Origin of the sequence: Streptomyces misionensis, from assembly GCF_900104815.1 — a bacterium.
GTDB lineage: Bacteria > Actinomycetota > Actinomycetes > Streptomycetales > Streptomycetaceae > Streptomyces > Streptomyces misionensis.
The window spans coordinates 7938331-8053673 of sequence record NZ_FNTD01000004.1 but is presented as its reverse complement, the minus strand read 5'-3'; the positions used below and the strand labels follow the sequence as shown (position 1 = coordinate 8053673).

General features: G+C 71.6%; 94 protein-coding genes and 8 pseudogenes (2 of these 102 only partly in view). 54 read left to right on the top strand and 48 right to left on the bottom strand.

Annotation, left to right across the window (positions count from 1 at the left end; genetic code table 11):
• Positions 1-681: the end of an ABC transporter permease gene (locus BLW85_RS37330; protein ID WP_074995861.1), read on the top strand. The gene continues 1878 nt to the left of window position 1, outside the view; the window shows 681 of its 2559 coding nt (coding positions 1879-2559); the start codon falls outside the window, past its left edge; it ends in the stop codon at positions 679-681.
• Between the two features lie 121 nt (positions 682-802).
• Here BLW85_RS37330 and BLW85_RS37325 read toward each other — a convergent pair whose 3' ends face one another.
• Positions 803-1801, bottom strand: coding sequence for an NADP-dependent oxidoreductase (locus BLW85_RS37325; protein WP_074995860.1), 999 nt, complete (start codon positions 1799-1801; stop codon positions 803-805).
• Positions 1802-1923: 122 nt separating this feature from the next.
• Here BLW85_RS37325 and BLW85_RS37320 point away from each other — a divergent pair, with 122 nt between their 5' ends.
• The gene (locus tag BLW85_RS37320; RefSeq protein ID WP_074995859.1) at positions 1924-2799 is read left to right on the top strand and encodes a LysR family transcriptional regulator; all 876 of its coding nucleotides are present in this window, start codon (positions 1924-1926) and stop codon (positions 2797-2799) included.
• 117 nt (positions 2800-2916) lie between these two features.
• Here BLW85_RS37320 and BLW85_RS37315 read toward each other — a convergent pair whose 3' ends face one another.
• Positions 2917-3948, bottom strand: a complete 1032-nt coding sequence (locus BLW85_RS37315; RefSeq protein ID WP_074995858.1) for a medium chain dehydrogenase/reductase family protein — start codon at positions 3946-3948, stop codon at positions 2917-2919.
• Between the two features lie 174 nt (positions 3949-4122).
• Between BLW85_RS37315 and BLW85_RS37310 the strand changes: the two genes are divergently transcribed.
• From BLW85_RS37310 to BLW85_RS37280, 5 genes are all read left to right on the top strand, one after another.
• Positions 4123-4794 (top strand): TetR/AcrR family transcriptional regulator, encoded by a 672-nt coding sequence (locus BLW85_RS37310; protein WP_070025752.1) that lies wholly within the window; start codon positions 4123-4125, stop codon positions 4792-4794.
• An 83-nt stretch (positions 4795-4877) separates the two neighbouring features.
• On the top strand, positions 4878-5888 hold the full coding sequence (locus BLW85_RS37305; RefSeq protein WP_074995857.1) for an aldo/keto reductase: 1011 nt from the start codon (positions 4878-4880) through the stop codon (positions 5886-5888).
• A 408-nt stretch (positions 5889-6296) separates the two neighbouring features.
• Complete coding sequence (locus BLW85_RS40460; protein WP_244174998.1) at positions 6297-7193, top strand: hypothetical protein; 897 nt, start codon at positions 6297-6299, stop codon at positions 7191-7193.
• A 725-nt stretch (positions 7194-7918) separates the two neighbouring features.
• Positions 7919-9337 carry an APC family permease gene (locus tag BLW85_RS37285; RefSeq protein ID WP_425275380.1) on the top strand — a complete coding sequence of 473 codons (1419 nt, stop codon included), beginning with the start codon at positions 7919-7921 and terminating at the stop codon, positions 9335-9337.
• 50 nt (positions 9338-9387) lie between these two features.
• Positions 9388-11025 carry an amidohydrolase gene (locus BLW85_RS37280; RefSeq protein WP_074995853.1) on the top strand — a complete coding sequence of 546 codons (1638 nt, stop codon included), beginning with the start codon at positions 9388-9390 and terminating at the stop codon, positions 11023-11025.
• 39 nt (positions 11026-11064) lie between these two features.
• On the opposite strand, the gene BLW85_RS37275 is transcribed toward BLW85_RS37280, so the two are convergent.
• Positions 11065-11769 (bottom strand): TetR/AcrR family transcriptional regulator, encoded by a 705-nt coding sequence (locus tag BLW85_RS37275; RefSeq protein WP_074995852.1) that lies wholly within the window; start codon positions 11767-11769, stop codon positions 11065-11067.
• Between the two features lie 87 nt (positions 11770-11856).
• Here BLW85_RS37275 and BLW85_RS40995 point away from each other — a divergent pair.
• The 5 genes and pseudogenes from BLW85_RS40995 to BLW85_RS37255 all read left to right on the top strand — a co-directional run.
• Positions 11857-12093: pseudogene (locus BLW85_RS40995) on the top strand (enoyl-CoA hydratase-related protein); the annotation flags it as partial.
• A 91-nt stretch (positions 12094-12184) separates the two neighbouring features.
• On the top strand, positions 12185-12406 hold the full coding sequence (locus BLW85_RS40455) for a Clp protease/crotonase-like domain-containing protein (protein WP_244174997.1): 222 nt from the start codon (positions 12185-12187) through the stop codon (positions 12404-12406).
• 188 nt (positions 12407-12594) lie between these two features.
• Entirely contained in the window at positions 12595-13404 is an 810-nt protein-coding gene (locus BLW85_RS40450; protein WP_070025758.1) for an alpha/beta fold hydrolase, read from the top strand.
• Positions 13404-14663 (top strand): PP2C family protein-serine/threonine phosphatase, encoded by a 1260-nt coding sequence (locus tag BLW85_RS37260; RefSeq protein ID WP_074995851.1) that lies wholly within the window; start codon positions 13404-13406, stop codon positions 14661-14663. The genes BLW85_RS40450 and BLW85_RS37260 overlap by 1 nt, the downstream gene beginning before the upstream one ends.
• Before the next feature lie 265 nt (positions 14664-14928).
• Positions 14929-17073, top strand: coding sequence for a protein kinase domain-containing protein (locus BLW85_RS37255; RefSeq protein WP_079172564.1), 2145 nt, complete (start codon positions 14929-14931; stop codon positions 17071-17073).
• Between the two features lie 620 nt (positions 17074-17693).
• Here the strand turns inward: BLW85_RS37255 and BLW85_RS37250 are convergent.
• Positions 17694-18386: an SDR family NAD(P)-dependent oxidoreductase gene (locus BLW85_RS37250; RefSeq protein ID WP_074995849.1), complete on the bottom strand. Its 693-nt coding sequence runs from the start codon at positions 18384-18386 to the stop codon at positions 17694-17696.
• 128 nt (positions 18387-18514) lie between these two features.
• Positions 18515-19345: a helix-turn-helix transcriptional regulator gene (locus tag BLW85_RS37245; protein WP_079172563.1), complete on the bottom strand. Its 831-nt coding sequence runs from the start codon at positions 19343-19345 to the stop codon at positions 18515-18517.
• A gap of 293 nt (positions 19346-19638) precedes the next feature.
• On the opposite strand from BLW85_RS37245, the gene BLW85_RS37240 reads away from it, so the two are divergent.
• From BLW85_RS37240 to BLW85_RS37230, 3 genes are all read left to right on the top strand, one after another.
• Positions 19639-19998 (top strand): hypothetical protein, encoded by a 360-nt coding sequence (locus BLW85_RS37240; RefSeq protein WP_244174996.1) that lies wholly within the window; start codon positions 19639-19641, stop codon positions 19996-19998.
• Between the two features lie 159 nt (positions 19999-20157).
• Entirely contained in the window at positions 20158-20631 is a 474-nt protein-coding gene (locus BLW85_RS37235) for a MarR family winged helix-turn-helix transcriptional regulator (protein ID WP_074995847.1), read from the top strand.
• A 170-nt stretch (positions 20632-20801) separates the two neighbouring features.
• Positions 20802-22397: an MFS transporter gene (locus BLW85_RS37230; protein WP_074995846.1), complete on the top strand. Its 1596-nt coding sequence runs from the start codon at positions 20802-20804 to the stop codon at positions 22395-22397.
• 160 nt (positions 22398-22557) lie between these two features.
• Here BLW85_RS37230 and BLW85_RS37225 read toward each other — a convergent pair whose 3' ends face one another.
• From BLW85_RS37225 to BLW85_RS37215, 3 genes are all read right to left on the bottom strand, one after another.
• Positions 22558-23754 carry a 4-hydroxybenzoate 3-monooxygenase gene (locus tag BLW85_RS37225; protein WP_074996368.1) on the bottom strand — a complete coding sequence of 399 codons (1197 nt, stop codon included), beginning with the start codon at positions 23752-23754 and terminating at the stop codon, positions 22558-22560.
• A gap of 64 nt (positions 23755-23818) precedes the next feature.
• Positions 23819-24580 (bottom strand): IclR family transcriptional regulator, encoded by a 762-nt coding sequence (locus tag BLW85_RS37220; RefSeq protein ID WP_074995845.1) that lies wholly within the window; start codon positions 24578-24580, stop codon positions 23819-23821.
• A gap of 73 nt (positions 24581-24653) precedes the next feature.
• Positions 24654-25118: a MarR family winged helix-turn-helix transcriptional regulator gene (locus BLW85_RS37215; protein WP_074995844.1), complete on the bottom strand. Its 465-nt coding sequence runs from the start codon at positions 25116-25118 to the stop codon at positions 24654-24656.
• A gap of 239 nt (positions 25119-25357) precedes the next feature.
• On the opposite strand from BLW85_RS37215, the gene BLW85_RS37210 reads away from it, so the two are divergent.
• Genes BLW85_RS37210 through pcaDC form a run of 7 tightly spaced genes read left to right on the top strand, consistent with a single transcriptional unit; the run spans position 25358 to position 31891 of the window.
• Positions 25358-26140, top strand: a complete 783-nt coding sequence (locus tag BLW85_RS37210) for a CoA transferase subunit A (RefSeq protein ID WP_070025768.1) — start codon at positions 25358-25360, stop codon at positions 26138-26140.
• Positions 26140-26808: a 3-oxoacid CoA-transferase subunit B gene (locus BLW85_RS37205; protein WP_070025769.1), complete on the top strand. Its 669-nt coding sequence runs from the start codon at positions 26140-26142 to the stop codon at positions 26806-26808. Before BLW85_RS37210 ends, BLW85_RS37205 begins: the two co-directional genes overlap by 1 nt.
• Positions 26805-28013 (top strand): thiolase family protein, encoded by a 1209-nt coding sequence (locus BLW85_RS37200; protein WP_074995843.1) that lies wholly within the window; start codon positions 26805-26807, stop codon positions 28011-28013. Before BLW85_RS37205 ends, BLW85_RS37200 begins: the two co-directional genes overlap by 4 nt.
• A gap of 41 nt (positions 28014-28054) precedes the next feature.
• Positions 28055-28828, top strand: a complete 774-nt coding sequence (gene pcaH, locus BLW85_RS37195) for a protocatechuate 3,4-dioxygenase subunit beta (protein WP_070025771.1) — start codon at positions 28055-28057, stop codon at positions 28826-28828.
• Between the two features lie 5 nt (positions 28829-28833).
• Positions 28834-29439, top strand: a complete 606-nt coding sequence (gene pcaG, locus BLW85_RS37190) for a protocatechuate 3,4-dioxygenase subunit alpha (protein ID WP_074995842.1) — start codon at positions 28834-28836, stop codon at positions 29437-29439.
• Positions 29436-30767 carry a 3-carboxy-cis,cis-muconate cycloisomerase gene (gene pcaB, locus BLW85_RS37185; protein WP_074995841.1) on the top strand — a complete coding sequence of 444 codons (1332 nt, stop codon included), beginning with the start codon at positions 29436-29438 and terminating at the stop codon, positions 30765-30767. Before pcaG ends, pcaB begins: the two co-directional genes overlap by 4 nt.
• The gene (pcaDC, locus tag BLW85_RS37180; protein WP_074995840.1) at positions 30764-31891 is read left to right on the top strand and encodes a bifunctional 3-oxoadipate enol-lactonase/4-carboxymuconolactone decarboxylase PcaDC; all 1128 of its coding nucleotides are present in this window, start codon (positions 30764-30766) and stop codon (positions 31889-31891) included. The genes pcaB and pcaDC overlap by 4 nt, the downstream gene beginning before the upstream one ends.
• Positions 31892-31911: 20 nt before the next feature.
• Here the strand turns inward: pcaDC and BLW85_RS40445 are convergent.
• Positions 31912-32639 (bottom strand): annotated as a pseudogene (locus BLW85_RS40445) (LysR substrate-binding domain-containing protein); the annotation flags it as partial.
• Here BLW85_RS40445 and BLW85_RS37170 point away from each other — a divergent pair.
• The 3 genes and pseudogenes from BLW85_RS37170 to BLW85_RS37165 all read left to right on the top strand — a co-directional run.
• Positions 32616-33185: pseudogene (locus BLW85_RS37170) on the top strand (fumarylacetoacetate hydrolase family protein); the annotation flags it as partial. The pseudogenes BLW85_RS40445 and BLW85_RS37170 overlap by 24 nt on opposite strands.
• Before the next feature lie 12 nt (positions 33186-33197).
• A pseudogene (locus tag BLW85_RS38655) lies at positions 33198-33341 on the top strand (2-polyprenyl-6-methoxyphenol hydroxylase); the annotation flags it as partial.
• 140 nt (positions 33342-33481) lie between these two features.
• A complete protein-coding gene (locus BLW85_RS37165) occupies positions 33482-34192 on the top strand; it encodes a fumarylacetoacetate hydrolase family protein (protein ID WP_074995838.1) in 711 nt (236 codons plus the stop codon).
• Here the strand turns inward: BLW85_RS37165 and BLW85_RS37160 are convergent.
• Positions 34189-35313 carry a caspase, EACC1-associated type gene (locus BLW85_RS37160; RefSeq protein WP_074995837.1) on the bottom strand — a complete coding sequence of 375 codons (1125 nt, stop codon included), beginning with the start codon at positions 35311-35313 and terminating at the stop codon, positions 34189-34191. The genes BLW85_RS37165 and BLW85_RS37160 overlap by 4 nt on opposite strands.
• A gap of 31 nt (positions 35314-35344) precedes the next feature.
• Positions 35345-35704: an effector-associated constant component EACC1 gene (locus BLW85_RS37155; protein WP_070025777.1), complete on the bottom strand. Its 360-nt coding sequence runs from the start codon at positions 35702-35704 to the stop codon at positions 35345-35347.
• 470 nt (positions 35705-36174) lie between these two features.
• Here BLW85_RS37155 and BLW85_RS37150 point away from each other — a divergent pair, with 470 nt between their 5' ends.
• Positions 36175-37398, top strand: a complete 1224-nt coding sequence (locus tag BLW85_RS37150) for a DMT family transporter (RefSeq protein WP_244174995.1) — start codon at positions 36175-36177, stop codon at positions 37396-37398.
• Here the strand turns inward: BLW85_RS37150 and BLW85_RS37145 are convergent.
• Positions 37382-39196, bottom strand: a complete 1815-nt coding sequence (locus tag BLW85_RS37145) for an asparagine synthase-related protein (protein WP_074995836.1) — start codon at positions 39194-39196, stop codon at positions 37382-37384. The two genes, BLW85_RS37150 and BLW85_RS37145, sit on opposite strands and share 17 nt — an antisense overlap.
• Position 39197: 1 nt before the next feature.
• On the bottom strand, positions 39198-39821 hold the full coding sequence (locus tag BLW85_RS38650; RefSeq protein WP_244174994.1) for a lasso peptide biosynthesis B2 protein: 624 nt from the start codon (positions 39819-39821) through the stop codon (positions 39198-39200).
• Positions 39822-40540: 719 nt separating this feature from the next.
• Between BLW85_RS38650 and BLW85_RS37135 the strand changes: the two genes are divergently transcribed.
• The 3 genes from BLW85_RS37135 (at position 40541) to BLW85_RS37125 (ending at position 44862) form a co-directional block, all read left to right on the top strand.
• Positions 40541-42577: an ATP-binding cassette domain-containing protein gene (locus BLW85_RS37135; protein WP_074995835.1), complete on the top strand. Its 2037-nt coding sequence runs from the start codon at positions 40541-40543 to the stop codon at positions 42575-42577.
• Between the two features lie 249 nt (positions 42578-42826).
• Complete coding sequence (locus BLW85_RS37130) at positions 42827-44245, top strand: phosphotransferase (protein WP_074995834.1); 1419 nt, start codon at positions 42827-42829, stop codon at positions 44243-44245.
• Positions 44242-44862 carry a class I SAM-dependent methyltransferase gene (locus BLW85_RS37125; RefSeq protein WP_074995833.1) on the top strand — a complete coding sequence of 207 codons (621 nt, stop codon included), beginning with the start codon at positions 44242-44244 and terminating at the stop codon, positions 44860-44862. The genes BLW85_RS37130 and BLW85_RS37125 overlap by 4 nt, the downstream gene beginning before the upstream one ends.
• 167 nt (positions 44863-45029) lie before the next feature.
• Here BLW85_RS37125 and BLW85_RS37120 read toward each other — a convergent pair whose 3' ends face one another.
• Positions 45030-45809, bottom strand: coding sequence for an NAD(P)H-dependent oxidoreductase (locus BLW85_RS37120; RefSeq protein WP_070025783.1), 780 nt, complete (start codon positions 45807-45809; stop codon positions 45030-45032).
• Between the two features lie 138 nt (positions 45810-45947).
• Between BLW85_RS37120 and BLW85_RS37115 the strand changes: the two genes are divergently transcribed.
• Positions 45948-46817, top strand: a complete 870-nt coding sequence (locus BLW85_RS37115) for a helix-turn-helix transcriptional regulator (RefSeq protein WP_074995832.1) — start codon at positions 45948-45950, stop codon at positions 46815-46817.
• A gap of 94 nt (positions 46818-46911) precedes the next feature.
• On the opposite strand, the gene BLW85_RS37110 is transcribed toward BLW85_RS37115, so the two are convergent.
• Both BLW85_RS37110 and BLW85_RS37105 read right to left on the bottom strand, forming a co-directional pair.
• Positions 46912-47625, bottom strand: a complete 714-nt coding sequence (locus BLW85_RS37110; RefSeq protein WP_074995831.1) for an SDR family NAD(P)-dependent oxidoreductase — start codon at positions 47623-47625, stop codon at positions 46912-46914.
• 74 nt (positions 47626-47699) lie between these two features.
• Positions 47700-48320: pseudogene (locus BLW85_RS37105) on the bottom strand (amidohydrolase family protein); the annotation flags it as partial.
• Between the two features lie 56 nt (positions 48321-48376).
• On the opposite strand from BLW85_RS37105, the gene BLW85_RS37100 reads away from it, so the two are divergent.
• On the top strand, positions 48377-48838 hold the full coding sequence (locus tag BLW85_RS37100) for a DUF3592 domain-containing protein (protein ID WP_074995830.1): 462 nt from the start codon (positions 48377-48379) through the stop codon (positions 48836-48838).
• 191 nt (positions 48839-49029) lie between these two features.
• Here BLW85_RS37100 and BLW85_RS37095 read toward each other — a convergent pair whose 3' ends face one another.
• Positions 49030-49428, bottom strand: a complete 399-nt coding sequence (locus BLW85_RS37095) for a winged helix-turn-helix transcriptional regulator (RefSeq protein WP_070025788.1) — start codon at positions 49426-49428, stop codon at positions 49030-49032.
• A gap of 144 nt (positions 49429-49572) precedes the next feature.
• On the opposite strand from BLW85_RS37095, the gene BLW85_RS37090 reads away from it, so the two are divergent.
• The gene (locus BLW85_RS37090) at positions 49573-50445 is read left to right on the top strand and encodes an SDR family oxidoreductase (protein WP_079172562.1); all 873 of its coding nucleotides are present in this window, start codon (positions 49573-49575) and stop codon (positions 50443-50445) included.
• Positions 50446-50467: 22 nt separating this feature from the next.
• Here BLW85_RS37090 and BLW85_RS40440 read toward each other — a convergent pair.
• Positions 50468-50887 (bottom strand): annotated as a pseudogene (locus BLW85_RS40440) (alpha/beta fold hydrolase); the annotation flags it as partial.
• Between the two features lie 416 nt (positions 50888-51303).
• Here BLW85_RS40440 and BLW85_RS37080 point away from each other — a divergent pair.
• The gene (locus BLW85_RS37080) at positions 51304-52515 is read left to right on the top strand and encodes a glycoside hydrolase family 6 protein (RefSeq protein ID WP_074995828.1); all 1212 of its coding nucleotides are present in this window, start codon (positions 51304-51306) and stop codon (positions 52513-52515) included.
• A gap of 108 nt (positions 52516-52623) precedes the next feature.
• Here the strand turns inward: BLW85_RS37080 and BLW85_RS37075 are convergent.
• Positions 52624-53385: pseudogene (locus BLW85_RS37075) on the bottom strand (metallophosphoesterase family protein).
• Between the two features lie 176 nt (positions 53386-53561).
• Here BLW85_RS37075 and BLW85_RS40435 point away from each other — a divergent pair.
• Positions 53562-53825, top strand: a pseudogene (locus BLW85_RS40435) (aminoglycoside phosphotransferase family protein); the annotation flags it as partial.
• 213 nt (positions 53826-54038) lie between these two features.
• Entirely contained in the window at positions 54039-54839 is an 801-nt protein-coding gene (locus BLW85_RS37065; RefSeq protein ID WP_074996364.1) for a phosphotransferase, read from the top strand.
• Positions 54840-55138: 299 nt separating this feature from the next.
• Here BLW85_RS37065 and BLW85_RS37060 read toward each other — a convergent pair whose 3' ends face one another.
• Positions 55139-56317, bottom strand: coding sequence for an acyl-CoA dehydrogenase family protein (locus tag BLW85_RS37060; RefSeq protein ID WP_074995827.1), 1179 nt, complete (start codon positions 56315-56317; stop codon positions 55139-55141).
• A gap of 233 nt (positions 56318-56550) precedes the next feature.
• Positions 56551-57492: a ketoacyl-ACP synthase III family protein gene (locus BLW85_RS37055; RefSeq protein WP_244174993.1), complete on the bottom strand. Its 942-nt coding sequence runs from the start codon at positions 57490-57492 to the stop codon at positions 56551-56553.
• A gap of 982 nt (positions 57493-58474) precedes the next feature.
• On the opposite strand from BLW85_RS37055, the gene BLW85_RS37050 reads away from it, so the two are divergent.
• Positions 58475-61333: a PKD domain-containing protein gene (locus tag BLW85_RS37050; RefSeq protein ID WP_167381467.1), complete on the top strand. Its 2859-nt coding sequence runs from the start codon at positions 58475-58477 to the stop codon at positions 61331-61333.
• Positions 61334-61469: 136 nt separating this feature from the next.
• On the opposite strand, the gene BLW85_RS37045 is transcribed toward BLW85_RS37050, so the two are convergent.
• Positions 61470-62159, bottom strand: coding sequence for a DUF4166 domain-containing protein (locus tag BLW85_RS37045; RefSeq protein WP_074995825.1), 690 nt, complete (start codon positions 62157-62159; stop codon positions 61470-61472).
• Positions 62156-62908, bottom strand: coding sequence for a hypothetical protein (locus tag BLW85_RS37040; RefSeq protein ID WP_074995824.1), 753 nt, complete (start codon positions 62906-62908; stop codon positions 62156-62158). Before BLW85_RS37040 ends, BLW85_RS37045 begins: the two co-directional genes overlap by 4 nt.
• A 355-nt stretch (positions 62909-63263) precedes the next feature.
• Between BLW85_RS37040 and BLW85_RS37035 the strand changes: the two genes are divergently transcribed.
• Positions 63264-66425: an amidohydrolase family protein gene (locus BLW85_RS37035; protein WP_074995823.1), complete on the top strand. Its 3162-nt coding sequence runs from the start codon at positions 63264-63266 to the stop codon at positions 66423-66425.
• Positions 66426-66650: 225 nt separating this feature from the next.
• Here BLW85_RS37035 and BLW85_RS37030 read toward each other — a convergent pair whose 3' ends face one another.
• The 6 genes from BLW85_RS37030 to BLW85_RS37010 all read right to left on the bottom strand — a co-directional run bounded on the left by BLW85_RS37030 (position 66651) and on the right by BLW85_RS37010 (position 70376).
• Positions 66651-67283, bottom strand: a complete 633-nt coding sequence (locus tag BLW85_RS37030) for a TetR/AcrR family transcriptional regulator (RefSeq protein ID WP_074995822.1) — start codon at positions 67281-67283, stop codon at positions 66651-66653.
• 164 nt (positions 67284-67447) lie between these two features.
• Positions 67448-68350, bottom strand: a complete 903-nt coding sequence (locus tag BLW85_RS37025; protein ID WP_074995821.1) for an SDR family oxidoreductase — start codon at positions 68348-68350, stop codon at positions 67448-67450.
• Positions 68351-68403: 53 nt separating this feature from the next.
• A complete protein-coding gene (locus BLW85_RS37020) occupies positions 68404-69147 on the bottom strand; it encodes an SDR family oxidoreductase (RefSeq protein WP_070025798.1) in 744 nt (247 codons plus the stop codon).
• A gap of 72 nt (positions 69148-69219) precedes the next feature.
• Positions 69220-69663, bottom strand: a complete 444-nt coding sequence (locus BLW85_RS37015; protein WP_074995820.1) for a PP2C family protein-serine/threonine phosphatase — start codon at positions 69661-69663, stop codon at positions 69220-69222.
• Positions 69633-69917 carry a hypothetical protein gene (locus BLW85_RS40430; RefSeq protein WP_074995819.1) on the bottom strand — a complete coding sequence of 95 codons (285 nt, stop codon included), beginning with the start codon at positions 69915-69917 and terminating at the stop codon, positions 69633-69635. Before BLW85_RS40430 ends, BLW85_RS37015 begins: the two co-directional genes overlap by 31 nt.
• Positions 69918-70067: 150 nt before the next feature.
• Complete coding sequence (locus BLW85_RS37010; protein WP_074995818.1) at positions 70068-70376, bottom strand: hypothetical protein; 309 nt, start codon at positions 70374-70376, stop codon at positions 70068-70070.
• 725 nt (positions 70377-71101) lie between these two features.
• Between BLW85_RS37010 and BLW85_RS37005 the strand changes: the two genes are divergently transcribed.
• From BLW85_RS37005 to BLW85_RS36990, 5 genes are all read left to right on the top strand, one after another.
• A complete protein-coding gene (locus BLW85_RS37005; protein ID WP_074995817.1) occupies positions 71102-72220 on the top strand; it encodes an FAD-dependent oxidoreductase in 1119 nt (372 codons plus the stop codon).
• A 279-nt stretch (positions 72221-72499) separates the two neighbouring features.
• Positions 72500-72664: a hypothetical protein gene (locus BLW85_RS39670; protein WP_167381466.1), complete on the top strand. Its 165-nt coding sequence runs from the start codon at positions 72500-72502 to the stop codon at positions 72662-72664.
• Between the two features lie 2 nt (positions 72665-72666).
• Complete coding sequence (locus BLW85_RS37000) at positions 72667-72942, top strand: DUF4190 domain-containing protein (RefSeq protein WP_074995816.1); 276 nt, start codon at positions 72667-72669, stop codon at positions 72940-72942.
• 284 nt (positions 72943-73226) lie between these two features.
• Complete coding sequence (locus BLW85_RS36995) at positions 73227-74066, top strand: SDR family oxidoreductase (protein ID WP_107409249.1); 840 nt, start codon at positions 73227-73229, stop codon at positions 74064-74066.
• Positions 74063-75142, top strand: a complete 1080-nt coding sequence (locus tag BLW85_RS36990) for a type I phosphomannose isomerase catalytic subunit (protein ID WP_208624939.1) — start codon at positions 74063-74065, stop codon at positions 75140-75142. The genes BLW85_RS36995 and BLW85_RS36990 overlap by 4 nt, the downstream gene beginning before the upstream one ends.
• 190 nt (positions 75143-75332) lie before the next feature.
• Here the strand turns inward: BLW85_RS36990 and BLW85_RS36985 are convergent, their stop codons facing one another.
• The 3 genes from BLW85_RS36985 to BLW85_RS36975 form a co-directional block, all read right to left on the bottom strand.
• The gene (locus BLW85_RS36985) at positions 75333-75794 is read right to left on the bottom strand and encodes a hypothetical protein (protein ID WP_074996360.1); all 462 of its coding nucleotides are present in this window, start codon (positions 75792-75794) and stop codon (positions 75333-75335) included.
• A 129-nt stretch (positions 75795-75923) separates the two neighbouring features.
• Positions 75924-77678: a thiamine pyrophosphate-dependent enzyme gene (locus BLW85_RS36980; RefSeq protein ID WP_074995815.1), complete on the bottom strand. Its 1755-nt coding sequence runs from the start codon at positions 77676-77678 to the stop codon at positions 75924-75926.
• Between the two features lie 14 nt (positions 77679-77692).
• Positions 77693-79276: an FMN-binding glutamate synthase family protein gene (locus tag BLW85_RS36975; RefSeq protein ID WP_074995814.1), complete on the bottom strand. Its 1584-nt coding sequence runs from the start codon at positions 79274-79276 to the stop codon at positions 77693-77695.
• 334 nt (positions 79277-79610) lie between these two features.
• Here BLW85_RS36975 and BLW85_RS36970 point away from each other — a divergent pair, with 334 nt between their 5' ends.
• The gene (locus BLW85_RS36970; protein WP_074995813.1) at positions 79611-80222 is read left to right on the top strand and encodes a PRC-barrel domain-containing protein; all 612 of its coding nucleotides are present in this window, start codon (positions 79611-79613) and stop codon (positions 80220-80222) included.
• Positions 80219-80644, top strand: a complete 426-nt coding sequence (locus BLW85_RS36965; protein WP_074995812.1) for a PRC-barrel domain containing protein — start codon at positions 80219-80221, stop codon at positions 80642-80644. Before BLW85_RS36970 ends, BLW85_RS36965 begins: the two co-directional genes overlap by 4 nt.
• A gap of 100 nt (positions 80645-80744) precedes the next feature.
• On the opposite strand, the gene BLW85_RS36960 is transcribed toward BLW85_RS36965, so the two are convergent.
• Both BLW85_RS36960 and BLW85_RS36955 read right to left on the bottom strand, forming a co-directional pair.
• The gene (locus tag BLW85_RS36960) at positions 80745-82094 is read right to left on the bottom strand and encodes a histidine-type phosphatase (RefSeq protein ID WP_107409247.1); all 1350 of its coding nucleotides are present in this window, start codon (positions 82092-82094) and stop codon (positions 80745-80747) included.
• A 65-nt stretch (positions 82095-82159) separates the two neighbouring features.
• Entirely contained in the window at positions 82160-83173 is a 1014-nt protein-coding gene (locus BLW85_RS36955; protein ID WP_070025808.1) for a YihY/virulence factor BrkB family protein, read from the bottom strand.
• Positions 83174-83308: 135 nt separating this feature from the next.
• Here BLW85_RS36955 and BLW85_RS36950 point away from each other — a divergent pair, with 135 nt between their 5' ends.
• Positions 83309-83656: a VOC family protein gene (locus BLW85_RS36950; protein WP_074995810.1), complete on the top strand. Its 348-nt coding sequence runs from the start codon at positions 83309-83311 to the stop codon at positions 83654-83656.
• A 247-nt stretch (positions 83657-83903) separates the two neighbouring features.
• Here BLW85_RS36950 and BLW85_RS36945 read toward each other — a convergent pair whose 3' ends face one another.
• The 3 genes from BLW85_RS36945 to BLW85_RS36935 all read right to left on the bottom strand — a co-directional run bounded on the left by BLW85_RS36945 (position 83904) and on the right by BLW85_RS36935 (position 87164).
• Entirely contained in the window at positions 83904-85640 is a 1737-nt protein-coding gene (locus BLW85_RS36945) for an immunity 49 family protein (RefSeq protein ID WP_074995809.1), read from the bottom strand.
• Positions 85641-85759: 119 nt separating this feature from the next.
• Positions 85760-86446, bottom strand: coding sequence for a hypothetical protein (locus BLW85_RS38975; protein WP_143060496.1), 687 nt, complete (start codon positions 86444-86446; stop codon positions 85760-85762).
• Positions 86447-86585: 139 nt separating this feature from the next.
• Entirely contained in the window at positions 86586-87164 is a 579-nt protein-coding gene (locus tag BLW85_RS36935) for a flavodoxin family protein (RefSeq protein WP_074995807.1), read from the bottom strand.
• A 355-nt stretch (positions 87165-87519) separates the two neighbouring features.
• Here BLW85_RS36935 and BLW85_RS36930 point away from each other — a divergent pair, with 355 nt between their 5' ends.
• The 5 genes from BLW85_RS36930 (at position 87520) to BLW85_RS36910 (ending at position 94798) form a co-directional block, all read left to right on the top strand.
• Positions 87520-89508 (top strand): SpoIIE family protein phosphatase, encoded by a 1989-nt coding sequence (locus BLW85_RS36930; protein ID WP_074995806.1) that lies wholly within the window; start codon positions 87520-87522, stop codon positions 89506-89508.
• A gap of 241 nt (positions 89509-89749) precedes the next feature.
• On the top strand, positions 89750-89932 hold the full coding sequence (locus tag BLW85_RS36925; RefSeq protein ID WP_070025813.1) for an SflA family class IV lanthipeptide: 183 nt from the start codon (positions 89750-89752) through the stop codon (positions 89930-89932).
• Between the two features lie 2 nt (positions 89933-89934).
• Complete coding sequence (lanL, locus tag BLW85_RS36920) at positions 89935-92472, top strand: class IV lanthionine synthetase LanL (protein ID WP_074995805.1); 2538 nt, start codon at positions 89935-89937, stop codon at positions 92470-92472.
• A gap of 81 nt (positions 92473-92553) precedes the next feature.
• Complete coding sequence (locus tag BLW85_RS36915) at positions 92554-93219, top strand: MSMEG_1061 family FMN-dependent PPOX-type flavoprotein (protein ID WP_070025815.1); 666 nt, start codon at positions 92554-92556, stop codon at positions 93217-93219.
• A gap of 100 nt (positions 93220-93319) precedes the next feature.
• Complete coding sequence (locus tag BLW85_RS36910; protein WP_074995804.1) at positions 93320-94798, top strand: alpha/beta hydrolase; 1479 nt, start codon at positions 93320-93322, stop codon at positions 94796-94798.
• A gap of 86 nt (positions 94799-94884) precedes the next feature.
• On the opposite strand, the gene BLW85_RS36905 is transcribed toward BLW85_RS36910, so the two are convergent.
• The gene (locus tag BLW85_RS36905; protein WP_074995803.1) at positions 94885-95763 is read right to left on the bottom strand and encodes an LLM class flavin-dependent oxidoreductase; all 879 of its coding nucleotides are present in this window, start codon (positions 95761-95763) and stop codon (positions 94885-94887) included.
• Between the two features lie 41 nt (positions 95764-95804).
• A complete protein-coding gene (locus tag BLW85_RS36900) occupies positions 95805-96746 on the bottom strand; it encodes an alpha/beta hydrolase family protein (RefSeq protein WP_074995802.1) in 942 nt (313 codons plus the stop codon).
• Positions 96747-96869: 123 nt separating this feature from the next.
• Between BLW85_RS36900 and BLW85_RS36895 the strand changes: the two genes are divergently transcribed.
• Entirely contained in the window at positions 96870-97493 is a 624-nt protein-coding gene (locus BLW85_RS36895; RefSeq protein WP_074995801.1) for a TetR/AcrR family transcriptional regulator, read from the top strand.
• A 400-nt stretch (positions 97494-97893) separates the two neighbouring features.
• On the opposite strand, the gene BLW85_RS36885 is transcribed toward BLW85_RS36895, so the two are convergent.
• Positions 97894-99327 carry a GntP family permease gene (locus BLW85_RS36885; protein ID WP_070025820.1) on the bottom strand — a complete coding sequence of 478 codons (1434 nt, stop codon included), beginning with the start codon at positions 99325-99327 and terminating at the stop codon, positions 97894-97896.
• Between the two features lie 391 nt (positions 99328-99718).
• Between BLW85_RS36885 and BLW85_RS36880 the strand changes: the two genes are divergently transcribed.
• Positions 99719-101797, top strand: coding sequence for a sensor histidine kinase (locus BLW85_RS36880; protein WP_244174992.1), 2079 nt, complete (start codon positions 99719-99721; stop codon positions 101795-101797).
• Positions 101794-102498 carry a response regulator transcription factor gene (locus tag BLW85_RS36875; RefSeq protein WP_074995798.1) on the top strand — a complete coding sequence of 235 codons (705 nt, stop codon included), beginning with the start codon at positions 101794-101796 and terminating at the stop codon, positions 102496-102498. Before BLW85_RS36880 ends, BLW85_RS36875 begins: the two co-directional genes overlap by 4 nt.
• Before the next feature lie 229 nt (positions 102499-102727).
• Here BLW85_RS36875 and BLW85_RS36870 read toward each other — a convergent pair whose 3' ends face one another.
• Positions 102728-103504 carry an SDR family NAD(P)-dependent oxidoreductase gene (locus BLW85_RS36870; protein WP_074995797.1) on the bottom strand — a complete coding sequence of 259 codons (777 nt, stop codon included), beginning with the start codon at positions 103502-103504 and terminating at the stop codon, positions 102728-102730.
• 104 nt (positions 103505-103608) lie between these two features.
• On the opposite strand from BLW85_RS36870, the gene BLW85_RS36865 reads away from it, so the two are divergent.
• Complete coding sequence (locus BLW85_RS36865) at positions 103609-104457, top strand: LysR family transcriptional regulator (RefSeq protein ID WP_074995796.1); 849 nt, start codon at positions 103609-103611, stop codon at positions 104455-104457.
• A 156-nt stretch (positions 104458-104613) separates the two neighbouring features.
• On the opposite strand, the gene BLW85_RS36860 is transcribed toward BLW85_RS36865, so the two are convergent.
• The 7 genes from BLW85_RS36860 to BLW85_RS36830 form a co-directional block, all read right to left on the bottom strand.
• Entirely contained in the window at positions 104614-107253 is a 2640-nt protein-coding gene (locus BLW85_RS36860) for a glycoside hydrolase family 2 (protein ID WP_074995795.1), read from the bottom strand.
• Positions 107254-107341: 88 nt separating this feature from the next.
• Positions 107342-109798, bottom strand: coding sequence for a beta-L-arabinofuranosidase domain-containing protein (locus BLW85_RS36855; RefSeq protein ID WP_074995794.1), 2457 nt, complete (start codon positions 109796-109798; stop codon positions 107342-107344).
• Positions 109799-109977: 179 nt separating this feature from the next.
• A complete protein-coding gene (locus tag BLW85_RS36850; protein ID WP_074995793.1) occupies positions 109978-111069 on the bottom strand; it encodes an aldose epimerase family protein in 1092 nt (363 codons plus the stop codon).
• A 54-nt stretch (positions 111070-111123) separates the two neighbouring features.
• Positions 111124-112149 (bottom strand): LacI family DNA-binding transcriptional regulator, encoded by a 1026-nt coding sequence (locus BLW85_RS36845; RefSeq protein ID WP_070025827.1) that lies wholly within the window; start codon positions 112147-112149, stop codon positions 111124-111126.
• 84 nt (positions 112150-112233) lie between these two features.
• Positions 112234-113235: an ABC transporter permease gene (locus tag BLW85_RS36840; RefSeq protein ID WP_070025828.1), complete on the bottom strand. Its 1002-nt coding sequence runs from the start codon at positions 113233-113235 to the stop codon at positions 112234-112236.
• Positions 113232-114197, bottom strand: coding sequence for an ABC transporter permease (locus BLW85_RS36835; protein WP_070025829.1), 966 nt, complete (start codon positions 114195-114197; stop codon positions 113232-113234). The genes BLW85_RS36840 and BLW85_RS36835 overlap by 4 nt, the downstream gene beginning before the upstream one ends.
• Positions 114194-115343 carry the 3' portion of a sugar ABC transporter ATP-binding protein gene (locus tag BLW85_RS36830; RefSeq protein ID WP_074995792.1) on the bottom strand. Its footprint extends 506 nt past the window's final position, so 1150 of the gene's 1656 nt are visible here — the last part of the coding sequence; its start codon lies beyond the right edge, outside the window — the gene reads right to left on this strand; its stop codon occupies positions 114194-114196. The genes BLW85_RS36835 and BLW85_RS36830 overlap by 4 nt, the downstream gene beginning before the upstream one ends.

Here is a 115343-nt window from a genome sequence, read left to right as displayed (position 1 = left end):
CGCCTGAACGTCCAGCTGGGCCACGCGGGCAAGCCCGCCTCGTACGAGGTCGTGGGCGTCTACAAGGACAACCCCGTCGCCCGTGACGCGCTCGGCAGCCGCGGCGAGGTCGCGGCGAACAGCTTCCTGCCCGGCTCCGTCCAGCGCGTGCTCCTGCGCACCGACGGCCCGGCGACGGCGGCGCTGGAGAACCGGCTGCGCACCGCGGCCGGCAACAACCCGCTCCTCAAGGTCCAGGACCGGCAGCAGCTCGTCCGCGAGGCGGCCGGCACCATGGGCGACCTGCTGGACGTGATGTACGGCATGCTCGGCATCGGCGTCGTCATCAGCGCGCTCGGCATCGTGAACACGCTGGCCATGTCCGTCGCCGAACGCACCCGCGAGATCGGTGCGCTGCGCGCACTCGGCATGGACCGCGCCGGCGTCCGCCGCATGATCCGCCTGGAGGCCCTGACCGTCGCCGGTTACGGAACTCTCCTCGGCCTGGCGGGCGGCCTGTTCGGCGCCTGGGCCGTCGGCTCCCTCGCCAACGGCGCCATCGACCAGTACACCCTGATCCTGCCCTGGGGCACCCTCCTCCTGGTGGCGCTGCTCTCTCTCGCCACCGGCACCCTCGCCGCTGCCGTCCCCGCCCGCCGGGCAGCCGCGCTGAGCCCCTTGGAGGCAGCCGCGAACACCTGACGCCCAGCACGCACCCACCGAGCCGCCGGCGATGGCGGGCACCGGTCCCTTGCACTGTCTGGAGGTCAGCCCGCTCCGTCACGGTCTTCCCGGGTGCTTCTCCGTGACGCTGGTCCGGCGATCAGGAGGCCACCGTCAGTACGATCTTGCCTTGGATGTGTCCCTGCGCGGCTCGCGTGTGCGCGCGTTCCGCCTCGGCCAGCGGGTAGGTGCTGTCCACCCCGGTCCGCAGCCTGCCCTCGTTGAACAGGCTGCCGATCTCGGCGAGTTGGGGGCCGTTGGAACGCACCTGGATGTTCGAGACGTTGATGCCCAGACGCGCCGTCTCTTCCGGGTCGTACTGGGCGAAGAACACCGGAAGCACGGTGCCTCCGCGCTTGAGAACGGTCAGGAAGCGGGAGCCGGCTGGGCCGCCGACGGTGTCGACCACCAGGTCGACACCGCTGACCACGTCCTCGGCCCGCGTCGTGGTGTAGTCGATGAACTCGTCGGCGCCGAGTTCGCGCAGGAACTGCTCGTGCCGGCTTGAGGCCACCGCGATGACGTGGGCCTCCTTCCATTTCGCCAGTTGCACCGCGAAGTGGCCCACTCCACCGGCGGCCCCGTTGACCAGCACGGTCATCCCCGGCTTGATGGGCACCGGCTGGTGCACCCGGCCGGTGAAAGGAGACGGCACGTCGTGGCCGAGATCGATCAGGTACTGCCACGCGGTCAGCACGGCCATCGGCGCCCCGGCCGCCTGCACGTGGTCGATACCGGCCGGCTTGTGCGCCAGGTCGGAAGCCGGCGCGGCCACGTACTGGGCGTACGTCCGGCCGTCGAATCCGGGGAAGCGCAGCATGCCGAAGACCTCGTCACCGACAGCGAACCCTTGCACGTCGGGAGCGACCGCCTCGACCACGCCCGACATGTCCGATCCGGGGACAAGGGGGAACTCCAGCGCCGGCCTCATCTCGGCCGGCATGACCTTCATCCCCTCACGCAGGTACCAGTCCGGCGGGTTGACGCCCGCCGCGTGCACCCGGACGAGTACGTCGCCCGGGCCGATCTCGGGAACCGGCACCTCGTCGTACCGCAGAACTTCCGGACCGCCCGCTTCGTGGATCTGGATCGCCTTCATCGCGCCTGCCGCTCTCTCGGGGAAACGTTGCTCCTTCAGTCAAGGCCCAGGACGTCATGCCCGTCCAAGACCGGTTCGGCAACCGGATCATTCCGAAACGGCATGACGCGTATCCTGCACGGGTGAACGACCTCGGACAGGATCTGGAACTGCGGCTCGTGCGCTACTTCACCGTGGTGGCGGCACACCGGCACTTCGGCCGGGCCGCCGCCGACCTGCACGTGGCCCAGCCGGCGCTGAGCCGTCAGATCCAACGGCTCGAGAAATATCTCGGCACACGGCTGCTGGACCGCACCCCTCAGGGCACCCGGCTCACTCCGGCCGGCCAGACGTTCCTCCCGCGGGCCGAAGCCCTGCTGCGGGCCGCCCGCCAGGCCGAGCTGGCCGTCCGTGAACAAGCCCAGAGCGATCGAATCGCCATCGGCTACGTCGAAGACCTGGTGATCACTTCCGCCGTGCGGGAACTGCGCCGCCGTTACCCCGACGCCGAGATCACCACCCGGCATCTGAGCTGCCGCGACGTCGGGGCACTGTCCGACAAGCGCGTCGACGCGCTGATCGCGCGGGCCCCGCTGCCGCTCGCCGACGACGACGTGTCCACCACCCCGCTGTACGAGGAGCCCCGGGTGCTCGTGGTCCCGCGCGGCCATCCCCTGGCCGGCCGCGCGTCGGTGACCGCGGAGGAACTGGCCGGCGAAGTGGTGATGCCGTGCGCGTTCGAGACCGCGGACTGGACTTCCTACCGGGTCCTCGGGGCCGACGTGCCTACGGTCGAGAGCTACGAGGACAAGCTCGAACTCGTCGCGAGCGGCGGGGCGATCGCCGTGCTGCCGGTCGGCGATCGGCGCAGCTCGCTGCGGCCCGACCTCCTCACCGTCCCGGTCGAGGGCGCGCCTCCCAGCCGGGTCGTCATGGTCAGCCGCAAGGGGGACCCGAATCCGATGATCAGGAATCTCCGTCTGGCTGCCAAGGCCGTGCTGACCGCCCCGGCCTCCTGACCAGGGCCGGGTCTCTTGAGGGTGTTCGCGCCGTGACCGGGAGGGGGTGCGAGGGCAGCTCGGCGGGGGCCCGAGAGCGGCCGTCGGGGATGCGTGGGCGGGCTGGTGTGTCATGCGTCAGGCGTGCAGCACGACCTTTCCGGCGACGGTGCCGGACTCGGCGAGTCGCATCGCCTCCGCGACCTCGCTGAGGGGCAGTTCGGCCGCGATCCGGGCGGTGATCTCGCCCCGCTGGAGGGCTTCGAACACCTGGGTGAGGTCGGTGCGCAGCCGGGCGCGGAACCGGTTCTTGGACAGGGCACGGCCGGCCCAGACGTTGAAGAAGTAGGCGCGGCGGCGGTTGGGCAGCGTGTTCCACAGCCAGACGCGGCCGAGCAGCTTGAGCACCGGCCACTGCTTGGAGCCCTCGTCGTCGCGAGTGGAGGCGCTGCCGTAGGAGACGAGCGTGCCGCCGGGCGCGAGCAGGCGCCAGGAGTCGACGATGCCACGGCCGCCGACGTGGTCGAAGACGGCGTCCACGCCGTGCGGTGCGAGCTGGCGGACGCGGGCGGGGACGTCGTCGGTACGGTAGTCGACCGGCGTCACTCCCTGTGCGCGCAGGGCGGCGTGGTGGCGTGCCGACGCGGTGCCGATCACCTTCGCGCCGGCGGCGTGGGCGAGTTGGACCAGGACCGAGCCGACCCCTCCGTTCGCGCCGTGCACCAGGACGGTCTGTCCGGCACGGACGCGGGCCTTGCGGTGCAGCATCTGCCAGGCCGTGATGCCGTTGATCACCAGGGTCTCCGCCTCCGCCGCGCCGATCCCGTCCGGGACCCGCACCAGGTCGGCGGCGTCGACGACCACGTGACTGGCCCAGCCACCGACCTTCAGCAGGGCGGCCACCCGGGTGCCTGCCAGACCCGCATCGACACCCTCGCCGGTCTCCGCCACGATGCCGACCACGTCGTAGCCGGGGACGAACGGGAAGGGCGGCTGGTCGTAGTAGCGGCCGCGGCGCATCTGCTGTTCCGCGAAGGAGACACCGGTCGCCTCCATCCGGATTACGACCTGGCCCGGCCCGGGAGCCGGAACGGCGCCCTGGCGCACCTGGAGCCCTTCCGGCTCGACCTTGCCCGGCAGCACGACCTCGACCATCGCAGCGGCGTTCATGACGTCCTCCCTCGACTCGACCAGTCAGTTAATGGCTGGCTCTTTCGTTAGAGGTTATAACTCGACCGAAGAGTGACAGTCAAGCGTGTTCGTAATAGGGTCTAACTAGAGCGTGGGGGAGTCGCTCCGCCGACATCTGGGAACCGCCGGACACGACAGGGAAGGGACGAGCACATGGGCATCGCGGGCAAGGAGACCCCGCGCGAGCGCTACCGGGCCCAGCTGAGGGCCGAGATCAAGGAGCGCGCCTGGGAGCAGATCGCCGCGGCCGGAGCGCCGGGACTGTCCCTCAACGCCATCGCCAAGCAGCTGGGCATGAGCGGTCCCGCGCTCTACCGGTACTTCTCGAGCCGGGACGACCTCATCACCGAACTGATCCGCGACGCCTACCGCAGCCTCGCCGACACCATCCGCGCCGCGGCCGCCTCAGACGCCGACCTCGCCGGACTCGGGCGCGCGCTGCGCTCCTGGGCACTGGACGACCCCCAGCGCTACTTCCTCATCTACGGCACACCGGTCCCCGGCTACCACGCACCCGACGACGTCACCCAGATCGCCTCGGAGATCATGGACGCTCTCCTGGACGCCGCCCGACCGGTCGCAAGCCCCGCCACGCCCGCCGTACAGGACACCGCGTTCGAGTCCCACCTCGCCGAACACCGGCAGTGGGCAGGCGACCACCCCGCTCCCCCGCCGGCCCTGCGCCTCGCCCTGCACTTCTGGACCCGCCTGCACGGCGCCCTCTCCCTGGAGCTGGCAGGCCACTTCACCGGCATGGGATTCGACCCGGCCGAACTGTACGAGAACGAACTGCGCGACCTGACGCGACAGCAGGTTGGAACCTGACAGGGCACAGGTACCCCCCGCCTACGAATTCCGGATCGAGACGTATTGCGTTGGAACGCACTCCAACTCCTAGGTTCGCAGGCATGCGATACATCAAGCTCGGAACGACCGGACTGCAAGTCTCCGCCATCGCCCTCGGCTGCATGAGCTTCGGCGAGCCGGACCGGGGTGGCGAACCCTGGTCGCTGGGCGCGGACGCCAGCCGGGACATCATCAAGAAGGCCCTTGAGAGCGGCATCAACTTCCTCGACACGGCCAATGGGTACAGCGCCGGAAGCAGCGAGGAGATCGTCGGCCGGGCGGTCAAGGACTTCACCCGGCGCGAGGAGGTCGTTCTCTCCACCAAGGTCTGGATGCGGATGCGCCCCGGCCCGAACGGCGCCGGGCTGTCCCGCAAGGCGATCTTCACCGAGCTCGACGCCTCCCTGAAGCGGCTGGGGACCGACTACATCGACCTGTACCAGATCCACCGCTGGGACTACGACACCCCGATCGAGGAAACCCTCGAGGCGCTGCACGACGCGGTCAGGTCCGGGAAGGTCCGCTACATCGGAGCCTCTTCCATGCACGCCTGGCAGTTCGCCAAGGCCCTGTACCTGGCCGACCTGAACGGCTGGACCCGGTTCGTGTCGATGCAGGACCACTACAACCTCATCCACCGGGAAGCGGAGCGGGAGATGCTCCCGCTCTGCGCCGACCAGGGCATCGGCGTGATCCCGTGGAGCCCGCTCGCGCGGGGCAGGCTGACACGGGCCCAGGACACCGCCACGGCACGTGCCGAGACCGACGAGGGCGGCAAGATCCTCTACCGCGACGAGGACCAGGCAGTGGCCGAGCGCGTCCACGAGATCGCGGGCAAGCGGGGTCTGTCCCCGGCCCAGGTCGCCCTGGCCTGGGTCATGCGCAACCCGGTGGTGACCTCGCCCATCGTCGGGGTCACCAAGCCGGCCCAGCTGGCCGACGCGGTCGCCGCGGTGGACGTCGAACTCGACGAAGACGAGGCCGCCTACCTGGAGGAGCCCTACCAGCCGCACCACGCGGCCTACTTGGAGGAGTCCTTCTACAAGTCGCGCCCTGTGGCGGGCTCCCGGTAGTCCGGGCTACCGCCGGGCGCACGAGAACTGGCACCGACTCATATCGCCTCGCCTCGACGCGGGCACGGGTCTGAGCACCCGCCAAGGGGGCTGACCGCGGCATGCTTCAGCTTGATGGTCCTCCACTCCATAGCGGAGGATCATCAAGCAGCGCTCCGGGGGTGTCCGTCCTGAGCATTTCGTCGATGCATCTGCGCAGCCCGACGCCGGTGGTGTCGACCCAGGTAAGCCATGGCACCGGCTGGAGCAGATCGTCGTACCGGCGGATGCCGGGGCCGGCGAGGAGGGCTCGGAGCTCGTCTGGGGCAGCGTCGGTGCCGGAGAGAAGCGGAAGCAGAAGGTGCGCGTCGTCCGTGATCCCCTGACGGGCGGCCTGGAGCGTCCAGTCCACCGGGCACGGAGTCCGCGGTGCCCACTCGCCGCGATCCGGAGCAGGAACGGCACCGCCAGTGCTCCCACTGCGGTCGTGCCGCCCTGGTGGTGAAGATTCGCCCAGAGCTGCCGCGAAGCCCTGTCGGCGGCATCCGCATCGTCGGAGCCGAGCGTGCTGAGGAACCCGGGGATCTCCTCGCCCGGGCCGTAGAAGTGCGGGAGCCACTGCCAAGGAACCTCGTCGTACCTGAACCCGTCCTTGACTTCCCGCGGGATCGCGCCCACGACCGTCCGCCCATCACGCTCCGTGCCGACCCACCGCTGCGGCCAGTCAGCCTGATGGTCAGCAGGAGGAACTCGATGGCACTGATGGTGGCGGCTGTGCAAGCCTTCCCCTTCCTGATGCCGACGGAGAAGACCTTGATGACCAGCGACGACGCTCTCGATCAGTTCAGACACATTGCACGTGAGAGGGCATTTGGCAGGCATGTCGGGTCGGACAGGCTCATTCAGGCTGGTCTGGACGCGCTGATGGCTGGGGTCGAAAGCCCGTCCCTGGCCATGCTGGCCGGTCTCCTCCGGAGCGAGGAGCCCGAAGCGCCAGAGCTTTTCGACCAAGTACTGGAGGAACTGGGACTGCTCTTCCACCCGCCTGCGGACCACCGGGCCGCAAAGTGGGCGATGGCCTACTGGATCGCCGGTCAGATCGCCGACGGATCCCTCGATCCCGCCGTCGGCACTCACCTCATCTGGACAGACATCGCCTATGACCTCGGCTACCCCGAAGAGCTGGAACCCCTTGTGCACTGCGCGCACAACCTAGACGGCTGGGAGGAGAGCTGGGGAGTCTCCGTCGAGGAACTCAACGGAGAAGCGGTCAAGGCAGCGAAGCAGTTCCTCAGCAAGAGGCCTGCAGCCGAGGCGGGGGACTGAACCGGGGTTCGTTCTCGCCATCGGGATCGGTCAACCGCGAGATGAACCGCTCACTCAACGTGGCCGCACCACAGAACCTGAGCCAGAACCATTCCTCGTGAACATCCGCAGCGCTCAACGTTGCCAACTGCTGCAGATGGTGCTCGTTTCTCCGCTGCCTGGGAGGCTCGGCGGCACCCCGGACCTGGCCAAGTACGGCGAGGGGGTGACGCGACGGCGTTCGTGGTGCGCCGGTTCGTCGGTCGTGGCCTCCGTGTCGACCTGAGCGCGAACCCGGACGCGATGCCGCACCACCACGCCCAGTTCGCGGACGTCTGCCACCGCGAGGACCTGGCGGATCTGGTCGCCGTCGACACCCCGCTCGCACCCGCTTCCGGTCGTGGACCGCGGAGTCCGCGGATCCCCCGGCCGTTCCGGAGGCCGGCGAGCCGGGCGGGAGGAGGTCCTCGATCTCCGCGGATCCGACGCGGCGTCGGGATCGCCGATGCCAGGGGAATGCGGGCTGTCGGGCCCCGGGGGCTTACCCGACCGCCCGGAAATCCGCGGCCCGGGCCCCGGGCGCTCGCCGTCCCACCCTTATGACAACAGCATTGACGTGTTTCGGCCCGCCCGGTTTCATGGCTCGCACTTCCCACCAACACCCCCAAGGCGGTGATCCCTTGGCATCGACGGAGAAGGCCATGGGCAGCGGTCCGAGAACCGGTGCGAGCGGCTCCCAGCACTCCATGCACCGGTCACTCGGCCTCCTCGACGGCGTGGCGATCGCCGCCTCCAGTACCGCCGCGACCAGCAGCATCGGGATCGGCCTGGGTCTGATGGCCGGCGTCGTCGGGCTGCACCTGCCCGCGATCATGCTGCTGGCGTTCCTGCCGGTGCTCGCCATCGCCGGCGGCTACGGCCGGCTGAACACCGCCGAACCGGACGCCGGCAGCAGCTACCGCTGGGTGGGCCGCACGCTCAACCCCTGGCTCGGCTTCCTCACCGGCTGGGTGAACACCGTCGGCACGGTGGTGTTCATGGCGTACACCACGACCGTCACCGGCTCGTCGATCGTCCAACTCCTCGACCTGGTGCACCTGCGCAGCGTCGCCGGCCTGCGGCTGGACGCCGACTCGACCGTCCAGTGCACCTTGATCGGTCTGGCCGTCCTGGTCGGCGCCGCGCTGGTCGCGGTGCGCGGGCTCGACCTGGCCGCACGGCTCCAGAAGGCGCTGCTGGTCTTCGAGTACGCCGTGCTGCTGGGCTTCTGCGGGTACGGACTGTTCGCCGGCGGCCAGCCGTTCTCGCTCCAGTGGTACGACCCCTTCGCGATCCCGTCCCTGGAGGCGCTGGCCCAGGGCATGGTGCTCGCGGTGTTCTGCTACTGGGGCTTCGAGTCGGTGTTCAGCGTCGGCGAGGAGGTCCGCCGCCCGCGCGACGCCTCCCGGGCCGGGACGGTCGCCCTGGTGGTGATGCTGCTGCTGTTCCTGCTCGCCGGCACCGCCTTCCAACGGGTTCTGCCGCTGGACGAGTTGGCGGGCAACGGCGCGCACGGGCTGACCTACTTCGGGACCCGGTTGGCCTCGCAGCCGCTGGCCGCGCTGCCGCTGATCGCGCTGATGTTCTCCGCGGTGGCCTCGCTCCAGTCCTCAGTGATCCCGACCGCCCGCGGACTGTACGCGATGGGCCGCGACGGCGTGCTCGGCCCGGTCTGGACCCGCCTGCACCCCCGCCACCGCACGCCCGCCGCGGGCACCCTGCTGATCACCGGCGCCGCGGTCGCCCTGGCGCTGTGCGCGGTCGCCATCCCGACCGTCAACGACCTCATCTCCGCCGCCGTCAACGCGATCGGCATCATCGTCGCGCTGTACTACGCACTCACCGCCGTCGCCGCCGCCGTCCGCTTCCGCCACCTGCTGCGCACCAGCCCGCTGGAGGGCCTGCGCGCGGTGGTCGGTCCGCTGTGCGGCGCCGCGGCGCTGCTCGCCGTCGGCGGCTACCTCGCCTGGACCTTCTACGACTCCGCCGACCACTTCGAACTCGCCGCCGACAACGGCTGGTTCGAACTCTCCGTGGTGATCCTGATGATCGTCAGCGGTCTGCCGGCGGCGGCCTGGGCCCGCTGGCGACGCCGCTCACCGTACTTCCTCGGCGCCATCCGCTAGTCGCGGGCACCTCGCACCACCCCGTACCACCCGAGAACGGAGCACCACCCATGACCAAGGCCGATCTGGTCTTCACCCGAGGCCCCGTACACACCGGCGACGCCGCCCGCACCCGCGGGAGCTCCCTCGCCGTGACCGGCGGTCGGATCACCGCCGTCGGCCACGACGAGGTCCGCGAACTGATCGGGCCGGGAACCGAGGTCGTCGACCTCGACGGAAAGCTGCTGCTGCCCGGTTTCCAGGACGCGCACATCCACGCCGTGGGCGGCGGCACCGAGCTGGCCGCCTGCGACCTCACCGGCACCGTCGGCGCCGCCGACTGCCTGGCGCGGATCCGCGCCTACGCCGAGGCCCACCCCGACCAGGAGTGGATCACCGGCAGCGGCTGGTCGATGGAGAGCTTCGACGGCGGCCTGCCGACCCGGCAACTGCTCGACACCGCCGTCCCCGACCGGCCGGTCTACCTCGCCAACCGCGACCACCACGGCGCGTGGGTCAACACCCGGGCCCTGGAGCTCGCGGGCCTCGACCGCGCCACCCCCGACCCGGCCGACGGGCGGATCGAACGGGAGCCGGACGGCACCCCCAGCGGCATGCTCCAGGAAGGCGCCACCGCCCTGGTCGCCCGGCTGATCCCGCCCGTCACCGCCGCCGACCGCCTCGACGGGCTGCTGCGCGCACAGCGGCTGCTGCACTCGCTCGGCATCACCGGCTGGCAGGACGCCCTGCTCGGCGAGTTCAACGGCATGCCCGACCCCTCCGACGCGTACCTGGCCGCCGCCCGCTCCGGCGCGCTGACCGCCCGGGTGACCGGCGCGCTCTGGTGGGAGCGCGACCGGGGAGCCGAACAGATCCCCGAACTCGTCCAGCGGCGCGCGGAGTTGACGCACGGCAGGTTCCGGGCCGGCTCGGTGAAGATCATGCAGGACGGCATCGCGGAGAACTTCACCGCCGCCATGACCAGCCCCTACCTCGACAGCTGCGGCTGCGCCACCACCAACTCCGGCCTCAGCTTCGTCGATCCGGTCGCCCTGCGCAGCCACGTCACCGAACTCGACGCGCTGGGCTTCCAGGTGCACTTCCACGCGCTCGGCGACCGGGCGGTGCGCGAGGCGCTGGACGCGGTCGAGGCCGCCCGCGCCGTCAACGGGTGGCGCGACACCCGCCACCACCTCGCGCACCTCCAGGTGGTCCACCCGGACGACGTGCCGCGCTTCGCCCGGCTCGGCGCCGTCGCGAACATCCAGCCGCTGTGGGCGGCCCACGAGCCGCAGATGGACGAGCTGACCATCCCGTTCCTCGGTCCGGAGCGCGCCGCCTGGCAGTACCCGTTCGGCGCGCTCCAGCGGGCGGGCGCCACGCTGGCGGCGGGCAGCGACTGGCCGGTGAGCAGCCCGGACCCACTGGCCGGCCTGCACGTGGCCGTCAACCGGCGCCTGCCCGACGCCGACGACGACCGGGTCCTGCTGCCCGAGCAGCGGCTCGACCTCGCCTCCGCGATCGCCGTCTACACGGCCGGGTCGGCGTTCGTGAACGGCCACGACGACGCCGGCGTGCTCGCCCCTGGGCAGTTGGCCGACCTGGTCGTCCTCGACCGCGACATCCTCACCGGCCCGCCCGAGGAGATCGCCGCTGCCCGGGTGCTGCGGACGTACGTCGGCGGCGAACTGGTCCACGCCGCCGACTGATCCCACCCACGGCCCCGGGCCGTCGGCGGCGCGCACCGCTCAGCGCGCCGCCGCCAGCCGGGCCTCGGCGGCGTCCAGCAGCAGGTCCAGCGCGAACCGGTAGCCGCTGCGCCCCATCTCGGCGGCGAGCAGGTGCCCGGTGGCGGCGATGTGCGGGTGGGCCCCGGCGTCGAGCCTGGCGTAGGAGGCGTGCCAGACCCGCTGGTCCGCCGACTGCGCCGCGGCCGGCAGGGCGAGCGAGGCGGCGTCCAGCACCGCGAATCCAAGGCTCTGGTCGACGAACGCGTGGTAGATGCGCACCGCCTCCGGGTCGGGGAACCCCGCGGTGCGCAAGATGCCGAGGATCGCCTCGACGGCGGCGATCTCGTGGGTGCGCCCGGTGGTGCGGTGGGCGGCGAGCAGCGCGGCCTGCGGGTGGGCCCGGTAGCCGGCGTAGATCCGCAGGCCGATCTCCCGCAGGTCGGCCCGCCAGTCCCCGGTGGCCTGCCAGCCGTCCTGGGCGCGGGCGATCAGTTCCTCGGCGATGGCGAGCAGCAGATCGTCGGTGCTGTGGAAGTAGCGGTAGACCGCGCTGGGGTCGGCACCCAGCGCGGTGCCTAGCCGGCGGACGGTGAGCGCCTGCGCACCGTGCTGCCCGACCAGCCGCAGCGCCGTGTCGACGATCAGTTCGCGGGAGAGCACCACCCCCTGCTTGGTCGGCCGCCGACGGCGCCGCTGGGGCTCGGGCACTACGCGTTCGCTCATCACCTCAGCGTATGACAACTCAGCTGACGTAACCCGGAGATCCGATGGTTGAGGAACCTTCCCTTGAGTTCGCTTTCCATCGACCGGGTGGACGGAGTGGCGGTTCCGACGCTCCGTCGCCCGGCCGAGCGCAACGCCCTCGACGACGCCACGGTGCTGGGCCTGGAGGAGTTCTTCCGGAAGCCGGGCGCGGACGTCCGCGCCGTCGTCCTGGACGCCGAGGGTGATCACTTCTCGGCCGGGCTCGACCTCGGCGAGCTGACCGAGCGCCGCACCGAGGAGCCGCTGGAGCACTCGCTCATGTGGCACCGCGTCTTCGACACCATCGAGGGCGGGCACGTCCCCGTGGTGGCCACCCTCAAGGACGCGGTGATCGGCGGCGGTCCGGATTCCCCGGCTGATCGGCGCGCACCGCATGGCGGACATGATGCTCACCGGCCGCGCCCTCGACGCCGCCGAGGGACAGGCCGCCGGCCTCTCGCAGTACCAGACCGAGGAGGGCGGGGCGCGCGCCAGGGCCCTGGAACTCGCGGAGCGGAGCGCGGGCAACGCGCCGCTGACCAACTTCGCCGTCCTCCAGGCCCCCCGGATCGCCGGGGCCTCGCCCGCCGGCGGCCCGCTGCTCGCACAGCGATGACCCAGGCTGGAGAGCGGCACCGCGTGGCCTCCGTCCAGAGGGTGCCTTCCCGCTGCCCGGCCCTGCTGCGCGCAGGCATGCCTGCATCCGGCAGACCATCTCCCTCGCCGCAGCCCCGTGCCGCGGGAGGAGGCGCCATCACGTCTCGCTCGCCGGTTCCCGGCCCCGGGTCTGCGAGGATGAGTCGTATGGACGTGCGTAGCAGGAACCATGTGCGGGTGTCCGGGCGGCCGGGCGGGCCTGTGGTGATGCTGGCACACGGGTTCGGATGCGACCAGAACCTGTGGCGTCTTGTGGTTCCGGCGCTGGAGCGTGAGTTCACCGTGGTGCTCTTCGACCATGTGGGAGCAGGCCGCTCGGACCTGTCGGCGTGGAGCGAGGACCGCTACTCCAGCATGGGCGGCTACGTGGACGACGTGCTGGAGATCTGCCGGGAGCTGGACCTCGGTCCGGTGACGTTCGTGGGCCACTCGGTCAGCGCGATGATCGGCGTACTGGCCGCGGCGCGACACCCTGAATACTTCGCGGGGCTGGTGCTGCTCGCCCCCTCCCCCTGCTTCGTCGACGATCCCGCGACCGGGTATCGCGGCGGGTTCAGTGCCGAGGACATCGAGGAGCTGCTGCAGTCCTTGGACGCAAACTATCTGGGCTGGTCGGGGGTGATGGCACCGGTCATCATGGGGAACCCCGAGCGCCCGGAACTGGGGCAGGAGCTGACCAACAGCTTCTGCGCCACCGACCCGGAGATCGCCAGGGTCTTCGCCCGTGTGACGTTCCTGTCCGACAACCGCACCGACCTGGCGCGGGTCGCGGTGCCCACCCTCGTCGCCCAGTGCTCCACCGACGCCATAGCCCCACCGGAGGTCGGCGCCTTCGTCCATGGGCAGATCAAGGGCAGCCGGCTCATCACCCTGAACGCCACCGGGCACTGTCCCCAGCTCAGCGCCCCCGAGGAGACCGCCCAGGCGATCGCCGCGTTCGCCAGGACACTGCGATGATGTGCCGGAGCGACGGCGACCAGAACTCGGGCCCCGACCCCGAGGAGCCCCCGGACGACGACCAGACTTTCTCCGCCCTGCTGGAAGACAGCGTTGAGGACCTGTACGAGAACGCCCCGTGCGGATACCTCTCCACCCTGCTGGACGGGCAGATCGCCAAGGTCAACACCACTCTGCTGAACTGGCTGGGCTACAAGCGCGCGGAGCTGGTCGGCCGAAGGAAGTTCTCCGACCTCCTCACCGTCGGTGGGCGGCTTTATCACGAGACGCACTTCGCGCCGCTCCTGCGCATGCAGGGCGAGATCAGCGGCATCGCGCTGGAGCTGAGAGCCGCCGACGGCAGCCGACTGCCGGTCCTGGTGACCTCCACCGTCAAGACCGGCAGCGACGGGCAGCCGCTGCTGATCCGTACCACCGTCTTCGACGCCCGCGACCGCCGCGCCTACGAGCAGGAGCTGCTGCGTACCCGGCAGGAGGCCGAGGGCGAACGCGAACGCCTCCAGCAACTGGCCACCACTCTTCAGAGAACGCTGCTGCCGCCTGCACTGGAGAACGTGCCCGGCCTGGACGTGGCCGCGCACTACCACATCGCCTCGGTCGACGAGGTCGGCGGCGACTTCTACGACCTCTTCCCCCTCGCAGCCGGGTCCTGGGGACTGTTCCTCGGAGACGTGTGCGGCAAGGGCGCCGAGGCGGCGGCCGTCACCTCCCTGGCCCGCTACACCCTGCGTGCCGCCGCCGTCTACGACCCCGACCCGGCCGCGGTCCTCAGCAACCTCAACACCGTCCTCAACCACGAGTACAACGGCACCGATCCCCGGTTCTGCACCGTCATCTTCGGCCTGCTCACCCCCGACGGCGACCAGGGCGGCTTCCGTATCACCCTCGCCAGCGGCGGCCACCCCCCGGCCCTCCTGCTGCGCGCGGACGGCACCGCCGACTGCCTGCCCACCCCCGGCGGCCAGCTCATCGGCGTCCTGCCCGACGCCGACATCGCCACCATCACCTTCCGTCTCGAAGCCGGCGACACCCTGCTCCTGCACACCGACGGCCTCACCGAGGCCCACACCGCCGTCCGCGGCGAACGCTACGGCGACGAAGCCCTCCTCGACTTCGTCCGGGCCCTCGCCCCCACCACGGCCCAGGACATCATCACAGCTGTCCGTGGCCTCATCGACACGCTCGGCACCGGGGTGGACGACGACACCGCCGTCCTGGCCGTCCACGTGCCCCGCGCCGACCGTGAAGAGCGGCAGTGAGCGGGACGATCACCCATACCCGGGGCACCCCTCCGACCCCGTCGCCGAGGTGACCCGCCCGCTGCCCCGGGCTGGACATCGGCCACGGGGCGGCAACGCGTCGTCGACCTCGGCGGCCCCGGAAAGGACCGCTCGGGGCCGACGGTGCGACAGCACGAAATCACCTGACGGATCGTCAACGGCCGCTGTGTCGCCTGCGGCTGGTTCGTGCCAGCATGGACGGGCGCACGTCCAGGAGCACGTGCGCGTGCCGATCGGGGGAGCGATGAGGGGCGAGACAGCGCCGGACATGGTGATCGGCGGGCGCTACAAGCTGGTCGGCCGGCTCGGCGCAGGCGGATTCGGGCAGGTCTGGAGGGCTCGTGACCTGGCGCTGGCCGTGGACGTGGCGGTGAAAGAGGTCCGGCTGGACGACGCGGTGCCGCACGCCCTGCGCGGGGAACTCCTCGCCCGCGCGGGCAGGGAGGCCCGGAACGCGGCGCGACTGCGCGACCACCCGCACATCGTCACCGTGCACGACGTGGTGGAGGTCGACGGCATCCCGTGGATCGTCATGCAGCTCGTGGACGGCCGCTCGCTGGCGGAGGAGCTAGACGAACGAGGCACGCTGCCGGTGGGGCGGGCCGCCGACGTCGCTCGTGCCCTGCTGCGCGGGCTCGACGCGGTGCACCGGGCGGGCCTGGTGCACCGGGACGTGAAGCCGGCGAACACCATGCTGGCCTCCTCCGGCGCGATCCTGCTCGCCGATTTCGGGATCGCGGTGGACCGGAAGGACCCCCGGCTGACTGCCCCCGACATGGTCATCGGCTCACCGGGCTACATGGCTCCCGAACGCTGGCAGGGCGGCCCGTACGACGGCCGGGCGGACCTGTTCTCCCTGGGCGCGACGCTGTACGAGGCGATGGAGGGCGTGCTGCCGTTCCCCGCGTCCAACCCCACCGCCGTCCTGACCGAGCCGCCCCGCCCGCCCGTGCGGGCCGGCCGGCTCACCGCTCTCGTCATGGCGCTGCTGCGGAAGGACCCGGCGCAGCGCCCGACGATCGCACAAGCACTGGACATGCTCGACCACGCCGCGTCCACGCTGAGACTTCCGATCACGCAGGAGCAGTCCCCGGACCGGAAGCCCTCCCGTGTGAGGCCCTCCGGTCCGGTGACGATCAGCCACACCCGACAGGCCCTGACGAGGAGGAGCACCCAGGACGCCTCCTGTCTCCTAGCCCTCTCCTTCGTTCTGCTGGGAGCCGTGGCGGGACTGCTCCGGGACGCTCACGTCCACCAGGGGCACTACGACCGGTTGTCCGGGTCGCTGGTGGTCGGGCTCGTCACCGGCGCAGTGGTGGGCGGCCTGGTCAGCAGCGCGGTGGGGTACGTGCGCGGGTTCTTCCTCACCTCCGACAGCGTCACCTTCGCTCACGAGTCGATCACCGTCACGCAGGCCAGTGCCGCACGCTCGATCCGCGTGCGGTGGGACGACCTGTCGCTCATCGCCCTGACCGGCCCCGCCGGCGGACGCAAGGACCTGGTCGTCTGGTTCGCCGACGAGGAGACGGGCAGGAGCATGCGCCTGGAGCGGCTGCAAGGACTCGACAACGAACGGGGCCTGGCCCACCGCCTTTACCGGACGGCCGCCGGGGCGAACAGACCGCGGCAACTACAGGCCGACCAGCTCACCGCCCCGCTGCGCGCCCACGCCGCCGAGCTGTACTACGAGATGGCGACCCCTCCGATGTCGCACCTGGTCGGCGTGGGCGGGGGGAACATCCTGGCCGTGGACGGGGCGGGAAGCCTGTGGCGGTATGCGGCACCGGGGTATGACCCTTTCGAGAAGACGCGGGTCGGCGCCGGCTGGGGCAAGATGAAGAAGCTCGTCGCCATCGGGGGGTCGAACGGCGACATCCTGGCGATCAGCGACTCCGGGGACATGTACCGCTACCACGGCCCGGACTACCACGGTCCCAGCAGGACCCGGGTCGGCACGGGCTGGGAGACCATGAGTCATGTCACCAGTACCGGCGACGGCACCGGCGACCTCTTCGCCGTGGACGACGCGGGCCGGCTGTTCCACTACCGGGGACCCCACTACTACGGCTCGCAGCGCAAGCAGATCGGCACCGGCTGGGGCACGATGAACGCCGTCGTGGGCGTCGGCGACATCTCCGGCAGCGGCAGCGCCGACATCCTCGCCGTCGACGACGCGGGCCGGCTGTTCCACTACCGGGGACCCCACTACTACGGCTCGCAGCGCAAGCAGATCGGCACCGGCTGGAACACCATGACCAACCTCGTCGCGATCCCCGGTTCCGGGACCACCGACCTGCTCGCCACCGGCGCCACCACCGGGCACCTGTACCGCTATACCGGCCCCGCCTACTCGGGCGCGCGACGCCGGCGGATCGGCACGAGCTGGTGACCCCGCGGTCGGGCATGGGCGGCCGGAGTCCGGCCGTCGCGCGGTGGGTTCACAGCCGTGACAGATCGTCCACCAGGTCCTCCAGGGCCAGCGGGCCCTGAGCACAACGGGGGTCAAACGCCGCCTGCCGGCCCGCCTGCCGGTCGCTGCTCGTCGGGCTCCTCGGTGACGGACGGTGGGGCGAGCGGCCGGCCGGGCAGGAACCGCGGCCGGTTCTCCGGTGGCGGTCGCCTCCCGGACCCCGGACGGGGCCCGCAGGGAGCGTGCGGTGGCGCTCTCCTGCCGCCGTCGTCCGCTCGCCCATGCCGGTGCACGGCGGCATCGGCGGCTCCACGTCTGCCACGAGCCGCAGCTGCGAGGCCTTCAGGCCGCGGGGGTGGCCCCCTCGCACCCGATCCGTCTCGTCTCGTTCGGCCACCTGTGCCTTCGACCCGGTCGGCGGCGGGCGTCCGGGCGGTGGGCAGCTCCGCGGCCCGGACGCCGCCCGATCAAGCGTGCGAGGCCGCTCCGGCTCATGCCCCGGATCGGGCACTCGCGGGAGCAGTGGTCCTCCCGCGCTCCGGGCCACCGCGCATGTCCCTCGACGTGGCCGTCAGGCCGGGGCCGGAGTGGGGGCGGGATCACCAGGGGAGGGTGCCGAAACGGTCGACGAACTGTCCGGTGGGGCCGTCCGGGCCGATCGTCGCGAGGGCCACGATGGATTCGGCGCCCTCGGCCACACTGTGCCCGATGCCTCCGGTGAAGTCGGTGGCGGTCTGGCCGGGGTCGGCGGCGTTCACCTTCATGTCCTTGAGTTCCCTGGCGTACTGCGTCGTGAGCATGGTGACCGCTGCCTTCGACGCGGCGTAGAGGGGCAGGGCGTACTGAGACTCGATCCGAGCCGGGTCCTGGGTCATGCCGAACGAGCCCATTCCGCTGGACACGTTGACGATGACAGGGTGCGACGACTTGCGCAGCAGCGGCAGGAAGGCGTGCGTGACGCGCACGACGCCGACGACGTTCACGTCGAGGACGGCGCTCATGTCGGCCGCGGTGTACTCCTCGACGGGCCCGACCCGGCCGAGCACGCCGGCGTTGTTGACCAGGACGTCGATGGCCCCTTCGTGCGCGGCGACGTCGGCCGCGGCGGCCTCGACCGAGGCGTCGTCGGTCACGTCGATCCGGACGAACCGGGCGCCCAGTGACGCGGCCGCGGCCCGGCCGCGCTCGGGATCACGGGCGCCGACGACGACGGTGTGCCCCGCCTCGACGAGACGACGGGCGGTCTCCATGCCGAGGGACTTGTTGGCTCCGGTGATGAACGTGGTGGTCATGCTGGCTTCTCCGCTCCGAACAGCGCCGTGGTGCGCTGTTCACGGACTCGATGCTGCGTCCCCGGGAGCCTGACCGGGAGCCACGGCACTTCCTGGTACGGCGCGTACCACCCACGGAAGCGGGCCCCTCACTGCCGAAGGGACATGCTCTGGACGTCCACGGCGGCGAGCAGATCGAGTTTGCCGCGGGCGTCGGTGCCCGGCTGCGGTGTGTACACCACGAGTCGGAGATCGCCCTGGGTGGTCAGCACATCGGAGATCAGGGCGATGTCTCCGACCTCGGGGTGTTCCGCGTACTTGCGCGCACTCTCGTGACCGCCCACCGACCGGCTGCTCCACAACTCACGGAACCGCGGGCTGCGGCTCAGCCTCTCGATCAGGGCCGGCAGCTCGGGGTCGTCGGGGTACCTGCTGGTCGTCGCACGGAGGTCGGCGATGAGCGACTCCTCGAACGCCGCCCGTTCGGACGCCGTCTGCCGCACGCGCGGCAGCTCCCCCAGGAACACCCAGACCAGGACGTTGCGCTCCTCCGACTCACGGACGGCCAGCTCACCGAATGTGGCCGCGAACAGCGGGTTCCAGTACAGCAGCTGCCAGGTGGCGTCGTAGAGCGCCAACGGATTGGCGGCGAGCTGGTCCGTGATCCGGTACAGGTTCGCCGGGATCACCCGCGGGACCCGCCGGGGGTCCGCGACGTGGCCGGCCATCCGCAGGAGGTGGGCGTGCTCGTCGTCGGACAGTTGCAGGGCGCGGGCCAGTGCGGAACACACCTGCGCCGAGGGCGTCTGCACCCGCCCCTGCTCGAGCCGGACCACGTACTCGACCGAGATGCCGGCCAGCATGGCGAGTTCCGCACGCCGCAGGCCAGGAACCCGTCGGGATGTCCCGTGCCCCCACCCCACCTGCGCGGGATCCAGCCGATCCCGCCACGCCCGCAACGTGTCACCGAGTTGATTCATGCACGCCATCATCCGTCACCCCGTCGCACAGCCGGGTGGTACGCGGTGTGACAGAGGTCGAAGGGTGCCTGCCCAGGCCGCCCTTGACTGCCACCTTGGTCGCCGAGACCGCAGGGTGACCGGGGAGGGCAGCAGTCTGCTGCATTGGCAGCACCGAGGTCACCGGGTAGGAGGAACCAGCCCCCGGCCACCAGGCAGACATCACCGCCCCGGTGTGACGATCACAAGGAGACGACACCACGGCTCCGGTCGATGACCCTGCCCGTCAGGAGGACCCAAGGATGAACCCGACTGTGAAACACGTTCTCGGTGCCGCCGCGGCGATCGCCATAGGCGCGCTGGCCCCGCTCGCGACCGCCGCTTCCCCCGCCGCCGCCTCCGCAGGCGCGCACTGCGCCCGTGCCGAACAGGACGTGTGGGACAGCGGGCCCAGCCGCACCGTGACCGCCCGGGGCTGCACCATCCCGTCCCAGGAGCATCGGTGGTACACCGTGGAGATCGACACCCTCGTCGAGCGCCACTACAAGGGTGAGAGCGTGGAGGCCGGAGTCGACCGGTCCACGACCGTGCACGGCAGGACCATCAGGTGCCTCGGCCACACCTCCGGCGCCGGCGCCGGCACGGTCGACTGGTTCGGCTGCCCGCCCGTCTGACGCGCCCGCTTCAACCGCCGCCCGACGGAACGGTGATCGATGCGCCCGGCCGTGTCCTTCCAGAGGGCCGCGTCCGGCGGCGGTGGGCGGCTTCGCCGGCGGCGGTCAAGGCAGATAGGTACTTTGACATACCTATATGACCGGACCTAAAATTCCTGTGTGCCCGAGACCAGCGCGTCCGCCCAGGACATCGACCACGTAGCCGCCGGGCTCGTGGCATGCCTGCCCGCGCTGGCCCGCGCCTTGGAGCGCCGGGTCGATCTGGAGTTTCCGCACCCCAAGCCGCCGGAGGCGCAGCTCGCGCTGCTGCGTCATGTCGAGGCCAACGACGGCGTCACCGTTCGCCGAGCGGCAGCGGCTCTGCTGATGAAGCCGAACAATGTCAGCGCCCTGGTGACGCAGTTGAGCGAACAGGGACTGCTGGAGCGTCGGCAGGACCCGCAGGACAAGCGCATCGCGCATCTGCACCTCACCGTGACCTCCCGTCAGCAGATCAGCGAGGTTCGGCACCTCATGAGCGACCAGGTCGCCCAGGCGCTGCGCACCATGACCGACGGCGAACTCGACGCCCTCGGCTCGGCGCTGTCCTCTCTGCAGGAGCTGAACAAGCGCCTTCACCCCGCCGTCGACTGAAACTCACGTGCAGGCCCAGCCTGTGCGCGACGACGGCAGGCGGCCCTTTCCGCTTTCTCCCGGCCGTGTCCGGCCGCACCTTCGCCGGATACGGCCGGTCATCCTGCGCGGACCCGCAGAGTCGTCCGCTGCCACCTGCCCCCAACGTCTGATCAAGGACTCACGCTTTCATGTCCTCGGAAGTCATCAACTCCTCGGCTCCACCTGCCCCTTCGGCACACGCGGGCGGACCGCGCGGCCGTCGGGACAACCCCTGGCTGACCCTCGTCGCCGTCGCCTTCGGGCTGTTCATGGTCGGTCTGGACGGTTCCGTCGTCTCGATCGCCAATCCGGAGATCGGCCGCGACCTGAACGCCTCCACCGCCGACCTCCAATGGGTCACCAACGCCTACCTGCTCGCCCTCGCCGCGACCCTCATCCTGGGCGGCAAGCTCGGCGACCGCTTCGGCCGCCGCACCTTCTACCTGATCGGTGTCGCCGGCTTCACCCTCGCCTCCGTCGCCATCGGTCTGTCGGGGTCCATCGAAGGCGTCATCGTCTTCCGCGCCTTCCAGGGGTTCTTCGGGGCGCTGCTGATGCCCAACACCCTCGGCATGCTGCGCGCCGTCTTCCCGCCGAGCAAGTTCGGCATGGCCGTGGGGATCTGGGCCATGGTGTCGTCGGTCTCCACGGCGCTCGGTCCGATCGTGGGCGGTCTGCTCGTCGAGCACGTCAACTGGGAATCCGTGTTCTACATCAACGCCCCCGTCGGTGTGATCGCGCTCGTCTTCAGCATCGCGGTGCTGCCGCAGAGCAGGAACACGGCAGCGGCGCGGGAGAGGTTCGACTTCCCGGGGGTCGTCCTGCTCGCGCTCGGTCTGCTCGCCGTCGTCTTCGGTGTCGTCAAGGGCGAGACCTGGGGCTGGACCTCCGCCGGCACTCTGGGCGCCATGGGCGCGGGGGTCGTGGTCCTGCTGCTCTTCGGCTGGTACGAGACCCGCGTGGCGCACCCGCTGCTGCCCATGCGTCTCTTCCGCAATCCCGCGCTGACCATCGGCACCGTCATCACCGCCCTGAACTTCTTCGTCCTGCTCGGCGTGATCTTCTTCGTGATGCTGTACCTGCAGAACGTGCGGGGGTTCACTCCGGTCGAGGCCGGTGTCCGTACCCTGCCGCTCAGTCTCGCCTCGGTGGTCGCCTCCCCGCTGGGCGCGGCGCTCACCGAGAGGTTCGGCCCACGCCTCACGATGCCGCTCGGCATGGCGCTCCAGGCCGTTGCCTGCTTCGCGATGCTCGGCTGGGGGGCGCACTCCTCGTACGGCGCGATGTGGCCCCCGTTCATCGCTCTGGGCCTCGGCGTCGGCATGGTGATGGCGTCCTCCTCCGATGCCATCGTCGGCAACGCGCCGGTGAGGGACGGCGGCGTCGCGGGCGGTCTCCAGGCCACCGCTCTGCAGGTCGGCGGCGCGCTCGGCACGTCCGTCCTGGTCTCCCTCATCAGCAGTCGGGTCGGCTCGACCCTGACCGGGGAGCTGACCTCCTCCGGCCTGCACGCCGACGCGGCCGGCCGCTTGTCCGAGGGTGCGAAGGACGCGGTGGCCATGGGCGTCGCTCCGGTCTCGGGCGACATGCCCGCCTCGATCAGGTCGGCGGTCGTCGAGGGCAGCCACCAGGCGTTCATGAACGGCGTCCACAGCGCCGTGCTGGTCTCCGGCGTCCTGTGCGTGCTCGGCGCTCTGCTCGCCGTCACGGGCGTGCGACGCAACCCCGGGGCGGCCTGTCACTGAGGGCGCGGCATCCTGCCGGCCGAGGCGAGGGCGCGCTGCGGGGGCGGAAGCTCCGCCACGCCTCGGCCGGCTGCCCGAGGGGCCCTGCGACGCGGTCGGGCGCCGCGGGGCCCTCCCCTGTTCTGGTTCGCAGCCGGCGCTCGGCGGGGCAGTGCCCGGTTCACCGCCCTTGCGGCCAGCCGGTGTACGCCTCGGCGAGGTAGGTCGACCCCGCGGTGGAACCGGTCACCGCGGCCAGCTCCCCCTCCTGGCGCCGGACGTCGAACGGGGTGGCCTCCGGCAGCGTGTGCAGCATGGTGGTCATCCAGTAGGAGAAGTGCTGGGCCTTCCAGACCCGGCGCAGTGCCCGCTCGCTGTAGGAGGTGAGCGGGGCGGTGTCGCCGCGGGCGACCGCCCTCTCGAGTTCCTGGGCCAACACGCGCACGTCGGCGAGTGCCAGGTTGAGGCCCTTGGCGCCGGTCGGCGGCACCGTGTGCGCGGCATCGCCGGCCAGCACCAGCCGCCCGTGGTGCATCGGCTCCTGGACGAAACTGCGGAAGGGGAGGACGGTCTTGGAGGTGATCGGCCCTTCCTTGAGCCGGTGGCCGTTGGCCCCGACCCGCGACTGGAGCTCGTCCCAGATCCGGTCGTCGGACCAGGCGGCGGCGTCCTCCGCGGGGTCGCACTGGAAGTACATCCGCTGGAGGGTCTCGGTGCGCTGGCTGATCAGCGCGAAGCCTCTCGGGGAGTGGTTGTAGATCAGCTCCGGTGCGCTGGGCGGTGCCTCGGTGAGGATCCCGAACCAGGCGAAGGGGTATGCGCGGAAGTACTGGGTGCGTGCCGCTTCCGGTACCTCGCGGCGGCACAGGCTTCGTGATCCGTCGGCGCCCACGAGGAAGTCGGCGCGGACCTCGTGGCCGGTGCCGTCGGCGTCGGTGAAGCGCAGGACGGGTGAGTCGGAGACGATGTCGTCGACCGACACGTCGGTGACGCCGAACCGGACGTCGCCGCCGTCGCGCTCCCGGGCGTCGGCGAGGTCGACGAAGACGTCCGTCTGGGGGTAGAGCTGGGTCGAGGCGCCGACCAGCTGCTGGAAGTCGATGCGGTGGCTGCCTCCGCCGAAGGCCAGTTCGATGCCGTCGTGGCGGTAACCGTCCCGGTGCACCCGTGCGGAGACGCCGGTTCCGACCAGGAGGTCGACGGAGTCCTGTTCGAGGATTCCGGCACGGTGGGTCTGTTCGATCTCCCGGCGGCTGCGCAGATCGACCACGACCGAGTCGATCCCGGCGCGGGCCAGCAGGTGGGAGAGCATGAGTCCGGCAGGGCCGGCTCCGACGATGCCGATCTGCGTGCGGCTTCGGATGCGTGACGAGGTCATGGCCGGCATTCTCGAACCGTCCGGTCGCTTCGACCACCCTGTCCTTCCGTCCAGTGGAAGCCGGTCAGCCGGCCACCGGTCCGGGGATACTGCGCCCGATGCCCCGCGCCGCCACGCGCAGGGCGCCGACCAACCGCCCCCGGTCAGGCTTGAGTTGGGGAAGCACGACGCCGAGTGCGGCCACCACGTCACCGCCGGCCCGGATCGGCACGGCCACCGAGCACGCGCCCAGAGTCATCTCCTCCCCCGTCGTGGCGAAGTCGTCCTCGCGCACCTTCTCCAGCTGGCGGAGCAACCGGCCCGGCTGGGTCACCGTGTACGGCGTCATCCGCGGCAGGTCGTCGAGCACCTGGCCCTGGACACCGGCCGGCGCGTACGCGAGCAGCACCTTGCCGACCCCCGTCGCGTGCAGCGGCAGCCGTGATCCGATCGCGCTGACCACCGGCACCGAGGCGTGCCCGGAGAGCCGGTCGACGTACAGCGCCCACCGGCCGTCGCGCACCGCGAGGTGGACGGTGGCCCGGGTCGCACCGTACAGGTCGTGGAGGTACGGCGAGGCGATCTGCCCCAGCCCCGTGTGCACGGGCGCGAGCAGGCCGATGTCCCACAGTCGGCGTCCGACGACGTACTTGCCCGACTCGGTGCGGCTCAGCGCCCCCCAGGCGACGAGATCGGCGACCAGCCGGTGCGCCGTCGCGGCGGGAAGGCCGGCCCGGGCCGCGAGATCGGTGAGGCCGAGCTGACGGTGCCGCTCGTCGAAGGCGCCGAGGATCGCCAGGGCGCGGCTGGTCACGGAGCGCCCGCGGCTCGCGGCGTTGCCGGCCATGTCCGACGTCCTTCCGCTCGGTGGGCGGTGACCCGGGCGAGGCCCGCCACCGCTCCTCGCTGGCTGGCTGGATTCAGGAGCGCGTGGCCAGGTGGTCCGCAGGCGCGCGGAGTTCATCGGCGGCGTCGGCCACGCGCCGGATGAGGCCGAGGAAGAGGGTCTGCTCCTCGGTGGAGAGCGGTGCCAGGAACACCTGGTTCATCCGGGCGGTGCGCACTGTCAGCTTGCGGTGGACGCGCAAGCCGTCGTCGGTCAGACGCAGCAGGAAACGCCGGCCGTCCTGCGGATCACGGTCCTTGTCGAGGAAGCCGCGCCGGATGAGCCGACTGATCACCTCGGCGATGGTGGAGCGGTCGAGGCCGACCCGCTCGCCCACCGTGCGCTGATCGAGGCCGGGTTCGGCGACGAGCGTGTTGAGGACCGCGAACTGCGGTGAGGTGATCTCCTCGGAGACCATCGTCGTCCACAGCAGGTGGTGTGCCTGCTGGAGCCGCCGGGCGAGGTGCCCTGGGTGGGAGTTCAGGTCCACCGCCGCCATCCGTGCTCCTCGTCTCAGGTGTCAGCGCGTCCGTCCGCAGACTGGATTCATTCCGTGCACTGAACGATAACAAGTGACTGATCTGAAGCCCAGGGTTCTTCCGATGGGGGCTTCATGTTTCGTGCGACCTCTAGTCGGCAGGGGCCTTGACGACCCTCTTGGGAAGTGGCAGCGTACGGAAACCTCACCGAGAAAGTCAGTGTACTGACTACTTGCCAATGAGAAATGGGGCCGCACCGATGGACAAGGTGGTGCCGACAGCAGCCGACGCGGTGGCGGACGTGCCGGACGGCGCGTCACTGGCGGTGGGCGGTTTCGGGTTGAGCGGCGTACCGAACGTACTGATCCATGCCCTGTACGAGCGCGGGGTCCGCCGGCTGGGCGTCGTCTCCAACAACTGCGGGGCCCTGGACTCGGGACTCGCGGTGCTGCTGGCGGCCGGCCGGATCGCCCGCGTGACCGGGTCGTACATCGGCGCCAACAAGGAGTTCGCGCGGCAGTACCTGGCCGGCGAGCTGGAGGTCGAGATGATTCCGCAGGGCACGCTGGCCGAGCGGCTGCGCGCCGGCGGGGCCGGGATCCCCGCCTTCTACACCCCGGCCGGCGTGGGCACGCAGGTCGCCGACGGCGGGCTGCCGTGGCGCTACGACGGAAACGGCGGGGTGGCACTGGCTTCGCCGCCCAAGGAGGTCCGCGAGTTCGACGGCACCGAGTACGTACTGGAGCGCGGCATCCGCACCGACTTCGCCCTCGTCCGGGCCGCCAAGGGCGACCGGCACGGGAACCTCGTGTTCAACAAGTCCTCGCGGAACTTCAACCCGCTGGCCGCGATGGCCGGGCGCGTCGCGATCGCCGAGGTCGAGGAGCTCGTCGAGCCCGGTGAGATCGATCCCGACGCGGTGCACCTGCCGGGCATCTTCGTGCAGCGGGTGGTCGCGCTCACTGCCGAGCAGGCGGCGGACAAGCAGATCGAACGGCGCACGGTTTCCGCGCCTGCGGCACGAGGAACGGTGAGCGGCTGATGGCCTGGACGCGTGAAGAGATGGCCGCCCGTGCGGCCCAGGAGCTGAAGGACGGCCAGTACGTCAACCTCGGCATCGGCCTGCCGACCCTGATCCCGAACCATCTGCCGAAGGGCGTCGAGGTCGTTCTGGAGTCGGAGAACGGCATCCTGGGCACCGGCCCGTACCCGGCCGACGACCAGGTGGACCCCGATCTGATCAACGCGGGCAAGGAGACCGTCACGGTCCTGCCCGGCGCGTCCTTCTTCGACTCCTCCCTGTCGTTCTCGATGATCCGCGGCGGTCACATCGACGTCGCCGTGCTCGGCGCCATGCAGGTCTCCGAGAAGGGAGACCTGGCCAACTGGGCCGTGCCCGGCAAGATGATCACCGGTATCGGCGGCGCGATGGACCTGGTCCACGGCGCCCGGACCGTCATCGTCGTGATGACACACACCGCGAAGGACGGCTCACCGAAGATCCTGGCCGAGTGCGCGCTGCCGCTGACGGGCAAGGCGTGCGTGAACCGGATCATCAGCGATCTCGGCGTGCTGGACGTGACCCCCGACGGACTGGTGCTCGTGGAGACCGCGCCGGACGTCACCGTGGACGAGATCGTCGCGAAGACCGCCGCCGAGGTCCGTGTCCCGCGAGAACTCGAAGACGCGACCCAGGAGATGGCGTCATGAGTACCCGCGACGTCTACATCGTCGATGCCGTCCGCACCCCCATCGGCCGCTACAACGGCGCTCTGGCCCCGGTCCGACCGGACGACCTGGCCGCCCACGTCATCCGTGAACTCCTCGCCCGTACGCCCGGCCTCGACCACTCGCGCATCGAGGACGTCTACTTCGGCAATGCCAACGGTGCCGGCGAGGAGAACCGCAACGTCGCCCGCATGGCCGGCCTGCTGGCCGGTCTGCCCACCTCCGTGCCCGGTGTGACCGTCAACCGGCTGTGCGCCTCCGGCCTGGAGGCCGTGATCCAGGCCGCCCGCGCCATCGCCTGCGGCGACGCCCACATCGTCCTCGCGGGCGGTGTGGAATCGATGACGCGCGCCCCCTACGTACTACCCAAGAGCGACCAGGCGTTCCCGGCCGGGCACACCGAGCTGTACTCCACCACTCTGGGCTGGCGCATGGTCAACCCGCGGATGGAGCCGCAGTGGACCATCCCGCTCGGCGAGTCGGCCGAACTCATCGCCGACAAGCACAAGATCGGCCGCGAGCAGCAGGACGAGTTCGCCCTGCGCTCCCACCAGAAGGCGGCCAAGGCGCAGGCCGAGGGACTGTTCGACGCCGAGCTCGCTCCTGTGCCGGTACCACAGCGCAAGGGCGATCCGGTGCTCCACACGGCCGACGAGTGTGTCCGCCCCGACGCCTCCCTCCAGAAGATGGCCCGGCTCGAACCGTCCTTCCGTGAGCGGAACGGGACCGTGACAGCGGGCAACGCCTCCCCGCTCAACGATGGCGCGGCCGCACTGCTGCTGGTCGACGAGGAAGGTCTGAGGGCCACCGGCCGCCGGCCGCTCGCCCGTGTCAGCGCGACCGGGGTCTCCGCCACCGACCCGCACTACTTCGGATTGGCCCCCGTGGAGGCCACCAACCGCGCGCTGGCCAAGGCCGGCAGGTCGTTCACCGACGTGGACGTACTGGAGCTGAACGAGGCGTTCGCCGCCCAGGTCCTCGGTTGTGTGGCCGAGTGGCCGGAGTTCGACCCCGCCATCCTCAACCCGCAGGGCGGCGCCATCGCTCTCGGCCACCCGCTCGGCGCCTCCGGCGCCCGCCTCGCCGGCACCGTCGCGCACCAGCTCGCCCGCAAGGGCGGGGGCGTCGGCGTCGCCGCCCTCTGCATCGGCGTCGGCCAGGGCCTCGCCCTCGTCCTCGAACGCTGATCCCAGGCCCAAGCGCACCAGGACAAAGGAGTCCGGCCACCATGGCCCTCACCCAGCACGACATAGACCGGGAGATCGCGGCCGAGCACGCCGCGTACGAGCAGCGGGTCGCCGACGGCGCGCCCGTCGAGCACCATCCCCGCCGCGACTACGCGCCGTACCGCTCCTCGGTGCTGCGCCACCCGAAGCAGCCGCTGATCGCCATCGACGTCGCCAAGGACCCGGAGATGGTGGAGCTGTCCTCCCCCGCGTTCGGGGAGCGGGACATCACCGAGATCGACAACGACCTCACCCGGCAGCACACCGGCGAGCCCGTCGGCGAGCGCATCACCGTATCCGGCCGGCTGCTGGACCGCGACGGCCGTCCCGTGCGCGGCCAGCTCATCGAGATCTGGCAGGCCAACTCGGCCGGGCGGTACGCGCACCGGCGCGAGCAGCACGACGCCCCGCTGGACCCGAACTTCACCGGGGTGGGCCGCACCCTCACCGACACGGACGGCTGCTACCGCTTCACCACCATCCAGCCGGGCCCGTACCCCTGGCGCAACCACGTCAACGCCTGGCGGCCGGCACACATCCACTTCTCCGTCTTCGGCTCGGCCTTCACCCAGCGGCTCGTGACGCAGATGTACTTCCCGAACGACCCGCTCTTCCCGTACGACCCGATCCTGCAGTCGGTGACGGACGACGCGGCGCGGCAGCGGCTGGTCGCGACGTACGACCACAGTCTGTCGGTGCCGGAGTTCTCGCTCGGCTACCACTGGGACATCGTGCTGGACGGGCCGAACGGCACCTGGATGGAAGAAGGGCGCTGACCACCATGACGAACACCGACACCACCGCCGCGGCCGGCGTGCTGCCCACTCCCTCGCACACCGTCGGCCCCTTCTACGGCTACGCGCTGCCGTTCCCCGGCGGAGAGGACATCGCGCCGGCGGGGCACCCGGACACCGTCACCCTGCACGGGTACGTGTACGACGGCGAGGGCCGGCCGCTGCCGGACGCGCTGCTGGAGCTGTGGGGACCGGACCCGCAGGGGAACGTGCCGACCGCGGACGGTTCCCTGCGACGGGACCCGGCGAGCGGTGGCTTCCTCGGCCGGAACGGCGTGGAGTTCACCGGCTTCGGGCGGATCCAGACCGACGCGAACGGCCACTGGTACGCCCGTACGCTGCGCCCCGGGGCTCGCGGCGGCAACGCGCCGTACCTCAGTGTCTGCGTGTTCGCGCGGGGTCTGCTGGTGCACCTGTTCACCCGGATCTATCTGCCGGGCGACGAGGCGGCGCTGACGGCGGACCCGCTGCTGTCCCGGCTGGACGCCGGGCGGCGCGACACGCTGGTCGCGGCCGAGGAGGGCGCCGGCACGTACCGTTTCGACATCCGCCTTCAGGGCGAGGGCGAGACGGTCTTCCTGGAGTTCCAGTGACATCAGCCGACATCGACACCGGTCTGCTCGCCCCCGGGTGGGCCGGTTCCCCGGCCGCGGCCGAGACGTCCGACACGGCGTTCCTGCGCGCGCTGCTCGACGCGGAGGCCGCGCTGACCCGCGCCCAGGCCGCCCTGGGACTCGCACCCGAAGAGGCGGCGACAGCGGTGACGGAGGCGGCCGGCACGGCCGGTTTCGACGTCACGTCCCTCGCCGAGCGGGCACGAAACGGCGGGAACCCGGTGATCCCGCTGGTCGCGGAGCTGACCCGGGCGGTCGGCGCGGAGCACGGCCCGTACGTGCACCGGGGGGCGACCAGCCAGGACATCATGGACACCGCGATGATGCTGGTCGCCGTGCGCACCCTGGACCTCGTCCTCGGCGACCTCGGGCGCACCGAGCGGGCGCTGGCGGGCCTGGCCGCCGAGCACCGCGACACGCCGATGCCGGGGCGCACGCTGACCCAGCACGCCGTACCGACGACGTTCGGGCTGAAGGCGGCCGGGTGGCGGTCGCTGGTGCTGGACGCCCGGGACCGGGTGGCGGCGGTACGCGGCTCGCTGCCCGCGCAACTCGGCGGCGCGGCCGGAACGCTGGCGGCCTTCTCCGCGTACGGGGCCGCGGACGCCACCGCGCTGCCGGGCACGTATGCCCGTGAACTCGGCCTGGCGGAACCGCTGTTGCCCTGGCACACACTGCGCACGCCGGTCGCCGACCTCGCCGGGTGCCTGGCCTTCACGGCCGGCGCGCTGGGCAAGACGGCCGTGGACGTACTCACCCTGTCCCGTACCGAGATCGCCGAGGTGGCGGAGGGCAGCGGGGGCGGCTCGTCAGCCATGCCGCACAAGGCGAACCCGGTGCGCGCCACACTGATCGTGTCCGGTGCCCGCCGCGCCCCGCAGCTCGCGGCGACGCTGCACGGCTCACTGGTGGCCGAGGACGAGCGGCCGGCCGGTGCCTGGCACGCCGAGTGGGAGCCACTGCGGGACCTGCTCCGTCTGGTGGGCGGTGCCGCCCGGCTCGCGGCCGAACTGACCGAGGGGCTACGGGTGCGCCCGAAGGTCATGGGCGAACACCTCCGGCTCACCCACGGACTGATCGTCTCCGAGCGGCTGTCCGCCGAACTGGCGCCCGTCCTCGGACGCGCCCGCGCGAAGGAACTGCTCACCGACGCCGCCAGGCGCACGTACACAGAGGGCCGGTCCCTGGCCGAAATCATCGCCGAGGAGACGGAGTCGACCGGTGTCGATCTCGGCGAGTTGACCGACCCGGCCCGTTATACCGGCTCCGCCGGAGCCCTCACCGACCGTGCTTTGGAGCGACGTTGACCGACATCCTGCCCAACCACCGCGTCGAAGGCTCCGCTTCGGCTCCGGCTCTGCTGCTCGGTCCGTCCCTCGGCACCTCGTACGCCCTGTGGGACAAGGTGGCGCCCGAGCTTGCCGTCACGCACCGCGTCGTGCGCTGGGACCTGCCCGGGCACGGCGGCTCGGCGGCCGGGCTGATCGGTGCCGGTGCGACCGTCGGCGATCTCGCGGGGCTGGTTCTCGCGCTCGCCGACGCCCTCGGCATCGAGCGGTTCGCGTACGCGGGCGTCTCCCTGGGCGGTGCGGTGGGGCTGCACCTGGCCGTGCACCATCCGGACCGGCTGTCATCGCTGGCCGTGATCTGCTCCTCGGCCCACTTCAACGGCGCCAAGCCGTGGGAGGAGCGGGCGGCGCTGGTACGGAGGGAAGGGCTCGCCGGCCTCGCGGAGGGCGCGGACGCTCGCTGGTTCACCCCGGGCTTCACCGTGCCGGGGCTGGTCCGCGATCACCGGGAGGCGGACCCGGAGGCGTACGCCGCCTGCTGCGACGCGCTGGCCGCGTTCGACCTGCGCGACCGCCTCCCGGAGATCACGGTCCCTGTGCTGGCCATCGCCGGGCGGGAGGACCCGGCCACGCCGTCGGCGCACCTTCGGGAGATCGCGGACGCCGTGCCGGGTGCGGCGCTCGTGGAAATCCCCGGTGCCTCGCACCTGGCACCCGCCGAGCGCCCGGAGGCCGTCCTGACGGCACTGCGCGCCCACTTCTCCGGCAGCGCCCGACGTGGCATGGAGGTGCGCCGCGAGGTGCTGGGCGACGCGCACGTGGACCGCGCGCAGTCCCGGCAGACGCCGTTCACGGCACGCTTCCAGGATTTCATCTCCCGCTATGCCTGGGGCGAGATCTGGACCGACCCCACCCTCACCCGCCGCGAACGCAGCATGATCACACTCACGGCGCTGGTGGCGCACGGCCACTACGACGAGCTGGCCATGCACGTACGGGCGGCGCGGCGCAACGGGCTCACCCCCGAGGAGATCGGCGCGGTGCTGCTCCAGACGGCGGTGTACTGCGGGGTACCCGCGGCCAACTCCGCGTTCGCGGTGGCGCAACGGGTGCTCGCGGAGGACGACGCGGACCGGACCTGACGGACGGTGCGGGGCCACCGTCAGAGCTGGTGCGTCCTGCCCATCCGCTCTCCGACGCGGGCGGCCGTCTCGCGCAGCCAGATGTGCGCGGCGTCGTGGGTGTGGACGGGGTGCCACCACAGGGCCTCGCGTAGGGGCACCGCCTCGTAGGGGGTGCCACGACTCGCACGGCGGCGACCGGCCGCAAGAGCCGGGCGAGGCGGGCCTGTACCAGGGCGATGCGGCGGGTGTCCGCGACCAGCAGCGGCAGCAGCTGGAAGCTGTCGGCGGAGACCTCGACGCGCGGTTCGACGCCGAGCATGCCGAGTTGCCGTACGGCCGGGGCGTCGTAGGTGCGCTGGTAGGTGACCCAGGGCAGGCGCGCCAGGTCCTCGCGGGTGAGCGTCTCGCCGACGTCCGGGTGGTTCTCGGCCACGAGGAACACCCAGCGATCGTCGTACAGATCGGTGGCGGGGAAGCCGCTGATGACGCCGTGGGGCATGAGCAGGCCGTCGGTCGCGCTGAGCAGGGTGGCGGTGTCGTCGGCCACCGCGGGCGGCGTCCGGGTGAAACGCAGCCGGATGCCGGGCGCCTGCTGGTGCACGACGCGGGCCAGTTCCGCGCCGAAGACGGCGACGGCGTAGTCCGAGGCGAACAGGCGGAACTCCCGCTTCTCGGCGCTCGGGTCGAAAGCGGCCTGGCTGGCGAAGAGGCGTTCGAGGACGTCGTACGCGGTGGCGGTGCGATCGAGCAACACCTGTCCCAGGGCGGCGCCGGGCCTTTCGCTCTCGCCACTCTGTCCCGCCCGGGCGGCCCCGCGTTCCCCGTTCTGGTCACCGCCGCCGAGCACGTGATCGATCTCCGGTCGGCGCTGGACGACGAACGGCTCACGGTCCGGGACGTGTTGGAGGACTGGGACGCCCTCCTGCCGCGGCTGCGGGAGCTGGCCGCCGTCGGGGGCGCCGGGCGCGAGCCGCCGCCGGGGCCGGCGGTGCACGCGCCGGTCGAGCCACGACAGGTGTTCCAGTCCGGCGCCAACTACCGCCGGCACGTCATCGACCTGCACGTCGCCCACCGTGCGCCCGGCGACGACCGGCCGGAGAGCGAGCGGCGCGCCGAGGCCGCCGAGATCATGGACCGGCGGGCGGCCGAGGACCTGCCGTACGTCTTCATCGGCCTGCCGACCTCGATCATCGGCCCGTACGACGACGTCGTGCTGCCCGCCTGGGCGGAGAAGCCGGACTGGGAGCTGGAGTTGGCGGCCGTCATCGGCCGCCCCGCGCACCGCGTGTCCGTCGAAGAGGCACTGGAGTACGGCCTGACCTGAACCGACCTCGCCTACGGCGGCCCGGCCTACATCGCCGGTTACTGCCCGACCAGCGAGACCACGTTGTACGCGTACGTCGTCGAGGCCAACCGCGACCGCGCCGGGATACCGCCCGAGTCGTACGCGGCCGAGATGCGCCGCCTGACCCGACCCCGACCGCGGCGTCTTCATCGCCCCGCCCGTCTGATCCCCCTCCGCCCCGAGGGCGCGGCGATCCCTGTCATGCCCTGACTGCCCACCGCGCCCCCGGTCCCGGCCGCCCACGGTTCCTCAGGAGACCCGTCATGCGTTTCGCCAGCTACGAGCACCACCATCGCCGTCGCGTCGCGGTAGAGGAGGAGGACGGCACCCTCCTCCCGCTGCCCGGCACCACGTCGCTCACCGAACTGCTCGCTCGGGGCGACGGGCTGAGCGGACTCCTCGCCGCCGGCACCGCGGCCGGCGGCGTCGCGCCCGGCCCGCACCTCTCCGAGGTCCGCCTGCTGTCACCGTTCCAGCCCGCGTCCGTGAGGGACTTCGTCACCTTCGAGGAACACGTCGAGGGCGTACGGCGCTCGGTGGACGAAGTTTCCGGTGTGCCCGAGCAGTGGTACGCAGCGCCCACGTTCTGCTTCACCAACCCGCACGCGATCCACGGCCCGGGCGACGGCATCCCGGTGCCGCCCGGTTCGACGGCGTTCGACTTCGAGCTGGAGGTGGGCGCGGTGATCGGCCGGGAGGGCCGTGACCTCACCCCGGAGCAGGCGCGCGACCACATCGCCGGGTACACCGTCTTCAACGACTGGTGCGGTTGCCTCGCCGAGCTGTGGGGCCTGCGCGGCGAACGGACACCACCCGCGCTGAAGCCCGGGGACACCGTCTCCCTCACCGTGGAGGGCATCGGCACGCTCACCAACACCGTCGTCCCCGGCACCGACCCCGTCCCGCTGCCGAGCCGGTTTTCGCTCCACCTCTCTACGACCGGTACCCGGCGCGCCTTCCGGCCATGGCACTAGCCGACGATTCGGCCGCCGCAGGCCGCGCATTCCCGGCCGACGATGTCGATGCACTGGTACCGCAGGCAGTCGAGGCACATGTTGATGTTCTCCACTCGCCAGGACTCACCGTGACAGGCACAACGCACGCGCCGGTGTTGCATCTCCATCCACGCGTCCCGGCCTCCGATGGATTCGTACGAGGCTTCCACGTAGGCGCGTGTGAGGGGGGCGGCCTCGTCCCTCCGTCGGCCATCGAGCCACCACAGGTACAGAACGAGGAAGGCGGTCCCGCTCACCAGCCAGTCCGGGCCCTGCCCGCGGCTGGCCCATGCCGCCACCACGTCAGCCACACGATCTTCGAACGGGCGCCCTTCTTGGAGGACGACCGCGTTTCCGCTGATCGTCGGCTCGGCGCGGGCGGAGACGGGTACGGCCGCGTTGCGGGCGAAGACGACGTGCCCCGCGGTGTCGGTGCCGCGCTGATTCGGCACGGGCAGGCCCTTGGCCTGCAGCTCGGCGCGCAGCACGGGGTAGATGTCGTTGAGGGTCAGCTGCGCCGGCCTGCCGGGAACACCGGCACGCACGAGGTCGCAGAGGTGTTCGGTGAACGAGGTCGACCGAGCGTCCTGCTCGGCCAGCGGGGGCACGTGAGCGGTACGGTTGCGGCTGGTGGCGGTCAGCGTGTAGACACCCTGGACGGACGCGAGGCCGGCCAGTGCCTGCCCGTCGGTGGTGAGCGCCTCGATGGCCTGGCCCGCGAAGCAGCAGTCCAGGATCGTGATGCGGGCCTTCGCGGGGCTCAGCCGCAACGCTTCGGCCACATGGCCCCATAGAAGGCCGGTGATCGTCGGGCGGTCCGGGCGCGTCCCGGGCATCACGAGACACAGGTCCCCCGCGGGTGAGAGCATCCCGTGACCGACGTAGTACAGGAGGAAGTTGCCCGTGACCTTCTCCGCCACGTCGGCGACCTGCACGGCGAGCTCCGAAGCCGACGAGACCTCGTCGATCACGGTGACCTGATCGCTCTTCCAACCGCACAGCTGCTCGTCGCACAGGAGATCACGTACGCGCTGCAAGCTGTTGCGCACCGCCGGGATGGGGGTGAACTCCGGATTCGCGTACTCCGGCACACCGATCAACAAGGCATGGGACCCGGGCGGCGGACCGGGCTCAGGCACTGCGGTCGGCATCGTCGCGGTCGGCTCGCAGGACCTGCTCCAGCAGGGCCGTGGCGTCGCGGAGCGTGTCGATCTCCAGGGTGATCGAGCGGTTCCCAGCCTCGACGGTGATCTTCGCCGACGTGCGACGCGTCTTCAGCCAGGTGATGAGCGCCGAGCTCAGTACCGAGCCCGCTCCTCCCGCGCTCAGGGCCACCGTGAGCAGGTCCCCAGCCGACCCGAGGTCGGTCTCGCGCATCGGCCGCCTGGCGACCCGTACATGCCCTCGCAGTTCGTCCTCACCCGTCAGCCACTGGTACAACGAGGGCAGGTCCCCGTCACAGCCGCCGACGATGGCGATCCTCGCCTCCAACTTCCCACCCCCGCCTGCTCATTCAGCTGGTAGCGACCATACAGCCACAGCACGTCACGGCGCCCTCTGTCACCGTCGACGGCCGCCTGGCCGAGGTTGACCGCCCCGGGCCCGACCTGTAGCAGGCCGGCGCCAGTCCGCCCGTGGCCGACCGGGGTTCCGGGGTGATTCGACCATGGAAGCACCGCGCGTGTGCCTCCAGACGTGGGATTTCGCGGCGACTCGGCGCGGCCGCCACCGGCCGTGGTGGAAAGGTGGTGTCCTGGTCACCGAGCAAGATCGTCTGGTCTGGCACGTACCCGGTGGTGATCGTCGGCCCGGCCCAGGCCCTCACCGTCGGCACGGCCGGAACACCGTGGTCGGCCGGTGGCCCAGGAGGTGATCAAGTGAGGACTTCCCCGCGGCATCAGCCCCGCTCGCACCTGAAAGCGCGGCGGCCCCCACCGAGAACCCCGCAATCCCGCGTGACGATGGCGGCGATCCTGCTGGTCCTCCTCACGACAACGCTGGTCATGGGGTGGTTCGGCCTCGAAGACTTCGTCCACGCTCTGACCTTCCCCGGGCGTATCACGGGCGCCGTCCTCATCGCGGTCGCCTTCACCGCGTTCCTGGGCGCCGCCGCGGTCGTCGACCACTGGTTGTGGCGCAGTTTCCCTTACTCCGGCATGGTCGCGCTGATCGGCGCGTTCGCCGCTCTGCTGACCAACGCCCTGCTCGTGGTCGAGACGGCGAGGGGCGACTCCAGGGCCTACCTCGCGCTGTTCGTTGCGCTCACCGCGGGTTCCGCATGGGCCGTCTTCGCGGTGTGGCGAACAGCGGTCAGGATCCCCGCTCCGAAGCGGGTGGCCGCGGCGCTCGTCGTCTCCTCGGCCATCGCGATCGCCAATTTCGGCTACCAGAACCTCTACCAGCCCTACCAGCGTGAGACCAGGCCCCTCATCGGGTTGTCCCTGGGAAATCCCGTGCTGAGTCGGGACCGGACGGAATTCTCCGTACCGGTCGACATCACCCTGGAGAACCACGGTGACGTCGGTTTCTACGTGCTCGGCACGGAGTTCCACGCCATGGGCGAACGGGTTCCGCTGAGCCGGAAAGACCGGCTCCGCACGCAATGGCGTACCGATGCGGAGAAGTGGAGCACGTCCCAGGAGGTGAATCCACTCTCCCGCAGGGAGATCCATCAGCCCGGCGAGTTGGTGGAGGCCCGTCCGTGGATGCCCTACGGGCAGTGGATCGAGTCGAGCGACACGTTCGCCACCCGAGTGGTGGTGCAACTGCCCATCGACACCCCGTACGACCAGCTGGCGTTCTACGCCACCGCGAGCCTCGCTCGCAAGGACCGGCTCGGCCTGGAGCCACCGCTCGAGTTCAAGGCGTATTCCTGGAGCGGGAAGAATGTCCCCGGCTGGGTGAAGGAGCAGCAGAAGCAGGGTTTGGACTCCATCATCTACCGCGCCAGGGTGCACGAGAACAACGCGATCGACGAGCGCACCCGGGACCCGCGGTACGTGACGGTCTACTGGAGGTTCGGCACACACGGCGCGAGCGTGGCGACGATCGTCGCGCGAAACGGCGACGAAGGCCGCATCCCCACCGCGGCGGAGGGGCGCGAGCTGGTGAGCCGCTACGGTCTCGTCGACATCCTCAGGGGCCCGATCGAACGGTCGCTGTGGGACATCAAGAGCCGGGTTTGACGGGCCCGGCCGCGCCGTACGCGCTGGAGGGCTCATTCGCACGCTCCAGCCAGGCCACCAGCGCCAGCGAACTGTTCACCCGGTCCCAGGAGCGCGCGTCCCCCAGCCCGAACTGGGCCTCCCGCACCGCCCGGCACAGCAGAGGGACGTCGAACATCTCCCCGACCAGCGGGTGCCGGGCGGAGCGGCACAGGTCGATGAGTGCGGCGCCGTGGGTCCGCAGACCGCGGGCGTAGAGACCGTCGAAGGGGACCTTCACCGTTCTGCGGCCGATCGGGGCCGGCAGCAGGTCCGCCATGGCCTCGCGCAGCACCGCCTTCGGACGGCCCGGATCGAACACGGCCTCGCTGGGGAAGCCGCGCATCGTGGCGATGACCTCCGGGTCGAGGAAGGGGTGCGAGAGGCAGAACCCGTCCTCCCCCGCGCGCTGCCAGGACAGCAGGTCCGGAGCGGCAAGGTAGTTCGCCGCTTCGTAGAGCGACCGCTCCGGCCGGCGCCCGTACACGAAGCGGCTTTCCGCGACGCTGGCCTCGCGGTAGCCGTGCTCCCGCGCGAACGCCGCTCGCAGCCAGGGGGGACGGGTGAAGGAGCCGAGGCCGCCGAGCACGGTCCTACCGTGCACGAGCGCCCCCGTCCGTTCGGCCGTCAGCGGAAGGGCCGGCCGTACGACGTAGGCGTGGATCGTCTCCCGCAGCCCCCGCTCGGCGCCGTCGGCCCAGGCGCGTGCCTGCCTGGCCAGCTCCCGCAACTGCCCCGTGCGGGCGAGACGGTGCAGATGGAACGGGTTGGCGTCCACGACCGGGTCGGCGCCGCAACCGGTCAGGACGGTGTCACAGCCCAGTTCGGCGGCAGCGGCGTGGAGCCTGGCCCAGAACGGGGCACGGAACGCGTGCGCATGTGGCTCGTCTGCGTCTCCCGCGTGGTGCTCGAAGTCGTCGAAATCGGCCACGTCGTCGGTGTCGACGATCAACGGGCGGGCCGCGGGCGCGAGACGACGGATCTCGTTCACCGCCGCGTCGAGGTACGGCTGCTCGCCGGCCAGCTCTCCCCCGGTGAAACGCCCGGCGAGCAGGAAGAGGTCCCCGGGGCCGTCCCGTTCCGCGGCCAGCAGGCGTGCCGCGAGCAGCGCCACGCTGGTGGAGTCGAGGCCGCCGGAGACGTGGCAGGCCGTCATGGTGCCCAGCCGGCGCCGCACGGCCCCTTCCAGCGCCCGGCGCAGCTCCGTCGCTGCCCCATGGAGGTGGGACCCGTCTGTCGGTGCGGGCCGGCCGGGGGCCGGCCGGACGCGTCGTGGCCCGCCGTGGCGTATCCGCCCGCTGACCGAGAGCTCCAGCACCTCCCCGGCGAGGACGCGGTGCACCCCCGCGAAGGGAGTGAGGTCCATGTGCGGTTGCGCCATGTTCCCGGTGAGATACCGGCAGAAATAGCGGGGTTCGAGCGCCGAACCGTTCCCCAGTCGGCGGACCGAGGTGCTCACGGCGCTCACGTGGCCACCGGACTCCCGGAAGAACAGCGGGATGCGCGCCTGCTCGTCCCGGGTGACGAGGACGCGGTCGCGGTACACCAGAACGGCCGCGTAGTCGCCCGCCGGCAACGGCGCGGCGGCTCCCCGTCGGCCGAGGGCGTCCAGGAGGGCGCGAGCGCCCGCCACCCGGTTCCGCGCCGGGCCGACCGAGCCGACGACGGTCGCGGTGCCCTCCGGTGAGGAGACCGTCGTCACGAGTCCCCGACGCTCCATCGACTCGGCGGTCCAGAGCTTGGGCGCGCCGTTGGTCCACTCGAGGTGGAGCGCCTCCATGTCACGGACCTCCACGGCCGATCGAGAGCACCGGGGTGAACGCGTGCCCGCCCGGGTCGGCGTCCGGGATGCACAGTCCGGCCGAAGACACCCATGTGTGCAGGGCGAAGGGGTGTTCGCGCACACCGACGTGGAGGACGGCCTCCCAACCGCGTCGCCGCAGCAGCACGAAGGCCGTCACCGCCTCGGACTTGCAGTCACCATTGACCGAGCAACTCCTGCGGCTCTGTGACTGCACCGCTCGTTTCAGCCGTCCCACCTGTTCCGCCGGGGGGCGGTCCGTGCGGGCGTAGTCCGGGGCGACCACGGGCAGCAGCCGGAGCACCCGTCCGAATCCCAAGGTTCGAATCAGCAGGTGCGTGCCGTGCAACCAGAGCCGGACGCCGGCCTCCGTGGGTGCCCGTGAGCGACCCGTCGCGCAGCCGGCCCGGACGAGGTCCGTGACGACCTCGGCGCGCTCCTCTGCGTCGCCCCCGGTCAGCGCCCGCACGTCCGCCGGCGTCATCCCGAGGAAACGTGTCCGCTTCCAGTCCGCGATCAGCGCTCCGCCGGACAACCTGGTGACGTGGCAATGCGGTGCAAGGATCTCTGCCATGGCTGCCAGGGCATCGGCCTCGTCGGCCACTGCGCACCCTCCAGGGTCCGAGCGGAACGGGTCAGGACTGGTAGCCGTGACCGTCGTAGAATCCGCCGCTGAAACCCCGGATCAGGCGGCCGGTCCCGAGAAAGGTGAGCCGACGAGGCGAACGGATCCGCAGCAATCGGCGAAACATGGCCAACCTCCGAAATAGGGCAAGATCTGCCAATTCCAGGCTAGCGGGCCCCCAATGCTCCGCAACCCGGCCGCACGTCCCGCGCCGCGCCGCGCCGGCGGACCGTCGCGTGCCGGTTGTGGCTCCGGGTGAGCCCCGGGGCGGCCTCGGCGAGCCGGTTCAGGTTGGTGGGTACGCCGGGTCGGTGTCGTGGTGGTCGAGGGCGGTGGCACGGGCGCCGGTGATCGTGGCATCGCCATGGTCGCGGGCGGCGTCATGACTGCCGCAGTCGGGGCAGAAGGCGCGGGCAGTCTTGCCGGGGCAGGTGTCGAACCAGGTCGGTTCGGCGTCGGTCCACGTGAGGCCGGCTCGGAAGGCGTCCGCAGCGCTGCTGCACAGCCAAGCAGCTCGGCGTTTCGGCCAACCCGTCCGCACGCGCACGCTGTTGCGCGGCAAGGATCGATGCACTGCGCACCTTCGAAGAACCGCTGAATCCCGGGGTGCGCAACCCGACCGAAAGACACGCGTTCGAAATCGCGGGGGCGTCGTTGAACATGCCGACACCATTGCCACTCCTCCGAGAGGGAACACATTGACGCAAGCCGAACCGGACAACGGCACGACCACGAACCCGCCGAAGGCCGCCGCGACGGCGACGACCGGCATCTCGGACGCCGAGCGCGAGCTGTACGGCGGCCGGCTCCGCTACGACCAGTCCTTCGTCCGTCACGAAGGCCCACTGACCCGGCTGGGCTTCGGACACATGGCGGCGGCGCTGCCCCGCATGGTGGCCATGGTGCTGCGCACCGGCTGGCAGACCGACCGGCGAGCGCTCGCCGGGGTCGTGGCGGCCCAGTTCGGGCAAGGTGTGACGGCCGCCTGGGGGCTGGTGGCGGTCAACAGCGTCCTCACCGAGCTGTTCGCCGATGGTCCGACCCGGGACAAGCTCCGCGAGGCGCTGCCGTCGCTGGCTGTGCTCGCCGTCACCGCGGTGGCGACCGCGATGCTGTCGGCGTGGTCGACGGCCATGTCGGGCCGGCTGGAGCCCCAGGTCGAGCGGGCGGTCTCCGCCCGGTACTACACGGCCGTCACCCAGGTCGAGGTGGAGGCGACCGAGCGACCGGAGGTCCAGCGTGCCCTGGAGGCGGGGAAGTTCGGCACCGACTCCGCCCGCAACATGCTCCGGCTGTCGGTGGGCGTGGGCAGTGTGGTGATCGGCATGGTGGCGGCCGCGGTGGTGCTGACGGCGCTGCACTGGGCGTTGCTCCCGATGTTGCTCGCGATCGCCGTGCCCAAGGGGTGGGGAGCGGTCCGCTCCGCGCGCCGCGAGTACCTCTCACGCCTGACCTGGGTCGACCACCGCCGGGCGATCGCCTCTCTGCTCGCCTGTCTGACCCGCCCGCACGCCGCCGGGGAGATCCGCGTGCACGCCGCCGGGACGAAGCTGCTGTCCAGTTACACGGAGATGTCGCGGCAGACGGAGGCGGAGCAGCGGCGTCTGGCCCGGGCGCAGGCGTCCACGGACCTGATCGCCGGCGGGTTCGCGGGGCTGGCGTCGCTGGCCTGCTACGGGGTGCTGTGGTGGCTGCTTGCGTCCGGTGGTCTGCCGCTCGCCGTCGGCGGCACGGCGGTGATCGCCATCCGCACCTCGACGGCACGCCTCACCTCACTGGTGCAGCAGGTCAACCGCTTGTACGAGGAGCTGTTGTTCCTCACCGACACCGAGGACGCCATCCGGGTGGCGGGCCAGAACGCCATCCCGTCCTCCGGCACACCGTTGCCCGTCCCTGTCCAGGAGGTGCGGACGGAGGAGGTGTCGTTCACCTACCCGGGCGCCGACGCTCCTTCGCTGCGGGCTGTGAGCGTGCGGGTTCCCCGCGGGAAGGTGACGGCCCTGGTCGGGGCGAACGGCTCGGGGAAGACCACGCTCACGAAGGTGCTCGCCGGACTGCTCGTGCCGTCCGAAGGGAACGTGTGGTGGGTGGGTGAGGCGGGCGAGCGGGTCGCGCTCCGCGAGGCGGACCGATCCCATGTCTTCGGCGCCGTAGGGCTGTTGGCCCAGGACTTCCCGCGCTGGGAGATGACGGCCGCCGCGAACCTGGCCATCGGCGTCGGCGACCGCCCCCGGGACATGGACCGCGTCCGCGGCTCGGCTCGGGAGGCGGGCGTGCTCGACCTGATCGAGGGCCTGCCGCACGGCTGGGACTCGATCGTGTTCAAGGGCTACGAGCGAGGTGTCCAGCTCTCGGGCGGGCAGTGGCAGAAGCTGGGGTCCGCCCACACCCGGTACAGGCAGGCGCCGTTCCTGCTGGTCGACGAGCCCACCAGCGCCCTCGATCCCCACGCTGAAATCGCCGCGTTCCGGGGACTGTGGTCCCTGGCCGAGCAAGGGCACGCGGTCGTACTGGTCACGCACCGGCTCGCCGCGACCATGCACGCCGACCACATCTACGTCCTCGACCGGGGACGCGTCGTCGAGGACGGCACCCACGACCAACTCATGGCCCGCCCGGACGGCTTGTACCAGGGCATGTTCACCGCCCAGGCCGCCCAGTACGGGATCGCGGCCGCCAGGCTCCCCGGCCCCCGCGGCATCATCCAGTCGGCCGACCACGATACGGCGATCTGACCCGCCCGGCGCGACCTCCGGCGCGGACCAGCACATCGCCTCCGGCCCTGGGCCGAAGGCACGGACACGGACGCTGCCGCCATCCGCCCCGGCTGCCAGGCCGGCTTCGTCTTCGTCGCCAGAGCCCTGCACACCGACCGTCCAGCGAACAGGAGCACGGATGCCCTCGCGTCAGGACCCTCTTCCCTCCCCGAGCCGAGGTCAGCTGCGGCAGGTCGCCACTGCGCTGCGGGCACTACTGGGGGACGCATGACCGGCAGCCGACGGCACACCGAGCCCCTCGACGTCCACCTGATCGCCGTACGCGACGGCACGGCCGGGACCGAGGTGCTGCTCTCCCGGCGAGCCGGTGACGTGTACGCCACCGGCTGCTGGCACCTTCCGTCCGGGCATCTCGACGGCCCGTGGGAGGACATGGTCACGGCGCTGGTGCGCGAGACCCACGAGGAGACCGGCGTCGCGGTCGACCCGGCCGATGTCCGCGCGGCCGTCACCGTGCACCACCGCTCCCCCGCCGGCGGCGCACGCCTCGGCGTGTTCTTCGAGGTGCGGCGATGGCACGGCACCCCGCAGATCATGGAACCCCAAGTGTGCGACGCCATGGACTGGTTCGCGCTCGACAGGCTCCCGGAGCCCATCGTCGCGTACTGCCGGGCCGGGCTCGACGCCTACCGGGCCGGCGCACGCATGGGCGTGCACTTCCAGGAGCCCGGCGACCCCATCGCCTACGACCCGGCCGTCGACCGGCTGCTCCTTGTCCCCGACCCCGGCGCCCACGACGCCACCCCGGCCGACGCGGTGCGCGCCTTCGCCGAGCAGGCGGTAGGGCGGATCGTCCGTTGGACGGACGTCTCCTGGGCAAGGCAGGACAGCCGCGTCTGGCGGGCGCACGGCGCCGAGGGCGGCACCTGGTACGTCAAGGTCCACCAGAACGAGCGTTTCCACCGACGCGAAGTCGCCGCGCTCCGTGGCTGGGTCGCCGGCCTCGGTGAAGCCGCGCCTCGGCTGGTGGCCGCCGACGGCGTGCTGCGGGCCGTCGTCCTCACCGCGGTGGGAGGCCGGTCCCTGCACGGTGCCGCCTTCCCACCCGAGCAGCAGCGCAAGGTCTTCCACCGCGTCGGGCGGCTCGCGGCCGCCATCCACACCAGCGCCCCGCCCCTGCCGGGCGGCGGGGCCCCACCTGTGCGGAAGTTGGAACGGCACCTGGACGGGGCCCGGACCCATCTGGCTGCCGGCGACGAGGAGTTCGTCCGCGCCACGGTGGAAAGCGCTGCCGGCCTGCCCGCCCTGCCGGAGGTCCCCACGCACGGCGACTTCCAACCGCGCAATCTCCGCTGGGACGAGCACGCCGACGCCTTGTACGTGCTCGATTTCGAGCGGTCGGAATACGGGCCGGCCGTGCGGGATTTCGTGCGGCTGGCCGATGCGTGGCACGGCCGTCCCGACCTCCTGGCAGCCGTGCTGAACGGCTACGGGCGCACGTTCACGCCCGCGGAAGAGGCCCAGCTCGCAGTGCTGTCCGTCCTGGACGCCGTCTCCGGCATCTCCTACGGCGCCGCCCACGGCGACCCCGAGCTGGTGGAACGCGGCCACCGCACTCTGGCCCGGCTCCGCGCCGCACGACAGCACCCCGACCACCCCACCGTCACACGAGGAGCAGCACATTGACGTACATCGCCCGCGAGCAGTGGGAGAAGCACTTCGGCGACGGCCGGGGGTTCCGGCGAGTGGGTGAGCGCGAGCGGGAACTGCTCGCCGAGCACACCCCGGCCCCGGACGACGGTGGCCGCGCGCTCGATGTCGGCTGCGGCACCGGCGAGCTGGCCGCCTATCTCGTCTCCCTCGGCTACACCGTGGACGCCGTCGACTTCGCCGGCAGCGCGCTCGCCCGGGCCCGCACCGAGCACGCCGACGTCGAGGGCGTGCGCTGGCTGCTGCTGGACATCGAGCGCGACGACCCGGCCCCGCTGCGCGAGGAGGGGTACGACGTGGTCGTGATGCGCCTGATGTACCCGTTCCTGAAGGACAGGGGTCGCATTCTGCACGCTCTGGGTGAGCGACTGCGGGACGGCGGCGCGCTCGTCGTCATCACCCCGGTGGCGGAGACCACGCCCGAGGAGCGGCGCGGCATCGCCTTGGACGAGGACGAGATCGCGCTCGTCGGCTCCGGTTGGCGGGCGGTGGAGCGGCTGGACGCGGACGGCCTGGCCTTCCTGGTCCTGCGCGGGCCCTGCCATGCCGGCACCCAGGCCGTCGAGAAGGGGCCGACCACCACCCATGCCTGACCGGCGCCCTCGCCATCGTCACCGACGATGCCGGCAAGGTCCTGCTCGGCCGGTCGCGCCGCGGCATGCACGAGCTTCCCGGCGGCAAGACCCGCGGCCCTCCGCCGTTCAGCGGAGAACCGAATACGGCTGGAGATCGTGCAGGTCGCCCTGGCCATCGCAGGCGGTCAGCCGCGCACGTGCAGCCCGAAGCCGCTTCGGCCCGCGGGCTCCAGTCCTTCCTTCAGCTGCAGCGAGGGGATCTCGTAGTCGCCGAAGTTCTGCTTCCGGAACGCGATCGGCTCGGTCGACTCCAGGGTGAGCAGACGCTGCTTCCATGCCTTGGCGACGTCCGGGTAGCTCTCGCTGGTCATCCGGTCGGTGCCGTAGAGCACGAACGGCGGCAGCACCTCGATGCCCGGGTAGTAGAGGATGCCGTGCTGGATCGGGAACAGCAGATCGTCGATGGGGCCGTTGATCCCGCGAGCGGCGTAATGCGGCTCCGGGCCGCCGGTGGTCACCGACAGCAGAGCCCTCCTGCCCGCGAGGGTGCCTTCACCGAAGCGCTCACCGTATTTGGTGTCGCTGTGCTCTCCGACGCCGTATGCGAAGTGGTACGTGAAGACCCGGTCCACCCAGCCCTTGAGGATCGCGGGCATCGAGTACCACCACAGCGGGAACTGGAAGATGATCGTGTCGGCCCACAGCAGCTTCTCCTGCTCGGCGATCACGTCCCGGGTGAGCGTCCCGGTGTCGAAGGCCCGGCCCGAGTCCCGGGCGACCTTCAGTGGACGTGAGGCGCTGGGGCCGTAGTCCTCGGCGTCCGCGGCCGCCTTCCAGTTCATCGCGTACAGATCGCTCACCCGTACCTCGTGCCCGGCGCTCTCCAGCGTGGTCACCGCGAGGTCCTTCAGCGAACCGTTGAGCGACTGCGGCTCCGGGTGGGCGTAGACGATCAGCGTCTTCATGGGAACTCCTTCGGATCGGATGCCTTCGATCCTGGACGCGACGGCGCCCGGCGTTCAGGGGCCCGTGTTCCGTCGGACGGGACTTCCTGGTAATGGCAGGGCCACCTTCACGAGCACTGCCGAGGCCATACTGGAGACATGGACGATCTCGCGGGCTTCCTGCGGACCCGGCGGGCCCGGGTCGACCCGGCCGCAGTCGGCATTCCCACCGACAGCCGCCGCCGGGTCGAAGGGCTGCGCCGCGAAGAGGTCGCGCACCTGTCCGGGGTCAGCGTCGACTACTACGTCCGCTTGGAGCAGGGCCGCGCGACCCAGCCCTCCGAGCAGGTCCTCGACGCCCTCGCCCGCGTCCTCGACCTCGACGAGACCGAACGCGGGCACCTCTACCGGCTCGCCCGGCAGCGGCGCCGCCGTGCGAAGACACCGGGCGGGCGGGTCCGCCCGGAGCTGCTGCGCGTCCTCGACCTGGTCGCCGGCGGGCCCGCGCTGATCATGAACCACCGCCTGGACGTGCTCGCCGGAAACCGCCTCGCGGGGCTCCTCTACGGCCGGCCGATGCCGGGCCTGAACACCGCACGGCACCTCTTCCTCGAGGAGGCCGAGCGCGGACTTTACGCGGACTGGGAGAACTGCACCCTCGACGTGGTCGGACACCTGCGCCTGGCCGCCGGAAAATACCCCGACGATCCCCGCCTGGCCTCGCTCATCGGCGAGTTGGCGATGGGCAGCGAGCGCTTCCGCCGCCTCTGGGCCCGTGCGGACGTGCGCGCCCGGACGTATGGACGCAAGGCGTATCGGCATCCGCTGGTCGGGCTGCTGGAACTGCACCAGGAGAACTTCGTCCTGCCGAACGAATCAGGCATGGAGCTGGTGGTGCTGTCCGCGGCCCCCGGCAGCCCTGCCGAGGACGGCCTGCGCCTGCTCGCGGACCTGGGCGCGGCCGGCGGTGACGCACATCCCGCAGTGGACGCTCAGGTCCGCGAGCAGCTCGACGACGCTCGCCCATAGCCGCGAACGCCCCTGCGCCGCCGGCTGTCCGCTCCCCAAGTGCTCGCCGACGACGGGCAGTCCGGACGCGGGTCCGAGGGGAAGCCGATGGCAGTCACCAGGGGACGTGTCCGCCGTTCCGATCGAGGAATGCCAGGCCCTTGCCGTCGAGGTGGGAGAGCAACACGTCCACCAGGAGCGGGGTGCTCTCTTCCACGGAGTAGGGGGCATCGTCGCCGCCGAGCGCCGTGCGGATCCAGCCCGGAGCCATGAGCAGCAGGGAGCGGTCGGCGTCGGATTTCCGGGCGGCGTAGCTGCGCATGAACATGTTCAAGGCCGCTTTGCTACCGCGGTAGACCTCGCGCAGCCCGTTGGTGTTGTTGGTGATGCTGCCCTGCCCCGAGGACATGACACCGATCAGGCCGCTGGGCGTCACCAGGTCGTCAAGTGCTTCGATGACGCGCATGGGGCTGAGCGCGTTGGTCACCATGACGTCGATGAAGTCCTGGGTGGGGACGGCCCCTATGGGGGTCTGTTCGTTGTTGGTGGTGCCCGCGTTGACGAACAGGACGTCGAGCCGCACTCCGGTCAGACGCTCGTGCAGAGGCATGAGTTCCTCCGGTTTGGTGATATCGAGGTGTTCGACGCGGACGCGTCCGGGGCGGTGGTCGGCGAGGCCGTGCAGCGGGGTGCGGGCGCTGCCGCGAACGGTGCCGATGACCGACCACCCCCGCTCGGCGAGTTCGGCCGCCATGGCGCATCCGAGTCCTCGGGATGCTCCGACGACCAGGGCGGTCCGGGTGTGCTCATCATTGGTGGACTGCGACATGTCGCACGTTCTCCTTGGTGTGGGGCGGCTTGAGACGAGGGGCGTGGGCCGGCTTCTGCTTCGCCGGTCCCGGGTCAGGGTGTGAGGGGATCGATTCCGAAGAGGGTCGCGGCGTTGGCCGAGCGGACCTTGTGCCGGTCGGTGTCGGTGACGAAGTGTTCGAAGAACGTGTCGATCTCTGCTCGGGTGGGCTGCTGGAAGGGGTAGTCGGTGGAGAAGATCAGCCGGTCGACGGTCGTCACGGTCAGTGCGTGCCGCAGCAGGGCCGGGTTGAGCATTCCCGACGTCGTCAGGAAGAAGTTCGTGCGGATGTAGTCCGAGACCGACCGCCGGAGCCCGGCGAGGCGGGCGAGACTGTCGGCGCGGTCGAGCCAGAAGGGAAGCAGTTCGCCCCAGTGGCCCAGCACGATCTGCAGATCGGGATGGCGTTCGAAGGTGCCGCGCAGGATGAGACGCAGTGCCGCGGTCGCCGCCTCCACGTGCCAGCCCCAGCCGAATGTGGCCAACCCGAGTTCGGTCATGGGGTCGAAACCTCGGTAGGCGGCGGCGCGCAGCGCGTCGGAGGGGATCTGCGGGTGGATGAAGACCGGCTGGCCGAGTCCGGCGGCGGCGGCGAAGAAGTCGTCGTAGGCGGGGTCGTCGAGGAACCGGTCGCCGGTGCGGCCGTAGACCATGGTCCCCACGTGGCCTTGCTCTGTAGATTCCCGCCACGCCGCTCGACCAAGCCGGCGAACCGATCTCGGGGGACCTCATGGAACTGCTCTTCTACGTCATACCGTCCATCATGATCGCCCCCCTGGTGGCCGGCATCACCGTGGCGCTGCGTCGCTCGAGTCAGATCGGCCAGGCCTGGGACGGAGGCGTGACGGCTCAGGCGCGCTGTCTGCGGTCGTACACGACGACCAGCGGCGACGGGCACAGCTCGTTCGCCACCACCCTTCACCACGTCTACGAGTTCATCACCCAGGACGGCCGCGTCATACGGTTCGAGGAAGCCAACGGCCCCTCGACGGTCGTGGAGGGCGCCCTGGTCACCGTGCACTACCTGCCCGACCGGCCCGAGCAGGCCACCGCCCACGCACCGGCCCGCGGCAAGCTCGCCGCCGGAACCGGCTGCATACTCGCCTTTTACGGGGTGGGACTCGCCTTCTGCGTGGCTTTCATCTTCGTCGTCCACCTTCTGTTCGACGCGGCGGACGCCTTGCTGCGGTAGGCGGTAGGCGCGGACACCAACGAGGCGAATGTGGCGACGAGTTCGGCGGCCATGCCCCTCACGTGCGGATCCGGATCGAAGCGCAGTTGACGCAGTGCGGGATCGAGGAGCCGGTACGCGCCGGGCGCGCACGTTTCGCCCTTGCGGCGGTCACAGGCCAGGGGTCGCCGCCGGTCACCGGCTGCGGCCGGTCACCGGCTGCGCCCAGTACGGCCGTCGTACTCTTCGCGGGCGGTGATGACTTCTTCGATGTGCGTCACGGACCACTCCGTGAGCGCCTTCAGTGGCTCCCGCAGCGTCTGGCCGAGCGCGGTCAGCTCGTACTCCACGTGCGGCGGCACCTCTGGGTAGACGGTCCGGCTGATCAGGCCGTCGCGTTCGAGGGTGCGCAGCGTCTGGGTGAGCATCTTCTCGCTGACGCCCTCCAGCGCCTGCCGGAGCCGGCCGAACCGGGAGGTCCCGTTCCGGCCGAGTTCGCCGAGCACGAGGACCGCCCACTTGCTGCCGATCTGGTCGAGCAGGTCTCGCGACGGGCAGCCTCGCTCGTACGGATCGAACGTGGGCCCGGTCACGTTCTCGACAGAGGCCATGCGGCTCACCTCGATGCTATCGGTCAGGTAAGTACCGTACCAGGAAGTGGCTACTCCCTATCAGAGAGTGTCCAGGTCATGCTGAGTTCCATCCCGCCGCGGGCGGACCGCGGCAGGCGTGCGAGGCGCGCACGGAAGGAAGGAATGATCATCATGCCGATCGTCGTCACCGGAGCCACCGGCCAGTTGGGCAGGCTCACCGTCGAGGCACTGCTGCGGCACGGGGTCCCGGCCGCGGACATCATCGCGACCGGCCGGGACATCGCCAGGATCAAGGACCTCGCCGACCGGGGCATCACCGTACGGCGCGCCGACTTCGCGGACACCGACAGCCTGGTCGAGGCGTTCGCGGGGGCGGACAAGCTGCTGTTGATCTCGGCTTCGGTCCCCGTGGGCGAACGGGTCGCCAACCACCGTCGCGTGATCGACGCCGCGGCGTCCGCAGGCGTGTCGCTGGTGGCGTACACGAGCACGACGCACGCGGACACGGCCACCACCGTCATCGGCGCCACGCACGGGGAGACCGAGGAGTACCTGCGAGGCCGTCAAGTCCCCAGCGTGCTGCTGCGCAACGGCTGGTACCTGGAGAACTACACCAGCCAACTGCCGCAGATCCTGCGGAACGGCGCCGTCGCCGGCGCCGCGGGTGAGGGGCGGATCAGCGCCGCCTCCCGTGCCGACTACGCCGAGGCCGCGGCGGTCGTCCTCACCACCGAAGGCCACGCCGGCGCCGTGTACGAGCTCGGCGGCGACGAGTCCTTCACCCTGACCGAACTCGCCGCCGCGATCACCGCTGCGGCCGGAAAGCAGGTCACCTACGCCGACCTTCCGGTGACCGACTTCGCCCGGGCGCTGGCCGCCGCAGGTCTACCCGCCGAGTTGGCGGAGGTCCTCGCCGACGCCGACCTCGGCATGAAGCGCGGGGAGATGTACACCGACTCCGGCGACTTGCGCCGCCTGATCGGTCGCCCGCCCGTGACCCTGGCCGAGGCGCTCGCGGCCGCCCCGCGGTCCTGAGGTCGCACTCATGCTGTGGCGGGGTGTGGGCCACCACGGCATCGATGATCTTGGGCCAGAGTTCGCGCGGTCGGTCGTGGCCCATGTCGGGAATGAGCAGGAGACGCGAGCCAGGCACCAGGTCCGCGGTGCGTTCACCGCCGCTGGGATCGATCAACGTGTCATCCAGGCCGTGGATCACCAGCGTCGGCACCCGGAGTCGGCGCAGTTCGTCCGCGCGTGATCCGCTGAGGATCATCGCGCCGAGTTGTCGGGCGATCCCCGCGGGGTGGTAGGCGCGGTCGTAGCTGTCGGCTGCCAGCTCGCACAGCACGGCAGCGTCACCGTAACGCTTGGAGGCCCAGACCAGCTCCTTCTCCGCCGCCGCCACGTATCCGTCGCGGGCGATCGTCCCGCCTATCGAGGCACCGACCACGTGGGCGCGTTCGACACCCAGCGCGGTCGCGAAGCGCATTCAAAATACCGACTGTGACCTGCGCATACACCTCTGGTCCCGATCATGGCCAGGGCCCAGTCGCCCTGGAGCGGGGTGTAGCGGGGTGGTGGTGGAGCGGGTGTGGGGAAGTGGCCGTGGTCGACGGCCAGAGCGGCTAGCCACTCCGAGCCACTCCCAGGTGTCACGGTGCGCCACCAGTTCGACGGAGGCCACCGGCGGCCTTGAGCAGCAGGACGCCATGGGCGATGCGTGGTTCGTCCACGCCGGCCGCGGATGCCTGCCGCGCATCACCGGCGTTGCGGCTGGCGAGTCATGAGGAAATCGGGCCGACAGTTCTCTTGACGCCGACTTGGCTGCCTGACTTGATGTGGGACTAGCAATTGGGAGCGCTCCCATACCTCTTCGACCCGAGGAGTCCATCCGTGCCCCATACACGCAAGGCCGGGCCCTTCCTCGCCGCGGCGGCCGCGACCGCCGCCCTCGTCGGCCTGTGCGCGACACCGGCCGCCGCGGCGAAGGCGTCCCCCGCCACCGATCACTCGCTCGCCCAGGGCACCAGGTTCTACGTCGAGCCCGCGAGCAAGGCAGCCAAGCAATCCCTCGCCGACCTCAAGGCGGGCGACAAGACGGACGCCGCGGCGATGGCCGCGATGGCCTCGTACCCGGTCGCCCAGTGGTTCACCGGCACCGCCGACCCCGAGCAGACCACGAACGACATGGCGAAGCTCCAGGCCAAGGCCGCGATGGAGAAGCGGGTGCCGGTCACCGTGGCGTACAACGTCCCCGGCCGCGACTGCTCGCAGTACTCCGCGGGCGGCGCCGCCACCGGCGAGGAGTACGCCGCCTGGGTCGACGCCCTGGCCAAGGGCATCGCCAACCACAAGACCGTGGTCCTCCTGGAGCCCGACGGGCTCGCCCTCTCCCCTGCGTACTGCGGCGGGACCGCCGATCAGCAGACCGCCCGGCTCGCGGAGATCAACGGCGCGGTGAACCGGCTGGAACAGCAGCCCGGTACGGTCGTCTACCTGGACGCCGGGCACAGCTCCTGGCAGCCCGTCGGCACCATGTCCAAGCTGCTGCTCGACGGCGGGGTGGCCCGGGCGCAGGGTTTCTTCCTCAACGTCTCCAACTACCAGACCGACAGCGACCTGGTCCGCTACGGCACCCAGGTCTCCAAGTGCGTCTGGTACCTGCGGAACACCGCGGGCGCCCAACCGAGTGACTGTCCCGACCAGTGGTCGCCGGCTGCGGACGCCGACGCGTGGTACGCCTCGCATGTGCCCGCCGACGCCAAGCTGACCCACTTCGTGATCGACAGCAGCCGCAACGGTCAGGGCCCGTGGACGCCGACCGCCTCCTACCCGGACGCCCAGGAGTGGTGCAACCCGCCCGGCCGCGGCCTCGGCGTGCGCCCCACCACCGACACCGGAAACGCCCTGCTGGACGCCTACTTGTGGGTGAAGGTGCCCGGTGAGTCCGACGGCAGTTGCACCCGCGGCACCGCCGGCCCGACCGACCCGGAGTACGGCGTGGTCGACCCGATCGCCGGTGCCTGGTGGCCCGACCAGGCCCACGCTCTGGCCGCGAACGCCTCCCCGGCGCTGACCTTCAATCGAGACCTGTTGCACCGCTGAACGGGGAACCGCGCCCGAGCCGACGGCCATGCCCCGCCCGGGGCGTGGCCGTCCGGCGTCGCCCGCCCGCACCCAGGCCGCCCGTTGCCCGGGAGGGGGGAACGGGTGTCACGGGCGGTGGTCGCGTCCGTCCCGTGGTGCGAAGGCGGCGAGGGCGTCGGCGTCGGTCGCGCGAGCATGCAGGAAGTAGTCGGCCCACTCGCTGATGCCGGGGTAGGACGAGTCCCGGCTGAGCTGGGTGGCTGCGGCCTGGAGGTCGAAGTGCGTGGTGCGGAGTTCCACGCCCGGGCCCAGGAGGGCCCAGTGCGCTCCGGTTCGTCCGTAGGGCATGCCGACGCTGCCGGGGTTGACCACGAGTCGGCCGTGGGCGAGGCGGACGAACGGCATGTGGGTGTGGCCGCAGACCACGGTGCGGATGTCGGTGCCGAGTCCGTTGAAGACTTCGTGCCAGCGATCGAGACGGGAGTCGACCAGGACGACCTCCTCGTCGTCGCGGGGGGTGGCATGGCAGAACAGCACCTTTCCCAGGCCGTTCACGGACAGGGAGAGCGACCGCGGCAGCGAGCCGAGCAGGTCGAGATGGTCCTCGCGCAGCTGCTCGGCTGCCCAGGGAGCGATCGGGGTCGGGGATCGTCTCGCGCTGCCCCCGGCGGTATTCGAGGAGTTCGCGGTCGGCGTTGCCGCTGATCCAGCTGACGCGATCGCCGAGGCTGGTCAGCAGGTCGAGAACCTGGGCCGGTTGCGGGCCGGCGGTGATGTCTCCGGTGAGCACGATGTGATCGGCGGTGCTGACGTCTGGTTCGGCGAGCACTGCCTCCAGGGGCGGCAGGACTCCGTGGATGTCGACAGGACGGCTACTCGGTTCAGCATGGTCACCACTGTGGGGCGAAGGCATCCGAGTGGTACGGCCTTTCGCGCGGATCTGGTACGGAGGCCGGCCGGGCAGAGTTCGCCGGCGCCCGTGGCCCGGCAGGAGGAGTTCGACCTGCCTGGGATGCGCGCACATAGGGCTGGTATCCGGGCGGTGGGCGGCCAGGCCCAACTCCCTCGGCGGGCCGTCGACCGTGTCGCCTCTGGCATGGGCCGCGGCGGGCGCCGTCATCCGCACACTGCACCGAGCGCCCCTGCCGCCCCCGGCGGGCCGGGCCGGGCGGAGCATCGTCGCGCTGCGGGCACGGCTCGACGACGAATGCGGGTGGCTCGTGGCGAACGGTGTCCTGCCCGCCGACTTGGTCACCCGTAACCTCCGGATCGCCGAGGCCGCACTCCGGCCGCGGACTGCGGCATTCACGCACGGCGACCTGCAGATCGGGTTCGCTGGCTGGCCGAGCACGGCTCTGACGCATACGCAGCAGGCCATCCCTGGGGCGACACCCCGGTTCTTGCGCTCGGAGAAGTGCAGTACTCAGCCGTCGCCGGCAGAGGACGACGCAGGTCCCTGAGCCCGTGTGAGGCCGGGATTTCCTCACGCCGACCGCGGAGACCGCCTCGCGCAGGGTTGGTCCGGCAGTACGGTGATCGTCATGACAGGTGAGGGTGAGGCACTGCTCGGCGGGATGGCGAACGCGGGAGCGGTCTTCCGCCGGGGCTCGTTGGTCGACCGTCCGGCGCCGCGCAACGCGCGCGCTCTGCACGCCTATCTCCTTGCGCTGAGGCAGCACGGCTTCGACGCGGCACCGGCGCCTGTCGGTCTCGCTGCGGACGGCCGCGAGCAGTTGACCTTCATTCCCGGTGACGTGGCACTGCCGCCGTTCCCGGACTGGGCGATGACGCGTTCCGCCCTCGAATCGGTGGGAAGTCTGCTACGGCGCCTGCATGAGACCAGCGCGGCCGTCAGGGTCGACCCCGGTGCCGAGTGGCCCCGGGACCTGGCCGACCCGGAAGGGGGGACGATGTTGTGCCACAACGACGTGTGCCCGGACAACGTCGTCTTCCGCGACGGCCGTGCCGTGGCCCTGATCGATTTCGACCTGGCGGCCCCGGGCCGTGCCCTTTGGGACGTCGCCATGACCGCCCGCTACTGGGTGCCGATGCTGGATCCCCGATCCGCGGCCGGGTTCTACCCCTCCGGACCGGATGCGCCCACACGGCTGCGGATCCTTGCCGACAGCTACGGCCTCTCCCCGCGGGACCGCGCCGACCTGCCCGGCATCATCGAGCAGGCGACCGAGGTCTGCCGGGACTTCGTCACCCGCCGCGTGGCCGACAGCGACCCCGTATACCTCCAGGCACTGGCCGAACGCGGCGGATGGGAACGCTGGGACCGCATACAGACCTGGCTCACGGACCACCGCAGGACGTTCACGGCCGCCCTGCTGGACTGACCAGCCCGACCGTACGCATCACCCGCTCCGACCCCGTCGGCACCAGCACGGCGCCGGCGACGTGTGGCCCTGCCACCCCGACGCCTGGAGGAACCGCTCGGAACCGCCCGCAGCGCTTGAGAGACCGGACTGCCGGCAGGCGGCACGGGCTGCCCCTCCCCCACGTGGAGTGGCCCCAGCACGACGTTGCCGGCGCTCCACATGGCAGCCCGCTGCTCAAGTACTCAGCGGTACTGCCCTGCAAGGCGTGCCCGGTCCCGGCTCGACCAGTCGTACATCCTTCGCCCCGGACGGTCAGGTCAGGTCAGGTCAAGGAAGCTCCATCGAGCGTCCGGCTGGGCACCGCTCAGCCACTTGCCGCAGTTCTGGAGCACGACCGGGCTCGACGTGATGTGCTGCGCGCCCGTTCCGAGGTCGCGCAGGAAGCGGTCGACCGGGCCGCGGCGGATCGCCGCCGAGCCGGCCCAGCGGTGGACGGTGCGGCCCACGTCGTACACGGTCGTGGTCGTGTGGTTCAAGGCGAGACGGATCAGAGTGTCCTGCTCCGTGCTCGGCAACTGACCCTGGTCCAGGGACTGTTCGACATCCTGCCAGACGTCGTTCACCCAGGCCCGGGCCGCCCGGAGTCTGGCCTCCGCCGTCGCGTACTCGGCGTGGAACTGAGAGGTGTCGACGGCGGCGCCCCGCGAACCGGTCCGAGCCGCGGCAACCCGTTTCAGCTCGGCCAGGAGACGCCGCCCGACGCCGAGGGCCCAGCCCGTGTGCCCGATCGCCGACATGTCGACCAGGCCGAGTCGGTAGATGGCGCCGCCGTTGACCGGGGTGCCCGTGGTCGCGACGTAGGTGTACTCGTGTGGTACGTACACATCGGTGCAGTGGTAGTCGATGCTGTGTGTCGCACGCAGCCCGAGCACGTCCCAGTTGCCGTCCAGGGTCACCTGTGACTTCGGCATCGCCAGCACCCGTAGCTCACCGGTGCCCTCGACCTGGATCGCGCTGTGGATGTGGGTGGCGTGCGCCATCCCGGAGGCGAACTGCCACTGGCCGCTCACCCGGTAGCCGCCCGGCACCGGGACAGCCCGGCCGGGGCGTGTGCCATGGCCGGAGAGCAGCGCGTACTTCCCGTTCGGCACGTCGGGGAACAGCTCGGCCGACGCGTCCGCGGAGAGGTACGCCGCCGTGGTCCCGGTCATCATCTGCAACGCGAACATGGTCCACCCGGCCGCCGCGTCGTGGTAGCTCGTCCGCTCCACCGTCTCGATCAGCTGCCGCGGCGCGAACTCGTATCCGCCCAGACTCAGCGGAAGTTCGGCCCGTACGATCCCCGTGTCCAGCAGCGCCCGTGCCGTGTCCTCGGGCAGCCTGCCCAACTCCTCTGCGGCGTCGGCCCGTTCATCGAGTAACCCGCCGATCTCTTCGATCTTCTCCAGCACGCCCGCCAGTTCCCCGCTGACGTGCAGCCGCCCCCTGTCCCCCATGATTCTCCCCTCCCTGTGGCCTTGTTCCCCGATCGTCTCATGCACCCGGCGCTCCAACCCCGAAGCACCGACCACGGGAAACGGGACGGCAGTTGAGGTCAACTTCGTCCCCAACACCGTCCCGCCACGACGGCGCCCCGGGCACCGGCTGGGGCGCCGTCGTGAGGGAAGCCCTCTGGCGAAGAGCGTAGAGGCGCCCCTTAAGCGGGTGGCGGCCGCGTTCGGTCCCAGGCTCAGATGATCTCCAGCACCGTCGCCGCGAAGTTGAACCCGATCCCCGCACCCACCAGCATCACCAGGTCCCCGGAGGCGAGCTTCCCGTTCTCCCGCAGGTAGGCCAGCCCCGCCGCCTGGTCGCCCGCGCCCAGGTGGCCGACGGTGCGCCCGTAGCTCCAGAGTGACTGCTCCTCGGTGTAGCCCAGGATCTCGTAGTTCTCGGTGAGGCCGCCGCCGCGGTGGAGGAACGGAACCACCGCGTGGCGTATGTCCCTGGGGCCGACCCCGGCCTCGCTCAGCGCTTGGTCGTGGCAGGCGAACAGTCCCTTCTCGTACTGTCCCCACGCGGCCGGCGCCTCGGGCAGGGTGAAGAACTGCTGCGTGCGCTCCGGCACCGGTACCGGCTGCCGCATCCCGGGGGCCGGCGCGAAGTCCGTGGTGCCACGGGTGACCCGCTCCAGCGAGTTGTCCGCCCCGACGGCGAAGGAGACGATCCGGGCGAAGCCGCTCTCGGTCGACAGGACCACGGCCGTGCCGGCGTCCCCGAAGATGATGTTGTCCAGGGTGTTCCACCGGTCGATGCCCGGCGAGGCGTAGCGGTCGCCGGTGGTGACGAGCGCCGCATGGGTGAAGCCGCTGCGCAGGTAGGCCGAGGCGAGCCGCATGGCGCCGAGCCCGCCCAGCGACTGCTGCTGGACGTCCAGGGCGAAAGGATGCGCGCCCACCGACTCGTTGGCGACGTAGGCCGCCGACGGCCACAGGTCCAGCCCCTGGAACCAGTGGCTGGCGTGCAGCACCAGGCCGATCTCGGAGGGGTCCAGCTCGGACTTCGTGATCGCCGACCTTGCCGCCTCAGCCGCCATTTCCGGGCCGGCCTCACTGTTCGAGACCGCGATGCGCTCGAAGCCGAGTTCCTGGTGCGTGGGCGGCACCAGGCCCTCGGCGACGGCCTCGCTCACGGACACGGTCTCGGCCAGGGACACGGTTGCGGCCGCAATAAAGATATTGGGCTCGTTCTTCATGATGATCTCCAACACGGAGGCTGATGGGAGTGGAAGCCACTTCGCGAATAAAGGTCCGCCCCGTCCTGGGAGCAGTAGATGTTCAAGCCGCAGACGAGGCCGATATTCCGGCAGCTGGGCTCGCTCTCGGGCACGGACAACACGGGCATGCTGCTGAACGGCACTGATATGCCGCTGACGTGCGGCTGATTTCCGATCGGTTGGGCGTTTGGGCGCGCAGAAGACGGCGAGCGCGTCGAACCGTGCTCCGGCGCACCCGCCGACCGGCACCGGCCCGGTCTTCTGGACGTCAGTGCCGTGTCAGGGGTCCGTGTCACTCTCTTTCACGTGAACGGCCCCCGGAAAACCAAAGGGGGTCGGGAACGAGGAGAGGTGCCCGGAGTGGTTGATCGGGGACCAGCGAGCACGCCTCGGGGTCGGACCCTTCAGGGGTCCACGCAGGTTCGAATCCTGCCCTCTCCGCGTCTTGTGGCGCGCCGCTCACCGGGGAAGTCCCGGCGGGCGGCGCGCCGTTGCCGTGCGGCGTCGCCTTCGGCCGGAGCGAATGGCAGCACAGGGGAAACGGGCTGCGATGGCGTAGGCGTCTGTGCCGGTGGCGGAGTTCGAAGAACCGGCCCGAGCTGCCTCTCGGGAGCGCTTGTAACTCCCCTAATTACCCGATGACTTGACGAAGGCAAGATCGGACCATGGATGTTCCTTTGGGGTGGAGCTGAGATCATGAGGGCCGCGTGTAGCTGCTGAGCGCAGCCGTCCGGGACCGTCAGGTCGTGCCGACGACTGGACGCTTGCCCCCACCACGTCATCGCTCCCCGCGTTGCGGGTCGGTGGCCCGCGTATCAAACCCCGGTGCCGTCATCCGCACCGCCGATCCCTCCTTGGAGCTCGTATGCGAAGACCTCGCCCCGTATCCGGTGTGTCCGTGGCCGTTCTCGTGGTGGCGGGGGTGGTGAGCGGCTGGGGAACCGGCCAGGCGGTGGCGGAACCGAGCCCGGCCGGGACGCTGTACGTGAATCACGACGGGGCGTGCAGCGACTCGGGAACGGGCGCGGCGAGCCTGCCCTTCTGCACGGTGCAGGCGGCGGCGGATGTGGTGCTACCGGGGCAGACGGTTCATGTCGCGTCGCCGGGCGGTCGGCCCTACGTCGAGTCCGTCACCCTGACCCGGTCCGGCACCGAGGACGCCCCCATCACGTTCACCGGGGCCGGCTACGCCTTCGGCGGCTCGCCCGCGGTCGTCACACCGAAGGGTTCCGGGCCGGCGCTGACGCTCCAAGCGGTGCACGACGTGCGCGTCCAGTCGCTGGGGTTCGGATACGCGGCCGCGGACGCGGTGGCGGTGACGGGCTCCACGGGCGTCACCCTCGACCGGTTGTCGTTCCGGCCCCCGGTGCCGTCGGCCGATCGGACCGGTACCGCCGTCAGCGTGGACGGCGCCTCCTCGGACGTGACCGTGTCGCGCACCTGGGTGCCGGACGGATACGCCTACGGCGTGCGAGCGCAGCCGGGAGCCGCGCAGGTCACCGTCACCACCAATGTGGTGACCAATCCGCGTCGGGGCGGGATCGTGATGACGGGGACGCCCGGCGCGGCCGTGACGAGCAACACGGTCATCACTCCGTGTGCCACGGGCATCTCGCTGGAAGACGCGAGCTCCGGGACCATGGAGAACAACGTGGTCTCCTCCGCCCCGTGGCAGCAGACCGGCGGCTGCCTGGCGCCCACCGCTCCGCTCTACTCCGTGTCCGCCGCATCCGCCAACCAGGTCACCGGCGACTACAACGTGGCGGCGAACCGCTCCGGTTCCTCCGCCCGGCCGCGGCCCGAGTACGCGTGGGGCGACGCCTCCTACTCCACCACCGTGTCGCTGCGCGACGCGACCGGGCAGGGCGCGCACGACATCGACGGGATCAACGTGTCGTCCACCACGGCACCGCCCGAGCACTCCGCTCTCGTCGACTCCGCCGATGCCGACGCGCCGGGTGAGCTCGCCGCCGACGTCGACGGCGCCCCGGTCGTGGACGATCCGCTTGTCGCCGACACCGGCACGGGCACCGGCCGCGGTCCGACGGCCCACGCCGACCGGGGTGCCTTCGAACGGCAGGACTCCATCACCCTCCCCAGCGACGACATACCGTCGCCGTCGCGCGGCGTCGCGCCGCTCGTCACCTCGGTGAAGACCGATGGCGCCACCACTTCGTGGGGGAAGTCCATCGCGACGTACTCGGTCGACTTCGGGGACGGGAGCGCCCCGGTCACCCAGGCGCCGGGCGCCCCGATCACGCACACCTACACCACGCCGGGCGTGTACGACCCGGACATCACGGTGACCGACGCCGACGGGTCGAGCCGCACCGTCCGATTCGCTGCCGTCGACGCGGGTACGGCCTCGGCCCCGGCCACCTCGCTGTCGGGTGCCCTGGCCACCACCGCCGACGGGCAGGTCGACGCCGGGGACGTGTCGTTCACCGTTCCGCAACCGGCGGACGCCTGGGAAGTCGCCTACCGGGTCCTGACGTTCGGTGACGGTGACAGTGAGAGCCTGGCCGGCGGCCCCCAGAAGATCGAGCACCAGTACCCGGCAGCGGGTTCGTACACCGCCACACTGACACAGACCGACCTGCTCGGCCGCGTCACCACCGCCAAGGTGACCGTGCACGCCGCAGACGCCTTCCTGCCCGTCGTCGCGCAGCACGACGCCGAGAAGACGATCCCCGCCCACGGGGTGCTGAAGCTTTCCGCGGCCACCGTGCACGCCGCCTCCGACGGCGTCGACGCGGCGCGCCTCCAGGTCGTCACCAGCGGGGCCAAGGCGAGGGGCACCCTCACCCTCTACACCGACGGCACCACCCGGCCGGGCACCTCCACGGTCGGCTTCGAGCCCGGTCGGACGGTCGCCAACGAGGCGACGGTGAAGGTCACTCCCACGGGTGCGATCGACGTCTACAACGGCAGCTCCGGACCGGTGACCGTCAACGTCGCCACGCTCGGCCTCCAGTCGCACGCACAGTTCGGCCGCACCTACCATCCCGCCACGCCGATCCGCCTGCTCGACACCCGCAGCGGCACCGGTGGCCACACCGGGGCGGTCGCCGGCGGTCATTCGATCACGCTGCCCGTCTCGGGCACCCACGGTGTCCCGGCCGACGCGAGCGCCGTGGTCCTCAACGTCGTGGCGACCGCCACCAAGGGCTCCGGCAACCTCACGGTCTCCCCCGTCGGCACCATCAACCCCGGTGTGAGCGGCCTGTACTGGGCCACGGGACAGACCGTTTCCACCCAAGTCGTCGTCCCCGCGGTTCTGACGGGTGGGAAGGTCGTACTCCGCAACAACAGCAAGTCCTCGGCGCACCTCGTCGCGGACGTGGTCGGCTGGTACGGCCCCACCGCGAGCGGTACGACGTTCCAACCGGTCGCGCCGGTACGGATCCTCAACACCCGTACGGGCAGCGGCGGGAAGGTCGCCAAGCTCGGTGCCCACGCCACGCTCAAGCTCAAAGTCACCGGCGCCCACGGGGTACCGGCGAACGCGGTGAGCGCGGTCGACCTCAATCTCACGGTGCCCTCGCCGACCGGCAGCGGCTACCTCGTCGCCTACGCGGACGGCACCAGCAGGCCGGACGTGCACTCGGCCGACTACACCAGCGGGCATCCCGCGGCCGGCACCGCGCTGGTCAAGGTCGGCGCGGACGGCGAGATCGACCTGTTCAACGCCGGCTCCACCGCCGTCGACGTCGACGTCGATCTTCTCGGCGACTACACCTCCAACAGTGTGAGCTGACCGCGCCGCAGGCCGTGAAGTCCACCAGCGGATGCCCCCGGAGAACTCCGGGGGCATCCGACCTCCCAAGCCCGCCGGATTTGCGGTGGCGGAGCCGGCTTGGTCTTCGTCTGCCGGGACTTCGCCGTGTTGGGGCTCATGCGCGTTCCTCCTCCCGCACCGGGCGCAGTCCCGGCCGCGTGCCGTGGGAGCGGGCGTCCGTGTACGACGCCGTGAAGGAACCCTCGTAGCCGAAGAGCGGCCCGAAGCGGCGGTTCACCACGCTCACCCGGATCCGGAAGCGTCCGGTGGTGTCGTCGAAGGACTCGCGTACCTCGGCCGTGGCGCCGAGGAGTTCCGGTACCCGCACGTCCACCGGGCCCTCCCGGAAGCGGTGCTCGCCGGAGCGGATGAGCAGCGAGCCGTCCGGCTCGGCCGCGAGGTGCAGTTCGCTGGCGAGGTGCTGGTGGGTGCCGAGGTAGTCGAGTATCCGGTCGCCCTTCGGGCTGAGCACCATCTGGGCGTCGAAGCGACGCGGGCGGCCGGGCAGGTCGAAGGTGCGCACGAAGCTCACCGTCTCACGGCCGAAGGTGTCGGTGTACGGGACGTTCTCGATCACGAAGGGGATGTCGCGGCCGGCCCGCGGGACGAGGATGTTGCGGGTGGCGCCGAGGGCGAGGAACGGCTTCACGTACGCCGGGCCGTGCCAGATCCGGTGCATGACGCCCCGTCCGGTGCAGGCCTCCCCGCCCGCCAGGCCCACCGAGAAGCGGCGCCGCAGCGCGGGGTGGAGCCGGTCGAAGTCGTCGCCGAGCACGGTACGGAACATCGAGGCGGGCGCGGTCATCCGTGCTTCTCCAGGGTGCGCAGGACACGAGGGGTCCGGGTCTGGGCCGCGGGAGCGCGCAGGCACCTGCGGGCGGCGGGGGTGCGGGCAAGGGGCGCCTTGAAGAGGGCGAGCGATATCACGAGCGCCGACAGGACCAGGCCGAGATGGTCCGCGTCGGCCGCGAACGGCTCGAGGACTTTGACGGCGGGGTGCGGCCACGGACCGGTCAGACACCCGGCGAGCAGCAGTGCCCGGACCGCCAGCTCGGCCAGCCAGTTGGCCCGGGCCCGCTCGGGGGTGATGCCGCGCTCCAGCCACAGCCGCAGCCGGTCGAAGGACCAGGCGGTCGCCCAGCCCATCAGGGGGCGGAACACGAGCCGGTCGGTGAGCGCGCCGAAGACGCCCCAGCGGGGCCGGTAGTCGTAGCCGGTGAGGAAGCGCACGCCGTGCGCGTCGGGCACGTAGCGCCAGTAGCCGCTTCCTCGGGCGAGCAGGGAGAGCGGGTGCGGGGATGCGAAGCGCAGGGCGGAGGTGCGGGTGCCATCGGGGCGCTCGCGCTCGCCGGCGGCGATCCCGGTGCCGGACACCGTCAGGAAGGGCAGAACGCGCACGGCGTAACGGAAGCGCTGGGGCTTGCCCTCCGCGCGCGGGAGGTAGTCGATCTCCGAGAACCGCAGGTCCCACCGCCGGTGCTGGGCGGGGTCCTGGGTTCGCTCCCAGAGTTCGTCCAGGTCGGCGCGGATATGTGCCTCTACGTAGAGACCCATGGCGTTCCCCCACATCCCCTCGGTGTTTGAGCGATCGCTCAAATCAACTGGAAGGGAAGGTACACCTGTTTGAGCGATCGCTCAAAGCCGGGAGCCGGAAAGCTCCGCTCCGAGGAACGGCGGGACTCGGGGTGGGGCCCGAAACGGGCGGGGTCGCGGCGGTACGGGTACAACGGGGAAACGGGTCCGCGCGGCTGCCTCCGGCGAGCACAGGCCTCGGACCAACTGGGGCGACGTCACTCGTGCGGACCGTCACCCGAGGCCTCGGCGCCGGTTGACCAGGGAGCCCCGGCCCCGGGACATGCGGGTCCCCCGCGCGGAATCCGCCGGGCGCCGGCATGGAGAGGAACACGGCATGGACACAGCTCAGGGCTTCTTCAGCCGGCGGCGCTTCCTGGAGGCGTCCGCCGCGGGGGCCGCCGCGGCCGCCCCGCTGCGGGCGCGCACTGCCGCGGCCGGGAACGTGCTGACGTATCGCGAGACGACCGGTGGATCGGTCACCGCGCGGCCCGGTGGGAGGTTCCTGATCGCCGAGGTGCAGGGTGTTCTGTGGCGGATCCCGCGCGCGGGTGGCGACGCGGTGCGGCTGACCGGCTGGGAGCTGGAGGCGACCCGGCCCGCGCTCTCCCCGGACGGCCGGACCGTGGCCGTGTGCGGATACCGCGGTGGCGGCTTCCACCTGTGGACCCTGCGGCCGGACGGCGGCGGGCTGCGCGCGCTCACCGACGGTCCGTGGGACGACCGGGGCGTGTCCTGGTCCCCGGACGGCACACGGCTGGCGTTCTCCTCCGAGCGCGGCGCGGATCCGGTGGCCGGCGGCGCCTTCGGCCTGTGGGCACTGGACCCGAGCAGCGGCCGGACGACCCGGCTGTCCGGCGGCGCCCACGAGGACTACGACCCGGCGTGGTTCCCGGACGGACGGTCGCTGGCATGCGTGCGCGCCGCCCACACCGCGGACGGCGGCAACGACGGCGGCCTGTCCCTGGTGCGCGTCCCGGCGGCGGGCGGACCGGCGCGGGTGCTGCGCACGGTCACCGAGGGACGGCTGCTGTGCCCGGCCGTCTCCCCCGGCGGCCGGATCGCCTATGTCCGGCTGACGGGCACCAGCGGCTCGCCGTCGCTGCCCGCCGCCACGGCGACGCTGATGGTGGACGACCGGGTGATCGCGGCGGGCGAGGACCTGGCGGCGGCCCCGCCTTGCTGGCTGGACGAGGACCGGCTGCTGTACGTGGCTGACGGCCGCATCCGCATCCGCCGCGTCGACGGCCGGGGCGCCGCGGACGTCCAGGAGATCCCCTTCACCGCACGGATGCCCGTGCCCAAGCCGCCGCGCCGGGCCGCGCGGCGAATCCCCGACCCGGCCGTTCCCGCTCCCGTGCGCGGCCTCCACCGGCCGGCACTGGCACCGGACGGCCGCAGCGCGGCGTTCGTCGCGCTGAACGCCCTGTGGCTGGTGCCCGTCGCCGGCACGGGCCAGGCGGGCGTCCCGCGCCGGCTGGTGCAGGCCGCCGACGTGCACTACCTGCAGATGCCGGCCTGGGCGCCGGACGGCCGCAGCCTGCTGTACTGCACCGATCGCGACGGCCTGAGTGCCGTGCGCCGACTGCGCCTGGCCGACTCGCGCGACGAACAGGTCACCGGCGGCGGGCGGTTGTACCCGGCGCTGTCTCCGGACGGCTCGCTGCTGGCATGCCAGGACGTCACCGGGAACACGCTGGTACGCGACCTGGCCACGGGCGAGGAGCGGGTAGCGGCTCGCCCGCTGGCGGCCGACGGACCGCCCGGCGCGCCCACCTGGTCGTCGGACGGCCGCCACCTGGCATTCTGCGATCGCAACCGGCTCAACCACCGTTTCCGCGAGGGCTACAACCTCATCCGGATCGTGGACGTCCGCACCGGCGCCGAGCGACGCCGGCTGCCCGCCGATCACCAGTCGCTGTCGGACCGGGTCGCGGCCGGGCCCGTGTGGTCACCCGACGGCCGTTGGATGGTGTTCGTCGCCGAGTCCGTGCTGTGGCTGCTGCCCGTCGCCGCCGACGGCACGCCCACGGGCCCGGGCCGTCGGCTCACCGACGAACCGGCCGACCACCCGAGCTGGGCCGGCGACTCCCGCACCCTCCTCTATCTCTCCAGCGGCAAGCTGCGGCTGCTCTCCCTGGACGCCGCCCATTCCCCGGGCCGCCCGCGCACGCTCCCGATCAGGCTGACCGGTCAACGGGCGCCTGGCGCGCCGGAGCCGCTGCGCGTCCACGCCGGTCAACTGTGGGACGCCACCGGCAGCCCGCCGCGCCAGGACATGGACGTCCTGATCCGCGACGGCAGGATCACCGGCGTCGAGCCGCACCGTGCCCGCCGGCCGGGCCACCGCACCTTGGACGCCTCCGAACAAACGGTGCTGCCCGGTCTGTTCGACAGCCACACCCACCCCTACACCGCCACGTACGGCGCCCGGCAGAACCTGACCTTCCTCGCCTACGGCGTCACGACCACCGCCTGCATGGGCGGCCCGCTGTACGAGACGGTCCGGCTGCGCGAGTCGGCCGCCACCGGGCACGTACTCGGCCCGAGATCGCTGGCGTGCGCGGAACTGATCGACGGCGCCCGTACCGCGTACGGCATGGGACGCGCGCACCGCACCGAGGCGGGTGTTCGGGCCACGCTGCGGCGGGCCGCCGCGCTGGACGTCGACTTCGTGAAGACCTATGTCCGAGCGCCGGGCAGGACCATGTCACTGGCCGCGCAGGCCGCGCACCGGCTGGGCGTGCCGTGCGGCAGTCACCTGTGCTTCCCCGGCAGGCCCGCCGGCCAGGACCTGACCACGCATCTGCAGGCCACCCAGCGGCTGCCGTACGGCCACGCCGCCACGCCGCTCGGGCGCGTCCACCAGGACCTGGTGGAGCAATACGCGGACGGCACCTTCGCGTTGATCGCCACACCGTTCACGGCGCAGTGCCTGCTGGGCGCGGACCGGGCACTCGCCGACGACCCGCGGGCGAGCGCCCTGATGCCGCCCTGGGACGTCGCCGCCGTCCGCGACCGCGCCTCGACCGCGCCCAGTCGGCAGCAACTGGACGCCCTGGCAACCGAGATGGCCGACTACCGGCGACTGGCCGCACACGGTGCCGTGATCGCCCTGGGCACGGACTCGCCCTTGGTGCCCGTGGGTCTCTCCCTCCATCTGGCGTTGCGCGCCCTGCACGGGCACGGTTTCACCGCCGCCGAGGCTCTGCACACCGCCACCACCGTTCCGGCCCGCCTCTTCGGCCTCGACCGGGATCTCGGCACGGTGGAGGCCGGCAAGGTTGCGGATCTGACGGTGGTCGACGGCGACCCCTTCCACGACTTCGGCACCCTCGTGCACACATCCGTGGTGCTGCGCGACGGCGTCCCCCACCGCCGGCAAGACCTCACGGACCTCGGTTCGGCGGACACTCCCCCGCCTCCCCACACCACCTGGCTCGATGTCGCCCGCTCCTTCGAACGCTCCTCCTGCTGCCACTTGGGCGGGGCGACGTAGTCCTTCACCTCCATGCCTCCCCGCGGACGAAGGCCGGGGGCACGCCGACTCGCACTGAATCCCGGTGTGTTCGGGCCATTCCCGTCTGGCGGTCACGAACGTATGGTCTGGAGCCCTCCGGCAGGAACCAATCCTGGTCATGTCAAGAAGACGCAGCACCCTTGGACGTACCGGCCCTGCCCCACGCGGGCGGCTTTCGGACGGCGGGCGATCGTCCGGTTCGGGCTACGGCTTTTGCTCCGGGGGCCGGATGCCGTCGAAGAGGTTGTCGACGAGGGCGTCGACGAACTCGGGGGTGACGGGCTCGTCGGGGATCAGACTGCGGTGGTAGACGGCGCCCCAGAGTTGGTCGACGAGGACCCGCACGTCGACGTCCTCGCGGATCTGGCCCTGCTCCTTGGCGCGGGTCAGACGCTGGTAGGCCAGTTCGCGCCTGCCGGAGGAGTACAGGGCGCGGTAGGCGCGTGCGAGGTCGGGGTCGGTCTGGGAGGCGCCGATGAGTTCGAGCAGGGCGCGGCCCCCGGGGCCGGCCATGACCTGGCGGTGGTGGTGGAGCTGGTCGCGCAGGTCCTCGCGGACGTTGCCGGTGTCGGGGAAGGACAGGGTGGCGCGTACGGCGTGGAAGTACCCGTCGAGGGCGAGGGCGCCGGGTGACTGCCACCACTTGTACAAGGTGGTCTTGCTGACACCGGCGGCCTTGGCGACCCGTTCGAACGTCAGGTCGGCCATCCCCTCGCTCAGCATCAGCCGTCCGACGGCTTCGAGGACGTCGGCACGGACCTCGTCGGCGGGACGCCGACCGCGACCGCGCGGGCGCGGCCTCGGTTCCGGGGTGGTCTGACCCGGTTGGGTGGTCACGGGGTCTCCTGAAAGGGTCGGGGTCGTCGGGGATCGGGGCCTGAGCGCCGGGCGTGCGCGGGCTCGCCGGGGGGCCGTCGTAGGGGCGGAACGCCGTGGGGGCCGTCGTGGAGGCGGAACGTCGTCGGGCGCACGGCCGTTGCACCCGTCGCCGTCCGCTTGCCTCAGTGCCGCGTCTTGACCGACAGCAGGTCGTCCAGGCCGATGCGGGTGAGGAACTCGCTGCGGATGCGGTCGGCCACCTCGGAAACTTCCTCGGACCCGTCGTCGGCCGGATCGATGTGCACACGGTAGGGCCGGGCGCCCTCGGGCAGGGCGACGATGCGGGCTATCTCGTCGGACACCATGGATGCGTGGGCGTCCGCCGGGGACAGGGCCGCGAGCTTGCCCGCGACCTGCTCCATCAGTCCCGCGTACCGGGTCTCGTAGGCGGCCTCGACCGCGGCGTCGGCGGGCTGGCCGGCGTGGGCGAAGTGGTTGGTCCCGCGGGTGAACGAACCCGGCACCACGATCGAGGTCTCCACCCCCCAACGTGCGAGCTCGGCGGCGTAACTGACCGCGAGGGAGTCCATGCCGGCCTTTGCCGCGAAGTACGGTGCGAGGTAGGGCGGCGTACCGCCCTTGACGCTGGAACTGGAGACCCACACGACCAGGCCGGCACCGCGTTCCCGCATCCCGGGCAGCACGGCCCGGTTGACCCGCTGAGTGGACAGGACGTTGACGTTGTACAGCTCGGCGAGCTGCTCGGCGGTGAAGGCCTCGGCCGGGCCGACCACCATGTGGCCGGCGTTGTGGATCAGGACGTCGATCCGGCCGTGCTCGGCGAGGATCTGGGCGACGGCGTTGTCGACGGACTCCTGGTGGTTCACGTCGAGTTCGATGGCGCGCAGGTCGGCGTGGTGCTCCTCGGAGTAGTCGGCGGCGTCCCGGACGGCCGGGGCGTTGCGGCCGGTGGTGTCGCGCATGCCGGCGTAAACGGTGTCGCCGTGGTCGGCTACGGCGCGGGCGGTCAGGGCTCCGAACCCGCTGGAGGCCCCGGTGATCAGCACGATCCGCTGGGTGGGCATGGTGTGTTCCCTTGTCTCGAAGAGGGACGGTCGGCGGGATCCGGTGGACCGGCTCAGGCCAGGCCGCCGTTGGTGAACAGAACCTGCCCGTTGACCCAGCGGGCCGGTCCGGCGAGGAACGCGACGGTCTCGGCGATGTCCGTGGGCCGGCCCAGTCGCTCGAGCGGCACCGCCTTGGCAAGCTGGTCGACGGCGGCCTCGTCCTTGCCCTCCAGGAACAGTGCGGTGGCAGTGGGCCCGGGGGCGACGGCGTTGACGGTGATGTCCTTGCCGCGCAGCTCGCGCGCCAGGATCAAGGTGATGCCTTCGACCGCGGCCTTGGAGGCGACGTAGGCGCCGTAGGCGGGGAACTGGGTGCGGGTGACCGACGTGGAGAAGTTCACGATGGCGCCACCGGGGCGTACCCGGTTCGCGGCGAGCTGCGAGACGACGAACGTGCCGCGGACGTTGGTGCGGTGCATGCGGTCGAAGTCGGCCAGGTCGAGCGTGGCGATCGGGGACAGCAGCATGATCCCGGCGGTGTTGACGACGACATCGACACCGCCGAACGCGGCCTCGACCGCGTCGAACGCCGCGGCCATCGCGGTCTCGTCCGCGACGTCCGCACCGACCGCGATGGCGCGGCCGCCGTCGGCCGTGACCTGGTCGACGATCTCCGTGGCACGAGCCGCGTTGCCGGCGTAGTGCACGCCGACGGCGTACCCGTCGGCGGCCAGGCGTTCGACGACGGCGCGGCCGATGCCGCCCGAGCCTCCGGTGACGAGAGCGACGCGAGGGGTCGTGGTGGTGCTGGACATGGTGGCCTCCTGGACTTTCACGAAGCAGTATGTGAACGGCACGTCCATATAAGCATGTAATGAACGCACCGTTCATTTATTTGGGGTGTGACGTGAGTCACATGTGTGCGGTAACCGCCGCGCCACTCGGCGAGCAGGACGGTCGCCGACGAACCGGTCCCGGCCGAACTCGTCACCGTGGGCGTCACGGGCCTCGGTGATCCCGTCCGGGTAGCACAGCAGGCGGTCTCCGGGCTGCAGCTGCTCGGTGCGCTCGGTCACCGGCAGGCCCAGATCGGCCCCCATGGGTCCGTCCGGTGGGCAGGCCAGCTCGGTCGTCCAGCGATCGCCGCGGATGAGGATCGGCAGGAGATGGCCGCGGTTGATCCAGGTCAGCCGGCCGCTCGCGATGTCCGGGTCCGCCAGGATGCCGCTGTCGGCGCGCACCACGCCCAGCCGCTCCACGCCGTCGGTGACGGCGACCCACCACCGCCGGCGCCCGCCCGTCATCCTGCCGGGCGCCGGCTCGGCGAGCATGTCCACACGCCGGTACGCCTGGCCGGCCAAGCCGCCTTGGAGACCTCCTGGCCTCCGCCTGCGGCGTCGCCTCCTTTGCCGGTGAGTCGGCGCAGCACCGTCTCGCGGATGTCGACGACGAAGACGGCGACGTCGCGCAGCCCGGCTTCGGCTGCGTGCTCGGCGACCAGGTCCGCAAGCCGCTCCAGCGTGACCGTGTGGCCGGCCTGGACCATCCGTAGCAGCGCCAGGGCGGCCGCGGCCCTGTCAGCCATGGCAGGGCCCCTCACTTCGCCGGCGGCATCCGGGCGAGGTGACGGCTGCGTCCGCCGGGCCATGACGTCGCATCGCCGACTCCTCCCGGGCCTCGGGCGAGCAGTGATCGTCCACCGGGGCAGTTGGCTTCGTGGGCGCCGATGCGGCGCTCATGGACGGGGACGGACGCGGTGCCAGCGTGGGCGGGCGTCACTGCCGCGGCGCCCGGCGACGGAGGCGCAGCGTGGGCATACCCGCTGTACCCGGTCGGCGGTGCCGCCGGATTCCGGGAAGGTGTCGGGCCGGCCGACGTGCGGGAAGCGGGCCAGTTGCGAGCGGCTGAGGGACAGCCCGCAGACGGTCTCGTTGCGGCCCGGCTCCCAGGCATGGACCTCGCCGGCGGGCAGCCTGCGCCGGCCGTCCTCCTCGTCGGTCCACTGTCCCGAGGCGGCAACGGCGTACTGCTTGCCGCGTTTCACGGCCTGGTCCGCCCCGTGAGGAAACTGTTCTCGGTCACCCGGCCCCTTCCTCCGCTCGGTAGGCCCTTCTCTGGTCGGCCGTCCACCCGGTCGGTGGCCCGCAAGCCGCGAGTGCCACGCGGCCCCTGCCCGCACCGGGAACGCCGGGCTCCCCGGTGTGGGCGGGGGCGGCCCGGATGGCCGGGCCGCTCGTGCGGGGGGAACGGCCCGCGTCCGCCGAGTCCCACGGTCACCGCTTCCTCACACGCACGGCCGCGGATGGCCCGTCCCCGAAACCGCCGGCGCACCGCGGCCACCCGCGGGCACCGACGACCGCGCCGTCCTGCGTGAACCCGCCTCCGGCCTTCATCGGGCCTGGGTGATCTCCGCCTGGAGGTCGGCCGGCGCAGAGCGGCCGTCGACCTTCCGGCCGCGTCCCGGTTCGCCGCCACGCCGGCCGCTGTATCCGGGGGCGGAACCGCCGGGCGAGGAGATCCCGGCCGTGCTCTGCGAAGGCCTCCTGCCCAGTTGGTACGCGACTGGGCCGCGGACGCGCGAGCACTTCCACCAGGTCGTCTCTTCGGCGGTGTGATCCGCAGATATCACGCATGGGCAGATCGTGTGAAGACCCGCGGCAGCCGGGAACTGATTAATCGTTAGCTGCTTCGAGTGCGGCTGTGCTTTCGTGGCGGAGCGCCGGAATTCCCGGTGGCAGCCCATCAACCTGCTGAGAGGCAGTACATCCCATGCCCTCCACAGCCAACGCCCGCATCGCCATCGTCGGCGCCGGCCTCGGTGGCCTCGCCTGTGCCCGGGCCCTGCAACGTCACGGCCGATCGGTCACCGTCTACGAACGCGAGGCCTCCGCGGACGCCCGCCCCCAGGGCGGCAGCCTCGACATCCATTCCGGTACCGGACAGGTGGCGCTGCGTGCGGCGGGTCTGATCGACGAGTTCCGCGCCCTGTCCCGCCCGGAGAGCCAGGAGTGGCGCATACTCGACCCCGCGACCGCCGCCGTCCTGCCCGTCCCCGGGCCGCCCAGTCACGACGACGACAGCCCCGAGATCGACCGCGGCCAACTGCGCGCCCTCCTCCTGGACTCCCTCGCCGCGGGCACCGTCCGATGGGACCGTGCCGTGACCGCTGTCACTGCGGGCGAGGACGAAGACGGCACCTGGCAGCTCCTGTTCGAGGACGGGAGCACGGAAACGGCGGACCTGGTGATCGGTGCCGACGGGGCCTGGTCCCGCGTCCGCCCGTCCGTGTCCGACGCCGCGCCCGCCTACAACGGCGTCACCTTCATGGAAGCCGGCTTCGCCGACTGCGACACCCGCCATCCCTCGCTGGCCGCCCTCGTCGGCGACGGCACCATGCTGGCGAGCAACGGCGACAAGGCTCTGCTGGCGCAGCGCAACAGCCAGGGCAACATCCGCGTCTACATCGCCTTCCGCGCCCCGCAGGACTGGCACGTGGCAGCGGGTGTGACCCTCGATGACGTCGAAAGCGTACGCCGGTATCTGGTGGACCTGCTCAAGGGCTGGGACGAGAGCCTGCTCGACTTCGTACGCCGCAACGACGGCGGATTCATCCCACGGCCCGTGTTCGTGCTGCCCGCACCGCACACCTGGGAGCACGTCCCCGGCATCACCCTGCTGGGCGACGCCGCCCACTTGATGCCGCCGGTCGGGCTCGGCGCGAACCTCGCCATGCTCGACGGCACCGACCTGGCCGGCGCCCTCATCGCCGAGTCCACCGTCGAGGACGCGGTCCGGGCCTACGAAAGCGTCATGCTTCCCCGCTCGGGTCAGGCCGCCCTGGAGTGCGCGAAGGTTCTGGACGACATCCTGCCACCGCAGGGCGCCTGAAAACAGGCACCGGACCGGACGGGGTGCCGCGGATCAACACCGCGCGGGCGCAGGGCGGCTGGGGCCCGTGCGGGCCGTGGCCGGGTGACGACGGCAGGGAGTCGCCGCATACGCGTGTGCCTGGGCACCGGTCCGTGGCACCCCGGGCGCGTGAGACGCGCGCCCGCGGGTAACCGGCGATGTCATGAACGCGTTGAGGATACGGCCGCCGAGTTCGCTGTACGGACGGGACACCGAAGCGCCGTCCGCCGCCGGCATCGTCGGACCGAGGAGGTAGACATGCTCTTCCTGGTCGTCGCCCTGCTTCTGCTGGGCATCGTCCTGGGCTCGGCCGCGTACCTTCCCTGGCCCGTGACCGTGGTGGCCGCCGCCGTGATCGCCGTCTGGCTCGTCGTGTTCGCCGGGCGCGAGCGGCGTCGGCGCGGCCGGACGGGGAGGGCCTGACCATGCGGCTGACCGCACCACCCTCCGTCCGCACGGGCCGACGGGACACCGAAGGCATGGCGGTGGCCTCCTTCGTCCTCGGGCTTCTGGGACTGCTCGTCCTCAACCTGGTCCTCGGCCCCATCGCCATCGTGCTGGCCGTCATCGCCCTGCGCCGAAACACCCCGCGCCGCTCGCGAGCGCTGCTCGGACTGGGGCTCGGCATCGCAGACCTGGTCCTGTTCGCCGTCCTGGCCTCCGTCCACGGGGCCACGTCATGGTCGATCTGGGGCGGCTGAGCACTCCGGGGCGCCCGTGCCTCGTGCGGGCGCCCCGGGTTCCGCGCGCTCCCGCCGGGAAACGCCGCTCGTGCCGTCCCACCGGCCGGATCCGGCATGTCCCGGGGAAGACGGCCGGCAGAGTCGCTCGGCGGCGTGCAGCGGGTTCGGCACGCAGCGCGAGCGCGCGCCCCATGTGCGTGCCGGGATCAGTGGGGTACTCGGCGCCCCGACCGTCTTGACCGGGGGCGCTGGTCCGCTCGACGCCGGTACCGACCCCCGCCCGAGTCCCCTGTGGAGCCCGTATGTCCCAGCCTCGCCAGCAGCAGGTCCCGCCCGGTACGACGGACGAGATGAGGCCCCGGCCGGACCACGGTGAACACAGCTACCGGGGCTCGGGACGGCTGGCCGGCAAGGCCGCGGTGATCACGGGCGGGGACAGCGGAATCGGACGTGCGGTGGCGATCGCCTACGCCCGTGAGGGCGCGGATGTCCTGGTCTCCTACCTGGACGAGCACGAGGACGCGGAGGAGACCGCGCGGTGGGTGCGGGAGGCGGGCCGCACGTGCGTACTGGTGCCCGGGGACCTTGCCGACCCGGCGCACTGCCGTTCCGTCGTCGACAAGGCCGTCGAGGAGTTCGGCCGGGTCGACGTACTGGTCAGCAACGCCGCGTTCCAGATGACCCACGACTCCCTCACGGACATCCCCGACGAGGAGTGGGACCGCACGCTCGCCATCAACCTCAGCGCGTTCTTCCACCTGGCCAAGGCCGCGGTCCCGCACATGCGGCCCGGAGCGTCGATCATCGGGAGCACCTCGGTCAACTCCGACAGCCCGCCGCCGCAGCTGCTGCCGTACAACGCCACCAAGGCGGGCATCGCCAACATGGTCGGTTCGCTGTCCCAGATGCTGGCGTCGAAGGGCATTCGCGCCAACAGCGTCGCCCCGGGGCCGATCTGGACGCCGCTCATCCCCGCGACCATGCCGCCCGAGCAGGTCGAGAGCTTCGGCTCGGAGGTGCCGCTGGGGCGGCCCGGCCAACCGGCCGAACTGGCGCCGGTGTACGTCATGCTCGCGTCCGACGAGGCCGCCTACGTGTCCGGTGCCAGGGTCGCCGTCACCGGCGGACAGCCGATCCTGTGAGCCCCGGGGATGCGGCCCTGTACCCGTTGCGGCTGACCGTCACGGCGAAGCCCCTGGTCTTCGGCGGCCACGCCATCGCCCGCCGCCTGGGCAAACGGGGCCTGCCCGACTGGAGCGTCGCGGAGACGTGGGAGTGCAGTGACGTCGAGGGCAACCGCAGTGTGGTGACCAATGGCCCGCTGGCCGGCCGGACCCTGCACCAGGTGCTGTCCGAACAGCCCGAAGCGCTGATGGGCGCCGGCTTCTCCGGTGCGCGCTTCCCCGTGCTGACCAAGTTCATCGACGCCACCGGCACCCTGCCGGTACATCTGCACGCCGACGACGAGACGGCCCGGCGCCTGGAGGGGCAGCCCAACGGAAAGACCGAGGCCTGGCACATCCTGGAGGCCGCGCCCGGCGCGACCGCCCTGTGCGGCGTCAAGGAGGGGGTCACGGCCGGCCGATTGCGGGCCGCGCTGGAGGCGCAGGACTTCGACGCCGTACTGCGCCGTCTGCCGGTGCGCGCGGGCGAGACCCTCTACGTGCCCGGCGGTACCCTGCACAGCTTCGGACCGGACACCCTCGTCTACGAGATCGAGCAGACGTCCGACATCCAGCAGCACGCGATGCGCTGGAACATGACGGACGGCTCGCCGGTGGGCGATCGGGAACACCGGTCCAACCTCGACATGTTGATGCGGCAGGCCGACCTGGAGAACCGCCCGGACTTCACGCCCGGATTGGGCGTCGCCGTCGGGGACGGAGTGGAGCGGGTCTTCCTCTGCGCGGGCCCCTACTTCGCCCTGGAACGCTGGCGCGCGGGCACCACGGACCCCTTGCGCCACGCCTTCGGCAGCGCGCACATCCTGTCGAACGTCGGCGCCCCGGTGCGGGTGCGGACCGGTACGTGGAGTGAAGAACTCGGCCGCGCGGAGACGCTCCTGCTGCCCGCGGCGTGCGGTGACGTGGAGATCACCGGGCCTGCCGACGTCCTGTTCGGCCATCTGCCCGACCTCGACCGCGACGTCCGCGGCCCCTTGCTCGCCGCGGGGTACCCCCTGCCGCTCCTGCGACGGTTCACCGCGACGTCGGACTGACGGGTGAGGAGCGCGCCCGGCGCCTGCCATGGCGCCGGGGACCAGCCGGACCGGGGGCAGGTCCGGTGCGCCGTTCAGCGCGGTGAGCTCCTCCCCCACCCGGTCCGCCGTGGCGTGCCTGCCGGACCGGGCGAGGTGTTCCTCGACCACCTCCCTGCGGCGGCGCCCGCTCGAACCGTCGGGCGTGTCCCTACTCGTCGAGCGAGCCGACGGCGTCCGGCCGGGTGGTGTGGTCGGGGTGTCCGCGCGTGCGACGCCGCTCCTTCAGCTCGGCCTCGTACAAGTGGTCCCTGCCCGCGACCAGTTCCCGGCGTGCCTGGGCTTCGATGTCCTTGAACGGCTCGTAATAGGTGGAGTTGTAGGCCTCGATGATCTGGAACGTCCAGTGCCCGGGAATCACGTTGCGGCCCAGGATCTCCCGCTGCACCCGGTCCGCCCACCCGTGCTGGCCGGCCTCCTGCAGCAGCGCTACCGCACGGTCCAGTGCGAAGTCGGCACCTCCGGTGAGCTGGTGGAAGGCGTAGAGGTGGCCGCGGGCACGTTCGGTCGTCTCCAGCGCCTTCGACAACGCCCCAAGGGCCTGGACGAGGGTGTCCGAGACATTCGGCGGGCGCCGGTGCGCACCGTCCGGGCCGTCATGGTGAGTGCTCATGCCCTCACGCATCCCCCGGCCCGGCCGGTTTGGCGCTCCCGCGCCGCCACATGGGCAGCCGCGGCCACCCGTCCGGCGGGCACCCGGCCATCCCGCGCCGCACCGCGGACGCTCGGCCGCTCGAAGCGCTCAGTGCTCGTCCGTGTCCCCGAGGCTCCGTACGGCCTCCTTCACCTTGGCCACCGCGAAGCCCCAGCCCTGCTCGACGGTCGGCTGGGCCGGAACGGCTACCTCGTCGGGGTTGGTGAGGACGTCCAGCAGGACCGGACCCGGGCTGCGGAAGGCCCGCCGCACCGCGCTCTCCACATCCGACGGGTCGGTCACGCGGATGCCGGTGATGCCCATGGCCTCGGCCACGGCGGCGAAGTCGGGATTGTCGAGCACGGTGCCGAACTCGGGCAGTCCGGCCTGTTCCTGTTCGAGTTTCACCATCCCCAGCCGGCGGTTGTCGAAGACGACGAGCTTGACGGGCAGGCGGTGGGTCTTGAGTGTCATGAGGTCGCCGAGGAGCATGCTCAGCCCGCCGTCTCCGCAGAAGGCCACGACCTGGCGCTCGCGGTCCAGGCACTGGGCGCCCAGCGCCTGTGGCATGGCATTGGCCATCGAGCCGAGGTTGTACGAGCCGATGAGGCGTCGCTCACCGCGCATCTCGACGAAACGGGAGAGCCACACCGTGGCCATGCCCGTGTCGGAGGTGAAGACGGCGTCGTCGGCGGCGGCGCGGTCCACCGCGGCGGCCAGCACCTCGGGCCTGATGTCGTGGGCGCGGTTGTCCAGCGCGGAGCGGAGCCGTCCGACGAGGCCCTTGTCGTGACGGGGGTCGGCGAGCCGGGCCTGGCCGGCGCGCCACCGGTCGAAGCGTTCTCGCGCCTTGTCCAGGTGCGAACGGTCACGTGCGTCCCCGGGCCCGGTGGCGAGGTGCTCCAGGAGGTCGCGCACGGTGGCGCCGGCGTCCCCCACGAGCCCGACGTCGACCGGCACCCGGCGCCCGATGTGAGTGGCCTCGGTGTCGACCTGGATCACTGTCCTGCCCTCGGGATACCAGTCCCGGTAGGGGAAGTCGGTGCCGAGCAGCAGAAGGGTGTCCGCGTCCTGGAGGGCCGCCGCAGCGGCCGGGTTGCCGATCAGACCGGTCTGGCCGACCTGGTAGGGGTTGTGGTCGCCTTCGAAGCCCGCCTTCGCCTTCAGGGTGAGCACCATCGGCGCGGCCAGACGGTCGGCGAGGGCGAGGACGTCCTCGCGGGCGGCGCGCGCTCCTTCGCCGACGAGCATGGTGACGCGCTCCGAGCGGTCGAGGAGTTCCGCGGCGCGCCGGCCGGCCGACGCGTCCGGCCGGCTCACCGCAGGGGTCAGGGAGAACCGGGGCGGCCGGTCGCCGCTCACCTCCCGCTCTCCGAGGTCGCCCGGCACGGTGAGGACGGCGACTCCCCTGCGGCCGAGCGCGTTGCGCACCGCCGTCTCCAGCATCTGCGGCAGTTGGTCGGGCGAGGTGATGGTGGCGCGGAAGACGGCCACGTCGCTGAAGAGGGCGTCGTTGTCGACTTCCTGGAAGTAGTCGCTGCCGAGTTCGGCGAGCGGTACCTGGCCGGCGATGGCCAGGACCGGGGCGTGGCTCTTGGCCGCGTCGTACAGTCCGTTGAGGAGGTGGACGGAGCCGGGTCCGACGGTGCCCATGCACACGCCGAGGGTGCCGGTGAGCTGGGACTGGGCGCTCGCGGCGAAGGCCGCCGCCTCCTCGTGCCGGCAACCGACCCATTCCAGGTTCTCGGTGCCTCGGATGGCGTCGGTCAGGGGGTTGAGCGCGTCCCCCACGACGCCGAACACCTGGCGCACGCCGAGTTCGCTCAGTGCGTCCACGATGACGCGGGCAACGGTACGGGACATGTGGTTCCTCCGGGTCAGACGGTGAAACGGTCGGGGTCGGCGGCCTCCCAGTCGGCCGCCCAAGAGGCCGGTGGCTCGGCGAGCAACTGCCCCGGCGCGAGCCACTCGTACAGTTCTTCGTAGGAGCGCTCGGTGACGGGGTCGACGCGTCGACGGAGCATGTGCGGACGCAGGTCCGCCGGATCCGTGACGCCCATGGACGCCATGATCTGGAGCGCGCCGGCCACGGTCGCCTCCTGGAATCGGCGCACGCGTGCCGTCTTGTCCTGGACGTCGAGGGCACGGGCCCGGCGGGGATCCTGGGTGGTGACGCCGGTGGGGCAGGTGTTCGTATGGCACCGCTGCGCCTGGATGCAGCCGACGGCGAACATCATCGCGCGCGCGGCGTTGCCGTAGTCGGCGCCCTGCACCATGCGCTTGACGAGGTCGGTTCCGGTGGCGATCTTGCCGCTGGCCCCGATCTTGATCCGGTCGCGGAGTCCCGCGCCCACGAGGGCGTTGTGCACGGTGAGCAACCCCTCGGTGAGCGGGGTGCCCACGTGGTCGGCGAACTCCAGCGGTGCCGCGCCCGTCCCTCCCTCGGAGCCGTCGACCACGATGAAGTCCGGGGCGGTCCCCTCCTCCACCATCGCCTTGCACACGGCCAGGAACTGCCGGCGCGAGCCCACACAGAGCTTGAACCCGGCGGGCTTGCCACCGGACAGCTCGCGCATGCGGGCGATGAACCGCACGAGTTCGCGCGGAGTGGAGAACACGCGGTGGTACGGCGGGGAGACGACCGTCCGGCCTTCGGGCACGTCACGGACCCGCGCGATCTCGGCGTTCACCTTGGCTCCCGGCAGCACCCCGCCGATGCCGGGCTTGGCGCCCTGCGACAACTTCAGGGACACGCACTTGACGTGGTCGTGTGCGGCTTTGTCGGCGAACTCGGCCGCGTCGAAGTCACCGTCCTCGGTGCGGCAGCCGAAGTACCCGGTGCCGATCTCCCACACGAGGTCGCCACCCGGGCGCAGGTGGTACTCGGACAGGCCGCCCTCACCGGTGTCCTGGGCGAATCCTCCGGCCGCCGCCCCTCCGTTGAGCGCGAGGACCGCGTTGGCGGACAGCGAGCCGAAGCTCATCGCGGACACGTTCAGCAGTGCCATGTCGTAGGGGCGGGCGCATTCCGGGCCGCCGACGCGTACGCGCGGCGGGTGCTCCGGCACCGGGCAGGGGGCCATCGACGGAACCAGGAACTCGTGGCCGGGCTGGTACACGTCCCGTTCGGTGCCGAACGGCTCCTCCGCGTCCGTGCCCTTGGCCCGCTCGTAGACCATGCTTCGCACGTCCCGGTCGAAGGGGCGCCCGTCATAGTTCCGCTCGATGAAGTACTGCTGCAGTTCCGGGCGTATGCGTTCCATGAGGAAGCGGGCATGGCCGAGGACGGGATAGTTGCGCAGCACCGAGTGCTCCCGCTGGATCAGGTCCCAGCCGCCCAGCACGCCCAGGGACAACAGCGGAAGGGCCGCGAACCACCAGTAGGGCGAGCTTCCGACGGCTGCCGCGGCGCTCACGATCGCGGCGATGGTGGTCAGGAGGACGATCACAATGCGTGTCACCCCTCGCGCATTGCCCGGCAACCGGCCTCCATGCGCCCTGACCTCCCAAGAACCCGTCATTTCCGCGCGCGGCCGGGGCGGGAGAGTGCTTCGGAGGAAGGCGTGCGACTCCCCCGCGCGGGAAGCAGGAAGCGCAGGGACGCGCCGCACAGGGCGGCGGCGCTGGCGAAGACGGCACGAGGAGGTCGGCGATGGAATGGTCTGGCTGGATTGTCTTCTTCATCGCGGTGGCGGTGTTACTCGCCGCGGCGGCAGTGGTCATCCAGGCCAAACGCCGTAGCGGAACGGTGATCGCGGTGCGTTCGGGTCGCCGGCCGGGCGGGGAGGGATCGCGGTGATCACTCCCCTGCTCGCCTCGGAACTGACCAAGCGGGTGGTCGTGACGCTGAGCGGCGAGGCGGTCGCCCAGGTCAAGGACACCGTTTTCGACTTCAAGGCGGGCCGGATCACCGGCTTCACCTTGAGCGGGCGCGGCCTGCTCGCCGGTCCGCTCAAGGTGAGCCTGCCGTTCTCCGGAGTGCACGCCATCGGCCCCTCCGCCGTGATGGTGCCCAGTGCGGCGGTCCTGGTGGAGCGGAAGGCGGTCCTGGCGACCCATGAAGCCGGGCACGGGCAGGTCATCGGCGCGCCGGTCCTCACCGACCAGGGGACCGAGGCGGGCACCGTCCTGGACGTCGTGATCGAGGCCGGCGGCAGCGGACGGCTGATCGGCTTCGAGATCGCCGTGAAGGAGGACACCGACTCCGGCCACGAAGAGCGCAGGGGGTTCATCCCGCGCGGAGAGGCGCTCGCCGTCTCCGGACGCGCCATGGTCGTCCCCGCGCACGCCCGCCACTTCGTGGCCGACGACCTGCCCAGCTTCGGCGCCCAGGTCGAGGCCTTCCGCCGCTACACCGCGAGGCCGTCCCACCTCACGCCCACGAAACCCGAGGAGACCCAGGCATGATGCTGGTGAGTCAGGCCCACGGGCTTCCCGTGATCACGGCCGAGGAAGCCGAAGAGCTGGGCCTCGTGAGCGGGCTGACCATCGACCCGCGCACCAGGAGCGTCGTCTGCGTGCGTCTGTCCGGCGCTCCGAAACACGCGACGACGATCGGCTGGGACCTGATCGAAGGGGTGGGACGGAGCGCCGTCGTCGTACGGTCCCGCGCCTCGGCCGGTTCCGGCCGGGACGATTTCCCCACCCATCACGAGATCCTCGGCAAGCGGGTCCTCACGGAGCACGGCACCGCGCACGGCACCGTCAAGGACGTCGCGTTCGACACGACCACCGGGCACCTCCACACGCTGTACACGGCTCTCGGCGAGATCTCCGGGAACCACCTCCTGGGCATCGGCGAGTACGCGGTCGTCGTACGCGGTGCCTAGGACGGCGGCGATGTCCGCGTGCCGGCGGCGTGCGTGACGCCGTGGCCCGGGGCGGCTCGGCAGTGGGTCCACCGCCCCGGCGAGCGCGTCTCGGTGGCCCTCAGCTCGTGCGGCCGAAGCAGCGTTCGAGTTCGTTCAGGTCGTAGAACGCGCTGCCCTTGGACACCGGTCGGCAGCCCTGCTTGAAGGCGGTCTCCTTCTCGTTGTAGAGCATCCGTACCAGGTAGGTGTCGCCCTTGCGGAAGACGTCCCACTGGATGTTCGCCGCCATCGGGGCGACGGACGCCCCGCGCCACGTGTTGTCGGCATAGGTGTACGGCCGGTCGGGCGTCGCCGCTTCGGTGCTGCCCGGCAGGCCCATCAGCGCGGCCAGCGGGATGATCTCCTCGGCGTGCGTGAAGCGCAGCTCCGCGCCCAGCGTGCTCGTGCCGTCACGCTTGGCCTCGACCTGCTTGAAGAAGTCGTCGAGCAGGACGTCCGCCATCTGGTAGGTGATGTCGCTGTCCGCGAAGCCGGGGCCCTTCTCGTAGAAGTCCTCGGCGTCGCTCAGGTAGCCGAACCATGCGGCGTCGCGCGGTGCGATGTAGCGCCCCATGGGCAGGGCGCGGCCGTCCGGCATCTCGGCGCTCATCGCCGGGGCGATCGCGTAGAGGTTGTAGACGGCCTGGGCGGCGTCGACGTCCGAGGAGGAGAACTCGCCGTCCGCGATGCGCTGGACGAACGCGGGGCTGAAGATCCTCTCCAGGACCCTGCGGGCGGCCTGCCGGGTGGCGGGCTGATCGGTGATGCTCTTGAGGGTGGCGGCCAGCCGCTGGTCGTGGTCGATGTAGTCGCGGTAGGCGGCGCCGCCGGCCGACTTGTGGAAATAGAGCAGGTCCCTGTCGGACCGGGCGGGCCGGATGAGCGGCTTCAGGGCGGGGTCCTCGGCGGCGAGGGCGCCGGTGAACACGTTGCCGCTGGCGACGGCGCGTGCCTCGCCGGAGTTGACGACGTCGATGGGTGCGGAGTCCTTGGCGATCCGCCGGAACAGGTCCGGAAGCCGCTGCTCCATGCGTGCGGCGGTGCCGCGCAGCTCCTGCTCGCCGCGCCCGCTCAGGTTTCCGTAGCCGATCTCGTCCATGGCGGCGAGGAGCGTGCGCACGTCGGGCCCGAGCCGCCTGCCGGCGGAGGTGAGCTGGCCTTCACTGGCGGCCTGGTCCCACAGCCCGAGGACGAGGTCGCCGTCCTTGCCGCTGGTCGCGGCGCGCGAGCCGTGCCGGGAGACGGTCTCGGTGAAGACGGGGACGTAGCCCTTGGGAGCTTGCTGGTAGCCGCGGTCGTTCTGCCGCGGCTCGTACGACGCCTTGGTCCCGTAGCTGTCGAGGGGCCGCGAGCCGGTGGCGTGGGCGGGCACCGAGGCGGCGAGCAGTGCGGACAGTCCGAGGGCGATGATGGGGGCGACCCGTTTCATAGGGCGCATGATGATCGTTGTGGGTGAACGGAGGCCGGCCCCCAGGTGGCCAGTGCGGGCGCGCCTCAGGAGGCGTCGTCCGGCGGTTTCCCGTGCGGGGGTTCGGGCGGCGGATCGAAGCGCACGCTGACCTTCTGGAACCCCTTGAAGGCCTCGGTGGCGGCGTACGACCGGTAGGCGCGGCGGTCGGCCGCGCTCAGCTGCACCCGGTCCGTGAACGGCGTCAGCAGGCTGCGGGGCCACAGGCGCATCACCCACACGGCCCCCGCCTCGGCCGCCATGATGAAGATCAGGGCCCCGACGTAGAGCCAGGCGAGCAGGCCCAGGACGATGCCGAACATGCCGTAGGTGGCGGTGGCCCCGTGCAGCACGTGGCTGACGTAGTAGGAGCCCACCCATTGCAACGCCTGCCACGCGCAGGCGCCGCCCAGCGCCACTCCGGCGAGCCGGCGCAGCGGCAGTGCCCGGTGGGTCAGCAACCGGTAACTCACGAGCAGCAGGAGCGTGTTCAGGCCCACGGAACCGGCGGTGACGGCGAGCCAGCTGGCACCCCGCAGCCGCACGCCGAACAGGTACGTCTGGGACGCCGCCACCGACAGCAGGGTGGACGCGCACAGTCCGACCGCGAGGACCAGCAGGAACACCATCCCCTTCAGCCTCGAGCGGAGCGGGTCCGGGCGGGCGTGCCGGGGAACCGCCCAGATCTTGTTGAGGGCGTACTGCGCGGCCTGGGCGACACCGAGGGAACCGTAGACGCTGCCCGCGATACCCGCGGCGAGCGCGGCCCCGTTGCCGCGGAAGGAGTGGATGTTGTGGCCGAGCTGGTCGCCGATGACCGGGAACTTGCGCAGCGCCGAGTCCATGACCTGCTGGCGCAGGGAGGGATCGTCGCTGAGGAAGGTGCTCAGGACGGCGACGAGGATGAGGAACAGCGGGAAGAGCGAGAGGAAGCCGTAGTACGTGAGCAGGGCCGCGAGGTACAGACCCTGGTCGTCGTAGAACTTGTACAGGACGCCGAGCGGCAGACCCACCCAGTGGTGGCGTCTCTGGAAGCCGTCGACGCGCTCGAGGAATCCCATGACCTGCGCTCAACCTAGGTGATCGATTCCAAGGGCTGCCCTCGGAGACGCAACAGCACCCTATGCGACGCGGCCTCTTTTGCCATAGAAGTGCTCCGGGGGACGGCCTGTCCCGATCTCGTTTGGAGTCGCCCGATGACCGTTCGTCGCGTCGTGCCCAACATCCACTCTCCGGCTGCGCGGGAGAGCCGGGAGTTCTACGGCCTGCTCGGCTTCGAGGAGGTCATGAATCACGGTTGGATCATGACCCTCGCATCCCCGTCCAACCCGGCGGCGCAGATCAGCGTCACGGCCGGCGACAAGACGGCTCCGGTCACCCCCGACATGAGCGTGGAGGTGGACGACGTGGATGCCGCCTACGCGGTCATGCGGGAGCGCGGTGCAGAGATCGTCCACCCCTTGCAGGACGAGGAGTGGGGAGTGCGGCGGTTCTTCGTCCGCGACCCCAGCGGCCGCGTGGTCAACCTGCTGGGCCACCGCTGATCCCTCTCCCGCGCCAAGCTGATCGCCGGGGGCCGCCGCCCCTGCCGGATCATGCGCGTACGGCGTGCGCGACGACCGGCAAGGGGGCCTTCGGCCCGCGGCGCCCGGGACCGCTGCAACGGCGAGGGGCCGCACGTGGTGGGTTGGCTGCCGCTCCCCCTACGCGGCTTCGCGGACACGTGCGGGCGCCTGCCCGTCCTCGATCTCTGCCTGTGGGCCGCAGGCGTGTCGCTGCGGCCCGACTCGCTCAGAAGGGTTCGGCGGCTCGCAGGAGGTCCGGCGGAAGGTAGCTGGACTCGACGCGGATGGCCCAGCCCCGGCGGCGGGCGTGGCAGGCCAGCGCCAGGATGTCGAGGTTGACCGAGGCATCCGGATCGTCGGCGCGGTCGGCGACCGCGTAGTGGGCGCGGTGGGTTTCGAGGGCGTCGGCCAGGGCGAGGTTGAAGCTCTCCTCGTCGCCCTCCACGAGCTGGGACAGCAGCACGGCCGGCGGCATGGCGAAGCCCCAGTCCGCGGCCTTCTCGGCCTGCCGGAGCGCCCGTTGCACGGCCTGTTCGGGCTCGGTGCCCGTCAGGTAGGCGTGCAGGGCTTCGCGGTAGGCGCTGAAGGCGGAACCGTCCGGGCGGGCGAAGGCCGGGCCCGTGAGGACCAGCGGGGCGAGATCCTCGCGTGCTCCGGTGATCAGGGCGAAGGCGACGGCCTTCTGCCAGTTGTGGGCGCCGGCTCCTTCGCTCCGCTCGGCCGGGTAGCGCAGCGTACGGCCGTCGACGGTCACCTCGACCTCGGTTCCCGGCTCGGCGAGGGCGATGCGGAACAGGGCCGCTCCCGCCCGGGAGGCCAGCCGCAGGCGGGCGAGCTGGGCGTCCGTGAGATCGCCGGGATCTCCCGCACGCCACTTGAACATGCGTTCCTGGTCACCCATGACGCTTGCGAGCCGCCAGACGGCGAGGGGTTCTCCGTCGACGGCGGTGAACGCCTCCTCGACGTGCTTCTCGTACATGGCCTCGGTCCGCGGGTGCACGTCCCGTTCGCAGGCCGGCCGCTCGACGACCAGCGGGCCCGCGGCGAGCGCGGCGACCGCGTCCGGCCGCCGGTCGCGGCCGAACGCCGCGACCCGTGGTCCGCGGGTCTCGAAGCCGGTGACCAGCGCGTGCGGGAGGTAGTCGCTGCGGACGGCCGGGGCCCAGCCCAGCGTCCGGTAGGCGAGAGCGGCGAGGGCGATGGGGACGAGCGGGAGAAGGGTCTTCGGGGAGTTCGTGGACCCGTGCCCGGCGGCGTGCTCGGCCAGGAGGCCGGCCAGCGCGGTGTCGAAGGCCTCCCGGTCCGCGGCGGCCAGGGCGCGCAGCGTGCGCAGCGCCGCGGTGCCGGGCCGCTCCAGGAGGAGTTCGCCGGTCTCCTCGGCGCGGGTGCGGATGCGGTCGAGGGCCGCGTCGACGGCGGCGAGCTTGGCCTGCGTGCTCGGCGGGTACTCCGCGTCGTCACCGGTGTCGTCCAGGACCACGGCCATCAGCCCGGTGGCGAGCTCGCCGAGGGGCGTGGCCCGCGCCCGCGCGGCGAACTTGGCCCGGGCGAAGTGGAAGGCCTCGCCGTGCCACGTGGCCTTGTCCCTGAGCACGGCGAGGCAGAGCGCGTCGATCCACTCCCCTGGCGTGACGCTCTCCTCGGGATGGTCCTCCCCCGGGTCGTAGCTCATGCCGAAGTTCACGTAATCCAGGAAGATCTGAAAGCTGCAGTGCGGGTGGTAGGCGGCGTAGGCGACGGCGCCGGCCGCGGCTTCGGAGGCGTCCTTGAGAGCTGCCCTGGCCTCCGGGGTGTCGAGGTCGGGGGCCGCGACGGAGAGGGCGCCCAGGTAGTCGAGGAACTCGTCGGCGATCGACTGCCATTCGTAGGTGGTCATCCGGCCGCCCCTCGACATGGACCGCACCTGCCCCCCGATACGGTTCGTGAAGTCCTCGCGAGCCGCCGACACGGCCGCCTCGCCCACCTGGTGACGCTCTATTCGCACTGCCCCGCTCCTTGATCGATCTGGTCCCAGCCTATGTGCGGGGTCCGACAGCCGGAGCCGGGCGTCGTGGCGGCGCAGTGACCACGTGGAAACGTCGATCAGCTCTTGAGTTGTCTGTCGATCACGAAAGCCATCTCCCGCAGAATGCTGTCCGACTCCCCGGTCGACTCGCCAGGATCCATCACCCGACGGAGCTCGACAACCACGTTATAACGCCGGAAGTCCAGCCGGCTGATCTGTCGGATTTCCTTATCCGACAGAATATCCTGGGTACTGGGGATCGATGTGCCGACCGTCGCGTCATCCCCAATTCCTGGCTCGTAATGGTGAAAGAGGGTCTGACCGCTCTGGACGTCATACCCCTTCTTCAATTTGTCCAGGAGCTCAGCAGCCTCTCCACGATCCCCGTGCCTGCTGACGATAATAGAAACCTCAGCTTTTTGCGATCTGCTCGTCCAGGAGCAAGAAGTGATTTCGGGCCCGATTTCCGGCGGCTCGCCTTCTTTTGCGTCGGGTACCCATCTCCTGAAATTCGGGTTCTGCCAGATCGTGCCACAGACGTACGGCGGCGACGAGAATTTACGATCATCCAGTGCGCGCTTCGTGACGTATGCCGCGACAACTGCCAGGACCAGGACGATGGCGGTGATCCGGGCTGCACGCCACAACTGTTCTTTCGACGGACGCCGTCTCGGGCGGTGGCTGTAGGTGTGCACCCCACCATGGACGATGCCTGCTTGGATCACCGGGCCATGGAAATCTCCATCCTCGATCTTGTTGTGCACTTCCTTCCTCGACACGAGCGGTGAAGCTTCGTGTGGTGTCTGCTCATCCGTCAACCTGGCCCCCGTGCCCCGACCAAAGCGAAGTGATACCCCTGAACTATGGGGGTGTCTGCGCCAGATCGTCTACGGGATCTTTGGGCTACGTGTGCGAGAAGCGGGCCAGGGGCGCGTTCTGGGCGAAGAAGGTCTTGGCGCGCAGGAGGGCGGCCTCGTCGGTGAGGACCTGGCCGGGGTGCGTGCCGTTGCCGAGCAGGACGCCGCCGAAGCGCATACCCATGTAGGCCGCGGTGTGGTGCAGAGTGAGGACCAGCGGCTCGGCCAGCTCCTGCTCACGGTGTGCCATGGCGGTGACGCCCCACAGGGTGCGGCCGGCCATCTTCTCCCGGAAGCCGGGGTCGGGGGTGCGCAGCCACTTGCTCCAGTAGTCCAGGTAGCGCTTCGTGGCGGCGGAGACGGAGTACCAGTACAGCGGGGAGGCGATCACTATGTCGGTGGCGGCGGCCGTCGCCTCGCGCAGCAGCGTCTCGTCTCCCTCCTCCACCGGACCGGCGTCCGTGTCGTGGCGCTCGTCGCGGAAGTCGGGCAGGTGGAGCCCGGTGAGGTCCAGCCAGCGCTGTTCCACGTCGGCCGGGAGCTGGTCCGCGGCCGCCCGGGCGAGCAGCTCGGTGTTGCCGCCCGTGCGGGCGCTGCCGAGCAGGAAGAGGAACGAACGGGTCATGGTCTGCTCCAGGGGTGCGGCGGGTCGGTCCCACCTGTCCAACCCGGGCCGTCCGGCGGGCATTCCGGCGGCGCGGCGCCCGGCTCCGATCCGCGCCGCCGCCCCCACGGCCAACGCAGCGCCGCTCAGGGGTACTTCGCCGCCACGACATGAACGTACGCGCGCAGCTCAGCGGCCGTCGACGGGCGATGGGGCGTGCACTCGTCGGCGTGGCGCGGCCGGTACGGCAGTCGTACCGGGAAGATGAGGGTGCCTCGACGCCGACCATGGGAGAGGGTTACGCGGTGACGACGCTGGCCTGGCGGAGATCTCGTCGACCGGACGGTCGGCGGGCGCGGGTGGGAACAGGCCGGTCATGAGTCCGGCGAGCTCTCTTGACCCGAAGCTGTTCGACGAGACGGTGGCGGCGGTCGCGCTGTTCGCCGGCCCCGAGCACCGACTGGTCTACCAGAACGCGGCCTGCTGCGGGATGCTCGGTGCACGGCCCCTGGGGCTGCCCGCCAGGGAGGCGTTCAGCGAACCGGATGCCGCGGAGTTCATGACCGTACTGGACGACGTCGTCGCCACCGGCCGGCCGCGCCAGATCCTGGAGTCACGTGAACCGGACCCCGGCGCCGCGGAACAGGCCAGGTACTTCGTCTACTCCTGCACGCCCGTCACCCTGCCCGACGGGCCCGGCGCCATGGTCGTCGCGATGGACACCACGGCCGAGACCATGGCGCTCCAGCGCTACGAGGCGCTGGTGTCGGCCGTGTCGCAGATGGTGTGGGTCGTGCGTGCGGACGGCTCCGCGGAGGAGGTCGTCCCCGGCTGGCAGGAGCTGACCGGTTCGCCCTGGAACGGCTGGATGGACGAGGACTGGTACGCCCACATCCATCCGCGGGATCGCGAGGGACTCGGCCGTGCCTGGCATGCCGCCGCCGACCAGGAACCTCCGGGGGTCATGGAGGCCACGTTCCGGGTGCGGACCGCCGACGGCTCCTATCGCCATGTGTCGACCCGCTGCGTGCCCATCCTGCGTCACGGCCACGCCGAGGAGTGGGTGGCCGCGACGGACGACGTCGAGGAGACATGGCGTGCCATGCTGCGTGAACACGTTCTCGCGCGAGTGGCGGAGGTCGCCGCAGGCAGTCTCGAAGAGGTTTTCGCGGCGGTCGTGCGGACGGTCGTGCCCGAACTCGCCGACTCCTGCGTGATTCTGCTGCTGTCCCACGAGGAATGGCCGCTGCCGGAGAACGCGAGCGTCACGGCCCGGCGGGTCGCCTCCGCGATCCGCCCGGGACTGCCGGCCGCCCCCGCTCTGCGGGGGCAGAGCGTCGCCGTCACGAGCACCGTGCGAAGGATGCTGGAGAGCCGGGTCCCGCGGACCTTCCGGCTCCCGCCCGCGGGTCGGTTCCCCGCCGGCCTGGTCCCGGCCGTCACCGAGCGTTGGCTGATCGCCGCGGGCGCCACCAGCCTGACACTCGTCCCGCTGGTCGTCGACGGGACCGTCCTCGGCTACGCCGCCACCAGCACCAACGGCGACACGCCGGTGCCCGGCCCCGAAGACGTCGAACTGCTGCGCAAAGTCCTGCACCTCGCGCAACGGCCCATCCACCGGGTCCTCGACCTGCAGCGCGCCCGGCGTATCGCCCTGCGCCTCCAGCGCGCCCATCTCATCGAGCCACCGACCGTGCCCGGCGCGTCGATGGCCGCCTGTTACGAGCCGGCCAGCTCGGCCAACGAGATCGGCGGCGACTGGTACGACGCCATCGTCCACTCCGACGGCACCCTGGCCCTCGACATCGGAGACGTCGCCGGCCACGACCTCAGCGCGGCGACCGCCATGGGCCAGTTGCGCAGCATGTGCCGCGGCCTCGCCTGGAACATGGGGCCCGAGTGCACGCCCGGAACCGTCCTGGCCATGCTCGACGACGCCGCCGACGGGCTGGCCATCGCCTCCTTCGCCACAGCCGTCCACTCCCATCTGCGACGAAGTCCCGACGGCACCTGGCGGATGGCGTGGTCCAACGCCGGGCACCCACCGCCCCTGCTCGTCCCCGCCCGGGGGACGCCCCGCTTCCTCACCGGCTCCGGTGAGGATCCCCCGCTGTGCGTCGACCCCAGAACCCGCCGCACCACCCACACCCGGACCCTCGCCCCCGGAGACACCGTCCTGTACTACACCGACGGCCTCATCGAAACGCCCGCCGCCTCCCTCGACGCGGGTCAGCAGCGTCTCCTGCGAGCCGCCGCCCATCACCGCGGCAAGCCCCTTCCCGAGCTGCTGCGCACCCTTCGGCAGCTCTCCGACGCCCGCGACGACACCGCCCTGATGGCCTTCCGTACCGACCCGGGCGGCTGACCTCGCCCGCCGGTCTGGAGGCTGCCGTCCGGGCAGGGCAGCGCCCGGCGTTCCCGGAGCCGTTGGTGAGGGTGGTGCCGTCGTGCTTCCGCGCCACCCGCGAAAACACTGCGATCTGATCCCTTGTCAGGAAGTGTGCGGTTGCCTACGTTTGTGCGGCGAGTCCTTGGCGCAGCGGGTCCACCGGCCCGCGTCGGCCATTTCCCGCTCCTCAGCGCACGACAAACCATGGAGGCCTCACATGCCCGTAGCCGTGCCGGAACTGCTGGAAGCCGACGGATTCCGCGACGCGGGTCCGCTGGAGATCGACGACGAGGCGATCGTGTTCGAGGACGACGACCGCGGCGACCGCGAGCACACCGCGTGCCTCTCCGACCCCTGGGTGACCGCCACCACCCGCTTCTCGTGTGACCTGAACTCGTAGCGGTGGCCGTCTCCATCGCCGGCCGCAGCGGTTGGTCCGACGAGACGTGGTCGTACCTGAACGATCCGCGGATGCCGGCGATGGAACACGGCTGGAAACTGCATGTCTCGGCGCGCCCGGGCAATCTCGACGCGGTGACCCGGCTCGTGCTGCCAGTGCTGTCCCGACATGTCTGCCACGCGAAGTTCGCCCGCGACCCGGAGACGCTGCGCCGGCTCAACTCCGGGGTGGTGAGCGCCGGAGCCGTCGGGAAGGCGATCACCGTCTATCCCCCGGCAGGCACGGTGGTCGAGATCGCCCGGGAACTCGCCGCCGTACTCCGTGACCGTGAGGGCCCGCAGGTCGTCAGCGACCGGCGGGTCGACCCGAGGGCCCCGGTCTACTACCGCTACGGCCCCTTCACGGGCGACTACCGGACCGGCCGCGCCGGGCGGCTCGAATCCGTCATGACCGGGCCGGACGGCCGGATCTTCGACGGCCTGGCCGTCGGCCGCTACCGGTGCCCACCGTGGGCCGAAGACCCCTTCGCGAGTGGTCGCGAACACGGTGACGAGCCGTCCGCGCCCGGCTTCGGCGGCGGACGCTACACGGTCACCGCCGGCATCGCACGTGCGGCCCAGGGCAACGTCTACCGCGCGGTGGACCGTGCTCTCGGGCGGCCGGTGGTGGTCAAACAGGCGAGGGCCTTCGTGGGCGAGGACGAAACCGGTACGGACGCCCGCCACCGGCTGCGCAACGAGCGCGGGGTCCTCACCGCGCTCGACGGTGTGACGGGCGTGCCCCGCGCCCTGGACTACTTCGCGCACCGGACGGACGAGTACCTGGTGATGAGCAGTTGCGGCAACCGGGACCTGCGCAGGGAGGTGCTGCGGAACGGCCCCTACCGGGACGACGACACCCGGCCGGCGCGCGCCCTGTCCGTGCTCGCCACCCGGCTCCTGCGCGTCCTGGACGCGATCCACGGCCGGAACGTGGTCGTGCGCGACCTCAAGCCCGACAACGTCGTGCTCGACGACTCGGGCCACTGCCACGTGATCGACTTCGGGATCAGCGAGTTGGACGGCGCCGGCCCGGGAGGGGCGACCCCCGGATACGGCGAGCCGGTTCTGCGCACGACCGGACCGGCCACTCCCGCCGACGACCACTACGCCCTCGGCGCAACCCTCTTCTTCGCCGCCACCGGCATGGATCCGGTGATCGTCGACAGCGACCACGAGGTCAACCGGGACAGGACCCTGGACTGCCTGGCCTGGGCGTTGCCCGGGCACGCCCACCGGGAGATCCGGTCGTCGATCACCGGCCTGCTGAGCTTCGACCCCGCCGTACGGACCGGCGCCGCCGACCGCCTGCGCACCGGCACGCCCGCAGCCGCGCGCCGGCCGGCGCGCCCCCGGCTCGACAGCGACCTGCTGGACGAACTCATCGAGCACACGACCGCGTTCTGCGTCGATGAAGCGCACGCGATCGTGGACCCGGTACGGGCCGCACAGCTGAACGTCCCCACCTCGATCGACGTCTACGGCGGCAGTTCGGGACTCGGGCTGGAGCTCCTCCACCATGCGCACCGGCCCCAAGTGCGCTCGGCGGTGGACGAGTTGGCGCGGTGGACGGCGCGACAGTCCAGGAACCTCCCACCCGGCTTCTACACGGGACGCACCGGCGTCGAACTCTTCCTCGCACAGGCCGGGTCGGAGACCGCGTCGGAGGCGGACGCGCGGCCTGGGTGTCCCGTCCTGCCGGACCGCGCACCGGACGGCGGACCGCCGGAGGCGGACCTGATCGCGGGCGCCGCCGGAATCGGCCTGGGCCGGCTGCTGCTCGCCCGACACGCTCTCCGGTCCGGTCGCCGACCCGCCGCGGACCGGCACCTCGCCGTCGCCGCCGCATGCGACCGGATGCTGGCGTCGGGCAGCGCCCGGCTGAGCCCGCCCGGGTCGGACACGGCCGGGAGCGCCGCGCTCCGCGAGGGCCTCGCGCACGGCGAGGCGGGCATCGCGTGCTTCCTACTCGAATACGGCGGCACGACCGGGGACCCGGACGCGGTCGGCCGCTCCGGGCAGGCCGCCGCGCGCTTGGCCGCCGTGACACCCGACATCATCGCGGCGGCCGCCGAACCGGGGGCGACACGCCGTTACGGCTCGTGGTGCCGGGGCCTGGCCGGCATCGGAACCGTACTCGTGCGGGCCGCCGGACACCTCGGCGAACCCGAGTACCTCCGCCTCGCCCAGCGGGCCGCCCGCGCCTGCGCCGCACTGGCACCACGGATGCCGCTCGTCACGCAGTGCTGCGGGCTGGCCGGCGTGGGCGACCTGATGGTGGACGTCGCGGAGGCCTCCGAGTCCGAGGAGTTCTGGGACGCGGCCGAGACCGTCGCCCTGCTCATCCTGAGCCGCAGTGGCGGCACTTGGTCGCGGCCCGTGTTCCCGGACACCGGCCTCGCACGGCCGAGCGCCACTTGGGCCGGTGGCTCCGCGGGCGTGCTGGCCTTCTTCCGACGGCTGCGCGACCGGGGCGGCCCCCGGCTCGGCCTCGCAGCCTGAACATCCGCCGTCGCCGCCATCGCCGGTCGCGAGTGCACACGCCGAGCCGCACGGGTCTCCGTCGTCTTCTAGGGTCTACGCATGACGAACGACACCGGGTCCGGCGGCTCGCTCTTCGAAGTCCTACGGGCGGACGCCCTCACCAGCCCTGACCAGTTGCGTGAGTTCTACGCACCGCCGAGCCCGCACTCGCTCCGCAAGGAGATCGGCCACCTGACCGAGGAGACCCGGGCGCTGATCGCTTGTTCCTCCCTGGTGTTCATCGGCAGTGCGGACGTCGAGGGCCGGGCGGACGTGACGCCGCGTGGCGGCCCGGCCGGATTCGTCTCGGTGCTGGACGAGCGGACCGTGGCGATCCCCGACGCGACCGGCAACAAGCGACTCGACACCATGCACAACGTGCTGCAGACCGGACGCGTCGGGCTGCTCTTCCTCATCCCGGGCCGCCCGACCACCCTGCGCGTCAACGGCCGCGCCTGCGTCTCGGCACGGCCCGAGCTGCTCGCCCGGCTCGCTCCCGTCGGAAAGCCGCCGGTCACGGCAATCGTGGTGGATGTCGAGCAGGTCTATCCGCACTGCCCGAAGTCACTGATGCGCGCCAACGCCTGGCAGCCCGAGCGGTGGATACCTGCCGACGCTCAGCCGACCAGCGCCGAGGTGACGCTGGCCCAGCTGAACCTGCCGGGCGTGACCGTCGAACAGATCGAGGAGGCCGAACGGGAGTCACTGCGCCTGCGCTTCGAGTGATCGCCTACTGGGAACGCTGTGGCGCAGTGGGGGTAGACCCCCGGAAAACAGGGATGTTGACCGGATGGGACGGCCGCTGACGAGCCACGAAGCTCTAGCCATGACGAAGAGCTTCCGCAACGCCTCACTCCTCGCCGCCACCGCCGTCGTCCTCGGCCTGCTCGCGCCGGTCACGTCGTCCGCCAGTGCCGGCGGGCCGCTGCACTGGGCGGGGTGTGAGGGCACCGGCCACGATCCCCGGCAGGAGTGCGCGACCCTCTCAGTGCCGCTGGACTACGCCGACCCGAACGGCCCGCGGATCGACCTGGCCCTGTCCCGTATCCGCAGCGAGAAGCCGTCGGCCCGCCGCGGCGCGCTGCTGCTCATCCCCGGCGGGCCGGGCGGCGACAGCCTCGACGACCCGTCCGGGAAAGGACAGAAGCTGCCCCAGGCCGTGCGGGACCAGTACGACCTGATCGGGTTCGCGCCCCGTGGCAACGCGCCCTCCACGGCCGTCGATTGCGGGGTCGACCACGGCGATCTCGCCCTGACGGCGCTGCGGCCCTGGCCCGCCGCCGACGGATCGGTCACCGGGAACATGGCCACCGCCCGGCGCATGGCGGACGCGTGCGCCCGCAACGGCGGCGCGCTGATACGACACATCAGCACGGTCGACAACGCCCGTGACGTCGACCGTATCCGGGCCGCGCTGGGCGAGCGCCGTCTGTCGGTGTGGGGCGTGTCGTACGGGACGTACGTCGGCGCGGTCTACGCCCAGCTGTTCCCGCGGCGCACGGACCGCGTCGTCCTCGACAGCAGCGGCAACCCCGATCCGGTCAGGGCGGAGCGCGCCTGGCTCGCCGCGTTCGAGGTGGGCGTCGAGGACGACTTCCCCGTGTTCGCCAAGTGGGCGTCCACACCCGGCAATCGGTACCGGCTGGCCGACACGGCCGCCGAGGTGCGCCCCCTCTTCCTCCGCCTCGCCGCCCAACTGGACCGCGCCCCGATCCCCTGGCCCGGCGCCAACCCGGCCGAGTTGAACGGCAACGTCCTGCGCCAGACCATGCTGAACAGCTTCTACGACCCCGACGACTACACCGGTCTGGCCCAGCTGATCCTGGCCGCACGCAAGGGCACCGTCCCGCCCGCGCCGCAGTCGCCCCCGGACAGCGCGCTGCAGAACCTCACCGGCGTGGCCGCCGCCACCCTTTGCAACGACGTCACCTGGCCCCGCTCAACGAGCTTCTACCAGAAGGCCGTTGACGAGAGCCGCGCCAAGTACCCCCTGACCGCGGGCATGCCTCGCAACGCGATGGTCTGCGCCGCCTGGCCGTGGCGGCCGGAACAGGCACCGGTGCGGATCACCGACCGCGGACCGTCCGGCCGGATCATGCTTGTCCAGAACGAGCGCGACGTGGCGACCCCGCTGAGCGGCGCCCTCAAGCTCCGTGCCGCGCTGGGCCGCCGTGCCGTCATGGTCACCGTCGACTCCACCGGCCACGAGGCCTACCTGGCCAACGGCAACGCCTGCGGGGACGACACCGTCTCACGGTTCCTGGCCACCGGCCGACGGCCCGGGGCGGACGTCCACTGCGAGTGAGCACACCCGCCGCAGCGCCGGCCGGCGCGCGAGACGCCCAGGTCAGGCGATGTCACTGTTGGGGTCGGATGGCGGGTGTGCCCTGGTCATCTGTGATTCCTCGGTTCAGGGGCGGTGATCGTGTCGGAGAGGGGGCCGATGACGGTGTCGGCGACCCAGCGTGCGACGCCGGTCGGGTAGGGCGCGTCCAGTCCGAGCACGATGTGGCTGAACCCGCCGTCGAGTGCCGCTCGGATGGTGCGGCGGGTGCCGTCGGGCCGGTCGTACGAGACGGGCAGGACGATGGACCGAGTGATCTCGGCCGGGTTCCGGCCGATCTCGTCGCACAGCCGGTCCAGCGTGGCGCTGCGCTCGACGGCCCTGTCGATGCTGCCGCCGGGCATGTTCCACCGGTCCGCATGCCTGGCGACCACGCGCAGCGTCGGGGTGGCCTGGCCACCGATCAGGATCGGCGGGTGAGGATGCTGGACCGGTTTGGGACTGCAGAACGCGCCCGTCAACTGGTGGTACTCGCCCTGGAAGTCGAACGGTGCGGTCTCGGTCCAGAGTCTGCGGATGATCGTGCACGCCTCGGCGAGGCTCCCGACCGCGTGGGCGGCATCGTGGAAGGGGAGGCCGTGAGCCGAATACTCACGCCGGGCCAACGGCACGTCTGGGCGAGAGCCCGCGCCGATGCCGAACTCGAGCCGGCCGCCGGAGACGGCGTCGACGGTGGTGGCCATCTTGGCCAGCATGGCCGGCGGCCGGAACCTGTTGCTCGTGACCATCACGCCGAGCCGCAACCGTTCGGTTACGGCCGCGAGGGCGGACAGCAGCGTCCAGCCCTCGAAGGTGGGTCCGTTCGGGTCGCCGCCGAGCGGCATGAGGTGGTCGAACAGCCAGGCGTGCTCGATCCGTTCGATGCCGTCCGCTTCCCGCCAGACCCGCAGGACGTCGTCGTAGGCGACCTGCGCCGGGGCGGTCATGATGCCAAAACTGGGCGTGCCTGCCGGCACGGGGGTGTTGGTCACTTCGAGTCGATGATTCCCAGTGGGGCATCGGCCGCGGCCAGAGTCCGGCGGGCGGTGGGCCATGCGTCATGGTCGAGGCCCAGAGCGGTGCGCAGATACGCCAGAGTGATCTGCCGCACGAGCGCGACACGCTCGGGGCTTTCGTCGGTGGTGCGCGTGTCGTTGGCTCCCTGGATGCCACCGAGTCCGTGTTCCGCCCCGAACAGGGTCAGCAGATCGGTGGCGCCGGGGCTGAGCCGGTAGCCGTCGGTGAACCAGTCCGGACCGCGTACCGTCAGCGGGGACTGGTCGCGGTCGCCGGCGACCATGAGGCTGGGCGTCTTCAACTCGCTGAAATCGGGGCTCATGAACGGGAAGTGCTCGGTGGCGAGCGGGCTCAGGTCGGCGCCGCCGGTGCCGGGCAGGGACATCAGTACCGCGGCGCCGACGCGCGGGTCGGCCATGCTCTCGCCGGGAGTGCCGTCGGCGCCGACGACCCGTGCGCCCGCGAGGATGCTGGCGGTCTGCGCGCCCCAGGAATGTCCGGCGACCGCGATGCGGTCGTGGTCGACGCGGCCGGCCAACCCGGGCACGGCGGCTTCGATCGTGTCGAGCTGGTCGAGCACGGCGGTGAGGTCATCGGCGCGGATGCGCCAGATGAGCGGGGTGCGCGGATCGTCGGGGGCGAGGCCGAGGGCGTCGAGATGGGTGGGCTGGACGACGGCGAACCCGCGGGCGGCCCAGAAGCCGACCAGCGGCGCGTAGTCGTCCATGGTCAGGGCCATGCCATGGGAGAGGACGACGACGGGCACGTTGTCGCCGGTCGTCGGCGCTGTGATCCGTACCTCCAGGTCCTGGCCGCGGTCCCGGGCGGCCAGTGAGATCGGGTTGACGGAGATGACCGGGGTGGTGAAGTCGTTGCCGCCGTCGGCGGACGTGTTGTCGCTCACGAGACGCATGCCTTTCTCGGACGAGCCCAGTGGGCTCCGGCTGCGCGGCGTCTGGCAAAATGAGAATCCGGAGCGCCGCTCCGGATCACGATACGGAGCGCCGCTCCGCTTTGCAAGCAGGAGGTGTGCACGATGTCCACGGCCGACACGCCGTCAGCATCGGCAGGACGTAAGCGAGCCGACGTACGCCGCAACGAGCAGAAGCTCCTGGACGCGGCCGCGGCCGTTTTCGTCCGGATGGGGATCGATGCGCCCGTGCGGGAGATCGCCGCCGAATCTGGCCTCGGCATGGGCACGATCTACCGCCACTTCCCCACCAGGGCGGACCTGGTGGTAGCGGTCTTCCGGCATCAGGTCGACGCGCTCGCCGCCGCCGTCCACGCGGCGCCGACTGCCGACACGCCGTACGAGGTGCTGCGGCAGTGGGTCCACCAGTTCGCCGACTTCCTGGTCACCAAGCACGGCCTCGCCGAGGCGCTGCACTCGGACCAAGCGGGATTCGAGAGCCTGCACAACGAGTTCGTCGAGCGTCTGCAGCCCGTGCTCGACCGGCTGTTGAAGGAGTCCGCCGCCGCCGGATACACGCGCTCCGACGTACGGGCCTACGACTTCATGCTCGCCATCGGCAACCTGTGCATCGGAGTGGAGAACTTCCCCGACTACCAGGCCCGCCGCATGATCGACCTGCTGCTCGCCGGCCTCGCCCGGACCGCCCCGGCATCGACCGGCGACGAGCCGAAACAGCATCGCCGCTAGTACTGCGACGGTGCTTGTCGTGACGGGTGGCCAGGTCAGGGGCTGTGTCCGCGGTGTTTGCAGTGGCTGGTGCGGGCCTGGTGCTGTCGTCGTCGGCGCCAGGTCGACCAGTGCAGGATGTGCTGCGCGGGTGTGGGCCGGCGGTCGGTGAGTCGCGTGATCAGCCGTCGTATCTCGGCGAGGCTGAGGTGGACGAGCGGGGAGGATCCGTGAGTGCTGGGCCGGGCCGGACCGTGGTCGCCCTCTACGAGGGCACGGAGTCGGCGGGCGAGGTGGCGCCGTTCATGTCCCGCCGGGTCGACTGACCCCGGCCCCGCCCAGCCGCCCGACGGCCCGAACTCCCGTGCAGGTGGCCAGCGTTCCGGGATCCCCACCCGACCACGACCACGGACCGCCCGCGTCAGACGAAGACCGAGATCAGCAGGGCCATCAGCAGCCCGCAGACGCTGACGAGGGTCTGGATCGCGGTGTGCGACTTCGTCGCCTGGCCGAGGGTCATGCCGAAGGACTCCTTGACCAGCCAGAAGCCGGCGTGGTTCACGTAGTTGAGACCGATCGAGCCCGCGCCGATCGCGACGACCAGCAAGGAGTTCTGCACGCCTCCGTCGCCCGCCATGGGGGCGAGGATGCCGGTCGCGGCGACGATGCCGACCGTCGCCGAACCGGTGGAGAAGGACAGGACCAGGGCGATCAGCCAGCCCAGCAGCAGGAGGTTGAGGTGCGCGCCGGTGGCGGCCGACTCGACGGCCTTGCCGATCCCGGTGTCCTCCAGCACCTGGTTGAACGCGCCGCCGCCCGCGATGATCAGCAGGATTCCGGCCACGGACTTGATGGCCCCGGTCAGCGACTCGCGCACCTTCTCCGGCGCGTGCCCGCTGCGGTAGCCGAGGGCGAACAGCGCGAACAGGAAACCGGCGAACATAGCGATCACCGGCTCGCCCGTGAAGGTGAGCACGTGCCGCACCGGACTCGATCCGGCGAGCGCCAGCTCGGCGACGGTGCGCAGCAGCATCAGCACCACCGGCACCAGCACCGACGCCAGGGCCCAGCCCAGGGCGACACCGCCGGTCCGCCCGGCGCCCGCCGCGCCCGGTCGCGCGGCGCCGTCCGCCGCGGACGACGTGTCCGCGTCCTCGGCCGGCGCCCTGCCGGTGAACTGCGCGACGAGTTCCCGGTCGGGGTGCACGGCCAGGCGCGGCGCGATCCAGCGGCCGTACAACGGGCCGGAGACCACGATGGTGGGCACCGCGCAGACCAGGCCGACCAGGATGGTGGTGCCGAGGTCGGCGTGCAGCCCCTGGACGCCGATGAGCGGGCCGGGGTGCGGCGGCACCATGCCGTGCAGCGTGCACAGCGCCGCGATGGTGGGGGCGGCCAGGTAGACATGGGCCGAGCCCTTGATCCGGCCGTCGGCCTGGAGCCTGCGCGCGACGCTGAAGATCAGCGGCAGCAGCACGATCAGACCGACCTCGAAGAACATCGGGATGCCGATGACGAACGCGGCCCCGGCCATGTACCAGGGCAGCGAGCGGGTTCCGGCGCGGTCCACGATCACGCCCGCGATCCGTTCGGTGGCGCCGGAGTCGGCCAGCAGACGGCCCAGCATCGCGCCGAACGCCAGGGTGATGCCGACGTTGCCGAGGATGTCCCCGGCGCCCTTCTCCACCGAGTCCGCGATCTGTTCGGTGGACAGGCCCGCCACGAGGGCCACGCCGATCGACACCACCATCAGCGCCACGAAGGGGTGGAACCTCAGCCGTGAGTTGATCAGCAGCACCAGGACGCCGATCGCCGCCGCGAGGGTGGCCAGCAGCAGCCACGCGTGCCCCGTCACGGCCGCCGCCCGGCGGCCACGGCAGTACGGCGCACGAGGTGTGCGGGGCGTACCGGGCGTAGGGAGGCTGTGGCCGCCGGGAGGGGGCGGCGATGGGGGCCGGTGCCGGTGCGTGCGGTGCCGACGCGCCACGCTGCGCGCGGTATGAGCATGTGTTCTCCTGCGGTTGTGGCTCGTGCCGCGACGCCGCCGGCGACCCGGCGGGCGCCGGACCGGTTCGGCCCGGCCGCGCCCCGTGGGGGCGTCCCGGTCGCGTCGCATGTGTCCCAGCCGGGAAGCTATGCGCCGGACCCGGCGGCTTTGAAGCATGCGCGCGTTACCCGCGAAACCGCCTTTCCGCGAGTTGTGCGCATTGTGCTCAGCGCTCGGCGGGGGAGCTACCGTAGGGCCGGTGAGACCCGCCCCGCCCCCGTCCGCCGCCGGCCGTCCTCAAGGACCGCCGGCGCGTCGGCGGCGCCGAGTCTGGCGGCGGCCGCGGCTGCGCACCCGTACGGTGCTGTTGCAGTGCGCGGTGGTCACCCTGGTGGTGAGCACCGCCTTCGGCGCCTTCGCGTACGACAGCGAGCAGCGCCTCACCCGCGAGTACCAGCAGCGGGCCCTCGCCGTCGCCCGGACCGTGGCCGGCGAGCCCGCCGTGCGCGCGGACGCGGACCGGTGGTCGGCCGCCGCCGAGCGGCCCGGCGGCGGCGCCGCACACGTGTCCCGCGCCGTTCTGGCGGGCAGCCCGCTCAACGCGCGCGCCGAGGAGGTGCGGCGCGCGGCCGGCGCGCTGTTCGTCGTCGTCACCGACGACCGCGGCACCCGGCTGACCCACCCCGACCCCGCGCAGCTGGGCCGCCCGGTGAGCACCGACCCGTCGGTCGCGCTCTCCGGGCACGAGGAGCTGGCCCGCCACCACGCCCACCTCGGCGAGGAGGTGGTCGCCAAGGTCCCGGTGCGCGCCCCGGGCTCCCGCGAGGTGGTCGGCGAGGCGAACGTGGGCGTGTCCGCCGCGGCCGTGCAGGCCGCGCAGACGCGGGTCCTGCTCAGCGGCGTGGGCTGGCTCGTCGCGGCGCTGCTGGTCGGTCTCGCCGCGTCCGTGCTGCTGGCCCAGCGCTGGAAGCGGCTCACCCTCGGTCTCGAACCGGAGGAGCTGGCCACGCTGGTGCAGGAGCACGAGGCCGTGCTGCACGGCATCGGCGAGGGCGTCCTCGCGCTGGACGCCGGGGACCGGGTGACGGTCGCCAACGACGAGGTGCGCAGACTGCTCGGCGTGGACGCGGCGCCCGGCACACCCCTCGCCGAGCTGGGTCTGACCCCGCGGGTGCGCGCGGTGCTGCGCAGGCCCGCCGCCGGGCGCGCGGTGATGGCCGTCGTCCGCGAGCGGGTCCTGGTGGTGTCGGCGCGGACCGTGCGGCGCGAGGGACGCCGGCTCGGCACACTCCTCACCGTCCAGGACCGAACGGCGGTGGAGTCGCTGACCCGGCAGCTCGACGCCGTACGGACCATGAGCGGTGCGCTGCGGGCGCAGCGGCACGAGTTCGCCAACCGGCTGCACGTGCTCTTCGGGCTGCTGCGCTCAGGGCAGCCGGCCGAGGCCACGGGCTACCTGGAGGCCCTGCTCGGCTCGGGGCCGCTGGGCGAGACCCTGCCGGACTTCGACGACAAGGCCCTGCGGGACTCCTCGCTGCGCGCCTTCCTGTCCGCCAAGGCGGCCGCGGCGCGGGAGCGCGAGGTGACGCTGGTGCTGGGCGGCGGCACCTGGGTGCGCCGGACCGTCACCTCGCCCGTCGACGTGACCACGGTCCTCGGCAACCTGGTGGACAACGCCGTCGACGCCGCGCGGTCGGGACGCCGCGTTCCGCGCCGGGTGGAGGTCGAACTCATCGGTTTGGAGGGGGAGTTGCTGATCACGGTGGCCGACAGCGGGGACGGGGTGGACCCGGCGCGGCGCGCGGACCTGTTCGACGAGGGGGTCTCCACGAAGGAGCCGGACTCCGCCGCCCCGACCGGGCGCGGCATCGGGCTTCCCCTTGCCCGCCAGGTCGCCCGCGCCCGCGGCGGCGACCTCCGGCTGACGGACCCGGGCGCGCCGCCGCAGGCCGGGACGGGCGACGCGGCGACGGCTGCCGGCCCTGGCACGGTCGGCGGTGCGGCCGGCGAACCGGACGACCGGGTCACCGGCGGGGCCGTCTTCGTGGCGCGTCTGCCCGGCGTGCTCGCGGACGACGAGGACGCTCCCGGGACCGGGGGCGGCCCCGACGTGTCGCCCTCCCGTGCGGGCAGCGGTTCGGGGACGCCCGACGGAACCGCGCCGATCCCCCACCCCGGCCCCGGCCCCAGCACCAGCACCAGCACCAGCACCGCGACCAATACCGCGACCGGAACCAGGAGCGGCACCGGAGCCGGGACCGGGACCCGTGCGGGGGCGGGCGCCCCCCGGATCCCCTCCCCCGCCCGTCCCGACGTCCCTCCGGAGTGCGCCACGTGAGCCCCGGTCCTGCGTCCGCGTCCGCCGGTCCGGGGCGGCCGCTCTCCGTCCTGGTCGTCGACGACGACTTCCGGGTCGCCGGTCTGCACGCCGACGTCGTGGCGCAGACGCCGGGCTGCGCGGTCGCCGGCACGGCGCACTCGGCCGGTGCGGCGCTCGCGCTCCTGGAGCGGGCCGAGTCCCCGATCGACCTCGCGCTCGTGGACCTGTACCTGCCGGACCGGCCGGGGCTGGAGCTGCTGCGCGCGCTGCCCTGCGACACGTTCGTGCTCAGCGCGGCGGCCGAGGGGCGTACGGTGCGTTCGGCTCTGGTGGCGGGCGCGCTGGCGTATCTGATCAAGCCGTTCCCGCCGGACGAGCTGGGCCGGCGGCTGCGCGGCTATGTGCGCTACCGGCAGCTGACCGACGCGGACACCGTGGACCAGCGGACTCTGGACGACGCGCTCGCCGCCCTGCGCGAGAGCGGGGACGGCGGTCGCCGGACCCCCACCGCCGCGCACACCGTGACCCGGGAACTGGTGCTCCGCGCGGTCCGGGAGGCGGCCGGGCCGCTGTCCGCCGGTGAGGTCGCCGCGATGGTCGGCATCTCCCGCGCCACCGCGCAGCGGTATCTGGCCGACATGGTCGGCCGCGGCGCGCTGCGGATGCGCCTGCGCTACGGGGTGGCGGGGCGGCCGGAGCAGGAGTACCGCGAGCCCTGAGGCGCCGACGGGGCCGAGCGGTCCCCGTCAGGCCTCTCCTCTGGAACAGGCCGGGCGGTTCCTCGCGGGGCGCCGACCCCGTCCCGACCGGCGTCGCCCCCTTCCCGACCGGCGTCGCCCCCCTTCCCGACCGGCGCCGGGCCCGCCCTGCCGGCGGGTCTAGCCGCGCGAGACGTGGCGGGTCGTGCGCCTGTCGGGAGGGGACCTCAACCTCGTCGGAGAAGAAGCGTCACCAGGGGATCTCGCCCTCGTCGGAGAAGAAGCGGCCCGTCGGGCCGTCGTCCGGGACGGTGGCCAGGCGGATCGCGGAGACCGCGCCCTGCTGCGCCGTGCGCACCCCCTGGAAGGCGTTGAGGTCGGTGGCCGTGTAGCCGGGGCAGACGGCGTTGATCAGGATGTTCGTGTCGGCCAGCTCCTTGGCGTACTGCACGGTGACGGCGTTGAGGAACGTCTTCGACGGCGCGTAGGCTGCGGAGATCGGGCCTGTCTCGGCGCCGGGCGTGCTCTGCAGCGTGAGGGAGCCGACGCTGCTGGAGACGTTCACAATGCGCGGCGACGGGGAGCGCAACAGCAGCGGCAGCAGGGCGTTGGTGACGCGGATGACGCCGATGACGTTGGTCTCCACGGCCGCCCGCACCCGGTCCGGATCGACCTTGGTGGGTTCCTGCGGGCCGCCGCCGGTGATGCCCGCGTTGTTGACCAGTACGTCGAGCCGTCCGGCCCGCTCCTCGATCAACCGGGCCGCCGCGCTCACGCTCGCGTCGTCCGTCACGTCCAGCGGCACCCCGAACGCGTCGAGCCCGGCCGCGCGCAGCTTCGCCACGGCGGCCTCGCGCCGCGCCTCGTCCCGCGCACCGACCCCGACCTTCCAGCCGAGGGCACCCAGCCCGGCGGCGATCTCGTACCCGATGCCCTTGTTGGCACCGGTCACCAGCACGACCTTCCGGTCACCGGCCTGTCCGTCGATCTGTTCGCCGACGATGTTCGTCTCGTTCGTTTCGCTCATGCCTCCGATGGTTCTCCCGCACCCCGCGGCGGGTCCAAGACCGATCGGGTGGGCGGCGATACCGGCCGGGTATCACCCCTGCTCGGCCGGGTTAGGCTGGCGGGGTGGAGACACGTGAGCTGCGGTACTTCGTGGCGGTCGCCGAGGAACTGCACTTCGGCCGGGCCGCGCAGCGGCTCGGGATCGCCCAGCCCCCGCTGTCGCGGGCGATCGCCGGACTGGAACGGCGCCTGGGTGCCGCCCTCCTGGAGCGCGGCGCCCGGGGCGTCACGCTGACCGGGGCAGGGGCGGTGCTGCTGCGGGAGGCCCGGGCCGCGCTGGACGCCGTCGAGGCGGCCGAGCGGCGCACCCGCCGGGCCGCCCTCGCCGGGACCGGCCGCCCCGCCGTGGTCCTGGCCGCGAAGGCCGGCGCCTCCAGTGAACTGCTGGCCAAGCTCCTCGACGCCTACGCGGCCGAACCCGGCGCGGTCGCCGTGGACGTGCTCCTGTGCGGGCCGGGCGAGCAGGCGCAGGTGCTGCGCGACGGCCGGGCCGATGTGGCGCTGCTGCACCGGCCGTTCGACGACACGGGCGGATTCGACACCGAGGAACTGCACACCGAGGGCCAGGTCGTGATCCTCCCGTCGGGTCATCCGCTCGGCACGCGCACGGAGTTGCGGCTCGCCGAGATCGCCGGTCTGCCGGACCTGCCCCTGCCCCGCTGGCCCCGGGCCGACGGCACGTTCCCGGACGGTCCCGGTCCGCAGGTGCGCGACCACACCCAACTCACCCAGCTCATCGCCCTCGGCCGGGCCTGCGCGATCGTCCCGGAGACGGGCCGCGCCGGCCTGGGAGAGGGCCTGACCGCCGTGCCGGTCGTCGACGCGCCGCGCGTCACGACGGTCATCGCCTGGCCCCCGCACAGCCGCTCCACGGCGGTCGCGCGTCTGGTCCGCGTGGCGACGGCGCTGTGAACGCCGCCCCGCCGGAGCGGACGCACGGAACCGGGTCGCTCCAACCTGCTTCACCTGTGGGCGAGTTGCTCGATGAAGCTCGGTGCGGGCCTTCTCGGGACCGGTCACCCCGGTCCCGAGAGGGCCCTGCCTCGCCGTGTGGTACCGGGACCGCCGTCAGGGAGCCGTGCCGCCGGCTGCGGCGCCGGCCGCGATGACCTTGCGGTTGATCTCCCTCACCTGGTCGGGATAGACCTTCAGGACCGCCCGGTCGTAGGTCACCAGACCGTTGAGTTCACCCTCGACGTCGCTGATCTGGGTGAAGACCGAGCCGGACAGAGTGGTGGACGCGTTCGCGAGGAGTTGACTCGTGTTGTCCACGTAGGTCTTGGTCATCTCCGCGATGTCGGTGGGGCCGTCACCGTAGTCCTGGCCGCCCGCGACGCCGGCGATGTGCCCGGGGATCGTCAGCGAGTAGCCGCCGTGCTCTCCGTCGACGGCGGCACGGGTGGAGTCGGGCGCCGGGTTCGCCGGTCCGTGGTAGAGGTGGAAGTCGATGACGTCACCGCGGCCGGAATCACCCTTGGAGGCACAGCAGTTGACGCCCGAGTGCGCGTCGACCAGACGCGAGGGGTCCTGCTTCCTCACCGAGTCGGCGAGATCACCGGTGGACTGCTTGCTCTGTTCGCCCCAGCCCTCGTTCATCATGGTCCACATGACGACGGAGGGACTGCTGATGTGCTGGTCCACGATCTCGTGGACCTCCTTGTCGAACTCCGCGTTGCTCGCGGCGCCGGCGGAGTCGGTGTTGCGGCTGGGCATGTCCTGCCAGACCATCAGCCCGAGCTTGTCGGCCCAGTAGTACCAGCGGGCGGGTTCCACCTTGATGTGCTTGCGCACCGCGTTGAAGCCCAGCTGCTTGTGCAGTTGCAGGTCGGACTTGAGCGCGGCGTCCGTCGGGGCCGTGTACACGCCGTCGGGCCAGAAGCCCTGGTCCAGAGTGGCCAGGAGGAAGGTGGGCTTGCCGTTGAGCTCGATCTTGTTCACCCCGCCGACCCGGGCGACCGATATCGATCGCATGCCGAAGTAGGAGCCCACGCTGTCGTGCGAGCGGCCGTCGGCCAGGGTGACCTTCAGGTCGTAGAGGAACGGGTGGTCCGGGCTCCACAGTTCGGGGTGGGGAATGCGCAGCCGCAGCGGGACGCCCGCCGCGCCGGTGACGGAACCGACGCGTTCGCCGCCGTCGAACGCGGTTGCGGTCACCCGGGCCGAGGACTTCGTCCCGGCGCTGGGGCGCACGGTGACCGACAGGGAGTCGTCCTTGAGGTCGGGCGTGAGGACCAGCGAGTCGACGCTCTCCTCGGGAACCGGCTCCATCCAGACGGTCTGCCAGATACCCGAGGTGGGGGTGTACCAGATGCCGCTCGGGTCGAGCGACTGCTTGCCGGTCGCCTGCTGGGAGGGGTCGGTGAGGTCCTTGACCTTCAACATGACGGTCTGGTCGCCGCGGCGCGTGACGGCGTCCGTGATGTCCGCCGTGAACGCCTGGTAGCCGCCGGTGTGATGGGCCACCTGTTTGCCGTTGACGTACACCCAGGCCTCGTAGTCGACGGCCCCGAAGTTCAGGTGCAGACGGTTGCCCGACCCGACCCGCCAGGAGGCCGGCACCTTGAACGTGCGCTGGTACAGCGACCAGTCGTGGTGCTCGGCGACGCCGGACAGCGGCGCCTCCATCGGGTAGGGGACGAGGATCTTGCCGCTCAGTCCGCTCGTGGGCAGCGGGGCGTCCTGCGTCGTTCCCTGGAACTGCCAGGTGCCGTTGAGGTTGGCCCACTGCCTGCGCGTCTGCTGCGGACGCGGGTAGTCGGGCAGCGCGTTGGACGGCGAGACGTCCTTGGCCCACTTGGTGGCGAAGTACCAGGTGGAGTTGTTCTGCGCGAGGCTGGAGAAGACGTCCAGCGGGCCGGTGGCGGTGTTCAGACCGCCCTGGCCGTCGTAACTGATGCGCACCTGGGACTTCATGGCCGCCGGGGTGTCCGAGGCCGCCGCGGTGAGGACCAGCTGGGAGTGATCGGCGGGGTCCGTGGTCACGGTCGGGTTCCAGCGGTGGCCACCGGCGATCACCGAGACGTGCTTCGTGACGTCCGCCGGTACGGAGCCCACCGCGGCGGGCAGCTGGACGACCGCCTTCCGCCCGGTGGAGTCCACGGTGCTGTGCAGGTCGAGGGGCGCGAAGCCGGCCGGCTGGTGCAGGGCGGAGTCGGGGACGGGCTGCCGGTCGATTCCCGGGCCCGACCACTCGGTCTGGATGTACGCTCCGCCGTTGCCCTGGTTGTAGTCGAAGGACAGCTGGTGCATGCCGGCCGTCAGCGTGATCGGCTGCGACGTGGTCTGCACGTCCCAGTCGGTCGTCCAGTGGTCGATGACGCTCGTCCCGTCGAGCGACATGCGGAAGCCGTTGTCGCCCTTGATGTAGAACGTGTAGGAACCACCGGTGGGTACGTCCAGCATGCCCGTCCAGTGCACGGCGTCGTTCAGGGTGGACCCGGCGCAGTCGCGCAGCGTCGGCAGGAGGTCCTTGACGTTGAGGGAGTGCTGGACGCCGGTGCTGCCGTAGGTGGCGAAGTCCAGCGACGTGCTGTCGGAGCTGAGGTAGCAGTCGCTGCGCAGTCCCTGCGGGGTGACGGTGGACGCCGCCTCGCTCGCCGGTTCGGCGTGGGCGGGGGAGGCCGGCGCGAGGAGTGCGCCGGCGAGCAGCAGCGGAGCCGCGGCCGCCAGTCTGCGCAGGAGTGCCATGGGGTGTCTTCCGGGACTCAAGGCGTTCTCACCTTTCGTTGGAGTGATGCGTCGGTCCGCCCGGCGCCTTCACGGCGCCGTTCGCAGACCCGGTGGGTTCGGCCGGCCGTCAGGCGCGCGGGCCGTCCGGCTGGGTGCGCCAGGCCAGCACGCCGCCGGAGAACCCGGCGCGCAGCCGCGCGGTGATGCGCAGTGCCGTGGTCGTGAGGGTGGGGAAGGAGAGCTGGTTGAACCGGTCGGCGGCGACGCCGTAGCCGGTGGCGCCGTCCACGGGGTGCCACCGGCCGTCCGTGGAGAGGTACTCCAGCCGCCAGGAGTCGGGGACGCGGCAGGCACCGTGGCCGGAGTCGTCGTACCAGTACACCGACACCGCGTTGACACGGACGGGTTCGGCGTAGCTGTACTGGATCCACTCCTCGGTGCCGGTGTGGTCCCACCACGTGAAGCGCGGAATCGTCTGGTCGTAGGAGCTCGACGGCTCGGCGACGGCGTTCATGAGCAGCGCCTGAGGACTGTCGACGCCGCTGAAGGAGGCGGTCACCGCCGCCCACGGGAGTGCCTTCCCGGCCGCGGAGGCGGTCGGGAAGGACGTGATGCGCAGCCGTGCGGCGGCCGCCGGGACGAGCGTGAGGTGTTCGACCGGTTCCGTGGTACGCGCCGGGCTCTGCTGCAGCGGAGCCACGACGTCCTGGTCGTCGCTCACCCAGCCGGTCAGACGCCGGCCCTTGGCCCGCATCACCACCGGAGTGCCGGAATGGGTGAAGGGGTCGGCGGCGCGGGCGCGGGTGCGTTCCACGGTGAAGGACCGCGCGGGTGCCTGCTGGTCCACTTCCAGTGCGTAGTTCCACGGCGAGGCGGGGCGCACCTCGTACTCCGGCCATGCGCCGCTGCCGCCGGACCGCTGCCACTTCTCCTCGATGCGCAGGGAGTAGGTGACGGGACCGTGGTGGACGGAGACCGAGTCCCCGTTGGCACCCCAGGTGCGCACCGTCGTACGCATCGGCAGCCGCAGCACGATCTGGTCGCGGTCGTGCCAACGGCGGTGGAGAACGAGGTGGCCGCCGCTGCGCCGGACGGGTACCGGACGCCCGCCCAGCCGGACCGAGGGCTCCTCGCACCAGCCCGGTACCCGCAGATAGAGCGGGAAGTCGACCGCACGCGGGGTGGACACCGTCAGCGTGACGGTGTCGTCGAAGGGGTAGTCGGTGCGCTCGGTCACGGTGACCGTCGTGCCGTCACCCACCCTGGCCCGCACGGAGGACTCGGCGTACAGGGAGGCGCACAGTCCGCCGTCGACGCTCGCGAGCCACATCTCCTCGGCGTAGTAGGGCCATCCCATGCCGTAGTTGTGGGGGCAGCAGCGGTACTGGTGGATGCCGGGCATGTACGCCTGCATGGCGAAGGAGTTGTTGAACTGGCCGTGTGACTTGGCAACGTTGTCGAGTTGGATGCTGTTGGCCGCCGTCACGTAGTGGGTGCCCTTCTGCCGTGGGTCGAAGGCGGCCGGCAGCGTGTTGACGGCCAGGTCCTCGCAGCGGTCGGCCCACAGGGTGTCACCGGTGATACGGGTGAGTATCTGGTGGCTGTGCATGTACTCGACGATTCCGCATGTCTCGAACCCCTGGCGCGGGTCGTGGTAGCCGGGGCGTGCGTTCTCGTCCGCGGCGAAGCCACCGCCGGGGAACTGCCCGTAGCTGCCCATGACGGTGTCGTAGACCCGGTGCGTGGCCGCGAGGAACGCGGGGTCGCCGGCGAGGACGCCGTACTGCGCGGGTTCGCGGAAGCCCTGGGCGAGGTTGACGTTGTGCCAGGTCGGGATCGTGTGGGTGTAGTCGGCGCTGTGGGTGTGCATCGTGCGGACCAGGTCCAGCAGCCAGTCGTCGCCCGTGCGGTTGTAGAGCCAGTAGGCGGTGTCGATGGTGTCTCCGACGCGTGCCGAGCCCCAGCCGCGCCCGAAGAGTGTGCCGGGCTGGGCGTGGAGGTACGTCAACCAGCCGGTCAGAGCCGGTACGACGCGGTCGTCGCCGCTGTACTCGTGCCAGGTGCGCAGCGCGTCCAGGACCGGCATGTGGGGCCAGAAGTCGGGTCCGCCGTCGAGGGAGGTGCGCAGGCCGGAGGGGCCGAAGAAGCCGTCGGGCTGCCGGGTGGCGAGGATGCGGTCGATCCAGGTGCGGGTGAGGTCGAGGGTACGGCTGTCCTGGGTGACGTAGCCCAGGTCGCCGAACCCTCTGAGCCAGTAGGGGAGTTCCTCCCAGCCGTCCCGCTCCGGGACGGCCCACCCGCTGGTCCTGTCGTCCAGGTAGTCGGACACCTCGGGCATGCGCCCGTTCAGGCCGTCGAGCTGGAGGTCGAGCTGGGTGCGCAGCCAGCCCTTCGGGGTGATGCTGCCGGGCGGCAGCCGCAGGAACGGATCCTGCCGCAACGGGGCGCGGTTGGCGGTGTAGTGGGGACCGGCGGCGGCGACCGGGCTCGGGGACGGGACGGCCTGCGCGGGTGCGGCGGTGCCGGTCAGGGCGGCGGCGCCGGCGACAGACATGGATCCGGTCAGGAACGTGCGGCGCTCCATAGGGTGTCCCTCCTGGTCGAGGATCGCGTTCTGCGGTCGTGCGGAACGGCGCGGGGGCGGCGCGGCTCGCCGGACCTCGGGCCGGCCTCCCCGCCACGTGGGGGGCAGTCGTGCGGTGCGCGGGTGGACGGGGCGGGACGGCGCCGCCGCTCGCGTCGCGGACGGCCGCCCCGCGGCCCTCAGGACAGGGTCAGGTGCGGGAACCGGAACTCGGTGCGTGTGCGGTACTCCTCCCCCGGCCGCAGGACTGTGCTCGGGTACTCCGGTCGGTTCGGCGAGTCGGGAAAGTGCTGGGTCTCCAGGCAGACGGCGCCGTGGCGCTCGTAGGGTTTGGCGTCGGCCCCCGCGAGCGATCCGTCCAGGGCGTTGCCCGTGTAGACCTGTATGCCGGGCTCGGTGGTCCACACGTCCATCCGCCGGCCGCTCTCGGGATCGGCCAGGCGGGCGGCGCGACGCAGCGTCCCCGGGGCGTCGACCGGGGTGAGCACCCAGCAGTGGTCGTAGCCGCCGGCCGCGGTCAGCTGGTCGTCCTTCGCCTCGATCCGGTCGCCGATCGGGTGTGCGGCGCGGAAGTCGAAGGGGGTGCCCGCGGTGGGCGCGAGCGGGCCGAGCGGGATCGCCTCGGCGGTCACCGGCAGGTAGGCGTCGGAGTCGAGTTCCAGAGTGTGGCCGAGCACGTCCCCGTGGCCGGCGCCGGCGAGGTTGAAGTAGGAGTGGTTGGTGAGGTTCACCACGGTGGCGCGGTCGGTGCGGGCCCGGTAGTCGATGGCGAAGGTGCCGCTGCGGTCGAGGCTGTAGGTGACCTGGACGTCCAGGGTGCCGGGGAATCCCATGTCGCCGTCGGCACTGCGCAGTTCCAGGCGCAGCGCGGCGGCATCGGAGCCGTTGCCCGGGGCCGGGGTGCCCTTCCAGACCCGGCGGTGGAAGCCGGCGGGACCGCCGTGCAGCGCCTGGCCGCGGTCGGTGGCGGGTATGTGGTGGGTCTCTCCGTCGAGGGTGAACTCGCCGCGGGCGATGCGGTTGCCGTAGCGGCCGATGAGCGCCCCGAGGTAGGGGTTGGGCGCGGAGTACTCCGCCATGCCGGGCAGGCCGAGCACGATGTCGTCGACGCTCCCGGCGGGTGCCGGAACGCGCAGGCTGGACACGATGCCGCCGTAGGTGAGCACGTCGGCGCTGATCCCGCTGCCGGAGTCCAGCCGCCAGCGGTGCACCGGTGTGCCGTCGGGCGCGGTGCCGAACGGTGAGCCGGTCAGAGTGGGGTGGGATGTCAAGGTCGTCGTCCTCGGTCGTCGGGGCGATGGGGGTGGCGGCACCGGGGGTGCCGGTCAGGTTCTGCGGATCGCGGTGGACTCGCGCACGATCAGCCGGTAGCCGGGCAGGATCCGGCGGGGCGGAAGCGGTTCGGCGTTGCCCCGGTCGGCGATCCGCTCCACCAGGCACTCCACGGCGAGGCGGGCGAGGTCGGACTTGTCGGGGGCGACGGTGCTGAGCGACACCGCTCCGTAGCGTGCCTCCTCGATGTCGTCGAAGCCGACCACCGCGATGTCGTCGGGCACCCGCAGGCCGCGTTCCACCAGGGTGCGCATGGCGCCGAGCGCGACCAGGTCGTTGTAGGCGAAGACGGCGTCGGGACGCTCATCCCGGTCGAGCAGGGCGGCCATCGCGGCGGCGCCGTCGGCCCGGTCGTAGCCCTCGGTGGCCACCACCATCGACTCGTCGGGGGCCAGGCCGGCCGCGGTGATCGCCTCCCGCCAGCCGCGCAGCCGCAGGTGGGCGGGTTGGCGGGCGCTCTCGCGGCGGGCGCCGAGAAAGGCCACCCGGCGCCGTCCGAGGTCGAGCAGATGACGCACCGCGATCCGGGCCGCGCCCACGTTGTCGATCATGATGTGGTCGTAGGGGGCGTCGTACTCGCGCTCGCCCAGCAGCACCATGGGCGGTCCCTCGGGCCGGGCCAGCAGGTCCTCGCGCTCCAGTCCGATCGGGCTGAGGATCAGCCCGTCGATGACGTGCGAGCGGAAGCCCTGCGAGACCAGCAGCTCCTTCTCCCGCAGGCCCGCGGTGTGATCGAGCAGCACCGTCAGGTCGTGCCGGGCCGCCACGTCGATCACCGCGCCCGCGACCTCCGCGAAGTAGGGGTTGCCGAGTTCCGGAATGGCGAGTGTGATCAGGCCGGTGCGGCCCTTGCGGAGGTGACGTGCCGTCAGGTTGGGCCGGTAGCCCAACTCGTCGATGGCCCGCTGGACCCGCGCACGGGTCTGGGGAGTCACGTGCGGGTAGTCGTTGACCACGTTCGACACGGTCTTCACCGACACACCGGCGCGCTGCGCGACATCCTTCAGGCTGACACCCACGGCGATCCTTTCTCGGAGGGTGGAGGATGGTCTCGGCCGTCTGCCGGGCGGCCGTGCGGGCGCGTCGCGTTCGGCGGCCGGTGCTCACTCGAGCCGCTGAGTGCGGCTGAGCAGGGTCTGCATCAGAACTACCACAGCGAGAAACGCGCCGTTCACGGTGTCGGTGAACGCCGAGCCGTACTGCGAGAAGTAGTGATCGATGAGGTTGTGGATGACGGCGAGCAGCAGCACGCCGCTGACGGTGCCGCTGACCGAGCCGCTGCCTCCGGTGAGCAGGGTGCCGCCGATGACCACCGAGGCGATCGCGGTCAGTTCGTAGCCGATGCCGATGGTGGTCACACCCGAGCCCAGGCGCGCACCGCCCAGTGCGCCGGCCGCGGCGGCCAAGGTGCCCGACAGCAGGTAGGCCAGCACCTTGGCGCGGGCCACCGGCAGGCCGAGCAGCAGCGCCGCGTTCTCGTTGCCGCCCATCGCGGTGAGGGTGGCGCCGAAACGGGTGCGGGTCAGCAACAGCGCGCCCAGGGCGAAGAGTACGGCCACGATCAGCACCGGGGTCCAGGTGCCCGCGCCGAGGGAGCGGAAGGCCGAGTGCCGCGGCACGAGGTAGGTGGTCGCGCCCTCGTCGGTGATGGCCTGCATCAGGCCGCGCAGCCCGAGGAGTCCGACGAGACTGACGATGAACGGGGCCATGCGGGCCCGGGCGACGAGCAGTCCCTGCACGGTGCCCCAGGCGGCGCCGACGGCGAGCGGCAGCAGGATCGCGAGCCAGGTGCCGTGCGTGGAGCCGTAGGCCCCGAGCACTCCGCCGAGCGCGTACATGGAGCCGACGGAGAGGTCGATGCCGCCGGTGATGATGACGAAGGTCATGCCGAGGGCCAGCAGCCACACGAAGGCGTTGTTGCCGAGGATGCTGCTGATGTTGGACCAGGTCGGGAAGGTGTCGGAGGTCGCGGAGGCGACGACGACCACCAGCACCAGCACGGCCAGCGCGCCGCGCCGCTGGATCTGCGGGGCGATCCGCTCGCCGAGGGAGGGGCGCGCGGCGTCCGCCCCCGGCCGCGCGGTCGTCAGGACGGTGGAGGTCATCGGGTACCACGCTCCTGGGAGGCGTACACGGCGAAGCAGATGATGGCCGCCTCGACGAGCTGGGTGTACGACGTGTGCACGTTGTGCTGGGTGAGCACCGCGGTGATCAGCTGCATGAACAGGGCTCCGGCGACGGTGCCGAGCACCCGCACCCGGCCCCCGGACAGCGGGGTGCCGCCGACGACGACCGCGGTGATGGCGTTCAGCTCCATGTTCAGGCCCTGGTTGGCGGGGTCGGCCTCGGCGCCGTGGCTGACGATCAGGACGCCGGCCAGCGCGGCGAGCACCCCGGAGATCACGTACACGGTGATCAGCACGCGCCGCACGGGCAGTCCGGACAGCCGGCTGGCCTGCCGGTTGTCGCCGACGGCCACGAGTTGCCTGCCGAACGTCGTACGGCGCACCAGCAGGCCCGTGAGCAGCGCGCACACCGCGGCGATCCACGCCATCTCCGGTACTCCCGCGATGCTGCGCGAGCCGACGCCGAGAATCCCGGACTGGAGGACGGGTTTGGCGGAGTTGCCGTTGATGATCTCGGCCAGGCCCCGGACGCCGATCATCAGCGACAGGGTGGCCACGATCGGCTGGATCCGGGCGAAGGCCACCATCGCGCCGCCGACCGCGCCCGAGACCGCGCCGAGCAGCAGGGCGACCAGCAGTGCGCCGCCGAGTCCGTAACCGGCGTACAGCGGTACGACGGAGGCGGCCAGCGCGATCACGGCGCCGACCGACAGGTCGATGCCCTCCGTGCCGATGACCAGGGACATGCCGAGCGCGACGAGCAGCGTCGGCGCGAGCTGGAAGAGCTGGACGCGGATGTTGCTCATCTCGACGAACGACGCGTCCATGCCGACGGCCACGCAGAACAGCACGACGAGGGCGGCGTAGACGCCGTACTCCTGGAGCAGGCGCAACAGACGGGCGCGGTCGGCGGCGGGGCCGGACCAGGTGAGCGAGGTCATCGCTGGTTCTCCTCGACGGGGGCGGACTCGGATGTCGTGGCCGGCTCCGCGGCGGCGGGCGGCGCGGGGGCCCCGCCCCCGGAGCCGGGCGCACCGGCTTCACCGGCCGTGTCCCCGGGCGCGGTGGCGAGCGCGTCGAGCAGGCCCTCCTCGGTGACCTCCGCGCCGGCGAGGTGCCCGACGACGTGTCCGTCCTTGAGGATCACCACACGGTCGGAGCCCTCGATCAGCTCCTCCAGGTCGGAGGAGATCAACAGCACGCCGAGGCCGTCGCCCGCGAGTTCGTCGATCAGCGCCTGCACCTCGGCCTTCGCGCCGACATCGATCCCTCGGGTCGGTTCGTCGAGCAGCAGCACCTTGGGGTTCAGGCACAGCCAGCGGGCGAGCAGCACCTTCTGCTGGTTGCCGCCGGACAGGTCGCTGACCTTCTGGTCGGGGCCGGAGGCCTTGATCCGCAGCCGCTTCATGAAGAACTCGACGATCTCGTCCTGCTTGGCCTGCGAGACCAGCCCCGCCCGTGACAGGCGCGGCAGCGCGGCGAGCGAGATGTTCTCGCGCACCGACAGGTTGGGGATGATGCCCTCGGTCTTGCGGTCCTCGGCGAGCATCACGACGCCGGTCCGGATCGCGGCGGCGGGACTGCGCCGGCGCATCGCCCGCCCTTCGACCTCGACGGTGCCGCCGTCGGTGGCGAGCGCGCCGACGATCGCCTTCGCGGTCTCGCTGCGACCGGCCCCGAGGAGTCCGCCGAGGCCCACGACCTCGCCGGGGTGGACGTCCAGCGAGACGTCGTGGAGGCGGTGACGGGCCGACAGACCTGTCGCGCGCAGCACGGGCCGGCCTTCCTGACGGTCGTGGCGTTCGGTGTCGAAGGCGGTGGTGCCCTTCTCCCGGACGGTGGACATCTCCCGGCCGAGCATCAGGGAGACCAGCCGCAGCCGCTGGAGTTCGGCGATCGCGCCGGTGTGCACGACCGCTCCGTCGCGCATCACGGTGACCCGGTCGCAGATCGCGTAGAGCTCCTCGATCCGGTGGCTGACGTAGACCACCGCGATGCCCTGCTCCTTCAGGCGGCGGATGACCGAGAAGAGCGTGTCGACCTCCCGCGGTTCGAGGGAGGAGGTCGGCTCGTCCATGATGACCACC

What these genes read in the sequence shown, in the direction of transcription:
- BLW85_RS37325 (WP_074995860.1), bottom strand. Translation starts at nt 1,801, where the DNA reads ATGAAGGCGATCCAGATCCACGAAGCGGGCGGTCCGGAAGTTCTGCGG.
- BLW85_RS37315 (WP_074995858.1), bottom strand. Translation starts at nt 3,948, where the DNA reads ATGAACGCCGCTGCGATGGTCGAGGTCGTGCTGCCGGGCAAGGTCGAG.
- BLW85_RS37310 (WP_070025752.1), top strand. Translation starts at nt 4,123, where the DNA reads ATGGGCATCGCGGGCAAGGAGACCCCGCGCGAGCGCTACCGGGCCCAG.
- BLW85_RS37305 (WP_074995857.1), top strand. Translation starts at nt 4,878, where the DNA reads ATGCGATACATCAAGCTCGGAACGACCGGACTGCAAGTCTCCGCCATC.
- BLW85_RS37285 (WP_425275380.1), top strand. Translation starts at nt 7,919, where the DNA reads ATGCACCGGTCACTCGGCCTCCTCGACGGCGTGGCGATCGCCGCCTCC.
- BLW85_RS37280 (WP_074995853.1), top strand. Translation starts at nt 9,388, where the DNA reads ATGACCAAGGCCGATCTGGTCTTCACCCGAGGCCCCGTACACACCGGC.
- BLW85_RS37275 (WP_074995852.1), bottom strand. Translation starts at nt 11,769, where the DNA reads ATGAGCGAACGCGTAGTGCCCGAGCCCCAGCGGCGCCGTCGGCGGCCG.
- BLW85_RS40455 (WP_244174997.1), top strand. Translation starts at nt 12,185, where the DNA reads ATGGCGGACATGATGCTCACCGGCCGCGCCCTCGACGCCGCCGAGGGA.
- BLW85_RS40450 (WP_070025758.1), top strand. Translation starts at nt 12,595, where the DNA reads ATGGACGTGCGTAGCAGGAACCATGTGCGGGTGTCCGGGCGGCCGGGC.
- BLW85_RS37260 (WP_074995851.1), top strand. Translation starts at nt 13,404, where the DNA reads ATGTGCCGGAGCGACGGCGACCAGAACTCGGGCCCCGACCCCGAGGAG.
- BLW85_RS37255 (WP_079172564.1), top strand. Translation starts at nt 14,929, where the DNA reads ATGAGGGGCGAGACAGCGCCGGACATGGTGATCGGCGGGCGCTACAAG.
- BLW85_RS37250 (WP_074995849.1), bottom strand. Translation starts at nt 18,386, where the DNA reads ATGACCACCACGTTCATCACCGGAGCCAACAAGTCCCTCGGCATGGAG.
- BLW85_RS37245 (WP_079172563.1), bottom strand. Translation starts at nt 19,345, where the DNA reads ATGAATCAACTCGGTGACACGTTGCGGGCGTGGCGGGATCGGCTGGAT.
- BLW85_RS37230 (WP_074995846.1), top strand. Translation starts at nt 20,802, where the DNA reads ATGTCCTCGGAAGTCATCAACTCCTCGGCTCCACCTGCCCCTTCGGCA.
- BLW85_RS37225 (WP_074996368.1), bottom strand. Translation starts at nt 23,754, where the DNA reads ATGACCTCGTCACGCATCCGAAGCCGCACGCAGATCGGCATCGTCGGA.
- BLW85_RS37220 (WP_074995845.1), bottom strand. Translation starts at nt 24,580, where the DNA reads ATGGCCGGCAACGCCGCGAGCCGCGGGCGCTCCGTGACCAGCCGCGCC.
- BLW85_RS37215 (WP_074995844.1), bottom strand. Translation starts at nt 25,118, where the DNA reads ATGGCGGCGGTGGACCTGAACTCCCACCCAGGGCACCTCGCCCGGCGG.
- BLW85_RS37210 (WP_070025768.1), top strand. Translation starts at nt 25,358, where the DNA reads ATGGACAAGGTGGTGCCGACAGCAGCCGACGCGGTGGCGGACGTGCCG.
- BLW85_RS37205 (WP_070025769.1), top strand. Translation starts at nt 26,140, where the DNA reads ATGGCCTGGACGCGTGAAGAGATGGCCGCCCGTGCGGCCCAGGAGCTG.
- BLW85_RS37200 (WP_074995843.1), top strand. Translation starts at nt 26,805, where the DNA reads ATGAGTACCCGCGACGTCTACATCGTCGATGCCGTCCGCACCCCCATC.
- pcaH (WP_070025771.1), top strand. Translation starts at nt 28,055, where the DNA reads ATGGCCCTCACCCAGCACGACATAGACCGGGAGATCGCGGCCGAGCAC.
- pcaG (WP_074995842.1), top strand. Translation starts at nt 28,834, where the DNA reads ATGACGAACACCGACACCACCGCCGCGGCCGGCGTGCTGCCCACTCCC.
- BLW85_RS37165 (WP_074995838.1), top strand. Translation starts at nt 33,482, where the DNA reads ATGCGTTTCGCCAGCTACGAGCACCACCATCGCCGTCGCGTCGCGGTA.
- BLW85_RS37150 (WP_244174995.1), top strand. Translation starts at nt 36,175, where the DNA reads ATGGCGGCGATCCTGCTGGTCCTCCTCACGACAACGCTGGTCATGGGG.
- BLW85_RS37145 (WP_074995836.1), bottom strand. Translation starts at nt 39,196, where the DNA reads ATGGAGGCGCTCCACCTCGAGTGGACCAACGGCGCGCCCAAGCTCTGG.
- BLW85_RS37130 (WP_074995834.1), top strand. Translation starts at nt 42,827, where the DNA reads ATGACCGGCAGCCGACGGCACACCGAGCCCCTCGACGTCCACCTGATC.
- BLW85_RS37120 (WP_070025783.1), bottom strand. Translation starts at nt 45,809, where the DNA reads ATGAAGACGCTGATCGTCTACGCCCACCCGGAGCCGCAGTCGCTCAAC.
- BLW85_RS37115 (WP_074995832.1), top strand. Translation starts at nt 45,948, where the DNA reads ATGGACGATCTCGCGGGCTTCCTGCGGACCCGGCGGGCCCGGGTCGAC.
- BLW85_RS37110 (WP_074995831.1), bottom strand. Translation starts at nt 47,625, where the DNA reads ATGTCGCAGTCCACCAATGATGAGCACACCCGGACCGCCCTGGTCGTC.
- BLW85_RS37100 (WP_074995830.1), top strand. Translation starts at nt 48,377, where the DNA reads ATGGAACTGCTCTTCTACGTCATACCGTCCATCATGATCGCCCCCCTG.
- BLW85_RS37095 (WP_070025788.1), bottom strand. Translation starts at nt 49,428, where the DNA reads ATGGCCTCTGTCGAGAACGTGACCGGGCCCACGTTCGATCCGTACGAG.
- BLW85_RS37090 (WP_079172562.1), top strand. Translation starts at nt 49,573, where the DNA reads ATGATCATCATGCCGATCGTCGTCACCGGAGCCACCGGCCAGTTGGGC.
- BLW85_RS37065 (WP_074996364.1), top strand. Translation starts at nt 54,039, where the DNA reads ATGACAGGTGAGGGTGAGGCACTGCTCGGCGGGATGGCGAACGCGGGA.
- BLW85_RS37060 (WP_074995827.1), bottom strand. Translation starts at nt 56,317, where the DNA reads ATGGGGGACAGGGGGCGGCTGCACGTCAGCGGGGAACTGGCGGGCGTG.
- BLW85_RS37045 (WP_074995825.1), bottom strand. Translation starts at nt 62,159, where the DNA reads ATGACCGCGCCCGCCTCGATGTTCCGTACCGTGCTCGGCGACGACTTC.
- BLW85_RS37040 (WP_074995824.1), bottom strand. Translation starts at nt 62,908, where the DNA reads ATGGGTCTCTACGTAGAGGCACATATCCGCGCCGACCTGGACGAACTC.
- BLW85_RS37035 (WP_074995823.1), top strand. Translation starts at nt 63,264, where the DNA reads ATGGACACAGCTCAGGGCTTCTTCAGCCGGCGGCGCTTCCTGGAGGCG.
- BLW85_RS37025 (WP_074995821.1), bottom strand. Translation starts at nt 68,350, where the DNA reads ATGCCCACCCAGCGGATCGTGCTGATCACCGGGGCCTCCAGCGGGTTC.
- BLW85_RS37020 (WP_070025798.1), bottom strand. Translation starts at nt 69,147, where the DNA reads ATGTCCAGCACCACCACGACCCCTCGCGTCGCTCTCGTCACCGGAGGC.
- BLW85_RS37015 (WP_074995820.1), bottom strand. Translation starts at nt 69,663, where the DNA reads ATGCTCGCCGAGCCGGCGCCCGGCAGGATGACGGGCGGGCGCCGGCGG.
- BLW85_RS40430 (WP_074995819.1), bottom strand. Translation starts at nt 69,917, where the DNA reads ATGGCTGACAGGGCCGCGGCCGCCCTGGCGCTGCTACGGATGGTCCAG.
- BLW85_RS37005 (WP_074995817.1), top strand. Translation starts at nt 71,102, where the DNA reads ATGCCCTCCACAGCCAACGCCCGCATCGCCATCGTCGGCGCCGGCCTC.
- BLW85_RS39670 (WP_167381466.1), top strand. Translation starts at nt 72,500, where the DNA reads ATGCTCTTCCTGGTCGTCGCCCTGCTTCTGCTGGGCATCGTCCTGGGC.
- BLW85_RS37000 (WP_074995816.1), top strand. Translation starts at nt 72,667, where the DNA reads ATGCGGCTGACCGCACCACCCTCCGTCCGCACGGGCCGACGGGACACC.
- BLW85_RS36995 (WP_107409249.1), top strand. Translation starts at nt 73,227, where the DNA reads ATGTCCCAGCCTCGCCAGCAGCAGGTCCCGCCCGGTACGACGGACGAG.
- BLW85_RS36985 (WP_074996360.1), bottom strand. Translation starts at nt 75,794, where the DNA reads ATGAGCACTCACCATGACGGCCCGGACGGTGCGCACCGGCGCCCGCCG.
- BLW85_RS36980 (WP_074995815.1), bottom strand. Translation starts at nt 77,678, where the DNA reads ATGTCCCGTACCGTTGCCCGCGTCATCGTGGACGCACTGAGCGAACTC.
- BLW85_RS36965 (WP_074995812.1), top strand. Translation starts at nt 80,219, where the DNA reads ATGATGCTGGTGAGTCAGGCCCACGGGCTTCCCGTGATCACGGCCGAG.
- BLW85_RS36960 (WP_107409247.1), bottom strand. Translation starts at nt 82,094, where the DNA reads ATGAAACGGGTCGCCCCCATCATCGCCCTCGGACTGTCCGCACTGCTC.
- BLW85_RS36955 (WP_070025808.1), bottom strand. Translation starts at nt 83,173, where the DNA reads ATGGGATTCCTCGAGCGCGTCGACGGCTTCCAGAGACGCCACCACTGG.
- BLW85_RS36950 (WP_074995810.1), top strand. Translation starts at nt 83,309, where the DNA reads ATGACCGTTCGTCGCGTCGTGCCCAACATCCACTCTCCGGCTGCGCGG.
- BLW85_RS36935 (WP_074995807.1), bottom strand. Translation starts at nt 87,164, where the DNA reads ATGACCCGTTCGTTCCTCTTCCTGCTCGGCAGCGCCCGCACGGGCGGC.
- BLW85_RS36930 (WP_074995806.1), top strand. Translation starts at nt 87,520, where the DNA reads ATGAGTCCGGCGAGCTCTCTTGACCCGAAGCTGTTCGACGAGACGGTG.
- BLW85_RS36925 (WP_070025813.1), top strand. Translation starts at nt 89,750, where the DNA reads ATGCCCGTAGCCGTGCCGGAACTGCTGGAAGCCGACGGATTCCGCGAC.
- BLW85_RS36915 (WP_070025815.1), top strand. Translation starts at nt 92,554, where the DNA reads ATGACGAACGACACCGGGTCCGGCGGCTCGCTCTTCGAAGTCCTACGG.
- BLW85_RS36910 (WP_074995804.1), top strand. Translation starts at nt 93,320, where the DNA reads ATGACGAAGAGCTTCCGCAACGCCTCACTCCTCGCCGCCACCGCCGTC.
- BLW85_RS36905 (WP_074995803.1), bottom strand. Translation starts at nt 95,763, where the DNA reads ATGACCGCCCCGGCGCAGGTCGCCTACGACGACGTCCTGCGGGTCTGG.
- BLW85_RS36900 (WP_074995802.1), bottom strand. Translation starts at nt 96,746, where the DNA reads ATGCGTCTCGTGAGCGACAACACGTCCGCCGACGGCGGCAACGACTTC.
- BLW85_RS36895 (WP_074995801.1), top strand. Translation starts at nt 96,870, where the DNA reads ATGTCCACGGCCGACACGCCGTCAGCATCGGCAGGACGTAAGCGAGCC.
- BLW85_RS36870 (WP_074995797.1), bottom strand. Translation starts at nt 103,504, where the DNA reads ATGAGCGAAACGAACGAGACGAACATCGTCGGCGAACAGATCGACGGA.
- BLW85_RS36855 (WP_074995794.1), bottom strand. Translation starts at nt 109,798, where the DNA reads ATGGAGCGCCGCACGTTCCTGACCGGATCCATGTCTGTCGCCGGCGCC.
- BLW85_RS36840 (WP_070025828.1), bottom strand. Translation starts at nt 113,235, where the DNA reads ATGACCTCCACCGTCCTGACGACCGCGCGGCCGGGGGCGGACGCCGCG.
- BLW85_RS36835 (WP_070025829.1), bottom strand. Translation starts at nt 114,197, where the DNA reads ATGACCTCGCTCACCTGGTCCGGCCCCGCCGCCGACCGCGCCCGTCTG.